Genomic DNA, 107,888 nt, shown 5'->3' on the forward strand with positions numbered 1-107,888 from the left:
TTCAGTGCAGGAAGCAGGCCGAGGGCTCTTGATGCTTGTTGCATCCGAATATCGAAGCTGGCCAGCTGGGTGCAACGGCTGTGCAGCGCCACCGCCAGATGCAAGGCATCACCGGCCCGCAGACCCAGTGCAGAATCCTGCAGCAGATCGGCTGCCTGGCGAAAGCGGTCACGATCCACAGGGCGTAGTTCAACACCGCCCTGGAGCAGGCGCTCGAACTGCTGACCAGCGGCCTGCCGGTCCGCATGACTGAGGCCGTGGTGGCGCTGCTTGAGGCTTAGGGCGCTGTGGGTCTCCGTAATTAGCCAGTCGCTGCTGAACAGGGGTTCGGAGCACTGTTCAAACCAGTTGAGCGCTTGCGGACTGCGTTCTTCCGGGGTCAGCAGCGCCACCACAACGCTGGTGTCGAGGTAGATCATCGAGCGATCAGCATTACCAGCGTTCCCCGGCGCGGCATTCCTCCATCACCGAAGGGGTTAGAGGCAGGGTGGCCTGAAGCTGGCGCAGATCAGCGACAAGAGCCGAGCGATCAAGCTTGTGCAGGGGTTCGAGGCTAAGTCGGCCGTCAGAGCCAACAACAATCTCGATCTGATCACCTTCCCGTAGTCCTGCCTGACGCAGGCAATCAGCAGGCAGCCGAACGGCCAGGCTGTTGCCCCAGCGCCGGATCGCTTGCTGAAAGTGCCTGCCCGTATCAGCGGGCTGACTCTCGGATTTGGATTGCGACACGGAACCAGGCCGACCTTTTATCAGCACGGTAGAGACACGACTCTACGTCCGCCCGACTGGCAGCGGTCACCTCTAAAAGTACCGCCGGCTCCAGCCCATTATCGTGGCCTCCACGTTTTCCAGGTGCCACTGCAGCGGCCCCCTGCCATGGGTGCAGCCCCAACGCCTGTAGTGCTTGCCCGGGGTGAGCACCCCCCGCAGCCGCAGCTGGCGCAGGGTTTCGCGGCTCATCCCCAGACCGCCATGGAGGAGCAGATGCACCAGCCGGCTTCTGCTCGAACCTTGATTTGGTCCGCGCCCAATTAAAGGGAGCTCCCTTTCCCTTAAATAAAAGGCCCTGGCCCGTCAGCGCTCCACCAGAGACCAGAAGCTCCAGCGGCCGCCAAAGACTTCCCGAACGCGACCCACGAAGCTCTCGTGGCGCTCCACGCCCTGCCAGTCGTCGATGCGCGCGGCCAGCAGCTCACAGCTGCCCAGGTGCTCGGCGGCGTGCCGGTAGCGCTTGGTGCGGCCCGTCGACAGGGCAAAAACCAACATCGACCGCAGCAGCAGCGTGGCGGCGAGCGGCTGCTCAGCGCTGAGCCGCTCAGCCGCTGGGGCAAGGATTTCGTAGGCCTCACCATCCCAGTCGGGCCCATGGGCGAGCACTAGGCGCCCAGCCCGCGCCACTGCGGGCCAGCGCACGAAGAAATCGAGGGCCAGCAGACGCATGGGATGGTCCTCTGCCACCGCAAAAGCCCGCTCCTCCGCCTCTACGTCCTCGAAGGCAGCAAGCCGTTTGAGGTGTTGGCGCAAATGGCTAGCCGAGAGGGTTTTGGCAAAACAAGCCCAGCGCAACTGCTGGGCCTCGTCGTTGCGGCCCAGGGCCTCGAGCACGGCGATGCGGGTGTCGTCCCACTCGGGGGAATGCCAGGCAGCCGCAGCCCTGGCCGCGCCATCCAGCACAGCCAGGGCTTGCTGGCTGCGGCCCGCCTGCAGCAAATGGGCTGCCACATCGGCAGCGGTGGGGGGCCAGGCCAATTGCTTGGCATCAAACTGGGCCACATAGCCATCCACATCACCCAGGCATGCAGCGATCTGCAGCAGGGCAGGGTGACCATCGCAGGCACCCCGCTCGCGGCAGCCTTGCTCGAGAAATCGCAGGCCCGAATCGCCAAGGGCATCGGCCACCGCCGGGACCAAGTCGTCAAATTGGCCGTAGCCGTTTTCAAACACCAGCTCCAGCAGCTGCTCAGCCAGCGCTTCGGCGGGCACGGCGGCCGCGCTGGCCAGCGGCCCGAGGTCAACCACGGCCCTCTGGAACAGGCCAATCACGGTGCCCGTGCTGTCGGAGCAGCGATCGAGCACACCATCTGCCAGCTCGAGAAAACGCAGCAGCAACTCCAGAGCCAGCGGCGGATCCACTGCCGCCACCGCTCCAGCAATCGCCTGGTGCTGGGCCTCCAGCTCGAGCACCAAGGCTTTGCGCTTGCGCGAATCAACAAAGGTGGTGGCACGGGCCAAGGCTGCCAAGCGCTTGCGCACCTCCTGGGCCGCTCCGGCGGCACCCTCAGCCGCAGCTAGCGCCAGCCGCAAGCGGCGCTGCATCACCGCACTGCCAGCACTCACCTCAATCAGCAATTCGGCGAGGACGGCCGCGCCTAGGCCTTCGAGGTTTTTGGCATTAAGGGTGCGCTTGGCAGCCATTGCTCTTTAAAGGGCTGGTCGCTTGGGGCAGCACTTGGGTGCTCGACCCCGTCTAACACCACCAGCTCTGGAGCGGCGCCGGCAAGGCTCTGCAAACGCGAACGCAGTTCCGCCAGCAACTGCAGCGTTTGGGGCGCACGCTCGTATTGCCGTGGCACGAGGAGGGCATCGCCAACCTCAACAGGCAGCTTTAGGGGCAGCACCCTGCAGCAATCGCCACTAAGAAGTAGGGAGAGGGGAGTTGCGAAACCAACAAGGAGATCTTCCCTATTTATCTGCCCAAGCCAGGAAGGATCCCGAATCCGTTTGGGGGTGCCGGCGTCCCACAAACCACAGGCTTCCAGAACAGCCTGAAATTTAGGAAAGGCGCCATTAGGCAGCGGCATACAGGGATAGGCAGCCACATCAGCAAATGTCACCTGCTCACCAAGCTCCAGCAACGGGTGAGCTTGATCGACCACCAGCCAAATCGGCATTCGGCTCAAGCCAATGCAGGCAATGGTGGGGTCAGTGGCAGCCGGCACATCGGGATAGGAAGCGACCCAGGCGTCGATCACCCCTTCTCTCAGCAGCTGCAGCGGCCTTTCGTATTCATGAAAGTGAAAACATCCAGCAATCCAACCTGCTGGAGCCGGCTCACAGAGCAACGGGCCAGACCAGTGCTGCGCCTCCAGACGCAAAGGCCTGCCATGGCTCCACCGCACCGCTTGGTGAACGCGGCGCTCAAGATTTAGCAGGGTCGTATCACCCTTGAAGTTCCACTCGGAACCGCCCCTAGCCAGGGAGAGTCCAAACACCTCAGCGCACCTGCGACTCAACCGACTCACGCTGGACTGACCGATCCCAAGCTTGGCTTCAACCTGATGGCCCGTGCGCAGCCAAATCAGACCGTCTAAAGCGGTTAGCCAATCAAGCTCGACCACCTCCCACCTCCTCAACCCCAAACAAACTGGAATAATTCTGACGCAAAAAAGCAAAAACGCCAGGCCGAGCGTAACGAACCAAGCAAAATCTTTCAGTTTCTGCATAATTAATCATTTGCGGCCTGCTTGTGCAGCTGGATATCGCCGTAGCGCTCAGCCAAACCAGCGAGACGGGAAAGCAGCAAAGCCTGCAAGGCAAGCAAACGGGGATGATCAATAAAATCTCGGCGGCATACAAGAACCTCCCCAGAAGCAAATGGCAACTCCAAGGGAAGCTTGACTAGATCACCCCCAGAAACTTCCATGCTGAGTGAAGTGGCATAGCCAATAGTGAGCTCCGCCTCCGTTTTGCCCTCCCAATTTTCGCGCTTATAGCGAAACATTCGCACGTGATCATTCCAGAAGCCGAGCTTCTTTAGGCAAGCCTCAACTTGGGGATAGGAGCCTGGTGGCAGCGCAAGGGTTGGATATTGGGCAATATCAGCAAAGGACAGCTGAGCTTGATTAATCAAAGGATGACCCGGCCTAACAACAAAAAATACCGGCATCTTCGATAGCTCAATCGAAGTCAACTCCGGGTCGCCGGCAGGTGGGCCATCAGGCAAGCCAGTGAGGCAGACATCAACAATCCGCTCCCTAACTAGCTGAAAATTACGCGGCACTCCAACAATATTGGCAAGGCCAAGAATCCAACTATCTGGCACAGGAGTGCACAACAAGGGGCCTGACCAATAGGGGGCCTCCAGGCGCAGGGGCCTACGCCCCTGCCACCTCGCAACTTGATGAACGCCGCGCTCCAGCGCCAAGATCGTCGAATCGCCAACGGTGTTCCACTCGCCCTCGCTGCGTTGGAAGTCAAGACCAAAAAGATCGAGACATTTTCGCGATTGCCTGCTGACGGTGGCCTGACTTAGGCCGAAGCGCTTAGAGACCTCTTCACACGTGCGCAGCCACTGCAGGGCGTCGAGCGCCGTAAGCGCATCAAGATCAACCAATTCCGCAAAAACTGACGGTCGACCTTAAGCCAGGCCTGAGCTATGACAGGCTTTATCGACTCTTAAGCCCAACTTCAGTACGTCATGGGGGGTGAAGGTCGCTTTCAAAAACTGAACACGAACGACCGGCGCAGCGGAGGCGAACGGCGCGATAGCGACCAACAACGCGGCGTTCAAGATTGGCTCAAAGATGAACAGCGAGAAGATCGCCGCAGTGGCCTCGATCGGCGCAGCGGCCTCAGCCGTAGGGGCTCGGCCGACAACCGGCAAGACGAACGCAAAGTCATTCCCTTCGCCATTGCCCCCCGCGGCTCCCTGCGCACTGCCGATGGGAGTCAGTGGGTCATCACCCTGTGGGACCTGAGCCGCACAGGGCTTTGCGTGATCGCAAACGGCCAGGTGGATCTGCCGGTGGCCACCAGCTGCGAACTCACCCTTACCGAGGTGGTGGGCGCGGGCATGGTCAGCTTCCAGGCCCAGTTGATGTGGTTTTCAGGCGATGCCTTTCAGACCTATTTAGGCATGAAATTTGAATTGCCACCTGAGCTGCCACCAGGCACCTTTTTGGAGCGCTATCTCAAGGCCAACTTCGACGTCTGATGCCCAATAGCGAAATTCCCAGTGGCGAACAGGCGCTGGCCCTTGAGCAGATCAGCCGTCGCCAGGGCTCCGGAATTACGGCAGAGCAGCTGTTGGGCCGCTGGCGGCTCCAGCTGCTCTGGAGCAAGGGCAGGGCCCAACCCAACCCCGCCACGGCAGCCCTGCTGCGGGGCCTGCAGGCAAGTTTGAGCATCGCCACTCGAGACGTCAATCCAGACGACCCTTCTCTGGAAACGAGTGAGCTAACGGTGCTGAACAGCGTTCAGCTCGGGGCGTTGCAGCTGCGCTTCAGCGGCAGCGGCAATCTGCAGGGCCGCAGGCCTTTGTTGGAGTTTTGGTTTGACCAACTGGAATTGCGGCTCGGTCGCCAAAGCCTCTGGAGTCAAGCGATCAGCCGCCAGCCACAGCCACGCCGGCGCCCATTTTTCGCTCTGATCGCTCGCTCAGGCGCCACCGAGAACAGTTGGCTGCTGGCCAGGGGGCGGGGCGGCGGCTTAGCCCTGTGGGTTCTCGATCCCGAGCTGGAAAAAGCAAGCGACGCCTAGTGGACGGCGCTCAACTCCCGCTGCAGCAAGGCGAATAAATAATCGGGCTCGCGGTATTGAGTTGGCAGGCAGTTGTGCAGAATCTCCAGCCGCTGCCAGCAAACCGTGCGGCGCACCTTGGCGATCGTCTTGCCCTCGCGAATCAACAGGCGCATTGCCTTGCAATAAAGCGGATAGTTCGCTTCCAACTCACCAATGGTGAGACCTGGCGTGGAGATAGAGGTGGTCATGGCACTCCGGCTGGGCGGCCGCACTGAACCCAATGGGGCCTGGCATGAGTGTGCGCTGCTGGGCAGGTTTACCGAGCCCCCCATACGGGGACAATATGTAAGGCGCTCAGAGCTGCACCATGCCGCAGCGCATGCCCTTGAGCACAGCCTGCAACCTGTTATTGACGTCGAGAGTCTTCAGCAGGCGCTTGGTGTAAGTCTTGGCTGTTTCCTCGCTCACCACCAAGCGCTCGGCAATCTCCCGATCGGTGAGGCCGCTGGCCAGCAGATCCAGCACTTCGTATTCCCGCTTAGTGAGCCTTGGGCAGCTCAGGTAGGGCAGGGTGCCGGAACGCAGTGAAGGGCTGCGGTAAAAGTGCTGCCCCATCACCGCCAGCACCGCTGCCTGCAGGGGCCGCTGATCGCCGATGAAATCGGCTTCCGCCACTACGGCCTCCAGCCAGGAAGCCTCAACGTATTGGGCCGGGATCACATCCCCCAGGGCCAGCACCACCACCCGCAAGCCCTGATGGGCACTGCGAGCCTTGCGGGCCAGCTCGAAGCCATTGCCGTCCTCCAGGTAGTCGGTGCAGATCAACAGCTCGTAGGGCTCCCGCCCCAGATAGGCCAGGCAGGTGGGCTCATCGGTGACGGCACAGCCGATGCGGGTGCGGTCTTGAAAGCTCTCGCACACTGATCGCAACAGAAAGCGACCCTTCATGGCGATCGCGACCTTGCCGCTGACCGCCACTGACAGCAGCACCTGGTCGAGGGTGGTGCCCTCCAGGCTGCTCAGAAAAGGGGTGAGATCCATCGACCCACAACTCTTGGCAGGGGCGTTGGATCACCCTAAGACAGCTGACAGGTTCAGCAGATGCGGGGCAGCAGCTCGCCGCTGAGGGGCAGCAGCAGGCGCTCGGTGCCAAAAGCGGTGGTGAGCAGCACCCGCGCTCCCTTGCTGGCCGGCCGCACGCTGCCGATCCAGGCTCCACCGCTGGCCGCCAGCAGGGCCTGGGCCTGATCGCGGGCCGATGGCGGCACCACCACCACAAAGCGACCCTCATTGGCCAGATGCAAGGGCTCAAAGCCCAGCAGCTCACAGGTGCGCGCCACGGGCTCCAGCACCGGCAGGCGCGCCTCCTCAATCGCCAGCTCCACCGCGGCCGCCTCCGCTAGCTCCTGCAGGGCACTGGCCAGGCCGCCGCGGGTGAGGTCGCGGAGGCAGTGAATCCGAACCCCGGCCTCCAGCAGGGCCCGCACCTGGGGCCAGAGCGGCGCGCAGTCGCTGAGCACGGGCGGCACCAGGGCCAGGCCATGGCGGGCGGCCAGGATTGCCACGCCATGGCGGCCCAGGTCGCCGCTCAGCAGCAGCTGGTCGCCCGGGCGAATCGCCGTGGGGTGGATCGGCGCCGGCGCCTCCACCACGCCGATGCCACTGGTGGTGATGAATATGCCGTCGGCCTTGCCCCGCTCCACCACCTTGGTGTCGCCGGTAACGATCGTGAGCTCGCAGGCCCGGGCCGCCGCCGCCATCGAGGCCACCAGGCGCCGCAGTAGCTCCAGCGGCAAGCCCTCCTCCAGCAGCAGCGCCACGCTGAGGTGCAGGGGCCTGGCCCCTGCCATCGCCAGATCATTGGCGGTGCCGATCACCGCCAGGCTGCCGATATCGCCTCCGGGAAATTCCAGCGGCTGCACCACATAGCCGTCGGTGCTGAAAGCGAGCGGGCCCGGGGGCAATTCGAGCCGGGCCGCATCGTGCAGCACCTGGGCCGGATCGGCGTAGAGGGCCCGCAGCTCCTGGTTGATCAGCTGCTGCATCAGGGTGCCGCCACCGCCATGGGCCAGCTGGATGCGTTCACCCATGGCGATCCCTCATGGGGCCTGGCGCCGGTAGCGGTAGTAGGCGGCGCAGGCCCCTTCGCTCGACACCATCGGTGCCCCCAGCGGCCGCTCCGGGGTGCAGACCGAGCCAAAGGCCGGGCAGTCGGGGGGGATGGCCCGACCCTGCAGGATCGGGCCGCTGATGCAGGGGCTGGCTAGGGGCTCAGGCGGCGGGGCAGCCGCCGCTAAGGGCAGACCAAACCGCAGCAGCGCATCGAAGTCGCGGTAGGCCGCAGCCAGCTCATAGCCGCCGCCGGCGATGGGGCCCAAACCCCGCCAGGGTTGGTCCACCACCTCAAACACCTCCTTCAGCAAGGCCTGGGCCGAGCCGTTGCCCTGCTGGCGCACCACCCGGTCGTAGGCATTGGCAAGCGCCGGGGTGCCCGCCTCCAGCAACTGCACCAGTCGCAGCAGCCCGGCCATCACATCGGCAGGCTCAAAGCCCGTGACCACCACCGGCACCCGGTGGCGCTGCACCAGCTGCCCGAGCTCGGCGGTGCCCATCACCGCCCCCACATGGCCCGCCGCCAAAAATCCCTGCACCTGGTTGCCGGGCTCCTGCAGCAACGCCGCCATCGCCGGCGCCACCCGCACATGGGCCAGCAGCACCGTGAGGTTGCTGAGCCCCAGGGCCCGGGCCTGGCGCAGCAGCAGGGCGGTGGCCGGTGCCGTGGTTTCAAAGCCCACCGCCAAAAACACCACCTGGCGCTCAGGGCACGCCTGGGCCAGGGCAATGGCCTGCAGGGGCGAGGTGAGCAGGCGCACGTCGCCACCGGCAGCCCGCGCGCCGAGCAGATCGGCGCCGGCGGCACTGCCTGGCACCCGCAGCATGTCGCCGTAGGAGCAGAGGATCACCTCGGGGCACGCCGCCAGCGCCAGGGCCCCATCGAGGCGCTCAGCCGGAGTCACGCACACCGGGCAGCCGGGCCCGTGAATCAACCGCAGCCCCGGCGGCAGCAGCTGGTCAAGCCCCCAACGCAGGATGGCGTGGGTCTGACCGCCGCACACCTCCATCAGGGTCCAGGGGCGGCTGGCAGTGGCAGCAAGCTGGGCCGCCAGCTCAGCTACCCGGCCATTGATTTGGCTTTGCAGGGCGGCACTCACCAGGGGCCCGGCGCCTGGCGGGCATCGGCGGGACGGTAGCCCTGGATGGCGCGCATGTATTGGGCCCGCTCGTATTCGGCCGGATTGGGGCAGCGCTGCTGGCTCATGCAGCCGATCAGCTCCGCCACCGATGCCACCTCGTGCTCCATCAGCCAGGTGGCCAGCTCCTCCTCCAGGCCCGCCAGGCGCTCGGGGCCGTGGCGCAGCAGCGCCCCCACCACCTGGGTCACCGCAGCCCCCGCCATCAACAGCCGCACCACATCGGTGCCCCGGTGCACGCCACCACTGGCGGCCAGATCCAGGGGCTGGCGGCCGTGCAGCAGGGCAATCCAGCGCAGCGGCAGGCGCAGGTCGTGGGGGGTGGAGAGCAGCAGGTTGGGCCGCACCTCCATGGTCTCGATGTCGATGTCGGGCTGGTAGAAGCGGTTGAACAGCACCAGCCCATCAGCGCCTGCTGCCGCCAAGCGCCGGGCCATGGCGCTGAGGTTGGTGAAAAAGGGGCTCAGCTTCACCGCCAGGGGCAGGCGCACCTCGGCGCGCACCTGACGCACGATCTCCTCCACGCCCGCCTCGATGGCGGCGCTGGAGAGCTCGGGGTCGGTGGGAATGGCGTAGATGTTGAGCTCCAGCGCCGCCGCGCCAGCCGCCTCGATCCGCCGGGCCGACTCCACCCAGCGGCCAGGGCTGGTGCCGTTGAGGCTGGCGATCACCGGCACCGCCAGATGCTTGCGGGCCTGCTCGAGATGGCGCAGGTAGAGGTCTTCCCCGCCATGGAAGATCGATGGCTCCGGCACGTAGGTGAGAGCCTCGCCATAGCTATCGGCTCCGGCCATGGCATGGCGGTGCAGGTCGAGCTGCTCCTGCTCGATCTGCTCCTCAAACAGGGAATGCAGCACAATCGCCGCTGCCCCAGCCCGCTCCAGGGCCTGCAACTGAGCCAGCTCCTCGCTGAGGGGCGCGGCAGCGCCCACCACCAGGGGGCTGCGCAGGGCCAGGCCGAGATAGGTGGTGGAGAGGTCGGGGATCATGGCTTGGGGGCTGGCTGAGCCAGAGCCCGATAGGTGGCCCAACGGCACTCCAGCTCGCGCTGGGCCTGGCGCACCAGGGCCTGGGCCCGCTCCGGCTGGCTGTAGCGCAGCATGCGGAATCGGTTTTCCTGCTCCATCGCCTCCTTGAGCGAGCGCTTTGGCGCCGGGCTGTCGAGTTGCAAGGGCGTCTCGCCGCGCTCGGCCCGACGCGGGTCGTAGCGGTAGAGCAGCCAGCGGCCCGAATCCACCGCCAGCTTCTGGTGCGCCATGCCCTGGGCCATGTCGATGCCGTGGGCGATGCAGTGGGAGTAGGCAATGATCAGCGAGGGCCCCGGGTAACTCTCGGCCTCCAGAAAAACGCGGATGGTGTGCTCGTCGCGGGCCCCCATCGCCACACTCGCGACATAGACGGTTCCGTAGGTCATCGCCATCAGGCCCAGATCTTTTTTGGGGGCCGCCTTGCCGGCGGCGGCAAACTTGGCCACCGCCCCCCGGGGGGTGCTTTTGGAGGCCTGGCCGCCGGTGTTGGAATACACCTCGGTGTCGAGCACCAGGGCGTTGACGTCGCGGCCACTGGCCAGCACGTGGTCGAGGCCGCCAAAGCCGATGTCGTAGGCCCAGCCATCGCCCCCCACCAGCCACACGCTGGTTTTCACCAGGGCATCGGCCAGCTCCAGCAGCTGGCGGGCCTCGGGCTGCTCCATAACGGCCAAACGCGCCTTGAGCTCGGCCACCCGCTGGCGCTGCTCAACGATGCCGGCCTCATCGCCCTGGTCGGCGTTGCGGATCGCCGCGGCCAGGGAGGGCGGGAGTTGTTCTGGCTGCAGCTGGCCCGCCAACCGCTCCAACAGATCAAGGGCCATCTGGCGCTGCTGGTCGCGCGCCACCCGCATCCCATAGCCGAATTCGGCGTTGTCTTCAAACAGGGAATTGCTCCAGGCCGGGCCCCGCCCCTCGGCGTTGGCGCTCCAGGGCGTGGTGGGCAGGTTGCCGCCGTAGATCGAACTGCAACCGGTGGCATTGGCAATCAACATCCGATCGCCAAACAGCTGGGAGGCGAGCTTGAGGTAGGGCGTTTCGCCGCAGCCGCCGCAGGCGCCGGAAAACTCAAACAAGGGCTGCTGCAGCTGCTGCTGGCCGATCTTGTGCAGGTTGAGCTCGGCGCGGGGCACCTCGGGCAGCTGCAGGAAGAAGTCCCAGTTGCCGCGGGCCTGCTCTCGCAAAGGCCGCTGCGGCGCCATGTTGATCGCCTTGCGCTTGGGCTCGCTGCGGTCGCGGGCGGGGCACACCTCCACGCAGAGGGCGCAGCCGGTGCAGTCTTCGGCGGCCACCTGGATGGTGAAGGTTTGACCGGCAAAGGCGGGGTCGCGAGCGGGGGCGGTGCGGAAGCCCTCGGGGGCTGCGGCGAAGAGCTCCGGTGCGCCCACCTTGGCGCGGATCACCGCATGGGGGCACACCAGCACGCACTTGCCGCACTGCACGCACAGGTCCGTTTCCCACACCGGCACCGCATCAGCGATGTTGCGCTTCTCCCAGCGGGCCGTGCCCACCGGCCAGGTGCCATCACAGGGCAGGGCACTCACCGGCAGGGCGTCGCCGCGGCGCTCCAGCATCGGCCCGATCACCTCCCGCACAAAATCGGGCGCCGCGGCCAGGCGGTCGTCCGGCACCGGCGCGGGGGCGGGATCGGGCAGGTCCTGCCAGGGGAGCGGCTGCAGGTGATCGAGGCTGGCATCGAGGGCGGCCAGGTTCATGGCCACCACGGCCTCGCCCTTGCGGCCATAGGTCTTGCGGATCGAGTCACGGATGCGCTCAATCGCCTCCTGGCGGGGCAACACGCCGCTGAGGGCAAAGAAGCAGGCCTGCATCACCGTGTTGATGTGGGGCCCCATGCCCGCCTGGCGCGCCACTTGGTAGGCATTGATCTGCTGCACCTGAATCCCCTTGCTGCGGATCTGAGCGCGCAGGGCTTGCGGCAGCCGCTCCCAGGTGTCTGCTGGCGCAAAGGGGCTATTAAGCAGAAACACACCGCCGGGCTCGATGCCGGCCAGCAGATCGAAGCGCTCGACGAAATCCCACTGGTGGCAGGCCACAAACGTGGGCCGCTGGATCAGGTAGGTGGAGCGGATCGGCTGGGGTCCAAAGCGCAGGTGCGACACCGTGACCGAACCCGACTTCTTGGAGTCGTAAACGAAATAGCCCTGGGCATATAAATCGGTGCCCTCGCCAATGATCTTGATCGCCGCCTTGTTGGCCCCCACCGTGCCATCGGAGCCCAGGCCATAAAACACGGCCCGCACCTCAGCTGCGTCGGTATGGAAGCTGTTGTCGAGGGGCAGGGAGCGGTGGGTGAGGTCGTCGTCGATGCCCACCGTGAAGTGGTTGAGCGGGCGGGGCTGGCCAGCTGCCAGCAGGGGCCGCAAATGGTCAAACACCGCCTTCACCATCGCCGGGGTGAACTCCTTCGACGACAGCCCGTAGCGACCGCCCAGCACCGCCGGCAGTGGTGCAACTCCATGCACCGCAGCCCACTCCTCGGCCAGAACTGCCACCACATCTAGGTAGAGGGGTTCGCCGGGGGCGCCGGGCTCCTTGCAGCGATCGAGCACGGCGATCGCCCGGGTGCTGGCCGGCAGGGCCTCCACCAGCAGCCGGGCCGCAAAGGGCCGAAACAGGCGCACCTTCAGCACCCCCACCCGCTCACCAGCGGCCTGCAGCGCCTCAGCCGCCTCCACGGCGGTCTCGCAGCCCGACCCCATCAGCACCAGCACCCGCTCGGCAGCGGCGGGGCCGACGTAGTCGTAGGGGCGGTAGGGGCGACCAGTGAGCTCGCCAAAGCGCGCCATCGCCTCGATCAGATGGTCCGGGGCCGCGTCGTAGAAGCGATTTACCGATTCGCGCGCCTGGAAGTAGACGTCTGGGTTTTGGCTGGTGCCGCGGATCACCGGCCGATTGGGGCTGAGGGCGCGGGCGCGGTGGGCCCTGATCTCCGCCGCGGGCATCAGCTCGAGCAGCTGGCCGTCGCTGAGCGGCTCGATCTTCTGGATCTCGTGGGAGGTGCGAAAGCCATCGAACACATGCAGGAACGGCAGCCGGCTGCGCAGGCTGAGCCGGGCAGCAATGGCGGCAAAGTCGCCCGCCTCCTGCACCGACGCCGAGCAGAGAATCCCGCAGCCGCTGCCGCGGGTGGCCATCACATCGCTGTGATCGCCAAAGATCGACAGGCCCTGGGCCGCCAGGGAGCGGGCCGCCACGTGCAGCACCGCCGGAGTGAGCTCCCCCGCCAGCTTGTAGAGGTTGGGGATCATCAACAGCAGCCCCTGGCTGGCCGTGAAGGTGGTGGTGAGCGCCCCGGCCTGCAGGGCGCCATGCACCGTGCCGGCAGCACCCGCTTCGCTCTGCAGCTCCACCACCGCCGGCACGCTGCCCCAGAGGTTGGGCCTGGCCTCGGCCGCCCAGGCATCGGCCCACTCGCCCATCGGCGAAGCGGGGGTGATCGGGTAGATGGCGATCACCTCATTGAGGCGGTAGGCCACCCGGGCCACGGCCTCGTTGCCATCAATCGTGAGCTGGGGGCTGCTCATGGCTCCTCAGCGGGATCGTCAGCGAGCACGACGCTCAGGGCCATGCCCACGTGCACCAGCACCCGATCGCCCACCACCGCCTCCGGCAGGCAGGCCAGGCTCACAACCTGGCGCACGCCACCGAAATCCACCTCGGCCTGGCGCCACAGCTCCGCATCAGGGCCGGCATCCGCCGCCGACCCGGAGATCGACAAGATCAGGCCGGGGGTGGCCAGGCACATGGGTAGGCCTCCACGCTCTACTTCGTTATAGGCAGGTCAGCCAGAGCTGCCCAAAGCTGGCCCAGGGCCAGGCCACCGTCGTTGCTGGGCAGCTGCTCAGCCCAGCGGGGCACCAGACCGGCCCCCCGCAGGGCTGTGGCGGTGAGCTCCAGCAGCAGGCGGTTCTGGAAGCAGCCGCCGGCCAGCAGCACCGTGGTGGCACCAAGGCGCCCAGCCGCCTCAGCCGCCGCACTGGCCAAGCCGGCCGCCAGGGAAGCGTGGAAGCAGGCAGCGCTCTCCTGCGGCGCCACGCCCGCGTTCAACAAGCTGTGCAACAGGGGCTGCCAGTCGAGCCAGCCAAGCTCCAGCCCAGCAGCCGGCAGCAGCGGCATGGGCGCCACCTGCGGAGGCGGGGCCTGCAGGGCTAGGCCCTCCAGCAGCAGCCCAGCCTCCCCCTCAAAGCTGCTGCGCTGGCAAAGATCCAGCAGGGAGGCCGCCGCATCAAACAGGCGGCCAGTGCTGGAGCAAAGCGGGCTATGGCAGCCGCTGGCGATGGCCTGCAGCAGCAGCTGCCAGTCGCCGGGGCTGAAAGCAGCCCGGCAGGCAGCGGCCCCCGGATGGCTCAAGGACTCCGGGCCGGCCGCGGCCAGCAGCCCCAGGGCGGCGCGGCGGGGTTCGACCATGGCCCGCTCGCCGCCGGGCAGGGGAAAGGGACGCAGGCAGGCCCAACGCTCAGCCCCGCTGGGCGTGAGCCAAAGCAGCTCGCCGCCCCAGAGCCGATGGCCGCTCGCCTCGGCCGGCTCGCCATAGCCGAGGCCGTCGCAGGCCCACACCAGCAGGGGCAGCTGCAGGCCGTGCTCGGCCGCCACCGCCAGGCCGTGGGCGCGGTGGTGCTGCACCAGCTGCAACGGCAGCCCCAGCCGCCGGGCCGCCGCCGCCGCCAGCTGGTGGCTGGCGTAGCCGGGATGGCCATCGCAGGCCAGGGCAGCGAGCCCGGGGCCAGGGCGCTCCAGCAGGTGCTCGAGCCCCTCGCCCAGCAGCTGCTGGGGCAGGGGCCCGGCCAGATCGCCCAGTAGCGGCGCCAGCCAAACGCGGCCGCCGCGGGCCAGGGCCGGCGCACTTTTGAGATCACCGCCAAGGGCCAGGGCGGTGCCCGGCGGGGCCTGCAGAGCTAGGACCTGGGGGGCGTAGCCGCGGGCCCGGCGCAGCAGCACCGGCCGCCCTTCGATCACCTGCAGCACCGAGTCGTCGAGGCGGCGGGCGATCGGGCGGTTGTGCAGCAGGAAGCCATCGGCGATGCCGGTGAGGCGATCGAGGGCCTCGGCTGGTTCGAGGCAGAGGGGCTCGCCGCTGCGGTTGCCGCTGGTGGCCACCAGGGGGCGGCCAAAACCCACCGCCAGCAGCTGGTGCAACGGCGAAGCCGGCAACATCATCCCCAAAGCGGCACTGCCGGGGGCCACCCCGGCGAAGGGCTGGCGCTGGCCTGGCCGCAACCGCAGCAGCACGATCGGCGCGGCCGGGTGCTGCAGCTGGAGCCTTTCAGGCTCCGATAGCTCCACCAGGGGAGCGATGGCCTCCAGATCGGCCACCAGCAGGGCCAGGGGCTTGGCCGGGCGCTGCTTGCGCTGGCGCAACCGGGCCACCGCCGCCCCGTTGCTGACATCCACGAGCAACTGGAAGCCGCCCACCCCCTGCAGGGCCAGGATTCCGCCCGCCGCCAGCAGGGCCAGGGCTGCCGCCAGCGGATCCACGCCGCCGGGCCCAGGCCCCTGCCACTGCAACTGGGGCCCGCAGGCGGGGCAGCCGATCGTTTCGGCGTGGAAGCGGCGATCGCCGGGGTCGTCAAACTCCTGCTGGCAGAGGGCGCACAGGCGGAAGCCCACCAGGCTGGTGTGGGCGCGGGCGTAGGGCTCTGCCGTGGCGATCGAGTAGCGCGGCCCGCAGCAGCTGCAGCTGATGAAGGGGTAGCGGTAGCGGCGGTTGGCAGGGTCGTGGAGTTCGGCCAGACAGGTGGGGCAGGGGGCCAGATCGGCGGCGAGGGCCGGGGCGATCAGGCCGGCACCCAGGGGTTGGCCCGATGCGGCGGCGATGCGCAGGCCAGGCGGCGCCGGAACGAGGGGCGGGAGCCACTCGGGCGCCAGTGGCTCAAGGGCGCCGGGGGGCTGCAACGCCTCGGGCAACCGCCGCACCAGCAGCTCCAGCGAGCGGCGCTCCCCCTGCAACTCCAGCCTGACGGCGCCAGCGACGTTCTCCACCTCGCCCACCAGCAGCAGCTCGGTGGCCAGGCGATGCACCAGGGGCCGAAAACCCACCCCCTGCACCACGCCGCGGCACCAGAGGTGCAGCCGGGCCTGCTTCATCGCGCCAGGGCGTTGATCAGGGCGTCGAGGCCGGCGCCGCTGCGGGCCGAGGTTTCCAACACGCGGGCGTGGGGGGCCACCCGGGCGATGGCGGCGTGGGCAGCGGCGCGATCGAAGCCCACCGCCTCGGCCAGGTCGATCTTGGTGATCAGCACCAGATCGGCGCCGTGGAAGATCGGCGCGTATTTGAGCGGCTTGTCTTCTCCCTCGGTGGTGGAGAGCAGCACCACCCGCAGGCTCTCGCCCAGGTCGTAGGCGCCGGGACACACCAGGTTGCCGACGTTCTCGATCACCAGCAGCTCGAGCTGATCAAGGCTGATGCCCTGGTGATGGAGGCGATGCAGCCCCTCGGCCACCATCGGCGCCTCCAGGTGGCAGGCCTGGCCGGTGGTGATCTGCACCGCCGCCAGCCCGGCGGCCTGGAGGCGGCGGGCGTCGTTGTCGGTGGCCAGATCGCCCACGATCACCGCCAAGCCGGCGGGATCGAGGCGCTGGGCCAGGGCTTCCAGCAGGGCGGTTTTGCCCGAGCCGGGGGAGGAGAGCAAGTTCACCACCGTGACGCCTGCGGCTTCGAAGCGCTGGCGCAGGCCTGCTGCCTGGGCGTCGTTGCGCTGCAGCAGGGCCGTGTGCAGGGACAGCTGGCGGGTTGGTGCTGGGAGCGGCTCAGGCGCCGGCTGTCCGCAGGAGCAGTCGCGGCACATGGCAGCTAAGGGCAGAGGCCGTTTCCAGGCTAGGAACGCTGGACAGTGCGGACAGCGTCAGCAATTGATGATCAAAATGGTGAGTAGAAAGTGGTGCCCTGAAAGGTTCCCGATGCGCACCACCGCCATGCAGCTCAAACAAGCCCTGCAGGCACTGGTGCAGCGGGAAAGCGCCAGGCGTCTGGCGGAGATGGCGGCGGCTTCAGCTAGGGCGATGCAACCGCTGCAGACGCAGAGAACTCACCAAGGCCACGGCCTCAAAGTCGGCATCAAAGCTCACCAGCACGGCATTGTGATGCAGAGCCACGGCGGCCACCAGCAGGTCGAGGCTCAGCACCGTGCGGCCGATGGCACGGCAGTCCTGGCCCAGGACAATCGCCTGCCGCCAGAGGTCTGGCGGCGTGGCCAGGGATGGCAATGTGGCGAACTGGGCCTCTAGCCGCTGGGCCTCGTCCGGTCGGGCCGAGCGCAGGAGCTCAAAGCGCACCGGCTCGGCGAGATGGGCCGCTGGATCGAGCACAAACGGGGCGATGAACTGCTTCAAGGCCAACGGGCTCCGGGCCCGGGTGAAGTCGATCCAGAGACTGCTATCGAGCAAGAGCGTCATCGGGCCAGCGCCTGGTCCCGGTCGCGGTCGCGCTGTCGATCAGCCTCAAAACTATCCAGCTCCACCCCCCACTCGCCGCTGAGGAAACGCTGAGCGATGCGGGCGCGTCGATGCCGCTGCAGAGCCTCCTCCATCAGTAGACGAATGGCCGGACCTTTTTTGCGCTCACCCGTGAGCTCGAGGACTTCAACCATCTCCTCCTCGGAAAGCTCAACCGTCACTTTCATTGTTTTGTCTTTTAATAATCAGATTTTGACATGGACATAGCAGGGAATCAGGCACCCTCACACCACCTCCAGGCTCAGTAGCCGCAGGTCGCGGCCACGCAGCAACTGACGGCTGATCGCACCACAACGGGGACAGTCGCAGCAGCCATCCAGGGCGAGGAAGGGGGCGTCGCAGGCGGTGCAATGGCATTCGGCCGCTTCGATCTCGATGCGCAGCTCGGCGCCAGCGGCGATCGTGCCGGCCATCACCACCGTGTGAGCGAAGCGCAACGCCTCAGGCTCCACCCCGGCCAGGCTGCCGATGCGCAGGCTGATCGCCGTGATCCGGCTGGCACCCTCAGCGCTGGCCGCCGCCAGCGCCTGATCGCGCACCGCCTCCATCAAGCTGAGTTCATGCATGGCGCGCCAGCCAACCCTTCATGAGCTCCTGGGCCTGGGGCAAAGCGGCCTGGAGCTCAGCCGAGAGCGTGGTGCCGTGCTCGAAGCGCGTCGCCGGCACCTGGAGCAGGTGGGCTGCAGGGGCGCGGCCGTAGAGCGCCTGGCTGATAGCCAGCAGCTGGGGCGGCTCGAGCCGGTGGCTCTCGGCCGCACCAGCGGCAAGCGAGATCACTGTGATCCGGGGAGCCGCGCCGGCCGGCGCCAGCCAGGCATCGATAAACAACACCGCCTCCAGCTCGGCCAGCTCCGCAGCCAGCTCAGGGGTGAGCTGCTGGACGCTGCGGCCTCCCACCTGTTCGGCCAGCAGTGCCCCAACGCCGTCGTCGCCGCGGAGGGAATTGCCGATGCCGATCACCAGGGGGGTGCGCTGGTGGCGGGCGGGCATGGGCAGAAGGAAGGGATTCAGACTCAGGGATCCTGACTCAGGGATTGAGAAGGTTTTCAAGGCTCTCGCCACCCGGTAATCGATAGATCCCCAAGTCGCGTCGATCGAGGGTCGCAATACGGCGGATTCCATACTGCTGGGCCACCCAGAGCAGGGAAGCATCCGCCAGGTCCATTGGCAGGTCGCCGTACTGGCGCATCCAGTTCGCCATCAACTCCAGGGCGGATCCACCGAGCTCCGCAAGGTTCAGACCACCGAGCGACACCCAGGAGAGGAAGCGCGGTGCCACATCCGCAGGGATCAGATGGCAGACCTCTGTCAAAACCGGCCAGGTGGACAAGAAAGCCCCCTGATGCAGCTCAAATAACTCAGCACAGGCCCCATGGTCCTGATCACTGCGATCGAACCAGGCAACCAGCGGACCGGTGTCAAGCAAGGTGGCACCGCGAAACAGGGAACGACTCACGGCTGAGGCCCGATCTGCCGTTCCCGCTTGTGCTGATGATTCAGCTTCTGACGGAGCAGAGCGGCATGGTCCCTTCCCCGGCTGGTGGTGCCGCTGTCCGGAGCGTTGCTTGAGAAGCTGCCGACCAGGCCAAAGCGCTCCGCCAGGGCTGCCGGGCTGGTGGCTTGCTGCTGCAGCAGAGCAAGGCCGGCCTTGACGACCTCGCTTTGGCTGAGGCCGAGGACCTGGCAGAGGCTGTCGAGCCTTGCCTCACCTCCATCATCGAGGCGCACTGAAATGGTCCGCATGGTGCCCTCCCAAACGTATTACGAGCCTTGGGGCTGGTGCGCTGCGATCTCCACTGGCAAAGGCTGGCCGGCATGGGTGATGGTGAAGAAAACGCTGGCGTTGGTGGGCAGCTGGCCCTTTTTGCGCAGGGCATCGGGTTCGATGCGGGTTTCGGCCTCGTTCATGGGATCAGCGAGGCCACATGGGCAAGCAGTTCTGCGCAGAGCTGGTTCCAGGCGTCTCTGTTGAGATTGAGCGGCTCTTGCTCATCCTCATACCGAAGCCTGGCCCCAAAAGGGGTGAAGTTCTCCAATGACAGGTACGGGCTTGGATCGCCACCGAAATCCATGACCAGGCGGCAAAGCAAGGCCAGGTCATGGGTACGGGGATACTCGTGCTCAAGCGCCGCAATCCAGGCTTTCAGTGCCTTTTCGGTGGCCTGCTGGACCTGAAATCCCCAGGTGGCCTCGTCAAACAGATCGGCATCGAGCATGGACCTCGCGGCCTTGAAATCCCGATGGGCAATGCGGAGGATCCGAGCTGCTTCGCGGTGCCGGTCAGAGGGCATAAAGCTCCCTGCCATCTCTATAAGCCTCAGTCACCACATGCTGGCTGGACAAGCGGCGCTCCTGAACCTCCCGATGGGAATAAAGGAGCAGATCAATCGGGATCCTGTGATGGGCCAGCTTGTGTCCCAAAGACCCTGTTTCCTCAAAACGCGAATGACTGGCCAACCAGGCATCGGGCACGGTCACCAGCAGATCAAGGTCGGAATCCGGCCGGGCGGTACCGCGGGCGCGGGAGCCAAACAGGCGCACTTCGGCGCCGGGGATAGCCGCCTGGATCTCGGCCGCGATGGAGCTCAACAGCGGCTCATCCACCTCGTAGTGATAGCTGGAGGGGCGGGCCGTGGCAGTCATGGAGAACATTCTGGCCGATCTCCAGGGGTGGAAGAAAAAATGATTGGGAAGGTGGGCATGATGATTGGGACGGTGCCACAGCGATTGAGGTCGATGCTCAATCCCGCACCCGCTCCGCCAGCAGCCGCCCGGCCGCATCCAGCAGGGCAATACGCAGCGGCATCTGGCCGGCGGCATGGGTGCTGCAACTCAGGCAGGGATCGAAGCAGCGGATGCCCGCTTCCACCCTGTTGAGCAGGGCTTCGGGGATTTCGGCGCCCTCGGCCAGGGGCGAAGGGCCGATGTAGTGGCGGGCGATCTGGGCCACGGTGCGGTTCATCGCCAGGTTGTTTTGGCCGGTGGCGATGATCAGGTTCACCCGGGTAATTAGGCCTTCGTCATCTACCCGGTAGTGGTGAAACAGGGTGCCCCGGGGCGCTTCGCTCACCCCCACCGCCTCGTTGGCGTTGAGGCTGGCATGGCTGCGCACATGGGGGGATTGCAGCTCGGGATCCTGCGCCAGCAGGCCGATCGCCTCCAGACAGGCCACGATCTCCACCAGCCGAGCCTGGTGATAGGCAAAAGAAGAAATGGCAATCCGGCCGCCGCTGGCGCTGGTGCCGTTGCGGGCGCGGAAGGCCGCCAGCTCGGCATCGGCCCAGGGGGTGCCGATCCGCTCGCACACATTTAGGCGCGCCAAGGGGCCCACTCGATACATCCCCTCCGGATAGCCCAGGGGCTTGTAGTAGGGAAATTTCAGGTAGCTCCAGCTCTCCACCGCCTCGCCCAAGAAGCTGGCGTAGTCGTCCTCTGAAAGGCCATCGGCCACCACGGCGCCGCTGCTGTCCACCAGCCGCAACAGGCCATCGATGCACGACCACTGGCCCTGGTCATCCACCAGGCCCATAAACAACGAATCAAACGTGCCAAACACTCGCTGCTCTTCGGCCAGCTGCTGATCCAGCAAGCGCTGAAACACCTCCAGGGCCAGCCGCACCGTGGCTTCGGCTTCGGGCAAGCGCTGCTGGATCCAGGCCGCCGTCTCAGGCGTCATCGGCGTGCGAACGCCCCCGGGCACCGCCCAGGCCGCATGGATCTTGCGGCCCGCCAGCTGCTCGATTAGTTGCTGGCCAAACTGGCGCAGGCGGATGCCGGCGCGGGCGAGCTCCGGATCAGCCGCCATCAGACCAAACACATTGCGCTTGGCCGGATCGCTCTCCCAGCCCAGCAGAAAATCGGGGCTGCTGAGGTGAAAAAACGACAGCGCATGGCTCTGGGTGAGCTGGGCCAGGTTCAGCAGCCGCCGCAGCTTGCGCGCCGCCGGCGGCGGCACCGCCAGCAGCTTGTCGCCGGTTTTCGCCGCGGCCAGCAGGTGGCTCACCGGGCAGATGCCGCAGATGCGCGCCGTGATGCCCGCCATTTCCGTGAAGGGACGGCCCTCGCAGAAGGTTTCGAAGCCGCGATACTCCACCACGTGGAAGCGGGCATCAGCGATCCGACCGGTGTCATCGAGGTGGAGCGTGATCTTGGCGTGGCCCTCGATGCGGGTCACTGGATCGATCGTAATCGTGCGGGGGGTGAATTCAGAGTTCACAGCGATCTGCCTCAGCCGAAGCTCAACATGGCCTGACCTTGCGGCGGCGGCTCGCCGCGCAGCAGGGCTTCCAGAAACGCCCGGATCCGCTCCGCCGAGGGCGGACAACCCGGCAGGAAGTGATCCACCGCAATCACCTCATGCAGCGGCAGCACCCGCTCCAGCAGCTCCGGCACGATGCCGGGGGCGTGGGGGTGCTGGGCGCCGCGATCGGCCAGCTCCACATAACCGCGCTCCAGCACGCTCTGGCGGCTGCCGCCAGCCACCCCGGCCCAGAGGTTGCGCAGGCCCGGCACGTTGGCGCTCACGGCACAATCACCAAAGGACACCACCAACTTGCTGCGGGCCCGCAGCTGCAGGGCCAGCTCGAGGTTGTCGGCGTTAGCCACCGCCCCCTCCACCAGGCACAGATCCACCCCCTCGGGAAACACCTTGATGTCGCTCGCCACCGGTGAGTAGACGATCTCCACCGCCTCGGCGAGCTCAAAGAGCCATTCATCAAGGTCGAGAAAGGACATGTGGCAGCCGCTGCAGCCGGCCAGCCACACCGTGGCGAATCGCAGCTTTGGGGGTTGCACCTGGGGAGTAGTCATTGGTTGCGCCAGCGGCGGTCAGTGCGCGCTTCAGCCAGCTGCTGGGCCCGCTCGGGGTGGGGCTGCTTCTCGGCGGTGGCGTCCTGCTTACGGAACAGGGCGCCGGTGGGGCAGGCATCCACGCACTTGCCGCAGGAGGTGCAGGCTTCCACCTCGCCCCAGGGCTGGTCGAGGCCGGCAATGATCGAACAGGCGCTGCCCCTGTAGCCCACATCCCATACGTGCGCCCCCTCGATCTCATCGCACACCCGCACGCAGCGGGTGCAGAGGATGCAGCGGTGGTGATCGAGGCTGAACTGGGGATGGGAGGCGTCGACATGGCGCTGGGGGTACTGGTAGGGGAAACGGGAGTGGTCCATGCCCACCTCCACCGCCACGTCCTGCAGCTCGCAGGAGCCATTGGCCACGCAGAAGGCACACACGTGATTTCCCTCTGCGAAGAACAGCTCCACCGCCATGCGCCGGTAGCCCTCCAACTCCGGTGTGTGGGTATGAACCACCATCCCTTCAGCCACGGTGGTGACACAGGCCGGTTCGAGTTTGGGGTGGCCCTCAAGGGCCACCAAACAAAGTCGGCAGGCCCCCACTGGAGTGAGGCCATCGAGGTGGCAGAGGGTGGGCACCTGCAGACCGGCGCTGCGGATCGCCTGCAGCAGCGTTGCATCGGCCGCCACCGTGCAGGTTTGGCCGTTGATCTGCAGGGTGATAGTGGGTGATGCCTGGGTCATGGCCCAGCCCCGGCGATGGCCGCCTCATATTCAGCGCGAAAAAAGCGCAAGGTGCTCAGCACCGGATTGGGAGCCGACTGGCCCAGCCCGCAAAGGCTGGTGGCTTTGACCATGCCGCAAAGCTGCTCAAGCTGCACGAGATCCGCGCCGGTGGCGCGCCGCTCCACGAAGCGATCGAGCAGCTGCTCCAGCTGCACCGTGCCAGCCCGGCAGGGCAGGCACTTGCCGCAGCTCTCGGCCACGCAGAAGCCCATGAAATAGCGGGCCAGCTCAGGCATCGCCAGCGACTCGTCGATCACCACCATGCCGCCCGAACCCATGATTGATCCCAGCGCTTGCAGTCCCTCGTAGTCGACCGGGGTATCGAGCAGCGCCGCCGGCACGCAGCCGCCCGAGGGGCCACCGGTTTGCACCGCCTTCACCACGCCAGGGCTGCCGTTGGGGTTAGCAGGCACCCCTCCTCCCATCGTTTCAACGATGGTGCGCAGGCTGGTGCCCATCTCCACCTCGATCAAGCCGGTGTGGGTGATGGCACCAGAGAGGGCAAACACCTTGGTGCCCTTGCTGGTTGCGGTGCCCATGGCGCCATACCAGGCGCCGCCCTGCCGCAAGATCGCCGGCACGGCAGCAAAGGTTTCAACGTTGTTGATCAAGGTGGGCAGGCCCCACAAGCCCGACACCGCCGGATAGGGCGGCCGCGGCCGCGGCGTGCCCCGCCCCCCCTCGATCGAATGCAGCAGGGCCGTTTCCTCGCCGCAAACGTAGGCCCCGGCACCGATGCGCAGCCGCATGGCAAACCCCGCCAGCAACCCCCTGGCCTCAGCAGCGGCGATGGCGCCGCGCAACCGCTCAATGGCTAGGGGGTATTCGGCCCGCACGTAAATAAAACCCTCGCTGGCCCCCACGGCATGGGCTGCAATCGCCATGCCCTCCAGCAGCCGGTGGGGATCGCCCTCCAGCACGGCCCGGTCCATGAAGGCACCCGGGTCGCCCTCATCGGCGTTGCACACCACCACCTTGCTGCTGCCCGGCTGGGCCGCCACCAACTGCCATTTGCGGCCGGTGGGATAGCCGGCCCCGCCGCGGCCCCGCAGCCCGCTGCGCTCCAGCTCCTCCACCACCGCCGCTGGTGCCAGCTGGCGGCAGGCGGCGAGGGCGGCGTAGGCGCCTTGGGCAAGGGCGTCGTCGAGGCAGCCCGGATCCACCAGGCCACAGCGCTCCAGCACCACCGGACGCTGCAGGCTGAAGAAGGGATGCTGCGGATCCAGCTGGCGCTCAGCGGCCACGCCGCCAAACAACTCGACGCGGCCATCGTCGTGGTCGGCGGCGGCTAGGGGACCTTGACCACACAGCCGCAGGCAGCCCACCGACTTCACCCGCTCCGCCCCGTGCTGGGCCACCAAGCTCTGCCGCAGGGCCGCGGCCCCCGCCGCCCGGCAGGAGGTGGCATCACAACAGCGCCAGGAGATGGCCGCCTTCATGGTTCTGGCAGCGCAGCGGGGTCGCCGCGACCAACAGCGCCATCGAGCACCAGCACCGGCGCCTGGCCGCAGGCCCCCACACAACTGGCGGTCTCAAACGCCACCCCCCGCCGCCGCAGACCCGCCTCCAGCCGCTCCGCCCCCCGCACAAAGCAGGCGGTGCCACGACACACCACACAGCGGTGCAATGGCGGGGGAACAAGCCGAAACAGGTGATAAAAACTGGCCACCCCCATCACGTCGCTAAGGGGTCGCTGCATGGCAACCGCCAGCTGCTGCAGCTCAGCCCGCGGCAGGTAGCCATGCCGCTGCTGCACAGCGTGCAGGCGTTCAATCAGCGAGGCGTCCAGGGCATGGCAGCCGGGGCGATCAGGTGTCGTTACCACCGAGGTCGTCCTCAAAGCCCTGATCGGGATCGAACTCGCTCCAGCCGGGGCTGGCGTCGTTAACAAGTCCATAGCGGGCCGCCTCGTCATCCATCTGGGTATTGCCGGTGGGACGGGTGTCGCAGCTGATGCCGCCATCGGCGGCGGGCTGGCAGTTGTCAAACTCCACCCCGGCCCGGCCTGGCTGCCCTACGAGCAAAGCAGTGCTGATGGCCCCCACTGCAAGGGCTGATCGAAATATCGGAGCCATGGGAAATATCCGTGCCATGGGGATCGGCAACCAGAACGGCTTACTGGGATGATGGCTCCGGTTTGGCCTCTGAGCGATGTACACGGACTGGACTGCCGTGATTTTGCTGCTGTTAACTGCGGCGCCCTTGGCCGTGGTGGTGGCTACCGCAGCCTTTTTCATCTGGCGGAAGAAGAGGCAGAAAGGCTGACCTGCAGCCCAGCCCGTCCTTGAAGAATGGCGGCGACGGTGGTAGCACCCATGGCGTGCAGCACCTTGCCCTGACCTAAGCAATCAAGGCAGGTGCGATAGCGCTGATCGTCCAGACGCAGCATGCCGCTGCCTCCGCATTGCTGACAGCGGCAGGAATTTGCTTGGCTTGACAGCTGCAGGGGCCCATCGGAGTAGGTCATCGAAATGTCCCCATTCGGGGACTTAGCGCTATCCGCCAGTGTGATGCGCTTTTCCCCACTTGATCCCGAAACCTTCCTTAAGCCTGGGCGCCGCGGAGGAGCTGGTCCAGCCGCTCTGAGCTGAGTTGCTGCAGTAATTCAGCGGCTGAAAGGCAGCTGCCCGCTGGCAGCAAAGCCGCACTGGCTGCCAGCTGGCCCACCACTGCCGCTGCGTCCATGCCGCGCTGCTGGTAACTCGCGAGCCCCTCGGCGCCCTCTCGCTTGCTGAGCCGCCGCCCGCCGCCATCGCACCAAAGCGGCACATGGCCGTAGCGGGGCGGGGCCGCGCCCAGGGCAGCCATCACGGCCACCTGGGCACCAGTGGCACTCCAGAGGTCGTCACCGCGCACCACATCGCTGATTCCCAAAACCAGCTCATCCACCGCCGTGGCCAGGTGATAAGCGAGGTAACCATCAGCCCGGCGCAACACCACATCACCAACAGCCGCTGGCCCATCGAGCTCCCCAGGAGCGCCATAGCTCTCCAGCCAATGCAGGCTCCCGGGCTCCAGCCGCAAGCGCCAGCTGGGCAGCCGCCCCTGCACCGGCCCCCAGCCGCCACTGGCAGCCCGGCAGGTGCCCGGATACACGGCAGCAGCGCCGTGGGGCGCAGAGATATGGGCCAGCAGGCGGCGACTGCAGTGGCAGGGATAGAGCAAGCCCTGGCGCCGCAGGGCTGACAGGGCCGTGGCATAGAGCCCGCGCCGCTCGCTCTGGCGCAGCACCGGACCGTCCCAATCAAGGCCAAGCCAGGCCAGATCGGCCAGGATCGATGTCTCAGCACCGGCCCGATTGCGGGGCGTGTCGAGGTCGTCGAGGCGTAGCAACCAGGCGCCCCCCCGCAGCCGGGCGTGCAGCCAACTCAGCAGGGCCGTGCGCAGGTTGCCGCGGTGCAGAGCGCCGGTGGGGGATGGGGCGAAACGGCCGCGATACCCCCGCTGGCGCTGGGCCAGGCCTGCCTCAACCAGGGCCTGCAGGGGGGATGGCAACGGCACAGCAGCCAGCAGGGGGGGAAGCATCACTTGGGGGCTCACTCTGCCGTGGGCACAAAAAAAGCGGCCCCGAGGGGCCGCCGTGGCAGGAATTACCTGAAACCAGATCAGCCCTGGACGCGGTCTTTGAACATCTTGCCGGCGGTGAAGGCAGGCACCCGCTTGGCGGGGATCTTGATCTTCTCGCCGGTCTTGGGGTTCAGGCCCTGGCGGGCAGAGCGCTCACGGGGCTCGAAGGAGCCGAAGCCCAGGATTGACACCTTCTTGCCTTCCACGACCGAGTCGATGATGGTTTCAATGGCGGCGTCGACGACTTGGGAGACGTCGGTCTTAGTGAGCTCGGTGCGGGCGGCAACGAGGTTGACGAGATCAGCTTTGTTCATGGGAATAGAAAGCCTCGGGGGTGGCGGTCGTGTTGCGACGAAAGGTGGCGAGTCGGAAAACCCCGACCGGCCCTGAGATGAGCGCGCCAATGGTATGGGGCTCTGGACGCTGCTGCAACACAAAAGTGCTCTGCCGCAACGGTTTTCGTGACAATTTCCCCACATGGCTCAAAAGACGAGCCCAGCCAGCAGCTCCGCACCCCCATGGACGAGCTTGTCGCCCCGCAGGGCACCAAGCCCGCCACCACTGGCGATCCAGTCGGGAGAGCCCGCTGGCAACCAACTGCGCAGCCGCTCCAAACTGGCCAGCTGGCGGGGCCAGTGGAAGGTGCGCGCCGTGCGCAAGGGCGCCAGCACAGCTGGTCCGGTTGGTAACAGCAAGCGCCCACAAAACAGGCCATCGACTGCTCCAGCACGCACCAGCAGCACGCAGGAGCCGGGCGTGGGCCCTGGGGTCCAGAGCAGCTGGAGCCCGGGAGCCAGGGTCAGCTGCTCGCCAAAGGTGCTGCACCCCTGCACACCCGGCAGCAGGTAGGCCTCCTGCTCCTGCACCAGCACAGACCAGCCCAGGGCCTCCTGCCAGCGCCGGCAGCGGCCGTGGCCCTCGCGGCTAGTGAGCACGAGCCGGCCTGGCCCCACCAGCTCAGTGCGCTGGCGCAACATCGCCAGATTCGCCTCAGTGAATCCCGGACAATCCACCAGCAGATCTCCGCTACCCCCGTAGGCAGACGCCTCCAGCAGCCAGCTGCTTCCCCCCTGGCTATCGCGGCTGGGGGCGAACAGCCACAGACCAGGGCGCACCAGCTGGGGCGGCCGGCCGGTTTCGGGGGGTTGGGTCAACTGGGTCAACTTGTTTAAGCAGGTGGCGCGAGCAAGGGGTGGAGCCCAATCCGTCCGGAGACGGGCACCGCAGGCAACTGCCTGCTGCCCCAGACCAGATTCGCGCCTAGCGTCATCGCAGCAGGCTCGGCCCCTTGACGGTCCAATTCAACAGTCCTGAGCTAGCTCCACCGCCGAATCACCACCAAGGGATTCACATCGGCCAGCCCTGGCCGCTGGGGGCAAGCCTCACCAGCCGGGGTGTCAATTTTTCAGTGGTAGCCCCTCTGGCCACCCGCATTGAGCTGCTGCTGTTCGCCGACGGCGAGGCGAGCGAACCAACGCGGGTGGTGGAACTGGACCAGCGGCACCGCTCGGCTGATCACTGGCATGTGGAGGTGGAGGGTCTGGGCTTGGGCAGCTGTTACGGCTACCGGGCATTTGGGCCACTGCAGCCGGGCGGCCATGGCTTCAACCCGTCCAAGGTGCTGCTCGACCCCTGTGCCCGAGCGATAGCCGGCTGGCACGGCTATCGGCGTGGCGGCGCCGTTGGGGCGGCACCCAACACCGGCCACTGCCTCAAGGGAGTAGTAACCGAGCGCGACCGCTTTGATTTCAGCCACGCCCCCCGGCCGCGCCACAGCTGGCAGAAGAGCGTCATCTACGAGATGCACGTCGGTGGCTTCACCCAGGGACCGGGTTGTCCCGTGCCGGCCCAGCTGCAGGGCAGCTTGCTGGGCCTGATCCCCACCATTCCCTACCTGAAGGATCTGGGCATCACCACCATCGAGCTGCTGCCGGTGATGGCCTTCGATCCCAACGACGCCCCGGCCGGACGCCACAACTATTGGGGCTACAGCCCCTTGAGCTGGATGGCGCCCCATCCCGACTATCTGGTGGGCGATGACCCGCTCAGCGGCCGCGACCAGGTGCGGCAACTGGTGACCGCCTGCCACCGGGCCGGCATCGAAGTACTACTGGATGTGGTCTACAACCACACCACCGAGGGCAATCAGGATGGGCCCACCCTCAGCTGGCGCGGCTTCTGCGACCGCCTCTACTACCAGCAGAGCGCCAAAGGCGATTACCAAGATGTGAGCGGCTGCGGCAACACCATTGCGGCCAACCGGCCGCTGGTGCGGCGGCTGATTCTGGAATCACTGCGCTGCTGGGCCACGGAGCTGGGCATTGATGGCTTCCGCTTCGACCTGGGCATCGCCCTCAGCCGCGGCGACAACCTGGCCCCCCTGGACTCGCCGCCCTTATTCGAGGACATGGAGGCCGATCCAGACCTAGGCGACCTGAAACTGATCAGCGAACCCTGGGACTGCGGCGGCCTTTATCGCCTCGCCGACTTCCCCGCCCGCCGGGTGGCCACCTGGAACGGTCGCTTCCGCGACGACCTGCGTCGCTTTTGGAAGGGTGATGAAAAAACCTGCTGGACCATGGCCCAGCGCCTCAGTGGCAGCCCAGACCTTTTCACCAACACGCCGGTGCATCCAGGTCAGTGCATCACCTTCCTGACCGCCCACGACGGCTTCACCCTGGCCGATCTGGTGAGCTTCAACGGCAAGCACAACCTGGCCAACGGCGAGGACAACCGCGACGGCGACAACCACAACAACACCTGGAACCACGGTGTGGAGGGCCCCAGCTCCGATTCCGCCATCACGGCCCTGCGCGAGCGCCAGCTGCGCAACCTGCTCACAAGCCTGCTGCTCGCACCGGGAGTACCGATGCTGTTGATGGGTGATGAGGTGCGCCGCAGCCAGGGCGGCAACAACAACACCTGGTGCCAGAACAACCCCCTCGGCTGGATGCACTGGCAACCAGATACTGGCGACCTGGCCCTGCGCCTGTTTCTGCAACGCCTGCTGCAATTGCGGGCCCATCTAGCCGGGCTGTTCAACCCCGAGCTGCCCCTTGATGACAAACCCCAGCGGCGCAGCGGCGATCGGGGCCACCTCTGGCGCCAGTGGCACGGGGTCGAATTAGCCAACCCGGACTGGGCGAGCTGGTCCCACACCCTGGCCTGGAGCCTCAATGACAGTCACCAGGGCCCCTTGGTTTGGTGCGGCATGAACGCCTACAGCAAGGCCATGCACTTTGAGCTGCCCAGCTGCCGCCAGGGCTGGCTGAGGGTGATTGATACGGCCCTACCCCCCGGCGAAGACCTGCCTTCCCAGCCTGAGGCGTGGCTACCCGCCGGCGCACCCCTGCAAAGCCGCAGCCTGATGCTGCTGGTGGCGGCCCCGCTGCTGGAAGGCCGGAAGCTTTAAAGAGCGGGCGGCGGGAATCGAACCCGCATCATCAGCTTGGAAGGCTGAGGTTTTACCACTAAACTACGCCCGCAGCAGTACATGTGTACGAATCACATGCTCTGATGATGTTACCTAAGTAACTCAGCTCAGCCATTATGGCCTGCCCACCCCAAGCCCCAAGCGGCCCCGATGATTACAGCTGAAGAACCAAGCTTGGGGCAGGCAGCCCGGCGTCGCCTGCTGTGGAGCTATGGCCTCGGCGACATCGGCACCGGCATGGCTGCCACCCAGCTGGGCTTCTACCTATTTGTTTTTTACACTGGCGTGGTCGGGCTGCCGGCCTGGATGGCGGGCCTGGTGCTGATGGTGCTGAAGGTGTGGGATGGCATCAACGACCCCCTAGTGGGCTGGCTCAGCGACCACACCAAGCACCCCTGGGGCCCTCGGCTGCCCTGGATGGCTGGCAGCGCCCTTCCCCTAGGCCTGGCGCTGGTTGCGATGTGGTGGGTGCCGCCGGGGGGGAACTGGCAGAAGTTCGCGATTTTGGTGGCGATTCAGCTGGTGGCCATGGGGCTGTACACCTGCGTCAACCTGCCTTACTCAGCCCTGGCCTCCGAGCTCACCAGTTCCACCCAGCTGCGCACCCAGCTGAATGCCAGCCGCTTCACCGGATCGATCCTGGCTGGATTAGCCGGCTTGGTGCTGGGGGCCCTGCTGGTGGGCCAGGGCGCGGAGGGCTACCTACGTATGGGCTGGGTGTCCGGAATTGTCCTCACGGTGTTCACCCTGCTGTGCTGCTGGGGCTTAGCCCCCTTCGCGCGCAACTGCCAGCGCCCTACGGGCCACCCGGAACCGATCCGGCGCCAGCTGCAGCGCGTCGCCGCCAACCCTCGCTTTCTCAAGGTGCTGGGGCTTTACCTGCTGCTCTGGTGTGCCCTGCAGCTGATGCAGCCGGTGTCGCTGATTTTCCTGGCCGTGGTGATGCAGCTACCGGAGAGCTGGAGCACCTGGATCCTGATTCCCTTCCAGCTCAGTGCCCTGGCGGGGCTGCAACTGTGGAGCCGGGTGGCAGGGAGCCACGGCCGCGTCTGCGCCCTGCGCTGGGGCACGGGTCTGTGGATTGCCGGCTGCCTGGGAGCCAGCCTGCTGGTGCCCCTCGATGGCAGCACTGCCCCCCTGGGCAGCTTCAGCAATGGCATCTCCCTGGGCCTACTGGTGCTCACGATCATGGTTACGGGCCTGGGGGCCTCCACCGCCTACCTGATCCCCTGGGCCCTGTTGCCCGACGCAATCGATGCCGATCCCGACAAACCGGCCGGGCTCTACACCGCCTGGATGGTGGTGACTCAGAAACTGGGCATCGGTGTGGCCGTGTTTGCCCTTGGTAACGGCTTGAGCCTCAGCGGCTACCAGGCCGCCCAGGGACTGGCCCAGCCGACTACTGCCCTCACCACCATCCGCCTATGCATGGGCCTGATTCCGGCCGTGCTGATCGCCGCTGGCCTGCTGGTGATGCGACGCTGGCCGGAGAAAGGCCTGCACCGCCAGCCATGAAGCGCCCCGCCTGGCTGACAACACCGCGCTGGCTGCGGCGCCTGGGAGCCAGCCTGCTGGTTGGCGGCCAGGCGGTGAGCGCCATCGCCAAGGGGCGCATCGGCTTCAACGATCTGATGCAAGAGCTGATGGAAGCCGGCCCTGGCAGCTTCCTGATCGTGCTGATCACGGCCTTGGCTGCGGGCACCGTGTTCAACATCCAGGTGGCTGCGGAACTCTCCAAACAGGGCGCCAGCGCCACGGTGGGCGGTCTATTGGCCCTGGGGCTGTCACGGGAGATCGCGCCCCTGCTCACCGCCACCCTGCTCACCGGCAAGGTGGCCACGGCCTATGCGGCCCAGATCGGCACCATGAAGGTGACCGAGCAGATCGATGCGATCACGATGCTGCGCACCGACCCCGTGGAGTACCTGGTGGTGCCCCGGGTAGTAGCGATGGTGATCATGGCGCCGGTGCAATGCCTGCTGTTCTTCTGGGTGGGGATCTGGTCGGGCCAGGTGAGCAGCACGCTGCTTTACAACATCCCCCCGGCGGTGTTCTGGAGCTCGGTGCGCACCTGGATGGAGCCCGATGACCTGCCCTCGATGCTGCTCAAAGCCCTGGTATTTGGGCTGCAGATCGCTGTAATCGCCTGTGGCTGGGGACTCACCACCCGGGGTGGTCCCAAGGAGGTGGGCACCAGCACCACCGGCGCCGTGGTCATGATTCTGGTCACAGTCGCCCTGATGGACGCCCTGCTCACCTCGCTGCTGTTCACCTGATGACCTCCCCTGCCCCCGGCACTAGCGGCGTAGTCCTCGACCCCGCCTACGGCGTAGCCCTTGGGGTGATCGGCCTGGGAGTAGCAGCCCTGGCCCTAACCCCGCTTTGGGCTGGGGCCATCTGGCTCAGCCTGGTCATAGCGGTGTTCGGTTTGTTTCTGCTGCTGCAAACCCGCCTGCTGCGGCTGGAATTTGGCGGTGATGCCCTGCTGGTGTGGCGTCAGCAGAGCCTGCTGCGCCGCTTCCCCTACCAGGAATGGCTGAGCTGGACAATCTTTTGGCCGGGGCTGCCGGTGCTGTTTTATTTCCGTGAACAGGGCAGCATCCACTTCCTGCCCGTGCTCTTTGATGCAACCAGCCTGCGCCAGCAGCTGGAGCAGCACCTGAGCCAGCTCCCCCCCGCCGCACCTCCCGATTCCCCAAGCGATGTCTGACGACCCCAGCCAGGCTTCCCCCACCCCTGCCAGCCCCGAGCCCCCCTCAGCGGCCCCCTGGCAGGAGCTGGCCCTTACTGAGCTGCAGCAGCAGCGCACAGCCCTGCTCGAGGAGATCCGCCAGCTGGAAGCGCGCCGCGGCCAGATCCAAAAGGAGATCGAAGCGAGCTTTGCTGGCCAGGCCGATGGGGTGGCCAGACGGCTCAAGGGCTTCCAGGACTACCTGGTGGGAGCCCTGCAGGATCTCGCCGTGGCCGCCGAGCAGGTGGAGCTGGTGCCCCAGCAGGTGCTGGTGCAGCCCTCCCCCCTCGACCAGATCAGCAGCACCCCCGTAGCCAGCCAACCCCAAGCGGCTGTAGCGGCCGCGGGGCTGTTCGGCCCAGACGAAGTCCTAATTCGCGAGCGCCTGGCCGGCTTTGGCGGCCAGCCCGACTTCTACGCCGATCCCTGGCAGCTGCGCCGCAGCCTGGATGCCAGCGGGGCCGCCCTGCTCGATGACTGGTTCCTGGGCCAGGGCGGCCGGGGCGCCCAGCCCAGCTGCGGCAGCCGCAGCCGCAATGCCTTGGTGGCCGCCGCCGCCATCGCCATCCTGGGCGAGCTCTATGGCGAGCGCTTCCAAACCCTGGTGCTGGCCAGCCAACCGGAGCGCCTGGGGGAGTGGCGCCGCGGCCTGCAGGACTGCCTGGGCCTTTCCCGCGAGGATTTCGGCCCCAGCAGCGGCATCGTGCTGTTTGAGCGGGCCGATGCCCTGGTGGAGCGGGCCGACCGCCTCGAAGAGCGGGGCGAGCTGCCCTTCATCCTGGTGGATGCGGGCGAGCCGGTGCTTGAGATCCCGATCCTGCAGTTTCCGCTCTGGCTGGTCTTCGCGGCCGGCCCCGGCGAACTTATGGCCGACGAAACCTACTGACCCCTGCAACCGTGACCCTGCCAACAGCTGTGACCCTGCTCACCCTGGCCATGCTGATCGCCGGCTACCTGCTCGGCTCAATCCCCAGCGGTTACCTGGCGGGGCGCTGGCTGGCTGGCCTCGACATCCGCCGCGAGGGTTCCGGCTCCACCGGTGCCACCAACGTGCTGCGGGTGGTCGGCAAGGGGCCGGCCTTGGCGGTGTTCTTGGTGGATGTGCTCAAAGGAGCCGCCGCCGTGCTGCTGGCCAAGGCGCTGCTGCAGCCCCCTGGAGCACCGCTATTGGGCACCGGCACGAGTGTGACTGACACAGGTGTGGTCGCGGCGGGCTTAGCGGCCCTGGCCGGCCACATTTGGCCCATCTGGCTCAACTGGAAGGGGGGCAAGGCCGTGGCCACCGGGCTGGGGGTATTGCTAGGCCTGGTACCGGCGGTGGGCATGGCCTGTTTTGGCATCTTCCTCACCGTGTTGAGTTCCACCCGGCTGGTGTCTCTCGCCAGCGTGGTGGCGGCAATCAGCCTGCCACTTCTGATGGTGGGGGCCCATGGCATGCGGCTTGCTTATCTAGCCCTTGCCGTGCTCACTACCCTTGTGGTGGTATTGCGGCATCGCAGCAACATCCAACGCCTTCGCGCGGGCACCGAACCGCGCCTGGGCCATGCAAAGCCGGAATCCTGACCAATACCCTGTCCCAAACAACCCAATCCGCCCCTGGCTTCCTCCCTGTCGACCCTCTCCTCAGCCAACGTTTCACAAGCCAGGCTGACCCCGCGCTCCCTGGCAATGGTTCTGCTGCTTGCGAGCCTCTTGACCCAGGCCACCAGCCTGTGGACTGGCCACAGGGCCCTCAACAGCCAAGCCCAGCTGGCCCGCGAGCGAGGTAGATCAGACGCCCTCGACCAACTCCAGGATGAGCAGAACCACCTTGCCCTTGCAGAGCGCCTCCTGGGCAACCCTCTGGCCAATGAGAAAGTCCGAAGGGGTCTGATTTCCCAGATGGTCCAGGGGCAGCGTGCCCGCGATCAGGCCCTCCGCGACCTGCTGCGAGCCGACACGATGGAAAAACCCGCCGGCGTCGCCCATCAGCCCTTGTCGTATGCCCAACTGGAGCAGGCCCTCCAGCAATGGGACCGGGGCCATCACGCTCTGCTCAAAACCCAGGCACCCTTGCTGAACACGGGTGGGCCCCTAACCCCCCAGGCGCGAATCAGCCTGCCCGCCTTTCAGGCCATGCAACGCCTGGCCCAAGGCCGCCTACAAGCCCAGTGGACAGTGGCGGAGGCCCTGAAGCGAGCCCAGGAAGAAGAGCACAACAGCCAACAAATGACCCTGGCCAGTGTCAACGCCGACCTGAGCACCAGCCAGTCCTCTGGCCTGATAGCCCTGCTTCTTCTGCTGGCAGGCGGGGGACTACTTCTGCAGAAGACCACCACTACATCCTCTGCCGCCACCAACGGCAGCGACGCCAACGCCCAGCCGACACGAAAGGCGGACCATGAAGCGCCCGGCCGCCTGGCGGGAGCTTCCACGGAACCGACGGCTGCCCCAACCCAGCCAGGAGCGCCAGCCCCACCAAGCACAGATGTAGCAGATCTCGGAGGGCGATCAGCAGCTGTCAACGACGTCACGGCCCCAACCACCGCATCGCCCAATGCGGTCTCATCATCTCTGGGGCCAACCATTCAGCCCCCAGGCCCCGGATCCCCCGGCACGGAGCTGGCGGTGGTGATCCAACAGCTGCTTGCCCTAGCGCCCGGCGTCGAAGCACTTCACGGGGCCCTCGTCCAGCTAAGCCAGGGCTCCACCGCCCAGCCCACCGCTGGCCTGCTCGCCACAGCTCAGCAAGCCAGCGCATCGGCTGACGGACCAGCTAACACCACCATCGATCCGACCGCGGCAGAGCTTCCAACCTGGACGGCCCTGCAGCAGACCCTCGAGGATTTGCTACGCAATCCCTTCAAGCTGGAGGACCGGCAGCGACTCAGGACCCTGCTCCACCACCTACTCAAGACCGCCGGCCCCCAAGGCGACCCAGAGTTGGAACAGGCCTTCGCCAAGCTGATGAAGGAGAGCGGCGATGGTCGCCTGCCGGTGCCCTCCAGGGAGCTCCTGCACGAACTGCTGGGACTGGTGCAACGGCCCAGAACTAGCGTCTGAACTTAGTTCCGCATGGGGCTCAGGCCAGCTGTCGGCTCCGTTCGGCGGCCGCCAGCACCGCCTCCAGCAGAGCCGAACGCACACCACCAGCCTCAAGGCGCCGCAGGCCCGCGATGGTGGTTCCGCCGGGACTGCTCACCATGTCCTTGAGCTGGCCGGGATGCAGATCCTGCTCGTGCAGCAGAGCGGCGGTGCCAGCCAGGGTGCGGTTAGCCAGGTGATGGGCCAAGGCCCGCGGCAAGCCGGCAGCCACGGCTCCATCGGCCAAGGCTTCAGCTACCACCGCCACAAAGGCGGGCCCAGATGAAGTGAGCGCCAGAAAGGCATCGAGCTGGGCTTCAGGCAGCTCGTGCACCTCACCCACCTGACCGAAGAGCTGCTGCACCCAGCGGCGTTGGTCTGGGGGCACGTCGACACCAAAGGCCAGGCCCGTGAGCCCCGCCCGCACCAGGGCCGGAGTATTCGGCACGGCGCGCACACACTGCCAGCCAGGAAACAAACGCTGCAGCCGCGCCAGGGTGACACCGGCGAGCACGGAGATCAGCAGCCCGCCCGAACCAGCAGCCGCCGCCGGTGCTACGGCCTCGAGCTGCTGGGGCTTAACCGCCAGCAAAACGACCGGCGCAGACCAGGCTGCAGCTGCATCAGTAGCCACAGTCAAACCGTGGGTTTGGGCCAGGCCGGTGGCGGAGGCTTCGCTGGCAACAACGGCCCGCACACCCTCGCGCTGCACCAGGCCTGCTTCCAGCAGGGGAAACAGCAAAGCCTGGGCCATACGGCCCAGGCCCACAACGCCGAAGGTTGGCGTCATAGCCGGCCTAAATGGCGGCGTCCTGGCGGCCCCAGGCCGGGCTCGGGGCCGCGTCCTGCTGGGGCTCGCTGATCTCGCGGCTCACGATCGTGGGCGAAGAGGCCTCGTCGCTAGCGGCGGTGGTCACCGTGACGCAGCTAGGCGCAAACAGAAAAATGCTTTCACCCACCCGCTCCTGGTGGCCGTCGATAGCGAAGGTGCCGCCTGCCACAAAATCCACGGCGCGCTGGGCCTGATCCGGCTCCATCATCGTGAGGTTGAGGATCACGGTCTTGCGCTCGCGCAGGGCCTGGATGGCGCGGGGCATTTCATCGAAGCTGCGCGGCTCCATCAGGGTCACCTCGGCAACGGCCGTGGATAGGCCGGGCATGCCGATCACATTGGTGCCGGCAAAAGGATCGTCAGCGCCGAAATCGGAGCTCAGGGCTAGGGCGCTAGAGCGACTGGTGTAACTCGGCTCAGGCTGCTCGCCACCGTCGTAATCGAGCTCATCGTCGTAGTCGCCCTCGAGATAGTCGTCTCCTGAGACAACGGCACGCAGGCGGGAAAACAACGACACGAACTGAACCTCAAAGTTGCTTTCTACCTGAATAGCGTCCCACACCAATCGCGGCAAGGCTTTCAAGCGGAGATTGGCACCTTGTGGGGGAATTATTGAATTTGACGCGGCCCAAACAGGCCGCTACCAATGCGAACCCAGGTGCTGCCGGCCGCAGCCGCCTCGGGCCAGTCGCCACTCATGCCCATTGAGCGCTCCGGCAGGCCCAGCTGGGTCGCCAGGGCGTCGCACTCGCCAAACAGGTCCCGGCGCTCGGCCTCGCCCAGGCCCAGGGGCGCCAAGGTCATCAAGCCCAAGGGCTGCAGGGGAGCCAGGCCGGCCAGCTCGGGCCAGTGCTGGCAGAGCTCAGCGGGCTCAAAGCCGGTCTTGGCGGGATCGGGGCGAAATTTCACCTGAAAAAACACCGCCGGCTGGCGCTGCTCCTCGGCGGCGATGCGGGCCAGGCGCCTAGCCAGCTCAAGGCTGTCGAGAGAGTGGATGGTGCCGAAGTGGCGCACCACACCCCGGGCCTTATTGGCCTGCAGCCGGCCGATGAAATGCCAGTCGAGGGGCGCCAGATCGGCCAGCTCGGCTTGCTTGAGCACCGCCTCCTGCAGGCGACTTTCACCAAAGCTGAGCTGGCCAGCGGCCACCGCTTCGCGAATCCGATCAGAGGGTTGGCCCTTGCTCACCGCCAGCAGGCGGCAGCCTGGCGGCAGCTCGGCCTGGAGGGCGGCCAGTCGCCCAGCCAAGGATTCAGATAAAGGTCTGGTCAAACAACTGACGCCAATGGGCGTGGGCCTCGGGACCGTCGCGGCGGGAGCGCACCAGGTTTTGCTCAGCAAAGTGGCGGGCATCCATCAGCGGCACCACCTCAAAGGTGGCGCCACGGGGCTGCAGGGTGACGACGAAAAAAATGCGCTGGGCGTAGAGGGTGGCGAACAGATCCCGGCCTTCGGAAACCGCCGCCACCCGATAGAGCATCCCGAAGGTGGGATGGTTGAGGTAGCGCTCCGGACTCACAAATGCGCTGCTCGTCAATGCGCTGCTCACCGATGCGGTCGAACTTGGCCATTAAAGGTCACCGACTTTCCAACGCAGCAGGAGCATCAGCAGCAGCAAGCCCGCCGCCGTGGCGTTGAGCAGGCCCAAGCCCCGCCCCACAACTGCAGGTCGCAGCAGCTGGTCGGGCGGCAGCCAGACCCCGCCGCGGGCAAGGAGCGCCTCGGCTCCCTGCTCGGAGCGCAGCAACACATTGGCCAGCAGCCGCTCGCCCAGGGCCAGCACCAAAGCCAAGCCCCCCTTCCAGCCAAGCTGCTTGAAATTCACCGCCCGGGTTGCAATAGATCGCAACAGGTTTTGCAACTCCTCCTGCACCAGGGGCAGGAAGCGCAGGGCCAGCAGCAGGGTGAAACCGAGCCTCTCCACCGGCAGGCCCAGCCGGGCCAGGGGCGCCAGCAGCCAGCTGATCGCCCACACCAACTGTTCGGGGGAGGTGCTGAGCAGCAGCAGGTTGGCGCTGTGCACCAGAGTGAATAGCAGCGTGGCGCCGTTGAGGCCCAGCTCAGCTGAACGGCGGGTCACCAGTAGGGGGCCAGCGCGCAGCAGCACCCAGGGGGTGCCTGAGCGCTCGGGCGGCGGGCTGCCAGGGGGACCGGGCTGGAGCCGCAACTCCGCCGGCGGCCGCTGCAGGGCTGCGGGTGACGCCGTGCCCGCCGGTAGCAGGGCCGCTAGGCCGCCCACCAATAGGGCCAGGGCCAGTAGCAGCGGCACGCTGCGGCGCCATAGCCGCCAGCTGAGCCCGCTAGCGGCGGTAATCAGCAGCAACAAGGCCACCAGGCTGAGACGCCAGAGCGGTCCTGCCAGGATCGGCGTTACTAGAAAAATCAGACTCCAGGCCAGCTTCAGGCGTGGATCAAGCCGGCGCAACCAGCTGCCGCCCGTGGCCGCCTCCGCCGGATCCGGGGCGGCAAATTGGCCGATGGGGATCTGGCGTAAAAAATCCACCTAAGCGCAGGCCCTAGCGCCCACGAGTCTGGCTGCGGGCCAGCTCCTTCTCGGCATCGCGCTGCTGCTTGCCGCGCCAGAAAAGCTTGATCGGCGTGCCCTCAAAGCCCAGGCCCTCGCGGATCTGACGCTCCACATAGCGGCGATAGGTCTCACCGAAAAGCCTCGGCTCGTTGACAAACAACGTGAAGCTGGGGGGCCGCACCGCCACCTGGGTGCCGTAGTAGAGGCGGCCCTGGCGGCCGCCGCGGCTGGTGGGCGGCGTGCGCCAGCTGAGCGCTTCGGTGAGCACCTCGTTCACCACCGAAGTGGTGACGCGGCGGCGGTGCTGCTCCACCGCCAGCAGGGCTAGGGGGAAGATCGCCTGCACCCGCTGGCCGCTGAGGGCCGAGGTGAACAGCATCGGCGCCCAGTCGAGGAAATAAAGCTTGGCGCGGAGCTCCTTCTCCATCGCCGGCATGGTGTGACTGTCTTTTTCAATGGCATCCCACTTATTCACCACCACCACGCAGGCGCGGCCGTCCTCTTCGATGCGGCCGGCCAGGCGCTGGTCTTGCTCGGTGACGCCATCGAGGGCGTCAATCACCAGCACGCACACATCGGAGCGCTCGATCGCCTTGAAGCTGCGGCTGATGCCGAAGTATTCGGGGCCATAGCTCACCGAACGGCGGCGGCGGATGCCGGCCGTATCGAGCAGCTTCCAGGTTTTACCCTCCCGCTCGATCGTGGTGTCAATCGTGTCGCGGGTGGTGCCCCGAATCGGGCTGACGATCGCCCGGTTTTCACCGCACACCGCATTGAGCAGGCTGGATTTGCCCACATTGGGGCGGCCGATGATCGCCAGCTGAATCGGCTCTTCGCCCTCGTCTTCTTCGCTGGGGGGCAGGTAACTCACCACCTTGTCGAGCAGGTCGCCGGTGCCGGCACCGTGGATCGCCGAAATCGGGAAGGGCTCGCCCAGGCCCAGGCCCCAAAACTCGGCCGCCATGGCCAGGCCCGCATCGGGCGACTCGCACTTATTCACCGCGAGCATGGTGGGAACCCCCTGGCCCCGCAGCCACTCGGCAATCGACTGGTCGGCAGCGGTGCAACCCAGCTGACCATCAACAACAACCAGGGCCACGGCCGCCTCGGCCAGGGCCAGGTTTGCCTGCTCACGGATCTCCGGCAGAAACTCGCTGTCGTCGTCAAACACCAGGCCGCCGGTGTCGACCACCCGGAAGGTGCGATCAGCCCAGTAGCCCTCCTGATAGGTGCGATCCCGCGTCACGCCGGGCGTGTCGTGCACGATCGCTTCGCGGCTGCGGCAGAGCCGGTTCACCAGGGTGGATTTGCCCACGTTGGGGCGGCCAATAATGGCAACGACCGGTAAGGCCAAGGGAGGTATTCCTACGTCTGTCCTGTATTGACCCTAACGTCTGCCCGGCTTGAGCCAAAAGAGAGGCCCTAACCCGAGCCATTAGCTGATGGGCAGGTCGCCCGAATGGCCCTGCACCGGATCGGCCGGCTGGTCCAACAGTTGCGGCAGCGGCCCCACACCCGGCAGCGGCTCGCCCCGCTCGGCCAAATGGGCCAGCAGCCAGTTCACGGCGGTGGCCCGGCGGGTGCGGCGCGGGTAGAGCTCGCCGATCCTGTAGCCCGCAAAACCCAGCTGCTCCTTCAGCAGCTGCTTGTGCTCTTTTGCAATTGAGCGGGTTAGGGCCACCGAAGGAGGCCGCTCGGCGATGAACTGGGGTTCAACGGGGAAGGACTCCCGCCAGCCAGCGCTGGTAGCCGGGCCGGCGCTCCATGTGCCGGAGCCATTCAGCTCGTATCCCAGGCGCGGCCAGATCAGCACACACACGAAGCGATCGCTGGTGCGGTCGGCCAGCACCGCCTCCAGCAACTGCCGGCTCAAGGGGTAGGGCACGGCAGCGGGGGCGGCCTGAGCGGAAGCCATCGGCCTGAAGCATCACAATCGGATCACCATGATCACTGGTTCACCGATCACAGCTTCTCCCCTGCAGCTCTCTGGCAACGGCACGGCCCGCGCCCTGCGCTGCCGGGTGCTGCAGTCGCCCCTGGCGGGGGTGAGCGATCGCATCTTCCGGGCGCTGGTGCGGCGCTGGGCGCCCGATGCCCTGCTGTTCACCGAGATGGTGAACGCCACCAGCCTGGAGCTGGGCTTCGGGCTGCAGAAGGTGGAGGAGCTGGGCAGCGAGGCCGGCCCGATCGGTGTGCAGCTATTTGATTACCGGCCCGCCGCCATGGCCGAGGCCGCCAAGCGGGCCGAGGCCGCCGGCGCCTTTCTGATCGACATCAATATGGGCTGCCCGGTGAAGAAGATCGCCAAGAAAGGCGGCGGCAGTGGCCTGATCCGCGATCCCGAGCTGGCGGCCCGCGTTGTGGAAAGCGTGGTCGCGGCCGTAGCTCTCCCGGTGACGGTGAAAACGCGGCTGGGCTGGTGCGATGGCAGCGATGCGGTGAGCTGGTGCCAGCGGCTCGAAAATGCCGGTGCCCAGCTGCTCACCCTGCACGGCCGCAGCCGCGAGCAGGGCTTCAAGGGTCAGGCCGACTGGGCCGCCATCGCTGCGGTGAAGGCGGCGCTGACGATCCCGGTGATCGCCAATGGCGATGTCAATAGTCCGGCCGCTGCCAGGCGCTGCCTGGAGCAGACGGGCGCCGATGGGGTGATGGTGGGCCGGGGCAGCATGGGATCCCCCTGGTTGGTGGGCCAGATCGATGCGGAGCTCAGCGGCCGGCCCATCCCGCCCACCCCCGGCGCCCTAGAGCGCCTCGCCCTGGCGGCGGAGCAGCTGCAGGCCCTGGTGGCGGCCAAGGGCGACCACGGCCTGCTGATCGCTCGCAAGCACATGGGCTGGACCTGCCAGGGCTTCGCCGGCGCCCCCCAACTGCGCCATGCCCTGATGCGGGCGCCCACCCCCGGCGCAGCCCTGGAGCTGCTGCAGCGAGCGGAGGCGGCCCTCGAGACCATCAAGCCGCAGGCTGGCTTGCCGGAGGCCGCAGGGCCATGAGCGCCAGTGCCGCCAGCAGCTGGGCGGCAACCAAGGGCAGCACCCCCTCTCCACCGCGGGCGACCAGCGCCAGAGCGATAGCCGGGTTGTAGAGACCCGAGCCGGTAAGGCCCCCGAGCACCACCAGCACCACCAGCCCAAGCCCGATCACCACGCCTGCCAAAGGTTGGGCAAAGGGGCAGATCCGCCCCTCATGGCTCCACACCAGGATCAGGGCGAACAGGGCGATGCTGAAGGCGAATTCCGGCACCACGCCGCCAAGGGCCAGGGGCTCGGGCGCAGCCGCCAGGGGATCGAGGGCGAAGCCGACCCGGGCGCCGATCAGCTGGGCCACCCCGTAGGCGAAGCACTCCCGCCAGACCCCACCACGCCCCAATCCGGCCCAGCCCCAGCGCTGGTGCTGGAGCAGCAGCGTGACCTCCGGATTGAAGTGGGCGCCACTAAGGCGCCCACACAGGTGAATGAGCAGGCTGAGGCTGAGACCGATCATGCAGGCCTGCTCAAAGGAACTGAGCTGACCGGAAGCGGCCCGGGAGATCGTGAAGGCCAGCAGCGCCGTGCCGGCGCCCTCCATTGCGGCGCGTTGGAACAGGGTCATGGGCCGCAGCCTGAACGAGGTCAGGCTAGGCGGATAGTTCGGTCTGGATCAGGGCAGCACCTCTGGCCAGCTCTGACGAATAAGCAGTAGCGAAAAGTAGGGCTGTTCATCGGCAGGCACCTCGGCCGCCGGCGCCAGTAGTTGGTCGGGCCAGCCCACCCGCTGGGCAAACAGGGCCCCTGGCAGCAGGTTGCGCTGCGCCAGCAGGGGCCGCACCCAGGCCCAGCGGTGGCCGAGCTTGAGCAGGGCCAGCACCGTGGCCGCTGCCGCCGCCTCAGTCAGCAGCGCCTCGAGCTGGGCCGGATCGTCGGGGGTGGGGCGAATCAGCAGGGCGTCCTGCTGCAGGGCCAGCGGCCAGGGCAACCCCTGGGAGGAGGCAGCGGCGGCGGCGGCGGCCACTGCCGTGATGCCGGGGATCACCGCCACCGGACAGCTGGGATGGCGCTCCGCCAGGGCCAACAGGGCGTAGGAGGCGCTGGCATAAAGGGAGGCGTCCCCCTCGCACAGCAACACCACGGCCTGGCCAGCAGCCACTTCTGCGGCCAGGGCCGCGGCGGCGGCATGCCAGGCCTGGCGGCGCGGCTCCGCCTCGCTCACCATCGGAAACAGCAGCGGTAGGCGCCGTTGCTCGGGGCCAATCCAGGGGGCGGCGATCTGGGCCGCCATTCCCTCCGCCTCGAGCCGGGCCACCGGGTAGGCGACCACCGCCGCGGCCCCAATTGCCCGCACCGCCGCCACGGTGAGCAGCTGCGGATCACCGGGGCCAACGCCAACCAGGGTGAGCCCTGCCTCAGGCGCCAGGGCTCCCGGAAATTCTGCCGAAAACACAATGGGCCTGCTGCAGCAGCCTTTCTAAGCTGGGAAAAGACCGTGATCTGGCCCGATGACTCTTCTGCAGGTATTTGGCACCGGCCCTGCCGCATCAGCCGCCCCAAAGCTAAGCAGCAGTGATCCGGCCACAATCGCCGCCACCCTGGCGCCATTGGGCATGGGCTTTGAGCGCTGGCAAGTTCAGGGCGGCTTGGCCCCGGATGCCGATCCGGCCGCGATCCTGGCCGTCTACGCCACCGAAATCGCCCGAGTGCAAGCCGGTGGGTCGTACCCCACGGTGGATGCGATTCGCCTCACGCCAAACCATCCCGACCGCCAGGCCCTGCGCCAGAAGTTTCTGGCCGAGCACACCCACAGCGAAGACGAGGTGCGCTTTTTCGTGGAGGGGCGTGGCCTTTTCTGCCTGCACATCGGTGATGCAGTGCTGCAGCTGCTCTGCGAAGCAGGCGATTGGATTTCCGTGCCCGCTGGCACGAAGCACTGGTTTGACATGGGTCCTGAACCCCATTTCTGCGCCCTGCGCTTCTTCAACAACCCGGCAGGCTGGGTGGCCGAATTTACTGGCGACCAAATCGCCGACCAATATCCCCGCCTCGACGAGTTAGCAACTTAGAGTTTGGATTGGAGCCGGAAAAAAGGAGTTACGGGTTTTCTTTCCAAATGACATTTCCGGCCAGCCATCTCTCCCCTCCTGAGCCCGAGAGGAATACGGAAGCTGCCAGCATGATCCGTCAAGTTGGCGATGACCTCAATTTTAGATTGCGTCAGCTGCACGAGCAATTATTAGAGCAAGTGCCGGACGTGGATCGCATCGCCTGCGCTCTCTACGAACCCAGCGATGACATGCTCAAAACCTTTGTGCATAGCACTCGCCAGGGCGAAGCCATCAAGGGATATGAGTTTCACCTTGCCGAAAGTGCCTCGCTTAGCGCCTTAGCAGCTAGCCGTAGCGTTCGGATTTTGGATGAAATCGCCGATGTCGTAAGCCCTGCCAATCCTCACTCCCAATGGCTCCTTAACGAGGGCTACCGCTCCTCCTTCACCGTGCCCCTATACGAGAGACAGGAGTTTATCGGCTTCCTTTTCTACGACTCATTAAAACCAGCTGCTTTCAGCAAAAAGGTTCAGCGCAGCTTGGAGGTTTACAACGCCCTGATCAGCCTGACAATTTCAAACGAATTAAATTTAGTTCGCTCGATCACCACATCGGCTCAGGTTGCTCGCGAATTTGCCAACCTGCGCGACTTTGAAACCGGCAATCACCTTGAGCGCATGGCTCATTACTCCCGCCTGATCGCCAGGGAGCTAGCCCCTCGCCACGACTTAAGCGATGAATACATTGAGCACCTTTATTTATTTGCACCATTACATGACATTGGCAAGATCGGCATTCCCGACAGCATTCTGCTCAAGTCCGGCGGTCTAAACCCCGAAGAGCGAGCCCTGATGAACACCCACGTTCAAAAGGGTATTGATGTGCTGGAGCGCATGATCGGCGAATTCGGACTAGACGCCCTGCCCGACTCCCAGGTGATGCGCAACGTGGTGGCCGGGCACCACGAGTGTCTCGATGGCAGCGGCTACCCCAATGGGCTTAAAGGCGCTGAGATTGCCCTAGAAGCCCGGATCATCGCCGTCGCCGACATCCTTGACGCCCTCACCAGTCATCGGCCTTACAAAGAGCCCTGGTCTGTGGAGGCTGCCATTGGTGAGCTGGAGCGCTTAGTGGAAAGGGGCAAGATCGATGGCGATTGCGTTCAGGCCTTGAAGTGCCATCTCCCGGAGGTCAACACCATCCGCGACCGGTTCAAAGACAGCTGAGCTAATGCTCCGGACTTAATCAAGCTGGAAAGGCTCTAGTCCCATGGTCGATGCCCTGATGGGCTTTCTGGGGTCGGTTTTGCTGGGCTGTCGCCGAAGTCAGCTCACCAGCTCAATCCCCACCGAGTGCATGCGCAGCCGCTGAGGATCGCTCAAATCCCCGCTCAGCGCCTGCGCTTCGGCCAGTGCCAGCTCCTGCAGCCGCTCCACCGTGGCCTGGCGGCCGAAGCGCTCTTCGCAGAGCAGCCAGTAGAGACCGAAATGGCGCGCTTCGCTGGCCAGCAGCTCGCCATACAGCGCCCGCAGCTCGGCATCGGGGCTATGGGCCGCCAGCAGGGCCATGCGCTCATGGCTGCGGGCCTCAATCAAGCCAGCCACCAAAAAAGAATCGAGCATGCGCTGGGGGTCGCCCTTGCGCACCTGGGCCGTGAGGGCCGAGCCGTAGGCCGGTGCCTGCAGGGGGCGCAGGGCTGCGCCGCGCCGTTGCAGCAGCAGCAGCACCTGCTCGAAGTGCTCCAACTCCTCCCGTGCCAGAGGGCTAAGGGCGGCCGCCAAGCCAACCTCGCTTGGATAACGGAACATCAGCTGCAGGGCTACGCCGGCGGCCTTGCGCTCGCAGTGGGCGTGGTCAATCAACAGCAGCTCTGGCTGGGCAATCGCCTGCTCCAGCCAGGCGGGGCTGGTGGGGGCCGCCAGCCACTTCACCCGGGCCATCAAGGCTGGGCTCGCAGGTGGGCCACCAGGCCCTCCAGGGCCAGGGTGTAGCTGAGCGGCCCAAAGCCACAGATCACGCCCAGGGCCTTATCAGCCAGGGTGGAATGGTGCCGAAACGGCTCGCGGGCATGGGTGTTGCTCAAGTGCAATTCCACGAAGGGAATCGCCACCCCCAGCAGGGCATCGCGCAGAGCAATTGAGCTGTGGGTGTAAGCGCCGGCATTGATCAAAATGCCATCCACGCTGCCACGGCCCTCGTGGATGCGATCCACCAGGGCGCCTTCATGGTTGCTCTGAAAGCAGCTGATCGCCGCCCCCAGGGCCTGGGCGCGACTCTCCAGCTCAGCGTTGACCTGATCAAGGGTCTGACTGCCGTAAACACCCGGCTCACGGGTGCCCAGCAGGTTGAGATTGGGACCGTGGAGAGCGAGCAGCTGCATGGAGTAGGTCGGCTGGTAAGTTCTTCGGGTGTGGTTCGGGTCGGTGCCCGAGTGGTTAATGGGGGCGGACTGTAAATCCGCTGGCTCTGCCTACGTTGGTTCAAATCCAACCCGGCCCACCTTCCACATGCCCTTGTAGCTCAGTGGTAGAGCACTCCCTTGGTAAGGGAGAGGTCACGAGTTCAAATCTCGTCAAGGGCTTACAAAAAGAGGGGCAGGCACCGCTCCTCAAGCACAGTGGTCTACCGGCTGCATCCTGGTTGACCCTCCGCTGCCTGATCGTGGAAGACCAGGTCATGTTCCTGCAGCTGCTTTGCAAAATGCTGCAAGGACTGCCCGGCTTGGAGGTGGTGGGTACGGCCACTAATTGCCACGACGGCTTTGAAGCCTGTCGCAAACTCCGCCCAGATGCCCTGATCCTCGATCTGGCCCTGCCCGACGGCGATGGCCTGGGGGTGGCCCGCTTCCTGCGGCTGCTCCAACCCGAAGCAAAGGCGCTGGTGCTCTCGGCCCAGGCCAGCAGCTTTGTGTGCCCGGAGGAGCTCGAAGCGATGCTGGTGGGAGTGGTGGATAAAACCTCCACCTACGAAACCCTGCGCAATGTGATCGAGGCCGCCCTGCTGCAGGAGACGCCCCAGGACGCCGAACCAAACGGGCCAGTGGCGGCGCTGACCCCACGCCAGCGGCAGATCTTCAGCCTGATTGGCCATGGCCTCAGCAATAAGGCGATCGCCCACGCCACCGGGCTGGCAGTTGCCACGGTGGAAACCCACCGCAAGGCCATTGCTCGCCGCCTTAACTGCAGCGGAGCTGAGTTGGTGCGCCGGGCAGCCCTGGATCTGGGCCCGGTGCCATGAGGGGTAGGGGACTGCGCAACCGAATCGTCTGGGCGACGACTCTGCAGCTGCTGCTGGTGAGTGGGGCGGTGGGCGGCTTGGCCTATTTCAGCGGCCAACGCGGTGGCTTTGGCCTGGCCGAGGCCTACCGCCAGCAAGACGCCATCACCGACCTTTCGGAGCAGCTCTCGGGCCGCCTGGCGGCACCGCAGCTGATCAACAGCCTCAACGTGCTCGCCATCCAGCAGGGCCAGCTCTCCTTAAACGACTTCGACGCCATGGGGCAGCGCTTCTGGAGTCAGATGCAGCTCTTCCCCGTGGGCTACATCAATTACGGCAGCGTTCGAGGGGAATTCCTCGGGGTGGAAAGGCTCGACAGCGGCGCCTTTGTGATCAACGAAGACGCGTTCGCCAGCCCCCTCGGCAAGGGCACGATGGGCGTCTACGCCATGGGAGCAAAGGGACAACGGGGCGCCCTGCTGGAGTCAATTCCTGGCATGACCGACAGCCACGAGGAGGCCTGGTACGTGGAAACGGTGAAGGCCGGCCAGCCCACCTGGAGCTCGATCTACCAGTGGGAAGACAAGCCCGAGGTGCTGGCGATTGCCTTTAATCAACCCCTCTACGGCCCTGGGCGCCAACTGCTCGGCGTCATCGGCGTCGACTTCGTACTCAGCCAGCTCAACACCTGGCTTAAAGAAGTCTGGAAAGACAGAAACGGCTTCGCCTTGATCGTGGAAAGAAACGGCATGGTCGTGGCCAGCTCCCGGCCTGGCCTGACCAGCACAGGCAGGGGCTCCACAACCAAACGCGTGCGGCTGGACCAACTGCCCGATCCCCTGGTGCAGGCCACCAACCGCCGCCTGCAGGAAGTGGGTGGCCTCGCTGCCCCCAGCTCCCTAGCCAGCACCCAGACCGTGCAATACAGGGGCAACACCTACCTGGTAGGCCTCCATTCCTGGGGCCAGGCGGAGAAGCTCGACTGGCTGCTGATCACAGCCCTGCGCTCAGATCAGATCGTGCAGGCCAGTCAGCGCCATGCCCTGATCGCCCTGCTGCTGAGCCTGGGGGCGGTAGCCACCGCGGTGGTGGTGACAATCCGGGTGAGCGACTGGCTGCTGGCGCCGCTAGAGCTGCTGCGCCGGCGCTGCCAGAGCGCCTCCGAGCAGGTGGGCCAGGGGGACGCAAATCTTGTATTTGAAGCAGGGCTGCCCAAGGGCAGCGCCAGAGAGATAGAGGCCGTTTCCCAGGCGTTCGGAGCCCTGGTGGAGCGGCTAACCCAGGCCCGGCGACAACTCGCTGAAGCCATCGAGCGGGAGCGACTCAAGGACGCCCAGACCGTGTTGGTGCTGGAAGACAAGCTCAAAAGCAGCCTGCAGGCCGCAGCCGTGGCCCACGAAATCAACCTGCCCCTCAGCACCCTGCTACTGAACAGCAAATTGCTGCTGGAGCAGCAAGAAGCTCACCTGCCCACCAACCTGAACGAGCATCTCCAGGCGATCGCCAGCAACGCCGATGAGGTCGTAACGACGATTGAAAAGATGCGCAGCCTGCTGCGCAACGTGCAGACCCACCACCGGCGACTCAACCTGGCCAACGTGGCCCGCAGCGCCCTGCTCTACGCAGGCCCGAGCCTCAAGGCCGCAGGCATCACGGTGCAGCGCGAGGGCCTCGAAGCCAGCCTGGCGGTATTGGGGGACGCGGCCCAGATCCAGATAGCCGTGGTCAATCTGCTGCGCAATGCCCTTGAAGCGCTGGAAACAGCCGGCCCTGCCGCAGCCACCCCCGCCACCATTGCGGTGCGGCTGCAAAGCGAGGGCGACGCGATTGTGCTCAGCGTGGCCGACAACGGCCCGGGGTTCCAGGCACCGCAAACGGCCTTAACCCCACTGGAAACCAGCAAGGCCAGTGGCAGTGGCCTGGGCTTGTTTGTGGTGCAAACCACCATGGAAAACCATCGCGGCTCCCTGGCCATCGGGCGCTCCAGCCTGGGCGGCGCCGAAGTGCGACTGATTTTTCCCGCCGCTCCTTCCCTACCTATTACTCAATAGGGGGCAGGAGGTTACTCAATAGGGGGCGTGAGGTTACCCAATAGGGGGTAGGAGGCGATTGGTGGGCAGGCACAAATTCATAAGGTCGCCACTCTGCGCAGTAGAAGAATGCGCGACATCCTGCTCGACGGATTGCCAGTTCTGGATCTGCTGGAGATCACTGCCAGCACTTCGGTCGTGGCGGCCCTGACCAACTGCGACCAAAGCTCCGTTTCGCGCCTGCACCGCCGCGTTAGCGATCAGCTCGGCCTGGATTTCCGCAAAACCAACGGCCACTACCGGGCCCACGCCAACCACGCCGTTTTGGGCTCCCTGCGGCAAGCCTCCCAGCTGCTGCGCCTCGGCCGGGGCCAGCTGCAGCTGCAGTGGCAGGGCACCCCCCGGGATGTTCAGGCTCTCCAATCGATCGGCGACCGCGCCCTGGAGCTGGTGCGCGAGCGGGTGCTGGATCTGGCCGTGATCAATGGCCTCGATACCCTGCCGCCGGGCTGGGAGGACAGCCGCAAACCCTTTGCCTTCTTCGATCTGGTAGCCATTGGTCTGGTGCGTTACCCAATCCAGCCCAGCTGCAGCGGCACCAACCTCGATGCGGTGGTGCTGCGCCGGGAGCATTTGGAGCAGCCGGCCGTGCAGGCCTTGATCAGCCAAATCCGCGCCATATACCTGCGGGAGTTCGCGCAATTGCCAGAGCTGGCCTGGCTCTGAGCAGCCGAAGCCTCACTCAATTTGCCAGCTTGGGTTGACACGCAGCCCGCCCCTTGAGCTCCGCCCCAACCGCCACCCCGCTGCTTGCCACGCCGATCGCAGCGATGCGGGCACCCGTCAGCACGGGCCTCACCCGCAGCCTGGCCTGGCGGCTGGAGCAGCTAGATCGCCTGGAAGGCCTGTTGCGCGATCAGGAGGCGGCAGTGCTCGAAGCCTTGGCGGCCGACTTAGGCAAACCGCCCCTCGAGGCCACCTTTGAGCTGATAGCGGTGCGTCAGGAGCTGACCCTCACCCGGCGCCAGCTGAAGCGCTGGATGGCACCGCGGCCGATTGGGCTGGATCTGGCCCTGCGGCCCGGCCAAGCCTGGGTGCAGACCGAACCCCTTGGCTGCGTCTTGATCATCGGCCCCTGGAACTACCCATTCCACCTCTGCCTGCACCCGCTGGTGAGCGCCCTGGCGGCGGGCAACACGGCCGTGCTCAAGCCCTCAGAACATGCTCCCCACATCTCCGCACTCCTGGCCCGCTGCCTACCCCTGGCCTTTCCAGCCGAGGTGGTGCAGGTGGTCACCGGCGATGGGGCCGTGGCAGCCGAGTTGCTGGAGCAGCAGTTTGACCACATCTTTTTCACCGGCGGCGGCCGGGTGGGCCGGCTGGTGATGGCCGCCGCCGCCCGCCATCTCACCCCCGTGACCCTGGAGCTGGGCGGCAAGAGTCCGGCGATCGTGCTTGCCGATGCCGACATCGCCACCAGCGCCAAGCGCCTGGCCTGGGGCAAGGGGCTCAATGCTGGTCAAACCTGCATCGCTCCCGACCACCTGCTGGTGCAACCAGCCGTGCGGGAAGCGCTAGTGGCAGCTATCGCCGCCGAATGGCAGCGCTTCTATGGCAGCGATCCCCTCGCCAGCGAGGACATGGGCTGCATCGTCAATGAAGTCCAGTTCCAGCGGCTGGAGGCCCTGCTGGCGGGGGCCCGCAGCCGCGGCCAGGTGCTGGCGGGGGGGCGCAGCGATCCCAGCCGCCGGCGCATCGAACCCACCTTGGTAGCGATCGAATCCGGCGACGATCCGCTGATGCAGGAGGAGCTGTTTGGCCCAATCCTGCCCGTGCTGGCAGTAGCGAACCTGGAAGCGGCCCTGGCCGAGGTGAGGGCGAGGCCCAAGCCCCTTGCCCTCTATTTGTTTAGCCACGATCGAGCCGCCCAGCAGCGCACTCTGGACACCACCAGCTCCGGTGGCGTCTGCTTCAACGATGTGGTGATGCAGGCGGGTGCGGCGGCCCTGCCCTTAGGCGGCGTCGGCGAAAGCGGCATGGGCAGCTACCACGGCGAAGCTGGCTTTCTCACCTTTTCGCACCGGCGCACGGTGCTGCGGCGCCCCTTCTGGCTGGATCTGCCCTTCCGCTACCCCCCCTATGCGGGCAAGTTGGCCCTGGTCAAGCGGCTGCTGGGCTAACTGGGGCACGGCGATTGGGGGGCGAAGGCAGGGCGATCAGCAGCTTTGATGCGCCGAAAGCAATCCGGGGACTGGATGGGACGAGACAACGCCCTTAACGTTCCCGTACCTATACGTGGTGCCGATGCGTCGCTCCCTTGCCGCCCTGGCCCTAGCGGTGGTGTTGCCCTTCCCGGGTCTTGCCCCTGCCGCAGCCCTGGCAAACGTGGTGGTGAAGCCAGGCGAAACCCTCTCGGAAATTGCCGACCGCCACGGCGTCAGCCTCACGCGACTGATGCAGGCCAATGGCATCAGCAACCCAAACGTGATAACTGCGGGCCAGAGCCTGCGGCTGCCAGGTAGTAGCACAGCTGCCGCTGGGAGTGCCCGGGGCGGCAGTATCACCGTCCAGCCCGGAGACACCCTCTCCGACATCGCCGATCGCCAGGGGGTCAGCCTCAACCAGTTGATGCAGGCCAACGGCATCACCAACCCCAACATGGTGGTGGCAGGCCAGAAGCTTGTGCTGCCTGGATCTCGCCGGGCAACGGCCGCCGCCGCTCCGCGAGCCCTGCCCACCGCTCCTTACACGGTTAAAAGCGGTGAAACCCTTTCAGAAATCGCCGATCGCTTCGGCACCAGCACCGAGCGACTGATCAAGATCAACGGGATCAGCAATCCAAATCTGGTGGTGGCGGGAACACGCCTGGCCATCCCTGGGCGTCCCTCCTCATCGGCCGCCCCCCGCAACGCCAAGGAACACGTGGTGCGCAGCGGCGAAAGCCTCTCCAGCATCGCCGGCCGCTACGGGCTGCCGGTTGAGCGGCTGGTTGCCATCAACAAAATCGACGACCCCGATCTGGTGGTGTCCGGCACCCGCCTGAAACTGCAGGCCCCGCCTCCCGTGAAGGCCACTCCAAAGCCAGCAGCCCAAGCAAAGCCCAAGCCCAAACCCAAGCCTGCGGCAACGCCAGTGGCAAAGACAACGCCAGTTGCAACGCCAGCCCCTAAACCCACTCCCCAGCCCACACCCAGCGTTCAACAGGCCACACAACAGCCCGTGCAACAGCCCGTTCAACAGCCCGTTCAACAAAGCGTGCAACCCGCCGCAAAACCAGTGGTTCTGGCGGCGGCCCAGCCCAAAATCCAACCCACTCCCAAGCCCTCAGCTGTCGTTGCCACGCCGATCGCCAAAGCCTCAACCACTCCGACTACAGCAACCACCTCTCCCGCCAGCCGGCCGAGCACTGGCAGCAAGCCCAGCAGCAGCAAGCCTCAGGGGCCCGACTGGCGCAGCTACGGCCCGCTGCAGGTGGACTGGGCCAACTGGCAACCTATGGGGGGCAGTTTTGTCGCCCCAACCCTCAATGGCGATGGCAAGCCCGTTTATCTGGCGGTCAACTGCGGAGCCCGCAAGCTCAATGCCACCAGCCAATCAGGCCAATGGAAGAGCTGGGATGCACCCCAGAGCGACTTTGAGGAGCAGCTAATCAGCGATATCTGTAAGGCCCGGGCCAGCTAATCCAACCGGCTAGCCAACGGCCACCCATCAGGCAGCCCAATCAGGCAGCCCAGTGGAGTGGCCAGGGCTGGCGCACGTAGCGCCGGCCCGAGGCGCGCAGATAGAGCCGCTGGGCACCGTCATCACTTTCGCTGAGCAATTCCTCCTGGGCCAGCCGCCGCAGCAGCCACCCCCAGCTCGCTTGTTGCTGCTGTCGCTGCTCAGCCGACACGGCCGATGCCAGCTCCTCAGCCAGGTTGCGTAGATCGCGGCCAGGACGAAGCTCCAGCACCTCCAGCGCCTGGTGCGCCTCAACAGACCAATCCCGACTTTCACGGGGGTTGCGGCAGTTGTCGCAGCGGCCGCAGGCAGCCGCCAGTTCCCCTACGGCCAGCAGCAGCGCCTGCTCCCGGCAGCCCTCGCCCTCCGCCACCGCTTCCATGCGCCGCAATTGCTGCTGGGCCAGCTCCAGCCGTTGCTGGTCCTGCTGGCGCTGGGCCCCCACGCCCCGAATTGCCCAGCCCAAGCTGGTGCGATCAGCCGGGTCGTAGAGCACCAGGCAGCGCGCCAGTTCCCCATCCCGACCGGCCCGGCCCGATTCCTGCAGGTAGCCCTCCGGACTGGCCGGCAGGTCCAGGTGCAGCACTAGTCCCACATCCGATCGATCCACTCCCATGCCGAAGGCCACGGTGGCCACCAGCACCGGCCGCGGCTGCAGCTGGAAATGCTCCAAGGCCAGCTGGCGGCTTTCGGGGTCCATGCCGGCGTGATAGGCGATCGCCTCCACCCCGACCCCGGTCAAGCGAGCTGCCCATTGCTCCACCGAGCGGCGAGTGCGCGCATAGATCAGCACGGCGCCCCGGGATGCCCCCAGCTCCGCCAGCACCAGGGGCAGGGGATCGGGCGGGCGCACCTGCATGCCGTACACCAGGTTGGTGCGGCGGGCAGAACGCACCTGGATCAGCGGTCGCCGCAGCTGCAGCAGACGAATGATGTCGGCCCGCACCTGGGGGGCTGCGGTGGCGCTGAGCGCCACTAGGGGCACCCCGGGGCACTGAGCCCGCAATTGGCCTAGGCGGCGGTAGTCGGGGCGGAAATCATGGCCCCAAGCGCTGATGCAGTGGGCCTCGTCCACCGCCAAGGCCACCAGCTGGCCGCTCTCGAGCACGTCATCGAGCAGCTGGCGGGTGGCTTCCCCCTGCAGCCGCTCCGGGGCCAGATAAAGCAGCCGCAGCCTGTGATCGCGCAGCCGCTGCAGCAGCTGGCGCCGCTCCGGCAAGGCCAGGCCGCCATGCAGGCAGGCGGCAGGGATGCCTCGGCGTTGCAGCTGGCTCACCTGGTCCTGCATCAGGGCAACCAGCGGTGAAATCACCAGCACCAGCCCACCACGCACCAAGGCGGGCAGCTGATAGCAAAGCGACTTGCCCCCGCCGGTGGGCAGCACCGCCAGGCAGTCCTGGCCGGCCAGCAGGGCCTCCACCACCGGCCGCTGACCGGGACGGAACTCGGACCAGCCAAAATGGCGCTCCAGGGCCAGCGCCAGGGGATCAGCGGGGCCAGAAGGCAATTGGGCCCTAGCAGTAGTGCTCACCGACCATAGCGACCACCAGATGCGGTGTTAGGGGCCGGTCATGGCAGGGGTGGTGTTGGTAGGGGTGGTGGCGGCAGCTGCTCCGGCGACTCCTCCACTAGTTGCAAGCGCACCCGCTTACCCCCCGCCAGCTCCCCCAGGGACACCCGCAGGGTGCTGCCGCTGAGCGACTGCAAGGCAGTGAGCAGTTCGCGCAGGTGGGGCGTGCTGCTGCCGCTCTCCACCCAGAGGCGCTCCTGCAGGCCCCCGAGCCGCCGCCAGCTGGTGTGCAGCTTCAGCACGGCACTCTCCAGCGCCTGGGCCTGGCCCACCGCATCGGCCAGCAAGCCCAGGGCATCGAGTCGTTGAGCCTCCTGCAGCGCCTTATCGAAATCCAGGTCCCCCTGCTGAAAAGCCCGCACCGCCAGAGCTGCCTCCGCCGCCTTGCTCAACCAGCGGGCCGTGCAGGTCACCTCCTTGACTCGCTCCAGCTCCGGCTCCTCGCGCAACACCCTGCGCAGGTCCTCCTGCTGATCTTCAGGCAGCTTGGCCAGCTCCTTGACCAGGGGAGCCACAGCCCGCGGTGGCAGGAGATTGTCAGCTGTGCGCTGGCGGATCTCCTCGGGCAAAAGGGGGCTGGTGGCAGCTGTGAACTCATCACTGAGGCGACGCACCTGCTTGCGGGTGATCTGCTGACCCTCATTAGCCGCCTCGCTGATCATCTGCTGCACCTCTGGATCGGCCTGGGCCGTCTCCAGAAAGGCCCGCTTCGAAAAATTGTTGACGCTGGTTTCCTCAAGCAGGCCGCCACCCACCAAGCTCTCAGCCGACTCAGCCAGCTGGATCAAGGTGTAGGCCCGGGTCTTGCTGATCTCCCGCTCCCGCAGCCATTGCAGGAAACCCGTGCCTCGTCCCTCGCCGCCACGCTTTTCCCGGTCCCGCACCGCCGCCAAAATCCGCCCTCGCCAGATTTCGGTCTGCAGGTCGAAGCGATCGCACACGGCCCAGGCTTCTTCAAGCCTGGCCAGAAATTCCATCGTGCTGATGGTGTCGCTTTCGGGGTCGGGCAGCTCGAGGTTGAGCACCGGCGGCGCCGGGACCTCCATCGGGTCCATGGCCATGGGAAGGGACGCTCTGCTGTGCTGTCGATGGTGCCATGGGCAGCCAACCTCTCACCAAGGGCGACGAATCGTGACGCCCTTGGTGAAGCCCACCGCCTGCGCGGGTATCTTCGCTCTGGCAGCCACCCGATCTACAGCGCAGCGATGGCAATCTCCCGCGGCGACAAGGTACGCATCAAGCGCCCCGAGTCTTACTGGTTCAACGAAGTCGGCACCGTCGCTTCGATCGACACTTCCGGCATCCGCTACCCCGTGGTAGTTCGCTTTGAAAAGGTGAATTACAACGGCTACAGCGGCTCTGAAGGCGGCATCAACACCAACAACTTCGCCGAAAGCGAACTCCACAAGGCCTGAAGCTCTTCAGCCTCTTGGAATCCAAGTTCCGGGAAGCTTTCCAGGCCTCTCTAAAGCCCGTGCGACTTTTGGTTGCGCGGGCATTTTGCTGGGCAAGCGCCTAAGCCAATGCCGGAATTACCCGAAGTTGAAACCGTGCGGCGGGGTCTCGAGCAGCAGACCCAGGGCTTTGAGATCAGCAGGGTTGAGGTGCACCGGGCTAGAGCCATAGCCAGCCCGGCCACCCCCGCCGCATTCGCTGCGGCCTTGTGCGGTTGCCGAGTTGGCGCCTGGTCGCGACGCGGCAAGTATCTGATGGGCGAGCTCAGTCGAGGGGGTAAGGAGGCTGGCAGCTGGGGCGTGCATTTGCGCATGACCGGCCAATTCCTTTGGCTGGAAACCCCGAAACCGGCCTGCTCCCACACCCGCGTGCAACTGTTTGCTGCCAGCAACCAGGAGCTGCGCTTCGTAGACACCCGCAGCTTCGGCCAGATGTGGTGGGTACCCCCCGGCCAACCGCTGGACTCGGTAATCACGGGCCTGGGGCGGCTGGGCCCCGAGCCCTTCAGTCCAGCCTTCAACTCGGCCTACCTGGCCGAGCGGCTGCGGGGTTCGAGGCGTCCAATCAAAAATGCCTTGCTAGATCAAGCGCTGGTGGCAGGGGTGGGCAACATCTACGCCGATGAGTCCCTGTTTGCTGCAGGAATTCGGCCCGCCACCGCCAGCGGCAGCCTTGGCGTGTCCCAGCTGGAGCGCCTACGCCAAGCCCTGGTGGAGGTGCTGGAAACCAGCATCGGCGCCGGCGGCACAACCTTCAGCGACTTCCGCGACCTCAAGGGCAACAACGGCAATTACGGCGGCGTGGCCTGGGTCTACAGGCGCGGTGGTGAACCCTGCCGCCGCTGCCACACCCCCATCCAACGGGAGAAACTCGGCGGGCGCAGCAGCCACTGGTGCCCGAGCTGCCAGCATTGAACCAACCGCAAGCTTGCGTGAATACCACCGCATCACAAACAGCCGAATTAGCCCAACAGCTCAGCGCGACGATGGCCGCTATTCATCGCCGCGGTTGGTGCGATGGCACAGGAGGCAATTTCAGCTGCGTTCTGCGGTGGCAGCCCCTGGAGTTGCTGATGGCCCCTAGTGGGGTGGATAAGGGCAGCGTCGCTCCCGAGCAACTGATCGTGGTTGATGCTGCTGGGGCAGTGCTAAAAGGCGCCGGGCGGGCCAGCGCCGAAACGGCCGTACACCTGGCCCTGGTGGAGACCTGTGGAGCCGGTGCGGTGCTGCACACCCATTCCCAAGCGGGCACCCTGCTGTCCCAGCACTACGCCACCAAAGCAGGGGTTGCCTTCCTTGTGCTCCAAGACCTGGAGATGCTTAAAGGACTTGAAGGTGTAGCCACTCACGCCACCAGCGTCTCAATTCCAGTACTGGGTAACGATCAGGATCTGGTACGACTGCGCGGCAAGGCAGAACCCCACCTCGCGGCAGCGCCCTATGGCCTACTGATTGCGGGCCATGGCCTCTATGCCTGGGGCAAGGATCTAACGACAGCTCGAAGACATCTCGAGATTCTGGAGTTTCTGCTGGAGCAGCACTGGCGCCAACTATTGCTTCAGGGGCTAAGCGCTAGGCAGCACGGCAGGGCAGTTGTGCAACGGCATGGCGTGAGCCATGTGCTGCTTGACATTGAGGGCACCACCTGCCCGGTGAGTTTTGTCTCAGACACCCTTTTCCCCTATGCAGCCGAACATCTCGGCAGCTTTTTGAACGAGCACCACAAGGACCCGCAGGTTCAGGAATTGCTTGCCGAAGTAGCAAAAGCCTGGGCCGAAGATCCAGACCCCGAAGCTCAGTCAATTAGGCAGAAGAGGGGATCAACAGGTAGCGATGATGTAGTGAGCTACTTGCTTTGGCTAATCGGCAAAGACCGCAAGCTCGCGCCACTCAAAGAGCTGCAGGGGATGATCTGGGATATTGGCTATCAAGCCGGCAAGCTTCAGGGTCCCCTATTTGAAGATGTACCAGGCGCTCTACGGCAGTGGCATGCAGCCGGACTGCAATTGGCGGTCTATTCGTCTGGATCAGTTGGAGCCCAACAGCTGATCTACGGATACAGCAGTGGTGGGGATTTAAGAGGGATGTTTGGCCACTGGTTTGACACCCGCATTGGCGGCAAGCGTGACCAGAGCAGCTACACAAAGATTGCGGGGGCGCTTGATGTTCCAAGCCACCAAATTTTGTTTATAAGTGACACCCTGGCCGAATGCGAAGCGGCAGCGGCCAGCGGCATGCAGGTGCTGCTCAGCATCCGGCCAGGCAATTCGGAGCAAGAGGTGAGTCGATTTGAGAGGATCAGCTCATTCCAAGAACTGGAGCTAAATCCATGAACCAAGGCATTCAGGATATTGATGCCAAAGCTGAGGCGGAGACAAACGAGCAGCAGTTGATTAGCCTCAACCAAACCCTGCTTGAAAGCGTAGTCAGCGGTGATTGGCTCACCTATGCCAGCCATTGCAGCGTGGACCTCACCTGCTTCGAAGCAGAGACCAACGGAGTGCTTGCAGAAGGTCTTGCCTTCCACCAGTTCTATTTCGACCTACCAGCAGCAGCGCCAAGCGGCCCTCCAGCCCCCATACAGGTGAGCATGGCCAGACCCCATATCCGCTGGATCAGTGCCGACGCGGCCGTATTGAGCTACACCCGTCTCACCCAGAAAATGGTCGACGGAGCAGCGGTAACCGCTAGCTGCTGCGAGACCCGTGTTTGGCAGAGAATCGATGGCAGCTGGAAACACGTCCATGCGCATCGTTCCTGAAAGTCATTACCCAAGCAAAAGCTTAACCAACAAAAAAGCCACCCCTAAGGGTGGCTTTTGAGTCAACTGACACATCCTCTTTCAAGAGAATGCAGCAGTTGATTGGGATGAATGTTTTACCTGGCATCGAGCTATTTTCTCAGGGGGCTGCCCCCCAAATATCGTTGCCGCTGCAGCGTTTCACAGCCGAGTTCGAGATGGATCGGAGTGGGTCCACTGCGCCATGGACACCAGGATAGTGTTCATCCTCAGGTTGAACCCTGAGAACTACATAGGTAAGACAAACACTCAACCTTACGGTCAGATGATTGTGAACTGGAAACAAGCTTTTGTTTAGAGCCTGAGTTTTGGTCAAGCCCTCGGTCTATTAGTACTCCTCTGCTTCACGCATTACTGCGCTTCCACATAGAGCCTATCAACGGGTGTTCTTCCCGTGACCTTACTGGCTAACGCCATGGGAATACTCATCTTGAGGTGGGCTTCCCACTTAGATGCTTTCAGCGGTTATCCACTCCGCACATGGCTACCCAGCGTTTACCGTTGGCACGATAACTGGTACACCAGAGGTGCGTTCCTCCCGGTCCTCTCGTACTAGGGAGAAATCCTCTCAATATTCCTGCGCATGCACCGGATATGGACCGAACTGTCTCACGACGTTCTGAACCCAGCTCGCGTACCGCTTTAATGGGCGAACAGCCCAACCCTTGGGACCGACTTCAGCCCCAGGTTGCGATGAGCCGACATCGAGGTGCCAAACCTCCCCGTCGATGTGAACTCTTGGGGGAGATCAGCCTGTTATCCCTAGAGTAACTTTTATCCGTTGAGCGACGGCCCTTCCACGCAGAACCGTCGGATCACTAAAGCCGAGTTTCCTCCCTGTTCGACTTGTAGGTCTCACAGTCAAGCTTGCTTCTGCTTTTACACTCGTCGGCTGATTTCCAACCAGCCTGAGCAAACCTTTGCGCGCCTCCGTTACCTTTTAGGAGGCGACCGCCCCAGTCAAACTGCCCACCAGATACTGTCCAGTCCCCGGATAACGGGTGACTGTTAGAACCCTAGCTCTGAAAGAGTGGTATCTCACCGTTGGCTCACAACAACCCACAAGCTGTTGATCAAAGCCTCCCACCTATCCTGCGCATTCAGAGCCCGGGCACAATACCAAGCTACAGTAAAGCTTCATAGGGTCTTTCTGTCCGGGTGCACGTAGTCCGCATCTTCACAGACAATTCTATTTCGCCGAGCCTCTCTCCGAGACAGCGCCCAGATCGTTACGCCTTTCGTGCGGGTCGGAACTTACCCGACAAGGAATTTCGCTACCTTAGGACCGTTATAGTTACGGCCGCCGTTCACCGGGGCTTCAGTCGCTAGCTTCGCTTACGCTGACCAGCTTCCTTAACCTTCCGGCACTGGGCAGGCGTCAGCCCCCATACATCGTCTTGCGACTTAGCGGAGACCTGTGTTTTTGGTAAACAGTCGCCTGGGCCTCTTCACTGCGACCACCTTGCGGTGGCACCCCTTCTCCCGAAGTTACGGGGTCATTTTGCCGAGTTCCTTAGAGAGAGTTACCTCGCGCCCCTCGGTATTCTCTACCACCCCACCTGTGTCGGTTTCGGGTACAGGCCATGATGCCTTAACGGGTATAGGGCTTTTCTTGGAAGCATGACGTCACCAACTTCGCTGCCGTAGCAGCTCGCACTCACGCCTCAGCTCAAACCGTTTTCGCCGGTTCTCAACGCCTCGAACGCTTGGACCAGTAACCAACATCTGGCTTGGCTAGCCTTCTCCGTCCCCCTTCCCAAAACATCACAGGTACAGGAATGTTGACCTGTTGTCCATCGACTACGCCTTTCGGCCTCGCCTTAGGTCCTGACTAACCCTCCGCGGACGAGCCTGCCGGAGGAACCCTTAGGGTTTCGGGGCATGGGATTCTCACCCATGTTTTCGCTACTCAAGCCGACATTCTCACTTCCATGTAGTCCACGCCCGCTTACGCTAACGCTTCACCCCGCATGGAACGCTCCCCTACCATCGGAATCAATTAAGACTCAAATCCGCAGCTTCGGTACAATGCTTAGCCCCGTTCATTTTCGGCGCAGGATCGCTCGACCAGTGAGCTATTACGCACTCCTTTGAGGATGGCTGCTTCTAGGCAAACCTCCTGGTTGTCTGGGCAATCCCACCTCCTTTATCACTCAGCATTGATTTGGGGACCTTAGCTGGCGGTCTGGGCTGTTTCCCTTTCGACCATGGAGCTTATCCCCCACAGTCTGACTGCCTAGTTACACACAGGGTATTCAGAGTTCGTATCGATTTGGTACCGCTCTCGCAGCCCGCACCGAAACGGTGGCTTTACCCCCCTGCTGGAGCACTAGACGCTACGCCTCAACGTATTTCGGGGAGAACCAGCTAGCTCCGGGTTCGATTGGCATTTCACCCCTAACCACAGCTCATCCGCTGATTTTTCAACATCAGTCGGTTCGGACCTCCACTTGGTATCACCCAAGCTTCATCCTGGCCATGGTTAGATCACCCGGGTTCGGGTCTATAAACACTGACGATCGCCCTATTCAGACTCGCTTTCGCTATGGCTCCACCATTCCCGGTTTAACCTGCCAGTGCCTATAAGTCGCCGGCTCATTCTTCAACAGGCACACGGTCACCCGATTAGTCGGGCTCCCATTGCTTGTAAGCTCACGGTTTCATGTTCTATTTCACTCCCCTCCCGGGGTTCTTTTCACCTTTCCCTCGCGGTACTGTTTCGCTATCGGTCACACAGGAGTACTTAGCCTTACGAGGTGGTCCTCGCAGATTCACACGGAATTTCACGTGCTCCGTGCTACTCGGGATACAGCTAGGCCAACTTTGTTTTCGAATACGGGGCTTTCACCCTCTGTGGCGCGCCATTCAAACGCTTCTTCTAACTCCGTTGGTCCACGTTGCTGTCCCACAACCCCGATGCTCGGAAGCATCGGTTTAGGCTCTTCCCCGTTCGCTCGCCGCTACTCAGGGAGTCGTTTTTACTTTCCTTTCCTCCAGCTACTAAGATGTTTCAGTTCGCTGGGTTGGCTCGTGCCGCCCTATGGATTCAGGCGGCCGTTCTAAGGGTTGCCCCATTCGGAAATTCCCGGATCAAAGCGTGTTTCCAGCTCCCCGAGACTTATCGCAGGTAACCACGTCCTTCATCGCCTCTGTGTGCCAAGGTATCCACCGTGAGCCCTTTGTAGCTTGACCAATTTCAACTCCCAGTCCTTCAGGCTGTTGAGGCCTATTCTCTCTAGATTCACCTACAATCAACACTCAAATCTCTTTGAGTATCTCCTGCGGTTTGAATGCCAGGATCAAACTCCCAAACCCTCGGCGGGCTCAGAAGAAAACTGGAAGCTCTCGGCTCTAAAAACTCAATAGAATTTTCTTGATACCAACTTTAAGCCTTATCCATTGCTGGATAAAACTCAAGCTAGAATCAAGCATCCATGAGATGCTTTATTTCCAGACTTTACCTATGCAGTTGTCAAGGTTCTGCTGACATTCAAACAGCCCTGTCTCCAGGGCAAGGTTGAATCCAGCGTCTTTTCAACCAAACTAATCAACCAGACATCTGATTAACTCGGAAAGAATGAAAAGAAGCTGAAATCTTCAGCGAACAACAGTCAAGATCACAATCACAGCTAAACTCCTTACTGCAATACTTGCAGTTACAGATTGAGGGATGAGCATCATCATTGGATGGAGGTTAGCGGACTCGAACCGCTGACATCCTGCTTGCAAAGCAGGCGCTCTACCAACTGAGCTAAACCCCCAAACACGAATGGGCCATCCTGGACTTGAACCAGGGACCTCACCCTTATCAGGGGTGCGCTCTAACCACCTGAGCTAATGGCCCAGGAGCTCTCGCCGCAACCTAGCTCGCCTTTCGGCTTGCCAGATCAAACACAAATAAAAAAATTAGTGTTCTCGGCTTTACCCGCTGTGGGGTGACCTAGACAAAGTTTAGGAACTGAAATTAAGATGTTCATCTCTAAACTGATTACTCAGCTCTTCTTGAACGCTCAAATTGAGGTACCGATCGACCTTAGAGATGACAGAATCATGGCCTGAGAATAAAATACTCAGACATCACAATTAGTTATTGTATCCCTGTTAGGAGGTGATCCAGCCGCACCTTCCGGTACGGCTACCTTGTTACGACTTCACCCCAGTCATCAGCCCCACCTTCGGCATCCTCCTCCACAAGGGTTGGAGTAACGACTTCGGGCGTGGCCAACTTCCATGGTGTGACGGGCGGTGTGTACAAGGCCCGGGAACGTATTCACCGCAGTATGCTGACCTGCGATTACTAGCGATTCCTCCTTCACGTAGGCGAGTTGCAGCCTACGATCTGAACTGAGCCACGGTTTATGGGATTTGCTAGCTCTCGCGAGTTTGCTGCCCTTTGTCCGTAGCATTGTAGTACGTGTGTAGCCCAGGATGTAAGGGGCATGATGACTTGACGTCATCCACACCTTCCTCCGGTTTATCACCGGCGGTCTCTCTAGAGTGCCCAACTAAATGCTGGCAACTAAAGACGTGGGTTGCGCTCGTTGCGGGACTTAACCCAACATCTCACGACACGAGCTGACGACAGCCATGCACCACCTGTCACTGCGCTCCCGAAGGCACTCCCAAGTTTCCAAGGGATTCGCAGGATGTCAAACCCTGGTAAGGTTCTTCGCGTTGCATCGAATTAAACCACATACTCCACCGCTTGTGCGGGCCCCCGTCAATTCCTTTGAGTTTCACACTTGCGTGCGTACTCCCCAGGCGGAACACTTAACGCGTTGGCTACGACACCGAGGGGGTCGATTCCCCCGACACCTAGTGTTCATCGTTTACGGCTAGGACTACAGGGGTATCTAATCCCTTTCGCTCCCCTAGCTTTCGTCCATGAGCGTCAGTTATGGCCCAGCAGAGCGCCTTCGCCACTGGTGTTCTTCCCGATATCTACGCATTTCACCGCTACACCGGGAATTCCCTCTGCCCCTACCACACTCTAGTCTTACAGTTTCCATCGCCGAAATGGAGTTGAGCTCCACGTTTTAACGACAGACTTGTAAAACCGCCTGCGGACGCTTTACGCCCAATAATTCCGGATAACGCTTGCCACTCCCGTATTACCGCGGCTGCTGGCACGGAATTAGCCGTGGCTTATTCATCAAGTACCGTCAGATCTTCTTCCTTGATAAAAGAGGTTTACAGCCCAGAGGCCTTCATCCCTCACGCGGCGTTGCTCCGTCAGGCTTGCGCCCATTGCGGAAAATTCCCCACTGCTGCCTCCCGTAGGAGTCTGGGCCGTGTCTCAGTCCCAGTGTGGCTGATCATCCTCTCAGACCAGCTACTGATCGATGCCTTGGTGAGCCTTTACCACACCAACTAGCTAATCAGACGCGAGCTCATCCTCAGGCGAAATTCATTTCACCTCTCGGCATATGGGGTATTAGCGGCCGTTTCCAGCCGTTATCCCCCTCCTGAGGGCAGATTCTCACGCGTTACTCACCCGTCCGCCACTAACCCGAAGGTTCGTTCGACTTGCATGTGTTAAGCACGCCGCCAGCGTTCATCCTGAGCCAGGATCAAACTCTCCGTTGTAGTTCACGTCCTATCGGCTTTCGCCTCAACCTGAATTGCTTCTCACCCGCTTTGACCCACTGGCGCAGGTCTCACAGTTGGAGCCCCTTCCTCTGACAGAAGGTTTCAAAGAGTGCATTCAGAAATTTCTTTCCTCTTGACTTTCCCGAATCCCAGATCCGGTCGCGCTCGCCTCTCCTATCGGCACACCAGCTCCTGTTCCCTCGTGAGAAGGCAACAAAAACCAACCAACAGGCGCGTCACGCTATGTTTTTTTTTGACGGGACCTCACACCTTCACTGCTATTTCCGTCACTAGCTAATCTCTCAGCTAAAAAATCAAAGCTCCAACACCCTCCCTCTCGGGCGGTGCAGGCTCCCTTGATCCGTGACGCAGTGAAAGCGTCAGTTCCTAAACTTTTTAGTTGTCCAGGTGCTTCCGCTTCCTCCCCCTCTCGGGAGTTCTCGGCGGAACGCCGCTTCTCAGCGACTCAGAAAACTTACAACACCGTCGGCTCTCGCCTCCTCCGTCGTAAGCCTGCTCGCTTCCGGGGCTTCCCCCCTTGCGCGCAGTCCAAAAACATATCACCACGCTTGCCCTTATGGCAAGAACCCGTATCGAGCGCGACAGCGCCCCAAGCCAAAACCATTGCGGCCAGGCGCTTAGGTGCACTCCATTTGCCGCCTTTCCCCCTAGGGCCGCTGCAGGCCCTTCAGCGCCATATGGGCCACAAGGGTGGCTATCGGGAGCGCTTCTGGGGCAGGGAGGCTCACAGAGCTCAGCTGAGGAAGGGCCAAAGCAGCTGAAAGAGACTCTCTTACATGCCATAAAAAAAGCCGCGACCGAAGTCGCGGCTTGATAAGGGGGGCCAGGCAGGGTGCCCAAGACGATTTGCTCCTAAATATCAGAACAGACCAAGGGTGAGTGACTTGTCGATCGGCATGGCGGCGCCAATGCCGAGATAAATCGCAAACACCGTGCCGAACAAGAAGGTGGCCATGGCCACGGGCCTGCGGAAGGGATTCTGAAACTTATTGAAACTCTCGATGAAGGGCACAAGCATCAGACCCAGGGGGATCATCGTCTGCAGGGCAATGCCCAAAAGCTTGTTTGGAACAACCCTGAGAATCTGGAAGACCGGATACAGGTACCACTCAGGCAGGATCTCAAGCGGTGTTGCAAAGGGATCAGCCTTGTCGCCCAGCATGGCCGGATCCATGACTGCCAGGCCAACCATGCAGCCAATAGTCCCCAGGATCACCACGGGGAACATGTAAAGGAGGTCGTTGGGCCAGGCTGGCTCACCGTAGTAGTTGTGACCCATACCCTTCGCCAACTTGGCGCGGAGCTTGGGATCGGTGAGATCGGGCTTCTTAAGGATGTGCATGGCAGCTGCCGGCAGCAGGGATCTTTGAGGTGTTGGTGTGAAGCTTAAGGGGGGAGATTCGGGAGGCGAGAGGCCTCGAATCAATAGGTCACAAGGGGCCAGAGATGCCCTGCTTCCGGATCATCAGGAAGTGCATGAGCATGAAAACCGCAAGCAGCCAAGGCATCACGAAGGTGTGGAGGCTGTAAAAGCGGGTAAGGGTGGACTGGCCAACGCTCTCTCCACCACGGAGGAGCTCGACCATGAAATCACCGATGACCGGAACAGCCGCGGGGACTCCAGAAACAATTTTGACGGCCCAGTAACCGAGTTGATCCCAAGGCAAGGAGTAGCCAGTAACGCCGAAGGAGACAGTGATCACTGCCATGGTGACGCCAGTAACCCAGGTGAGCTCCCTTGGGCGCTTGAAACCACCGGTGAGATAAACCCGGAAAACGTGCAGGATCAGCATCAGCACCATCATCGAGGCGCTCCAGCGGTGCACAGACCTGATCAACCAGCCAAAGCTGACGTCGGTCATGAGGTACTGGACAGAGGCATAGGCCTCAGCCACCGTTGGCTTGTAATAGAAGGTCATCGCAAACCCAGTGGCGAACTGGATCAGGAAGCAAACCAGGGTGATGCCGCCCAGGCAATAAAAAATGTTGACGTGAGGGGGCACGTATTTGGACGAGATGTCGTCGGCAATCGACTGGATCTCAAGGCGCTCGTCGAACCAGTTGTAAACAGGGTTCGAAGCCTGTCCGGAGTTTCCAGCAGGAGTGTTCGCCATGCAGCTGGGGTATTGGTTGCGAGATCCTACCGATGACCTCGAGCCGCTTGTGAGTGTCCAGCCCTCTAGGCCAGCGCCTTCTCAACCGTTTGCAACAGCCGTGAAAAACCTTTTGGCAACCATGCTGCAGCGTTTGCTTGGCCCCGTGCTGGCCCTAGCCCTGCTGGCAGCCTCCGGCGCCTCGGCCTTGGCCCTCAGCGATACCCAGCAGCTGGTGGTTGAGGCATGGCGCCTAGTGAACCAGAGCTACGTGGATCCAGGACGCTTTGAAACGGTGCATTGGAAGCGGCTGCGCCAAAAAGCGCTCGAGCAACCAATCAACAGCTCAGGCGATGCCTACGACGCCATCGAATCAATGCTCACCCCCCTTGGGGATCCCTACACCCGCCTTTTGCGGCCTGCCGACTACGCCACCCTGCGCTCCAACACTCAGGGCACCGTGACCGGAGTGGGACTGCAGCTGGGCTTGCGCAGCAACGACCAAGCAGTCGTTGTGATCGCCCCACTGGACGGCTCCCCCGCCGCTGAAGCCCTGATACCTAGTGGCGCCGAGGTGCTGCGGGTAGATGGCCAGGCCACTGAGGTTCTGGGGCTGGAACGCACCGCAGCCGCCCTGCGCGGCCCCGCCGGGAGCCGGGTGCTGGTGCAACTCAACATGCAAGGGCAGTCCCGCGAAGTGGAGCTCGAACGGCGAGAGGTGGAGCTGCGTCCGGTGCGCAGCAAGCGTCTGCGGGTGGGAGAGCACACCCTCGGCTACCTGCGTATCACCCAATTTTCTGAACCGGTGCCCCAGGACGTGCAGGAAGCCCTCGCCGATCTCAACAGCAAGGCGATCGAGGGGCTGATTCTTGATCTACGCAACAACTCCGGCGGGCTGGTGAGCGCCGGCTTAGCCGTGGCCAACGACCTACTCAATGGCGAGCCCATCGTGGAAACCCAGGACCGTGATGGACTCAGTTCGCCCCAACAGGCCAACCCCGGCATGCTCTTCGACGGGCCGATGCTCACCCTGGTGAACGGCGGCACAGCTAGTGCCAGCGAAATCCTGGCGGGGGCCCTTCAAGACAATGGCCGCAGTGAGCTGGTGGGAGCTCAAACCTTCGGCAAAGGGCTGATTCAGACCCTGATCCCCCTGAGCGACTCCAGTGGACTGGCCGTAACCGTGGCCCGCTACCTCACCCCCAGCGGCAGGGACATTCAGCACCAGGGAATCGCGCCGGATCTAGTGCTGCCCGAACCCGAACCCCTAGACCCCGGCGGTGAGGCTGACAGCTGGCTTGATGCCGCGGGCCGCTTGCTGGCCAGCCGGCTTGAAGCGAACCTTTGAATATGGGAGAGCGCACTTATCACGATCCGCTGCACGGGGCGATTCGACTCGATCGCAGCGATCCGGCCGAAGCCCTGGCCATCGACCTGATCGATTCCGCCCCCTTCCAGCGCTTGCGTCGAGTGCGTCAATTGGGGCCAGCCTTTCTGACCTTCCATGGAGCCGAGTCCAGCCGCTTCACCCATTCCCTCGGGGTGCTGCACCTAGCCCGCCTGGCTCTGCAACAGCTGGAGCGCCACCACCTTGAACTGGCGGAACATCGAGCCGTGCTCTACGCCGCGGCCCTCCTGCACGATGTGGGCCACGCTCCCCTGAGCCACTCCGGCGAGGAGATGTATGGGCTACACCACGAGGCGTGGTCGGGGCGACTGATCCGGGAGCATCCGGCCTTGCGCGACCGCCTCGAAGCCCACGCCCCCGGCACGGCCAGCGCCGTGGCCGACCTGCTGGAGCACGGCCGCCACCCCTGCCCGGCGATCAAGGCCCTAGTGAGCAGCCAGCTGGACTGCGACCGGCTCGATTACCTGGTCCGCGATAGCTACAGCACCGGCACTACCTACGGCAGGCTGGATCTCGAGCGCATCCTGGCCGCCTTCACCTTGGCTCCCGATGGCCAGCTGGCGATCACCCCCAAAGGGCTGATGGCCGTGGAGCACTACCTGGTGGTGCGCAACCTGATGTATCGCAGCGTCTACAACCACCGGCTCAACGTGGTGTGCAACTGGCTGCTCAACCAGGCCATCGCAACCGCCCGACGCCTGGGAGCAAAGCGAGTTTGGGCCGACCAGGTGATGGGCCGCTGGCTGTGGAACTGCGACGCTCTCGATCTGGAGACATTCCTTGCCAACGACGACATCCGCACCGGGTACCACCTGATGCGCTGGATGGAAGAGGGCCCGGCCGAACTGCAGGATCCCTGCCGCCGCCTGCTGGAGCGGCGGCTGCTCAAGGCCACCGATGTGAGTCACTGCAGCCCCGCCCAGCGACTAGAGCTCCTGGCTGCAGCGCGGCAGCTAAGCGAAGCCGAGGGCCTGAGCGCCGAAACCAGCTGCGGCCTGCAGCAGCGCCAGAGCCGCGGTTATCACCCCTATAAAGGTGGCCTGCGCCTTTGGGATGGCGAGCACCTACAGGCCCTGGAGCAGCGCTCAAGCCTGGTGCAAAGCCTCACTGTTGCGGTCGAGCTGGCCTGGCTGATCCATCCCGGTGAGGTGGCACCTAAGTTGCGCCAATTGCTGGGTCGCTGAGCGGGAATGGGGATGGGGATAGGGCCGGAAATGGAGTTGGAGCCGGCGCAAGGAGCATTGCTGGTTGCAGACCAATCGGGGCGAGGCAGCCACCGACTAGTGCTGCCCGCCTACTGCCAAACCCCTTTGCCCGCTCTGGTGCAACAAGCAATTGATAGTGGCGCCCTGCTGGGTGATGGGCCAATCGAGGGCCAGGTGCTGCTCGAGGCTGGCGCCTGGCGTCTCGGCCTAAGCCAGCTTGGCGAGCTGCAGCGCACCCTGGCCGGCCGGGGGCTTGAGCTGGTGATGATCTGCGGCAGTCAGCCCCACACCCACGTAGCAGCTGCGGGGCTGGGGATCTTGAGCCAGTGGCCTAATGCGGCCGCTCCAGCGAGCCCCGCCAAACCAGATCCCGACCTGCAAGTGCATCGGGGCACCCTGCGCTCCGGCGACCATCTGGAAACATCGGCCAGCGTGCTGCTGCTTGGGGACGTAAACCCAGGCGCGCGGATTTCAGCCGCAGGCCATGTGCTGGTGTGGGGGCGATTGCGGGGTATGGCCCACGCCGGCTGCCAGGGCGACAACAGCGCCCGCATCGTGGCCCTGCAGCTACGACCGCTGCAGCTGCGGATTGCCGGGGCGGTGGCCCGGGGGCCCGAGGGAGCCCCCCCAGCCGGGTTTGCAGAAGAAGCTCGGATAGTGGCGGGCGCCATCCAAATAGACCCGGCCCAACCGATCTGGCCCCTTAGCGGTTAATTACACCCAGACCACCCAGCACACCGGCCACTGCCATAAACCAGAGCGGCGAAATGCGGGGGCGCAACATCAGCACGCAAACCAGCACTGACACCACTCTCGAGCGCCATATCAACAATCCTGGCCATTTGGCCGCGGCTACGAACGCTGCTCCACACCAGCCCCACAGTGAGGTCGGGATGGAAAAAGCTGCGGTTCCAGTCGGCCTCAAAGCCAGCGATCACCTGCTCTACAACAGGCACCGCGTAGCTGACGACTCCGTAGTCACGGGTCTCAGTGAAGTATTTGTCGCTGAGGTTGAAGGTGGCAACCAGCACGCAGGTGGAATCCACCACCAGCGACTTCTCGTGGGTCAAGGGAAGGGCTTCGCTGGTCCAGGCCACCTCAATGCCGCAGGCGCCGAGCCGCCCATAGGCCTCATCATTCCAACGGTCGCCGCCGGAGGTGTGTGGATTGAGCATCACCCGCACCTGCACGCCACGCTGGTGCGCCCGGATCAAGGCATGCTCGACAGTCTCCGACTGCAACTTGAACTGCTTGAGCCGAAGTGTCTCCTGGGCAGCATCAATCAAGGCCACCACAGCCACTGCGCCGTCATCGGGCATCACCAGCAGCTGCTGCTGATGGTGCAGATGGTTCAGCCCGCCCTGGGTTTGGGTCATCCCTTCTGGGAGCCTGATCCCCCTTTTTAGAGCAGCTGCCGCCTGTAGCAATGCCAGCCCCGATACCTGCAACTCAAAGTTTTGGCCTTAACCTGCACTCAATCCAGCCTGTGCCGTGGCCGCCACGTCTACCCGCTACATCCTGATCTGCTCTGGCAAGGGAGGCGTGGGCAAAACCACCCTCACCGCCAACCTCGGCATTGCTCTTGCCAAGCAAGGGGCTCGCACCGCCGTGCTCGATGCCGACTTCGGCCTACGCAACCTCGACTTGTTGCTCGGCCTAGAAAACCGGATCGTATACACAGCCCAGGAGGTGCTGGCGGAAACCTGTCGGCTCGAGCAAGCATTGGTAAAACATAAGCAGGAGCCAAATCTGGCCTTGCTTCCCGCTGGCAATCCACGGATGCTCGAGTGGCTCCAGCCCGACGACATGCGCAAGATCGCTGCCATGCTGGGAGAGCATTTTGATTACGTATTAATCGATGCACCGGCGGGAATTGAGGGCGGCTTCAAGAACGCCATGGCGGCCGCACGCGAAGCAATCGTGGTCACGACACCAGAGGTTTCGGCCGTGCGCGATGCCGACAGGGTGATTGGCCTGCTCAACAGTGAAGGCATAAAGCCGATCCAGCTTGTGCTGAACCGGGTGCGGCCAAAAATGATGGCAAATCAGGAGATGCTGGGCGTCAGCGATGTCACCGACATCCTGGCCCTGCCCCTACTTGGCCTAGTGCTGGAAGACGAACAGGTGATTGTGAGCACCAACCGCGGTGAGCCCCTCACCCTGACCGGCAATAGTTCACCGGCTGGCCGCGCTTACTTCAATGTGGCTCGCCGCCTGCAGGGTGAAGAGGTGCCACTGATCGATCCGAGCAAAGAGCGCAAAGGGCTGCGGGCCTCGATCGGGCGCCTGATGCAAACCAAGATCTTCTGAAGCCGATGACCTTGCTTGATGTGATTAACAAACTGTTGGGGCGGCATCCCGCCAGTGCCAACACGGCTAAGCAACGACTGCAGTTGGTGCTAGCCCACGACCGCAGCGACCTCAATCCAGAGCTGCTGCAACAAATGCGTCGGGAAATCCTTGAGGTTGTGAGTCGTTATGTGGAAATCGACTTTGAGGAAGGGGATGTGACCCTGGAAACGGAGGACCGAGTAACAGCCCTGGTAGCAAACCTGCCGATTCGGCGAGCCAAGTTGCCAGCTCCCGCTCCTATCTCTGAGCCAACCCTGGAGAGCGAACTCAGTTCCTGAGACAGTGTGGGAACTCTGAGGGGCGCCGCACCAATGCCATGCCCTGTTCAAACGCCTTCGAGCATTCAGAACTCTCCGCCGCAGAGCGGCGTGTGCTCCAGCAACTAGAACGGGGCTACAGCAACAAGGCAATTGCCGCCGCCTTAATTCTCAGCAGGCGTACGGTCGAAAGCCATATATCTAGCCTGCTGGCCAAAACCGGCTGTCAAAGCCGCACCCAGCTGCTGCTCTGGGCACTGGGTGAGCGATAAAGTGAAAGGTGGTTGCCGCCTAGCGACTTCCATTGCCGGCTTAGCTCAGTGGTAGAGCAGCGCTTTTGTAAAGCGAAGGCCATCGGTTCAAATCCGTTAGCCGGCTTATTCGATCCTCAATTTCGAGCAGCGTTGCCAGCCAGAAGCCAGATACCAAGGGCCAGCAGTACCCAGGGCAAAAAGCTGAGCTCCATCAAGTCGGACAAGACATGAAGCAAGGGCTCCATAGTCCAATAGAACACCGCTACCGAGACCGCCACCACAACAATCAGTGCCCCCATCCCTACGCGCTCCTAGATACCTGGGGGCAGTAGAGCACCGGCTCGCAATACAAGCCAGCCTGCCTCAGGGCGCCAAGCAACCACCGTGCTGGCCTGACCTGCGCCGAGGGGCCAGGGGATCGGTGCCAAAAGCGGCACCCCGGGAAATTGCTGGGCAGCCTCCTGAGCTGTGCAGGCGGCCGGACAGCCTGAAATGTTGGCGCTGGTTGTAGCCAAGGGGCCACTGAGCTGCAGCAAGGCCTGGGCTTCCGCACTGGCCGGCAGTCGCAGGCCCAGGCTCGACCCACCGGGATTGAGAGTCTCTGCCACCACTCCAACGGCAGGCAGAACCAAAGTGACCGCCCCTGGCCAGGCCCAAGCAGCCATCTCCAACCACTCGGAGCGCGGCGCTATACCGAGGCATGCAAACAAAGCTTCGGAGCTGGCCGCCATCAAGATCAAAGGCTTGTCTGCCGAGCGCTGTTTCAGGCGCCAAAGCTGGTTGGCCTGGCCCGGTGAAGCCGCCAGGGCTGGCAAGGTATCTGTGGGGAAAAGGGCAGCAGAACCCTCCAGGAGCCGTGCCGCCAGATCTGGCGACTCCAAGGCTGGAGATGGAACCGGCATCAATCCAGGCTTAATGGTCATGGCAATCCCCGCCCGATCCTGGCCAGCGAGCCGACGCAAAGCGCTCTACACCCTCGAGATCCCCATGGGCCCGCACCTCGGCATATCCGGCAGCATTGAGTAGATCGATCACCGCATGGCTCTGGTCGAAGTGATGCTCCATCAGCAGCAGACCACCAGGCGCAAGGGCCGCCGCCCCACCCGCCACTATTAAGCGCAGGGCATCGAGTCCATCGACTCCGCCATCGAGGGCAAGGGCCGGCTCATGCTCCCTCACCCCGGGCTCCAAACCAGCCCATACAGCAGTCGGTATGTAGGGGGGATTGGTCACCACCAGCTCAAACCGTCCCCACCAGGGGCTCAACGGCTGCCACCAACTGCCCTCCAGCAATTGCACCTGATCAGCAACGCCAGCTGCCGCCAGATTGAAGGCCGCCTGGCGAAGAGCCCCTGGACTGCAGTCGACGGCCCAGCCACGACTGGACGGCCAGGCCAGGGCCAAGGCCAGGGCCATACAGCCAGAGCCGGTGCCGAGATCGGCCCAACAGCCCTGGCCGGAAGGGGCCAGCTCCAGGGCCAGCTCCACCAGTAATTCCGTTTCCTGCCTAGGGATCAGCACTCCTGGGGCCACGCTGATTTCCAGGTCACGCCAGGGGCAGCGCCCCACAAGATATTGAAGCGGCTCGGCTGTATCGAGATGGCAGCGCCACATCGCCTCCAATTGGCTGAGATCACAGGCCAGTTGAACCGGCAACTGAGGCTGAAGCCGCAGCTGCTGTTGAACCCGCCAGGGCAGGCCTCCCGCCAGATCCAGCAGCCAGTCGAGATCACCAGGGCTGCCGCCCAGGGCTAGTTGCTGTCGCCGCCAGGCCAACAACTGCTCCCCATCGAGCTGCCCATTCACCATGGCTTCAGGCTAGGCCGGACGCCAGCAAAGCCCAGGCTCAGCCCGCACCAGCCCCTGAAGCTCTAAGGCCAGCAAACGGGAGGCAAGGGAGGCTGCCGGCTGCTCCAGCATCAGGCAGAGCTGCTCAAGCGAAGCTCCATGCCCCAAGGCTTCTAGCAGCGCGGGATCGGCCGATCGCAGTAGCCCGTGGGCGGCCGCAGGAGCAGCGGGATCTGGCGAGGCCAGGGGGCCAGGCCCTAGCTGGCGAATTAAATCTGCGGGCTCAAGCAGCACCGTGGCGTCTTGGGCGAGCAGACGATTGCTACCGGCAGCCGATGCCTTGCCCGCATCAGCCGGCACGGCCCAGACCGGCAACTCCTGCTGCATGGCGAGGGTGGCCGACTGGAGGGCCCCACTGCGTATAGGGCACTCGACTACCACCACCGCCCGAGCCAGGCCGACCTGCAGCCGGTTGCGAGCCGCAAAATGACCTGCCTGCACCGCAGTGCCCGCCGGCAACTCGCTCACCAGCAGCCCCCCAGCACCCACCTCAGCCTGCAACTGCTGATGGTGCCTTGGATAAACCCGCTCAAGGGGAGTGCCCAACACCCCCACAGGCCGGCCGCCCTTGGACAAGCAGCCCCGGTGGGCGGCTCCGTCGATCCCTTCTGCCAGGCCACTCACCACCGGCCAACCCGCCTGGGCAAGGGCCGCACCGATCGCCTCAGCCATGGCCACCCCATGCAGGGAGGGCCGGCGCGTGCCCACAACCGCAATGGCCTGGCGGCGCCGAAGCAGGGGCCACAACCCGCCCTTACCCCGCCAATACAGGCGCAGAGGCGGCCGCGCCAAGGCGAGCAACTCGGGCGGAAAGGCCGGATCAGCCGGCACCAACACCCCCTTGCCGCCGCGCAGCTCTTGGCAGAGACGGGGCAAGGGATCGAGACCCCAGCGATCGCGATAACGCTGCAGCTGGCGGCAGCCCACCGCACCAAAACCGGCAAGGGCAGCAAAGGCCTCGAGCGGTGCGCCCCAGGCTGCGGCCCAGCCACAAAAGTTGTCCCGAATGGCAACCAGCCGCTGGGCGCCAATTCCTGGGCAACCCGACCACAGCAGCCACCAAAGCCGCTGCTCCTGATTCCAACCGGCGCCATCGGCGCTCCGCAGCAGCCCCTGAATCGCCATGACGCCTTCAGTACAGATGTACTGATCCTAATGCGGTCCCCGCGCCAGGGTCGCAACCGCGGCCGCCAGATCCGCGGGCAAGCGGCGCACCAGCCGGCGCTGATCCAGCCCAGGGGCGCTCTCCACCAGCACAAGCTCAACCCTTGCCTCAGCCGCCAGCTTTCCGCTTGCAGCGACAAAACGGCTTCGCCAGGGCAATTTCAGACCAACGCGCGGCAGCACCTCGCTCCACAGCTGCACAGCTTCGCCGTGAAACAGGGGCTGCTTGTAGTCAATGGTCAAACTCACCACCGGCAGCTCCAAGCCCCGAGCGGAAAGATCGCTGTAGGCGATACCAGCTGCAGCTAGGGCCTCTACCCGCGCCTCCTCAAGCCAAGCCAAGTAAGCGCCATGCCACATCACGCCGGCGTGATCCGTGTGTTGGGGCAGCACACGGCGCTCCAGCAACCAGCCCTCAGCCACTCTTTTCACCAAAGCTGGGCCTGCTTGGCCGAAGGGGGATGGTTGCGGTGTGGCGGGCAGATGGTTTGCGCTTGCAGATCGGACATAGGGTGACAGGCAGCCTGCTACTTCGAGTCGCCTCAGTGTTTCGCAACGTTCTAATCGCCGATTCCGGCAAAGGCCACGTGGAAGAGATGGTGCGCATGCTGCGCGACATCCCGGCGGTGCGTGCGGCCCGCATCAACCTGCTGCACGTGGTGCCTGAGCAGGCTGGTGAGAGCTTCGCGGACCAATCCCAAAAAGCGGCGACTATCGCCGCCGAAGCCGTGCAGCGGCTCGGGCTCAACCCCAGCGAGGTGAACACAATCATTCGCCAGGGAGACACCAAGCAAACGGTGCTGAAGGTGGCCGACGAACTCAACAGCGACCTGATCGTGATGGGCTCCAGAGGCATGGGTCGCCTTCAATCGATCCTTAGCAACAGCGCCAGCCAATACGTATTCCAGCTGTCGACCAGGCCGATGCTGCTGGTGCGCGACGACCTTTACATCCGCCACATCAACCGGGTGATGGTTGCCATCGATGGCACCGGGGTCGGAGACGACGCCCTGAAACTGGCCTGCGAGCTTGTGCGGGAGATTCCTGGCGGCAGCCTCACCGGCGTGCACGTAACCCGCCAAGACATCACCCCTTCTCGGGGCGGCAAATCCCCAGCCGATGAAGTACTCGAGAAAGCAAGCCAGCGAGCCCGTAGCTACGGAGTGGAGCTCAAGGCAGTGCACCTCAGCGGCGATGTCGGCCGCAGAGTATGCGCCGCCGCTGAGGATCTCAAAGCCGACCTGCTGGTGATCGCTTCCCAGGATCGGCGCCCGGTGGTTGCTCGCGGCCTCGTCGACATCGACCGGCTACTGGGCAGCTCGGTGAGCGACTACATCCGCGTTCACGCCCCAGCCCCTGTGTTGCTGGTGCGGGAGCCTGAAGGGAGGCGCTAGCCCCCCTGGCGGCTGTTGGTTTGGATGTAAAGAATGATCAAAAAGACCGCGGGAACCAACACGAACAAAAGGCTGGCAACAAAGCCGAGATCGTTGGTTTCCATGGCTGAAGGGGAAGTGAGGGGAGGGTATCACCGCCAAATGGGCGCTTCTCAGGAGGCTTCACCGCTCGTTGCGGTTGGCGCCTGTTCTTCACCCTCGCTGGGGCCTTCAGCCCCATCCTCTAAATCCTCGTCGCCTTCCTGCGCCGGAGGGGCAGGCCAGGCTGTGGGGCCGCTGGGCAGGGGCTTGGTCTGGGCCTCCGCCACCAAATTTTCCTGGTCGGCCATGCCCACTTGGGGCCGAGTCAAAACCAAAACAGACTGCTGAACCATGGTTTGACAGGCAAGCCGCCAGGTTTGGGGGCGCCGGCGCAGTTTTTGGTCTTCCACGGGGGTGCGGGCGCTCAGCACCTGGGCAGCGGTGCCCTCCGGAATGGCCACAAAGCAGGTGATGCACTGGCCGCAGCCGCCGCAATTGCCTAGGGCACCCTTGAGCCCATAGAGCTGAATGCCCTCCCGCAAAGCCACTTCTCGCAGGTTTTCGCCGGGGTAGCACTCAATGTCGCGGCCCTCGCGAACAAATCGGATCACGGGCATGAAACCTTTCTGCAGAGGTCTTCATTCTGGGCCAGGCCGTTGCGGTCCGTTACCTGGAGCGCACGGCGGCCGGAGCGCCCCTTACGATCGCCCAACCCACCCAGAACTACCCCCATGGGATTGCCCTGGTATCGGGTGCACACGGTCGTGATCAACGACCCGGGCCGTCTGCTCGCCGTGCACCTCATGCACACCGCCCTGGTTGCCGGCTGGGCCGGCTCCATGGCGCTCTATGAGCTCGCAATTTTTGATCCGTCCGACGCGGTACTCAACCCGATGTGGCGCCAGGGCATGTTCGTCATGCCCTTCATGGCCCGACTCGGCGTTACCGGCAGCTGGGGCGGCTGGAGCATCACCGGCGAGACCGGTGTTGATCCAGGCTTCTGGAGCTTTGAAGGTGTGGCTGCAGCCCACATCGTCTTTAGCGGCCTGCTCTTCTTGGCCGCCATCTGGCACTGGACCTACTGGGATCTAGAGATCTGGCAGGACCCACGCACCGGCGAACCAGCCCTCGATCTGCCCAAAATTTTTGGCATCCACCTGCTGCTTGCCGGCCTTGGTTGCTTCGGATTCGGGGCCTTTCACCTCACCGGGGTCTTCGGGCCTGGCATGTGGGTCAGTGATCCCTATGGAGTCACGGGTCACTTGGAGGCAGTCCAACCATCTTGGGGACCAGAAGGATTCAATCCCTTCAACCCTGGCGGCATCGTGGCCCACCACATTGCCGCTGGCATCGTTGGAATCATTGCTGGCATTTTCCACATCACAACTCGACCGCCGGAGCGCCTCTACAAGGCCCTCCGCATGGGCAACATCGAAACGGTGCTGGCCTCGGCCATCGCGGCCGTGTTCTTTGCAGCCTTCATTGTTGCCGGCACTATGTGGTACGGCGCTGCCGCAACCCCTGTAGAGCTGTTTGGCCCCACCCGCTATCAGTGGGACCAGAGCTACTTCAAGACGGAAATCAATCGTCGAGTCCAAACAGCTCTCGACAACGGAGCCACCAAGGAACAGGCCTATGCCTCGATTCCTGAGAAGCTGGCCTTCTATGACTACGTCGGCAACAGTCCTGCCAAGGGCGGCCTGTTCCGGGTTGGTCCGATGGTGAATGGCGACGGCTTGCCCACCGGCTGGATTGGCCACATCTCCTTCACCGACAAAGATGGCCGGGATCTGGAAGTGCGCCGCCTGCCCAACTTCTTCGAGAACTTCCCTGTGATTCTCCTAGACCAAGAGGGAATCGTGCGAGCTGACATTCCCTTCCGCCGTGCTGAAGCGAAGTACTCCTTCGAGCAGACCGGCGTAACCGCAACCGTTTACGGAGGCGCCCTCAACGGCCAGGTCTTCACTGATCCTGCCGATGTGAAGCGCCTGGCCCGCAAGGCCCAGCTCGGGGAAGCCTTCGAATTTGACCGGGAGACTTATCACTCCGACGGTGTATTCCGTAGCTCGCCCCGGGGCTGGTTCACCTTTGGCCACGCCACCTTCGCCCTTCTCTTCTTCTTCGGCCACATCTGGCACGGTGCTCGCACCCTGTATCGCGATGTGTTTGCCGGTATTGATCCTGACCTTGGCGAACAAGTGGAATTCGGTCTCTTCCAGAAATTGGGAGACCGCTCGACCCGTCGTCTGCCCGAGGGCTACGTGCCCCCGGCAGGCAGTCCCCTCAGCTGAACGCCAGCACCCCCGAGGACATCCATGGAAAGCTTCGCTTACATCCTGATCCTGGCCCTGGCCATCTCCACGCTCTTCTTTGCAATCGCCTTCCGCGATCCCCCCAAGATCGGCAAATAATCAGCCAGAGCCCTTTAAAGCCCCTGCTTCGGCAGGGGCTTTTTTGTTGTGCAATAGGCGAATGCAGGCCTTTCCAAATGAAAAAGTGCTGCTTACACTTGAAAGACACGCCCGGATGCCAGGGATGCAATGTCCCTCATGCCAACACACCGACAGCCGGGTGCTCGAATCTCGAGCGGCCGACAGTGGTCGCAGCGTGAGGCGGCGGCGTGAATGTCTCAACTGCGAATTCCGCTTCACTACCTATGAGCGGGTAGAGACCGTGCCCATCACTGTGGTGAAGCGCAACTCCTCGCGCGAAACCTTCAATCGCGTCAAGTTGCTGCACGGGCTGCTGCGCGCCTGCGAAAAAACAGGCCTAGAGCCGGCCAGGCTCGAAGGGGTGGTGGATGAAATCGAACTCCAGCTGCAGCAGCGCAGCGGACGGGAGGTGAGCAGTGCTGAAATCGGTGAACTTGTGCTTCAGCAGCTCAGCGAAATGAGTGAGGTTGCCTATGTGCGCTTCGCCTCCGTCTATCGCCAGTTCCAGGGCGTAAGCGATTTTGTGGCCACCTTGGAAGGACTGCACAAGCGCAGTAGTGGCCGCTTACGCAAAGCCAGCTTGGCCACTGTCGGCTGAACCAGATCTGCTGGATCAGATCAAAAAAATGGAAAGACGCTGCTGTCGCATTGGTACAGTGGTAGATCGGGTTTGCTCTGCTGGCGGGCAGATCACCCGTGCCTTTCCTACTGCTTCAGGCAGACCGCCACCTATCCATGACCGTGACCCCTTCCGATACCAGCACTGAAGCGCTCAACCAAGAAGCGACCAGTGCCGAGGCCGAGCTCGATTTCGCCGCCGCCATGGGCGATGACCTCGATCTAGCCATTCCGGAAGAGGTCCCAACCGCCGATGACCCCAGCAGTCGCGCTGCCTCCCGCAACGACGCTGATGGCGTGGGTTTCACCCTGGATGAGTTTGCGTCGCTGCTGAGCAAGTACGACTACAACTTCAAGCCGGGTGACGTTGTCAACGGCACCGTGTTTGCCCTGGAATCGAAGGGCGCCATGATCGACATCGGCGCCAAAACAGCGGCATTTATGCCCGTTCAGGAGGTGTCAATCAACCGGGTTGAAGGCCTCAGCGACGTTCTCGTGCCAGGCGAGATCCGCGAGTTCTTCATCATGAGTGAGGAGAACGAAGACGGCCAGCTCTCGCTTTCCATCCGCCGTATCGAGTATCAGCGTGCCTGGGAACGGGTGCGCCAGCTGCAGAAAGAAGACGCGACCATCTACAGCGAAGTGTTTGCCACCAACCGTGGTGGCGCCCTCGTGCGGGTTGAAGGCTTGCGCGGGTTCATTCCGGGCAGCCACATCAGCACCCGCAAGGCCAAAGAAGAGCTGGTGGCCGACTTCCTGCCCCTTAAGTTCCTTGAGGTGGACGAGGAGCGCAACCGCCTGGTGCTCAGCCATCGCCGCGCCCTGGTGGAACGCAAGATGAATCGCCTAGAAGTGGGCGAAGTGGTGCTCGGCACCGTGCGCGGCATCAAGCCCTACGGCGCCTTCATCGACATCGGTGGAGTCAGCGGCCTGCTGCACATCTCCGAAATCAGCCACGAGCACATCGAGACACCGCACACGGTGCTCAATGTCAACGACCAGATGAAGGTGATGATCATCGACCTGGATGCCGAGCGGGGCCGGATCTCCCTCTCGACCAAGGCCCTCGAGCCCGAGCCCGGCGACATGCTCACCGATCCCCAGAAAGTGTTCGATAAAGCTGAGGAAATGGCCGCCCGCTACAAGCAGATGCTGCTTGAGCAGGCCGAAGACAACGAACCAATGGGCGTCACCCTCGACTAAGCCAGGCCCAACTACGAGCCCTCCATGGCTGAGCTGTTTCTGCGGGGAGAACCCCTGGCCGATGCCACGGGAACACCATTCCCAATCGAAGCGGTGTTGTTCGACAAGGACGGCACCCTTTGCATCAGCGAACCCATGCTCCAAACCCTGGCCGAGGCCAGGGTTTTTCATGCCTGCGAGCTACTGCTGCTGCGCCACCAGGAGCTACCCGCCAGCCGAGGCGACGAGCTGGCTCAGCTACTGCAGCGGGCCTACGGGCTCCGCGATAGCTCTATCCATCCGGCCGGCGCCACGGCCGTCGGCTCCCGCAGCCACAACCTGATCTCCACCGCCACAGCGTTGGCCCAGGTTGGCCTTGGCTGGCCAGAAGCCCTTGAACTAAGCGAAAGCGTATTTACGGCCACCGATGGCCTGCATGGCCAGGGGAGTGAGCACCGGCCCATCGCCACCGCCGGACTCCACGATTTGATGCAAGCACTGCAGGAAGCAGGAGTGGTGTGCGCCGTGATCAGCAACGATGACGAGGCCGGCATCGAAGCTTTTCTGGCCAGCCAAAACCTCAGGTCCAGGTTTCAAGGCCTGTGGAGTGCCGACCACAACCCGCGCAAGCCAGACCCGGCGGCGGTGCACGCACTCTGCGCCCAACTCGGAATACAGCCCAACCGTTGCGCCCTGATCGGAGATGCCAATAGCGACCTGCGCATGGCCCAGCAGGCGGGAGTGCCCGTGGTGCTCGGCTATGGGGCGGGCTGGAGCATCGCCCCGCCGCTAGATCCCCGCTTCCCCTACCTGCAACATTGGCGCGAACTCCAGGTAAACGCAGGCCAGCACATAGGCTGAGTTCAGTTGAATTAAGGCTGCATGAGCCGCTACGTCTTCACCTCTGAGTCGGTAACAGAAGGCCATCCAGACAAGATCTGTGACCAGGTGAGCGATGCGGTGCTCGACGCCCTGCTGGCCCAGGACCCGGCTTCTCGAGTTGCCTGCGAGACCGTGGTCAACACCGGCCTTTGCCTGATCACAGGTGAAGTAACAACCACCGCCCGGGTTGACTTCAACACCCTGGTGCGGGGCGTGATCAACCAGATCGGTTACGCCGGTGCCCGCGCCGGCGGCTTCGATGCTCACAGCTGCGCCGTGCTGGTGGCCCTAGACCAGCAGTCCCCCGATATTGCCCAGGGGGTAAATGAGGCCGACGACCACGACGGCGACCCCCTCGATCTGGTGGGAGCAGGCGACCAGGGGATCATGTTTGGCTACGCCTGCAACGAGACTCCAGAGCTAATGCCTCTGCCGATCAGCCTGGCTCACCGCCTGGCGCGGCGGCTGGCGGAGGTGCGTCACAACGGCAGCCTCACCTATCTGCTGCCCGACGGCAAAACCCAGGTGAGCGTCGTCTACGAAAACGAAGTGCCCGTGTCGATCGACACGATCTTGATCTCCACCCAGCACACAGCGGAGATCGATGGCATCTCGGACGAAAAAGCGATTCGGGAGCGCATTGCCGCCGACCTCTGGAGCCACGTGGTGGAGCCCGCCACTGCCGATCTGGCCCTCAAGCCCTCCCAGGCAGACACTCGTTTCCTGGTGAACCCCACCGGCAAATTTGTGGTGGGCGGCCCCCAGGGTGACGCCGGTCTGACGGGCCGCAAAATCATCGTCGATACCTACGGCGGCTACGCCCGCCATGGCGGTGGCGCCTTCTCGGGCAAGGATCCCACAAAGGTGGATCGCTCCGCCGCCTACGCCGCCCGCTACGTGGCTAAAGCCTTGGTGGCCTCAGGCCTGGCTCGCAAATGCGAAGTGCAGCTCAGCTATGCCATTGGCGTGGCCAAGCCGGTGAGCATCCTGGTGGAAAGCTTCGGCACGGGCGCCATCAGCAATGCCGACCTCACCTCCCTGGTGCAGGAGCAGTTCGACCTGCGCCCCGGGGCCATCATCGCCACCTTCGGTTTGCGGGAGCTGCCCCAGCAACGCGGCGGCCGCTTCTATCAAGATGTGGCTGCATACGGCCATTTCGGCCGAACCGACCTGGATCTGCCCTGGGAAAACGTGGACGCCATCGCTGCCACGCTCAAGCAGGTCACCTCGGCCAAGGTCAACGCGGCGCAGGTCAACGCCTGAACTGCCGGCCCGGCAGGTGAACAAGGCACTTGCCCTTGGAGTGGATCTGGGCAGTAGTGGCCTGCGGATTGCCCTGATAGGGCCAGATGGCGAGCAGCTGATCGCAGAGTCCAGCCCCTACCCATCCAGCCTGGAGGAGCCTTTGGGCTGGGTGGAGGGCCTAACAAGCCTCTGCGGGCTGCTGCCAGGAGCTGCCCTTAAACGGGTTGGGGCACTGGCGGTGGATGGCACCTCCGGCACCCTGCTGCTGTGCCGTGCCGATGGCCAGCCCGGCCCCGGCTGCCTAGGGCAAGCCTTGCCGTATCACTTCGCCTGCCGCGAGCAGGCCCCTATTGCTGCAGCCATTGCCGGTTCAGGCCCAGCCGCCAGTGCCAACGGCAGCCTGGCCCGGGCCCTGCACCTGCTGGCTCAGGCCCAAGCAATCGGAGCGGGCGGCCCCTGGCTGCTGCGTCACCAGGCCGACTGGCTAACCGGCTGGTTGCTTGGTGACTGGAGCTGGGGAGAAGAGGGCAACAACCTGCGCCTCGGCTGGGACCTGCAACGGCAGGGCTGGAGTGGCTCGATCGCGCTCCAGCCGTGGGCCACAGCCTTGCCAGCAATTCGCCCCAGCGGCGCGGTGCTGGGGCGAATCGCTGCTACGGCCGCCCAAAAGCTGGGACTGGCGCCTGGCTGCCAGGTGGTGGCAGGCAGCACCGACGCCAACGCCGGGGTGCTAGCCGCCCAGCCAGGCAAAGGCGATGGCGTCACCGTGCTGGGCACCACCCTGGTGCTCAAACAGTTCAGCCCCAGACCGATCGAAGGGCCAGGCATCAGCTGTCACCGAGTGGCAGGCAGCTGGCTGGTGGGTGGCGCCTCCAATGCCGGAGCCGGCATCCTGAGGCGCTTCTTCAGTGACGCACAGATCGAAGAGTTGAGCCGCCAGATCGATCCTCGCCTGCCCACGGGCCTGCAGCTGCGGCCGCTGCCAGCCCGTGGGGAGCGCTTTCCCGTAGACGATCCTGAGCTCGAGCCGCTACTAGGCCCGCGCCCGATCAGCGACGTCCGCTACCTCCAGGCCCTGCTGGAGGGCCTCACAGCCCTGGAAAAACAGGGCTGGCAGCGGTTGCAAGCGGCCGGTGCCCCCGCCCTGGAGCGGGTGATCACCCTGGGGGGCGGGGCCCGCAACCCCCAATGGCGGCGGCTGCGCCAGCAGAGCCTCGGCATACCGGTGCTGAATCGACCGGGGTGCACAGCTGCCCTTGGCATGGCCAGACTGGCCGCAACAGCCCTGCAAAAACCATGAACGACCGCCTGCGCTCTGTGATCTCCATGGCGGTGTTTGTGGTGCTGGCTGGCTATGTGGGCTTCAGTGCCCTGCGTCTTGGCCTGTTGTTGTGGCAGCGCTTCGGCGCCGCCTAACTCCCTTAGCAGCTTCGTCCGAGCCAGAATCACTCCCACCCCCACCGCCGCGCATCACCATGGCCGCCGACCCCCTCACCCCCGCCGTGAGCGATCGGATTTGCCGACACATGAATGACGACCATGCCGAGGCGGTGCTGGCCTATGCCCGTCACTACGGCGGCCTAGGCGCAGCCGAAAAGGCAAGCCTGGTAGCAGTCCGATCCGAAGCCATGGAGCTTGAGGTGGATGGCGCCAAGGTCACAGTGCCCTTCGACCACTGCCTTAGTGACAGTGAAGATGCCCATCGCACCCTGGTGGCGATGTTGCGGGCCCTGCCCCGCTGAAGCCGGCGGCGTGGGAACCCTGCGGGAAACCTGCAGACCCTTCCATGGCCGCCTGGACCCCTGGCCCAACTCCCCTAACGGCAGGGCTGTTAAAGCTGCTGCCCCTGGACTGGATCGCCAAACCACCAAGCCTGCACGCCGATCTGGCGGCGGAATTACCCGAGGGGGGACGCCAGGGCAGTGATCCCATCCATTGGTGGGCAGCTGGCATGTACTCGGGGCGGCTGCGCCGGCAGCTTCTTTATCTGCGCACCCATCCGAATCCAGCAATGGTGGCAGTTCTGGTACAGCAACTAGCCGCAAGACTGGGCGCCGAACCTTGGGCCAGACCACCCCTGCTAGTTGCGATCCCCAGCTGGAAGCGGCGGGCCAACCCTCTGCCCGGTCTGCTGGGCAGAGCCCTTAGCTGGCAACTGGGCTGGCCCCAAGTACCCCTCCTGCAACGCAGTCGGGCAGTGCTGGGCCAGCACCATCTAGGCCGCGAGCTGCGCTGGGCTAACCAGGCAGGAGCCTTTCGCTGCTCGGCGCATGGGCAGCAACAGCACCCCCGGGATAAACCTGCGGTAGTGCTGTTGGACGACATCCTCACGACAGGTGCTACGGCCTGCGCCGCTGCAGACACCCTGCGCGACCAGGGCTGGCAGGTGGCTGGCATGGCCTGCCTGGCCCGAACCCCATGGCAGGGCCGTGATCTAAGATTGCCTCGTCGCTTAGGCGACGGGCCGGGATAGCTCAGTTGGTAGAGCAGGCGATTGAAAATCGCCGTGTCCCCAGTTCAAATCTGGGTCCTGGCATTCTCATCCCACTACTTTCCTGCCGCGAAAAACCTGCCCGGGTTTGGAATGGCTCAACTAGAAACGGCTGAATATTGCGGCACCATGCAGAGCCAGCTCCAAGGCTTTTTCGTCGGCGAGAAAATTCGCCAACTTCTGCACTGCGATGCAGCCTTTACGGAACATTGCGAGCGTCTCAACTACAAAGCTGATCCCAGCCGTGATCCCAAGCTGGTGAGCGCCACCATGGGGAGGGCCCTGCTTGAAATCGCCCTCTGTTTTGGCGAGCTGGCCGAGCCAGGCACCTCCAACAAGGGCCTTTATTGGGCCGCTAGCACCATCACCGAACTGATCTGTGACCACGACCCCAAGGAGCCAGAGGTGGCGGGGGGCCGCTCCTTGGCCCTGAAGCGGCTACTGGGCAGCCGTGGTGGCATGGCGGTGGCCCAAACCATTACCAGGGTGCTTGCCAAAGTGGACCAGCTAGCACCCTGGGACGAAGAATCCACTATTGATGCCTGGCGGTCCTTCCTTCGCCACTACTGCCAGATTCTCTGGCGCGAAAGCAGCACCCCGATCGAAGTGGAAAAATGCGATACGGCAATCAATACCCTGCTTGAGATGCTGCTTGGTCCAGCCCAGCCAGCTCCAAGCCCCCAGAGCCCTAGCCAACGCCATGCGTGAGCATCCACTGAACTCCAACCGGGTGTTCAATAACGCCGACAGCTTTGCGCAGGCTTTCGATGAAGCCTGGCAAAAACATGAGCAGAGCGACCCCCACCATGGCCTCGATCCAGCCGCCAAGGTCGACCTGATTCTCGAAGGGCTTGGCGAGCACCCCTTTCTGCAAAACCAACCAGAGCTGGCTCAGCAAGTAGCCACTTTTCGCCTCCGCCTCCTGGGGTTGGCCGGGCCCACCCAGTAGCGTCATTCTCACTGCCGTGAACTGGCGTGATGGCGAGCTCCTTGGAGCGATTGGTGCGGATGTTGAGCGGTGGCTTCAACAACCAGGAGCAGGCCTTTGAGAATCCGCCCCTGTACGCCCACATCCTGGTCAAATTACGTCCCCTCCCCCAGCTGGCACTGGGCTCCCTACTGCTGGAGCAGAGCTATGCAATTAACCCGGCAGCTCCCTACCGAATTCGGGTATTAAGGGCGGAAGCACAGAACGGCCAGCTGACGATCGTCAACCAGGCGCTGGCAGACGATCAACGCTTCTGGGGAGCGGTTGAGGACAGCGAACTGCGTAGCCGCATTCAAACCAGTGACCTCATGCCCCTAGCTGGCTGCGCCTACGTGGTGCGCGAAGAGAGCGAAGGATTCGTGGGGGAAGTGGAGCCTGGATGTCGCTGTCTGGTGGAGCGCAAGGGAAGCACCTCCTACCTAGTGAGCCGGTTGGAACTAGACCCAGCTGGCATGCGCACGATCGATAGGGGCCACGATCCGATCACCCACGAACATCTTTGGGGATCACTCGCGGGTCCCTTTGAATTTGCCCGCACCGACGACTACAGCGACGAAATACCAGCCCATTGGTTTGAGAAGTGGCGTGATTGAGTGTCGGGATTGAGTCTCAGGCGCTGAGCTCATCGAGGAAGGGTTGCTCCTCTTCATCAAGGAAGGGCTGCTCGACCAAGCGGTCATCCAGAAAGCTCTCCTGCTGAGCCTCCTGGGCATGGGCCAGCTGGGAGGCAACAACTGGACGCAGGTGACGGCCTACCCCTTGATTCTCGATACCTTTAAGCAGGCCCTCAAGGCGCGCCAACCGGTCTTCGGTGTCATCGAGTCGTAGCTCCGTCTCGTCAGCGAGCAAGCCCTGGCTATCGGCATGGCCCTCAAGCAGAGGCTCGAGCCTCAACTCCTGGGCGGCAAGCCGCTCCTCCAGTTCAAGCAGCCGGAAGGTGATCGCTTCAGCCACTTCCGAGAGGGTCTGCAGCTGGTCAGCCAGCCGCTGGGTGCAGTCTGCAACCTTTAGCTCAACAGCCATAACCATTGCCCATGGAATGGGCGGATGGTATCGGCGCAGCCCGTAAGCGCCAGGGGTTGGCGCCCCAGGGCCTGCAGCACAGCATTTGTAACGATTGCAAAAGCCTTGTAATCCGATCGAAACAGGCCCATGTGGATCCCGCGGCCAAGTTTTTTTGAAAACCACCACACCCAACGCTTTGTTGAGCTAAAAATGAGGAATCTGCTGTGGTCACCTGCACCGAGCAAGCCCACCAGCCCCTAGGGCAGTGACCGTTTGTTAAGGGAGCAGTAGGCAGGCAGGCATCTTGAAGAGAATGGGCGAACCAAGTTGACAACACCCAGGTTGCTGCACCCTGCCCACAAGGGGCACTGCGCAGCCCTGGGCCCTGACCAGCCTGGAACCCCTATCCACCCTTCCGACTCTTCGTCGCGACTAGGAGCCTCCCAATGTTCGACGCCTTCACCAAGGTTGTAGCCCAGGCTGATGCCCGTGGCGAATTCATCAACGCCGGTCAAATCGACGCACTTGCGGCGATGGTTTCCGAGAGCAACAAGCGTATGGATGCTGTGAACCGCATCACCTCCAACGCATCCAAGATCGTCACCAATGCGGCCCGCGATCTTTTTGAAGCTCAGCCGGCGCTAACAGCTCCTGGTGGGAACGCCTACACCAGCCGCCGCATGGCTGCGTGCCTACGCGACATGGACATCATCCTCCGTTACATCACCTACGCGATTTTCAACGGCGATGCATCCGTGCTGGAAGACCGCTGCCTCAACGGCCTGCGGGAGACCTACCTGGCGCTCGGCGTTCCTGGCGCTTCGGTTTCTGAAGGCGTTCGCAAGATGAAGGACGCAGCCATTGCAATTGCCAACGACCGCAACGGCATCACCCAGGGAGACTGCTCAGCTTTGATCAGCGAAATCGGCACCTACTTCGACCGCGCTGCAGCAGCCGTCGGCTGATCAGCTCACTAAAAATTCAAACCAACTTATTTCCTCCTTCCCATGAAGACTCCCCTTACCGAAGCCGTCGCAGCAGCTGATTCCCAGGGACGGTTCCTCTCAAACACTGAGCTCAACTCAGCTTTTGGTCGCTTTGACCGCGCCAAAAATGCTCTTGCAGCTGCTAAGGGACTAACAGCCAACGCAGACAACTTGGTGAACGGCGCTGCCCAGGCCGTTTACAACAAGTTCCCCTACACCACCCAGATGCAGGGTGCGAACTATGCCGCTGATGCCCGTGGCAAGGCGAAGTGCTCCCGTGACATCGGTTACTACCTCCGCATGGTCACCTACTGCCTCGTGGCTGGTGGCACCGGCCCCATGGATGAGTACCTGATTGCCGGGATTGATGAAATCAATCGCGCTTTTGAGCTCTCCCCCTCTTGGTATGTGGAAGCTCTTAACTATATCAAAGCCAACCATGGCCTTGCCGGCGAAGCAGCAACAGAGGCAAACAATTACCTCGATTACGCAATCAACGCACTTGTTTGATCAAGCCTCCTTTTAGAACGTAATCAATAGCCTCCCCGTCGAAGGGAGGCTATTTTTATTGAACAAAAGATAAAGGGATGGGCGAAGCCAAGCATAAAGACAGCAGTCGTAAAGAATTAGTCGCCCACAGCAATTCGGCAAAAGTCATTCAGCCGGGGAAACCGTCCTCTTGCCACAAGAAAACCGTCATGCCGCCCAAAGAAGTTTTAAGCATAAAAGACTTAATAAAACAAGCCGGAGAGGAACAGGAGATTCAGTACGGAACAAACGAGGCACGCTTGCGCATAGACCTCAGAATTGAAGACATTGGGCTTTGGAAATCCCATCACAACAAAAATCCTGACAACAACAATATTCTGCTTGCCTGCGAGAGCAATAGCGGCGAACTATCAGAAACCACTCTGACCTGGGTAGTCGGAGCAGCAATACGTTCTGCATTGGTAGAAGGAACGGCCCAAGCAAAGGATCTGCTCAAAAACCTCGGAGTGTCAGAAGAACTGGTGGATCTGGCATCTGAACACTGTCCAGGTCTAGGCGAGAACGCAATATGGGCTTTCCATTTGGAGCGACATGGCTGGCTTACCGCAACTCCTGTGGAATCGTGAACCTGACAAGAGAAGCAAATCGAAAAATGGAGATCAGCCAACTGGCCAAGGCTGCAAAAGTATGCGGCATAAGCAATCGAGACAGTCTCCCCGAAGCAGTGAGAGCGGTGGTAGCTAAAGCCGATACTTCAAAACGGTTCCTAAACACAGAAGAAATAGGAGAGATTTGCAAATATTGCAAAACCTCAGAACATGCCGTTGAGCTACTGATAGCTGAGTCAAACCAGGTGGTTGATAAAGCAAGACAACAACTACTAGCCCAACAACCACAGCTCATCCTGCCTGGCGGGAAATTACACCCAGAACCAAGGGCAGAAGCCTGCTGGCGAGATTGCCAACAGTTTCTACGGGTGATCATTTACGGGGTCGCGTGCGATTGCACAGAAGTAACAGATGCGGCAGGTATGACAGCAATGCGTCAGTTATACAAGGAGATGGAAGTACCTATCCCTGCGATGATGTATGTCCTAGCCCAGATGCGAACACTAACCACACAAGTCCTAAAAACTTCTGGCCATCTTCGCGAGGCAACCTGCCTCGACAAGGCTTTTGATAATCTGATCAAGGCCTTGCAACCAACCTAGCCCGGAGAACAGGAAGCCAAATAAACCCGGCAACCAATTACCATTGCAAGCGAAACCACAGAACACTAACCCATCTAATTACTAGCGAAGTGAATCCCGTCTAAACATGAATCAAAAGCATCACGCATCTTTGTTGCCGGAAGATCCAAGCCAATGGAGTGCTCCTGAAAAGTGCGAACCTACTGCGGCGCAGCATCAACCCGTAGACGCGCGCGGTGCAAGCTGGAACAACCGTGTTCTACAACCACTGGACCTGCGCCAGGCAAACCTTTGTCGCATGGATATAAGGGGAACAGACCTAAGCAACTGTCTACTAGAAGGATGCAATCTAACACTTGCTCGTTATGACAAAAAGACTCGTGTACCCGCTGATTTTGATCTTGAAAAATCAGGAGCAGTAGGCCCTGGTGCAGCACTTAATGGGGCTTTTCTAAATGGTGCAGATCTCAGGGGTATGGATCTTCGGAACACCAACTTCATGGGTGCCTACCTAAGCGGATGTGACTTAAGTGGTTCAGTATTAGACGGAACACGTTTTGTTGGAGCAGATCTAAGGTTTGCGAAATTGCAAGGCTGTCGCTGCATCGCAACACGCTTTACCGGCAGTCAGTTGCAGCAGGCAGACTTTAGGGCTGCTGATTTAACAGAGGCAATCCTGGATGGGGCTGAAAGTATTCAAGGCGCTGACTTCAGTCAGGTAACAGGCATGGACAAGAAACAGCTCGCAAACCTCCTAACTCGCTCTCACATCGAACTGGATTGTTGGAACCCACTCACCCGGCAAGCCACCAGGGCGACCCTTGAATCGTTGCTTGAATCGGCAACAAGAACGGCATAGCGAGCTGGCACTGCCAGACAAAGCGAAGCGATTGAAACAAAAGATTGAGGTTTATAAAGCTAAGGTCGAGGGTTATGGGATGCCAGGGATAATTGCAAGGTATCGCCAAGAAAGTCATGCCGTTTGGTCCAGCATCCATCCTGGGTGTGGAGAGCTTCTCCCAAGAGTGCGAAGCACCACGTGAGCTAGTGCCAGGAGACGACGACCAAGCGAAGGAGTCAGTAATCCGGGCTGTCTACAGACAGGTGCTTGGGAATGCCTACGTCATGGAGAGCGAACGACAAGTTGTTGCAGAATCGCAGTTCAAGCTAGGCGAGATCAGCGTTAGAGAACTGGTACGACGTATCGCCAAAAGCGATTTGTATAGCACCCGCTTCTTTGACTCATGCGCGCGCTACCGCTATATCGAACTAGCATTTCGCCACCTACTCGGACGTGCTCCAGCAGATTTTGAGGAAATGCGAGGTCATGCCGAAAGACTAGATACAAGTGGGTATGAAGCAGACATCGACAGCTTCTTAGATTCTGACGAGTATCAGAACACCTTTGGTGAGTGGACAGTCCCATATCAACGTGGTTGGAAAACAGAATCCTGTGCAACGCTTCAAGAATTCACCTGGTCATTCCAGTTGCTGCGTGGAAACAGCAGCAGCAGCCTTAAAGGCAACTTGGCTGGAATCAGGAGCCGCCTTGGCGGTGCTGCTTATCAGAACCGACCCCTCCCTGTGGTAGCTCCCTCATCACAAGATACCCAAGGCTGGAGCTTCCGCCCAGCTGCCAACCTGACAGATCCTGTTACACGGATAGGTGTACTTGCAGGTGAAGCAGGCAAAGTCTATCGAGTTGAAGTAACAGCCTATAGGGCCAATAACGTGCGCCCCACATCACGCTACAGGAAGGCAAACAGAGTATTATTCGTCCCTTTCAACAAGCTATCTGAGCAGTATCAACTTATTCACCGCGAGGGAGGCAAGATCGCAAGCATCACACCACTGAGTTGACCCATTACTCCCACCAGCCCTACTTACCCAGTAACCTGCCAAGCCTGCGGGGATAAGACAAATTAGATGCCTCTAAAACGTCTAGCACCGTATAATCCCCACAACAAAGCAAGTCCATCAACTCCATCTTCCCATGACAGCAAATCAAAGCAATTCACTTGACTTCGGAGCCACTCAGCTTCTTGAAGCCCCAGCGAGTTTTTCTCGCAAAAGAACAGATGACGTAGAAACTGCAACAAGCGAAGATCAATTTCGCAACCAGCAGCTACTGAATACACCTACAGCATTCACCGCAAGCGACAATGCTGCTTTTCACATCGCAGTAAGAGCTGCATACCGACAGGTATTCGGCAATGTTCAGCCGATGGAAAGCGAGCGCCTACTGAGTGCCGAATCAAGACTACGCAATGGGGACATAAACGTACGAGAATTCGTACGGAGATTGGCACAATCCAGTTTTTATCGCTCACGCTTCTTTGATGCCGTATCTCCGCATCGAGCAGTTGAGCTTAACTTCAAGCATTTGCTGGGCCGCCCCCCCCAGAATCAAGCAGAGGTTGCTAGCCATGTGGCATTAATCGCCACAAGTGGCTTCACAGGCGAGATCAATAGCTATCTTGATTCCGATGAGTATCTAAAGTCCTTTGGCGAGGAAACAGTTCCATACCCAACAAGCTGGAACTCTCCAGTGGGCCAGCCTCAAGCAGCATTCAACAGGATCGCAGCACTTGAGCAGAATTTTGCTGGCAGCGACACAGCAGTAGGGACAAAAAGTCAGCTGTTAGGAAATCTAGTTAGCGGCTACAGGCTCTCGATAAAGGTGCCTGCACAGGTGTACCGATCCAGTTCCCTTGGACAGATGGGTAGAACAGGATCTGGATCGGCCAGCATGCTAGAGCCTGTCAAGCGGAACAATGCAGACGGAGGCGACTCAACGCCAATGCGTGGTGATCTGTACGTTGGCTTTGGACTTGGTCAGCGCCAGCAGGAAGTGTTCGAGCGCTGCAGCGGCGATTCAGCTGATCAGATTACTGCGCTGATCCGCTCGGTATACCGCCAAGTGCTGGGCAATCCCCATGTGATGGACAGCGAGCGCAACTTAACCGCAGAGAGCCAATTTGCTGAGGGAAGACTTAGCACCCGCGAATTTATAAGAGCGGTTGGACTCTCGGCCGACTATCGCCGGCGCTTCTTCGAAACAAATGCTCCCTACCGTTTTGTGGAGCTAAATTTCAAACATATTTTGGGGCGTGCACCCGCATCTCAGGCCGAGATGAGTGAGCATCTACAAAGGCTAGCCATTCACGGCTATGACGCAGAAATCAACAGCTACGTTGATAGCGAAGAGTATCAGAACACCTTCGGTGAGAATACTGTTCCCTACCTGCGTGTAGCAACTGAAAATGGTCGCGAACAGGTTTCCTTTAATCGGCACATAGCACTAGTTCAAGGCTATGCGGCCAGTGACACCATTCAATGTGCCTCAAGCCTGCTAAATTCGGTAGCAACAAGATCTGCACCTACAAACTGGACAAATACAACCGTACGGATTAACAGGCTTGGTGCAGCCTCTGGATCAGCTGATCCCACATCCAAGCGGTTCCGTATTGTCGTCAATGCCCAGCCTGCAGGCGGCCGCCAACGCAACCCGAACGCCAGTTACGTAGTAAGCGGCAATGACATTACAAGCCAACTGGGATACATCCATAGACGCGGTGGTCGGATCATTTCTGTGACCGAAATCACCTAGAAAACACTAGTTCATTTATTCGGGACAACTGCTAATTTCTGAACTCCCCCCCTACCAACCTAAAAACAATGGAAATCGAAACTCTTAACCGGGCCAATTCGGGTTTACGCCAATCAGAAGCTCAAGCCCAGCTGAAAGCCGCCTACCGCCAGGTATTTGGCAATGCACACCTATTTGATGAAGAGCTCTCAGTCTCTGCAGAGAGTCTATTCATCAACGGCGACCTCACTGTGCAGGGGCTAGTCAATGCCCTAGCACTGTCTGACAGCTATCGGCGTCTCTTTTTTGATGCAAATGGTCCCTATCGATTTGTTGAACTCAACTTCAAGCATCTCTTAGGCCGCGCCCCACGAAATCAGGCTGAACTGAGCAAGCATGTTCAGCTCCTAGCCACAGAAGGATACGAAGCAGAAATCAACAGCTATATATACGGCGCCGAGTATCTAGAGGTCTTTGGCTTTGATACAGTACCTTATGACAGGGGAGTGGCAAGCCAGAAAGGTGAATCCAACCTTATATATAACAGAACACGTGCCTTGACTTCAGGCTTTGCAACTTTTGATGGTGACGGACAATCACAATTGTTAGTCAGCCTAGCGACCAGCTCGCCCCCCGGAGGAAGTCAAAAAACACCCGGGCCAGGTGGTCGCAACAACCAGCGCTACGCTATTCGCTGGACAAGTGCTAATCCTGTTGGCCTAAATCGACGCGTAACGCAAACGACAACAGTTCCCTTCAGCTCGCTATCATCAGCGATCCAATCAATTCATCGCCGCGGAGGCCGCATCGCCACAGTAAAAGAATCCTAAATCAAACGAGACTGGAGGCGGTTCAAGGTCTTAATAGTATATTAAGACAACTCTTAAGCCGCCTGCCAAAAGTATCAACAGCAAGCACCTTGGCTGCAATCCATGGATTTACAAGACAAAGATTATCTCAAAGTAGAGTGCACTCAAATTAATCAGAACAGTGAAGAAGCGCAGCCTGCGATCAACATGATGATTGATACGTGGGTACACATGGTTCAGGCAGGTCGTCTGCCAATTGCCAGGACCACTCACAGAACCAAGGCCTGAGCAGCGTAGATGCAGCTGGAATCTTTTGTAGCTCGGAGCCTAGGCCGCTGGCGATCCATGAGAAGTGGACATTCTCTTGCGTTTCAGCAATTTGAGGATGTTCGCAGTTCAGTATTGATTGAAGCAATTGGGCCCCAAGATCCATTGGTACTTGAATTAATTAGAGACTGCAAGATACACGACGCCAAGCCACTGCTACCATTCCGAATGGAATGGAGTGCAGAAAGTGACTGGGAGCCAGATGGCCCCAGTGAAGTATCAGCAGGATCATGCATTCTCGTTCCAATCCCAACTAATAATCAAAAAGGAATCTTACTGCGAAGCGCTGGATATGCAGAGGCCGAGCAAGCAGTGTCAAACTATACTTTTCTAGAAGACGATACTTTTATACTCACTACCCAATATGGTCAATCAATTGCAGAAGAAAGGATCTGGTTTGTATCTGAGAATGTTCGCTGCCGCTCATCAGTGCTGCGAACTTCAGCCGGCTCAGGAATACTGCAAACCTCCTTCGCATCTGAAATCCGACGATTAGATTCCTTCAGCTAACAGTATTCGCCGTGCCAACCATTGCCCTGAGATTCGCAAAACTACTTGCTGGACACTTCAGTAATTTTGCCCAATCACAACGCGATCCCGTAAATTTTGCCCATATCAACATCTATTTCTGCCCTCTACCATGGGAAGTATTTCAGGGGCCAGGTTTTTACTCCGAACAGAGCTATGGGCACGATCCTTGGCGACCCTATAGGCAAGGAGTACATCGACTGATTTCGACCGAGAAGGTACAAATTGTTGAGAATTTTGGATTCGATCAACCAATTCGCTTGGCTGGAGCAGGCTTCACGCCTAAACTTCTCAAACTTATTCATCTTGAACGCCTTAAACAACGTTGCGGATGTGCGATGCATTTCCACGAAACGACACCGGGTTGCTACAGGGGAATGGTGGAGCCTGGTAATAAATGTTTAGTGCCACGCGATGGGCGGCCTACCTATCTAGTGAGTGAGGTGTTGCTTGATCACGAAAACTGGATTAGTAGAGATCAAGGTTTTGATCCAGATACCAATACCTTGCAATGGGGCTCCGAACATGGGCCACTACGTTTTGAACGCGTGGCTAGCTTTGAGAATGAAATCACAGCTGAGTGGACACATCTAAATAATTATAAAGGAGATGATCCTGAACAAATTGGATAGAATAGAAGCCATGCAAGCTGATGGACCAACTATCCAGCAATTCCGTAGCTGGATTCGCTCGCAGCACCTAATTTGCCAAGGCCAAGACTTTATTTTTGAAACAATTGATCATAGTCAGCTTGAGCGTTTTGAAGCCTGTCTAAATATGCTTGATGGGCAAGTGCGGTCTGTACGAGCAATTGGAAACTGGCCCATGGGGCCCCGTCGAACATTCAAGATTCTGAGAGCTGAAGCAGCTGTGCCGAGGCCCAAAGGCCTGGAAATTCAACGCTACTGGGCTGAGCGTGGGTCCTTTCAAACCCGGTTTTCGGAAATAAGCAATTGACGCCTACAATCCACAAAAATATCGGGATCCTGCACAGCCAAAGCGTTCTGCAAGAGCTGAAATATTTCATGGTTATTCCTAACATCAATTGAATCAAGCCCAATTAATGCGGCATAACGTAGCTCCCAGCTTGGTGTGAAATCGGAGGCCAAAAGCTGCCGCACACTTTTGCGCCATATATCAGGAAAATGTTTATTCAAAGCTAAGCAAGCAGCCGCTCTTGACTTAGCAAATTGCGGGCGCTTGCTGTTCATGGCTTCCAGCAGCAATGCCTCAATGACAGGAGTGGCAGCGGCAGGCCAGATGTCCACACTGCCAAGAAGCTGAATGAAGAAATAGTGAGCACCATAATCATTATAAGCATCCTCCTGCCATCGCTTCCAGAAAATAGGCCAAAGCTCCTCTACTGGCCGATGCTTCAATGTGGACAATGCTAAGTAGCAACGGCTAAAGTCAGTGCCAAAAAACTCATCAAATAAAAATAATATGGTGGGTTCAGTGTCGTAGCAGTGCGCCAAGACCAAATCTTCTGGCTGATCCCACATCAGCGAATCTAAACAAGTAAGCAGGTCAAGGCCTGCGTGTGCTTTGTTTTGGCCAGGCCAGAGTGTCCGCAGAGCTCGCATCCTGAACACAGGGGACACGGGCGCCTTGAGGATCGAGGGCAATAGATATGAAGCCCGACAGTCAATTAAATCCTGAATCGCCGACTGCCGGTCCATTTGGTTCGGCAGGGTCAGGTGGTCTTCCAACTCTTTAAGGCGACTACTATCGCCACTAAGCTGTGCAACCCCAGCTAAGGCAGCACCGCGAACCCCTGGATTCGCTTCATCTTGAAGCGATTGAAGTACGGGCAAGGCCGCATGCACCTCTAACCCGGCAAGAGCCTGGATGAGAACCCTGCGGCTCTGGCTTGGATCATTGAGTAGCAGGCACATCGCCTCATGGAATTCAACATCCTGGCAATTGAGCTGAAGAAGGGCCCAGGCGGCATTTTCAACGAGGTAGTGATCGTTGCTCCTAAGGCAACGCCCAATGCTGGGGATGGCCCGTTGAACCCCAAGCCGGCCCAAAACTTCGACCGCTTTGCGGCGCGCAAGGTTAACCGCCTGTTCGCCAGAAGAATTATCAATAAGCCGCAATAAAGCTTGCTCCGTCTTATCGCCGGGGAAGTTAACGAGATGGGCGGCCGCCATGTAGTAGTCGCTGGCAGAATCAAGCGAGTCAAGAGATTGCTCAAGAATCGCTAGCGCATCATGGTGGCTGAGCCCGGGATGGATATTGTCGTAACTGTTGCTGGAGCTTGCCAAAATACTGTCCTCGGAAGTCAAAGTGGATGCGGCTGTGAAGCTCAAAGGAGAGCTGCTTCCAACTCTGATAGCCGGCAGGGCAAGAGCGCTGAAAGTTTAAGAGTTATGTGTCTTGATGCAACCCAGCCAGAAAGCGTTCAATATGAGCCCATCTAAATTAGAGGCACAATGGGACCCCATCAATGTGGTGCACTTCTTCTTGTTACAAGTATCAAATCTGAAACTCCCCAGAGGGTTGCTCAGAAGCTGCGAGTTCCGCTCCATATGCTGAGCCAGACTATGCAGCAACTACACCAGAACGGAATCCCAGTTTCGTCGGTGGGTCTGATGGAGGTGGCCAACTCGGTTTCTGGAGTGGCGACCAAAGCTGCCATGGAGCCAGGCGAATCACCCAAGTCTGAACAGCAATCACCTCGCCGCCGCCGCAAATAGTCCAGCTCAGCCTTGAAGCTCGAACACACCATCAGGAGCACGCCCCTGCTTAAGCAGTTCCCAGTTGATCGACTGAAGGAAAGCTGCGCTGTTCAGAGTCTCCACCACATCGACCCCCCAGTCACTCTGCTGCAGCAACGCTCCAGGGGCGCCCTGGTCGTCCTTGCGCCCACCCAAGGCCAACAGCTGGCAATCATGATCAGTGGCCCCTGCAGAGCAGCGAAGCTGTCGCCAAGCCAGGAGTAAGGCATTGGCCAAATCGATGGGCAGCAGATCGGCTTCCACCTGAACCAACCAGTGAGGGTGGCTGACTGCCTGAACCTGGACATCGGTGGACAGGTGTACAACGAGGCCAGCTGCCAGATCGGCCGAATTCAGGCCCTTCAGGTTGTCGGAAACCACCTGAAGGTTGTGGGAGAGCAAAAAGCGTGTCATGTCCTGATCTTGTTAAGCCCACCATAGGAACGCCGCGGCTATCCCTGATAATTTTGTTCGATAGGAGCGACCCTTGTCTACCGAGCTGTCCGCTACCCCCGCATCTGGCATCCAGCAACTGAGCGTTGAAGAAGCCAACATTCTGGCTGCAGAGCTTCGTTCCCAACTTCGTCAGGGGCTAGTTCCTTCATCCGACAGCCCAGCGATTGAGCGCATGGTGGCTGGTCTCGGCGATACCAGGGGCTTGATGCGGCTCACCTTTGCCGAAAGCCTTGGAGCAGTAGGTGCTGCGGCGGTGCCAACACTGTGCCGTGCATTGCGGACTCACGAAAACGTCACCGTTCGCCGCGCTGCAGCGAAAACTCTGACCCTGATTGCAGATCCAGCTGCCTTGCCCGTTTTACTGGAAACCCTGCTCTCAGATTCGGATCCCGTCGTGCAGGGATCAGCTGTCGGAGCGATGGCTGCAGTCGGCGACCAGGCTCTCGATCCACTCTTCTCAGTGCTCGTTCATCCAAAAGCTTCGGCCATGCAGCAGGGGCTGGCCAGCTGGGGGATCGCTTTTATCGGCGCCAAGGCGCCCGAAGCACTTCGCCAAGCAGCCAGCTCGCCGGATGCCAGGGTAAGAGCGGCAGCGATAGCAGCTCTCGGCGAACAGATCCAGGCGTTGGGGGATGACCAGGCGAGACAGCTGCTCCTAACCGCGCTGGATGACCTGGACTCCGAGGTGCGGGCAGAAGCTGCAACGCTGATGGGGAAGTTGCAGGAGCCAGAATGGGCCTGCCCGCGCCTGCTCCCGCTGCTCACCGACTCGGAAGAACAGGTCCGCAAAAACGCTGCTCTATCGCTGATGAAGCTAGGGGCCAAGGATGCATTGCCTGCCTTAAAAGCAAGTGTGGAGCAGGAAGAACAACCTGGTGTCAGATTAGTGCTGGATCTAGCAATCAGTCAGCTGAGCAAGTGAGGATGGCAATCGTCTCGCGTCAGCCCGGCTGAGGTTGACGGGCATGCAGGTCCCTAATTCGAGCGAGGGCTGATTCAAGCGTCTCGCGCACATAACTGTCTAGCTGTGGTTGGTTCTGCAGATCTCTAAGAGTCCGTTCAATTGCAGGATCATCAATCTGGGCGAGCGCATTGACAGCTGCTACCGCCTGGGCTGGATTATCTCCACCCACCACTCTCAGCAACAGCGGCACCGCCTGCCCACCCACCTGCCCAAGGGCCATCACCGTAGCTACAGCCACAACCGGTGAGTCGTCGCCAAGCGCCTCCTCGAGGGCCTGCATCGCAGAATCGGGGAAATGTATCCCAGGCTGGTTTGAAGCCACCTGGGCATAGGCCTTCACGCAGCTAGCGCGGATAGTGCTGTCCGTGCTGGCCTTAAGAAGATCCGCTAAAGGCAGCAGGGCTGCTGCGCCAAAGGCGCCAATACCACGTACAGAGGCCCTGCGTAAAGCTATATCCGGTTGGGCCAATAAACCAAGCAGTCGAGGCAGAGCTTGCTGAGGCCAATCCCTGACCATAGCTATAAAAGCCTGGCTTTGAATATAAGGATTAGGGTGAGCAAGGTCATCAAACAAGATATCCAATGCTTCCATTTCCATCCAAGAGAGGGGGTGGGAGAGGGCTCATTTTCTCACAAAAAAGGAGGCCCGAAGGCCTCCGTGGTTTGTCCTCAACAATTAATCAGAAACTGATCAGGAGAGGGCGTTGATTGCGTAATCAAGGTACGACTTCAACTCATTGAGAGCCTGGGGGCTCATGTCACGAGGGGAGCAAGCCCGGTCGCGGGTGAAGGTGAGAGCTTCCACGTAAGCAGCGGTAGGCAGACGCAGGGTGCGGTACACCTCACGGGCTCCGGCAATGCCCCACTCATCGAGAGGGCCGGTGCCGCCCACAACCAGGCAGTAGTTGATCAGACGCAGATAGTGAGCGATGTCGCGGTAGCACTTGTCCACCTTGACCTGATTCTCACCAGCTTCGCCGGCTTGCTTGAGGTAGGGATACTTGCTGAAGCAGGCGTCACCAGCTTCCTTCGTCACTTTGTCCAGGCCGGCAGCCAGCTTTTCAGCAGCTTCAAGACGAGCAGTAGCTCGCTGAATGTTGCCCTGAACAGCTTCTAGGTCGTTCTGGGAGGGGAAGCGACCAGCGGCATCAGCGGCGGTCACAACAGTGGTCACAACAGACTTCATCGTGAAGATCCTCGTTTAATTGAGTTGTAGTGGTTTAAAAAAAGCAATCTCTTCGGATGAATCAGCTGAGGCCGCTGATCACACGGTCAAAGTAGGTAGCAGCTTCAGCCACTAGAGCGGAGCAGTCGCCCTGAACGGTTTCCATCTTGCGGAAACGGGTTTCCACAGGGTTGGTACCGCTGGTGTTTGTCTCGTTAATGTGAGCCGTGGAAGAAGCCTTCATGATGGCCACAGCGCGGGCGGCAGACTGAAGGGGAACGCCCAGAGCGATGTAGGTCTCCTTGAGGCCGTTCAGGCAGCGGTCGTCCAAAACCGAGGCATCGCCAGCCAGCAGCGCGTAGCTGATGTAGCGAAGCACAATTTCGCCGTCGCGCAGGCAAGCGGCCATGCGGCGGTTGGGGTAGCAGTTGCCACCAGCCTGGATCAGGCCAGTGTTTTCGCAGATCATGCCGGTGACTGCATCTGAAACGATGCAGGAGGCATTGCTGGTGATGGCGTTAACAGCGTCTAGACGCTTATTTCCCTCAGCAACATAGTTACGGAGAGCAGCGAGCTCACCGCCTCCAATTGGGGCAGTCTTCGAATCTGCGCTGACGACAGCGCGTGAAAAGGCGTCGAGCATGGGAAAGGGACCAGGGGTGCTTGTGCTCAGCCAGTTGACAGCCAGTGAAGATCGTTAGATCTGTTTAGGTCTGCATGGCTTAGCTGCCTCTCGGGGAAGGCGTAAGGGGAAACTACGGTCATCTCCCTCCTCAGGACCCCGATCAAAGCAATCATGCAAACTTTCGTCATCCATCGCGGTCGGACTTAAAAAGGCAGCGCTGGCAAAGGGTTTTGGCAAGGGGAGGGCACGCACTCCCGCCCAATCGCGGGACAAAGCACCAGGAGATTTATCTTTTCTTCCATATTCACCATGGATGCGGTCCATTTGAAGCTGCTCTAGTGGATCGCAGCGGTCGACTCCGTATGCTGACATTCGCCCAATTCAACCCATGACCGACGGCACCACCGCTCGCGCCGACACGTCTGCAATCAACGCATCCGATCCCAGCCGGCAGGAGTTGGAGGAGTCGATTGATCAGCTAGCGGCCTACCGCGATCGACTCATCAAAGATGTGATCGGAATGGGTCAGAGACTGAAGCTTCCTCAGAAGCAAGTGGAATTCACCCTGGCTCAGCATCCCGAGCTGCAGAAGCTAGAAGCAATTCTGGCTCAGCTTGAAGCCCAGAAGTCCGAACAGGACTAACTCCCATCCCCCTCACCCGCCCGTGGCACCCGTGGACCCAGCCCGAACGATGGATCAGTTCTTGGCGGCCAGTCGAGGGGCCTGGCTGACGCGACGGGCTGTGCACCACCTCGACCACCAAGATGATGAATTCGGCGATTCCAATCTTGTGATCGAGCCCTTCTCCGCTGAGGATCCAGCCGTCGAACAGATATGCCTAGCTCTCAATATCAACCCTCATCTAGCAGCAGGAGGGGCCCGTTTCTGGTGGGAGAGCAATCTAAAACCCCTAGCCAGAACAGAAGATCAAGCGGCTGTATTAATAGATATCCCTCTGGCAGGAGATCCCTCTCAGGGTTTCCTGGTCCGTGACAAGGGCTACGTGGAGAAGCAGCCCGTCCTCAGTCAATACACCTTTTCCAGCGATGGCGTCATGACCGTTACCACGCGCTACGACAGCAATGTCGGCACGGAACGCTGCTGGTTCGTCACGGATCAGGTGCGCATGAGGGTGAGCTCGGTGCAGTGCCTCGATGGGGTGTCGATGACCACCTACTGCACGGAGCTTCGTTGCCCCTCCGACGCAACTCTGCAGTCGCTTCGGGAAAGCGCCGATTCCCTGGCCGCCGGTTTCAGTTAACCCACCCTGCTCCTGAGCGCTCCGAGATGTTCGACCCTTTTTTGCAAGAGCTCAATAGCAGGCTGGAACGGTCTGGAGCGCAGCCCATTGCCCCACCCGATGGGCTCGCTGAATGTCGCTCCCTGAAGAGGCAGAGCGTGATCCAAAGCTGGCTCTGGCAAGTGCCGGGTTTCCGGCGCTGGCGGGTGACCAGGATGGACGCGGGGGACAGCCTGCAAGTGCTGAATTCGGTGGCCTATCCCGAATACAACAACGATCAGCCCCTGATGGGAATCGATCTTCTTTGGTTCGGCACCCGAGGCAAGCTGGTCGCAGTGCTTGATTTTCAACCCCTACTGCAAGATCAGAATTATCTTGATACCTATTATCAAGGCCTAAAAGAACTTATTTCTCGCCACCCGGATCTTCACGGTGCTGAGGCCATGCGCTCATTTGATCCAAACCAATATTTTTCGCCCTGGCTGCTGTTCTGCCGTGGAGGTGCTGAGGAGGCGCAGGAATCGTTGCCTAGGGCTTTCACTGCCTTTCTCGACTGCTACTGGCAGCTCAGCGCCGAAGCCAGCCAACGCACTTCCATAGTTACAGCAGAAAAGGTTAAAACCCTGCAGAAGGCATACGATGTCTACAGCGCCGAAAGAGATCCGGCTCATGGCCTTTTTAGCAGCCACTTCGGTAAGGCCTGGTCGGATCGTTTTCTGCACGAGTTCCTCTTCCCATCTAGCCCGCAGCAATGACAGCACCGCAAAGCTGCAGCCTTGATCAGGTCAGAATCGCCGGTTGGCGTTGGCAGCCCTTTCTTGATCATGCGGTCGACATGCTTCAGGCGTTGCAGCCAGCCGCCTACCCCGTGCCCGAGCAGTTTCTGCAAAAAACCGGATCCACCGGTTCGAAAGCACAGCCGGTAGTTGTGCAAACTGCAACCTGGGCCTGTCGAACCAGCAAGCTTCGCCAGGTGAGGGCCGCCTGTGTGGAAGCGGGACCAGCAGCGTCCGTGCTGAACCTAGTTATCAATCCCGACTGCCGTTTTGATCTGCCTTTCTTCGGAGCCGATTTGGTCACGCTGCCCTCAGGCCATCTGCTAGCCCTTGACCTGCAGCCAGTTGACCGCAGCGATTCCCTCCATACCCAACCTGTCTGGGATCGATTACTCCCAATTTTTAACAGCTGGAAGCCTCACTTGCCCGATGGCGGGCCCATTCCTGCCGAGGCGGAACCTTACTTTTCGCCTGCATTTCTCTGGACCCGTCTACCTCTGGGTGCAGCCTCCGATGAGCTGATCGCCACCGTTATATTTCAAGCCTTTGCTGAGTATTTAAAGCTTTATTTACAGCTCGTGGATGAAGCACCCCCCGTAGCAGATGATCGCTCAGCAATATTGCTCGAGGGCCAACGCCGCTACACCAGCTATCGGGCAGAGAAAGATCCGGCAAGAGGGATGCTCAGCCGCTTTCACGGCGCGGAATGGACCGAGACATATATCCATGAGGTGTTGTTCGATCTAGACAGACACTATCCCGAGTAAAAAGAAGATCAAAGCAGGCCTATGGCGTGAAGAGGCCCACTTCCACTGATCAGCTCCACTAGAAAAGCGGAGAATCCGACCATAGCTAAGCGGCCATTCCACACTTCTGAGCTGTTGTTCCAGCCCCAAGCCCACTTGTCTTGGGGGTAGAGCTTCACAGTGCTGGGCAAAGCCGCCGCCTGGTCAAGATTCACCTCGGGCCCATCCAGGGCCTGCTGGACAAGTCGCGCAAGCCCCTGGATGAACGCAGGGTTGGTGTCAAGCGCCGGCACACGCCGAAAATTTGTGATGCCCGACTCGAAAGCCAGCTTGCGGTACTCGATGTCGATCTCTTCAAGGGTCTCGATGTGCTCGCTCACAAAACTGATCGGCACAACCACAAGATCCTTCACACCCTGCCGCCCTAGCTCCTCCAATGCCTCGTCGGTGTAGGGCTTGAGCCACTCCACAGGACCCACCCGGCTCTGATAAGCAAGGGTGAAAGAGTTGCTGTGGCCCAATGTGGCCTCCAACTTCTCGATGATCAGCCGGGCGCAGGTTTCGATCTCCCCTTGGTAGGGATCGCCCGCTTCTTCCACGTAGCTCTTAGGAACACCGTGGGCGCTGAAGAACACGTGGGCGCTGTCAGGGTCCGGGCAGGCCTGGATCTCACGGGCGATCAGCCCGGCCATGGCATCGATATAGCCCTGGTCGTCGTGGTAGCTGCGGATGCATCGAATCGGCAAAGCTGCAAAGACAGGATCAGCCTGACGAAGACGCTGAAGCTCCCTAAAGCTGGAACCGCTGGTGCTAATCGAGAAGTGAGGGTAAAGAGGCAGCACCACCACCTCGTCCACATCATCGGCTTTGATGTCTGCCACCGCCGATTCGGTAAAGGGGTGCCAGTAGCGCATCGCCACGTAGCTGGTGGCCTCGATCCCAAGCAGGCGCAGGGCACTCTGTAGCTCCCGCGCCTGCTGCTCGGTGATTCGCCGCAGTGGTGAGCCCCCGCCGATGGAACGATAAGCCTCCTGCGACTTGCTCGCCCGCAGGCTGCTGATCAGCCAAGCCAGTGGTTTCTGCAGGGCCGGGCTGGGTAGCCGGATGATCTCCGGATCCGAGAACAGGTTGTAGAGGAAAGGGCCGACGTCCTGGATGCGCTCCGGACCCCCGAGGTTCAGCAGGAGCACTCCTACCTTGGCCATGGCTTGGCGATCATGAGGCCAAACATCACCTTACGTCTACAACTGCTGGCAACTGCACTCGCTCGGTTGAATAAGAAACGTTTAGGGACACGCCCTCACAACCAAGCCGTTCGACCGGCGCACATCAGCTAGACGATTCTGGAAAACCCGACTACCGAACTGAAGACGATGGAAGGTTCAGACAATCACGCCAAAGCAGCAGCTGATCGGCAATGGAACCTCATGCGCGCCAGCTTTGATGGCGACTGGAAGGGAATAACCACCTGGTATGGCCGCAAAGGCCATAGCATGAACCTGAAGCAGGGCAGCTCTAACCCGGAGGCCTCGCTTTACTCCATCCGCTTCTCGGATGCGCACACGGGTGAATGGCATGGAACCGGCCTGCGATTCGCGCCCGGTGGAGAACGCCGCTTCCCCCTATATCGGCACAATTACAACCTCGGCCATAACTGCTGGCATTTTCCGCAGACGGCGGGCCAGTCGAGCCTGGAAATGGCCGGCAGCAGCGCCCGTGCTGGGCATGAAGTGAATTTCTTCAGCGGTCGCAGTCGTTCGATGCTGGTGGCGCTTTACCAGCAACAACCTGATGGTCAGATGCTGCTGGACTCAATCGCCGCCACACCCTTCCGTTGCCAACGCACCAATTCGGACCCCGAACGCGTTCAGTTCCAATCGCTGGAGGCGGTATTCGAGACCGTCTTTGGCTGGCAAGGAGTGGAGTCAGTGATCAGACCAGGATTCAATTCTGTAAATGAAACGTCAGATCAGCGGTTGGCACCATTCTGTAGCGAATTATTTATCAAGAATGAAGTGAATGGGCTATTTACAGATAATTTAATCTGCAGCCTGCCTGAGAGCTTGCCAAAGCATTCATTTAACATCCACTTTGGCTGCATACTGGATCGTCAAAGCTTTGTGCATTTGACAATGGAGTTTGATGCCAATCACAATCTCTTGGCCTGGATAGAGCGCCGATATCAGCCCAACATGCATGGATGAGAGAGGCTGAAGCCAAGCTGCTTAAGCTTCTCATTACTCACCCGCGCATTAAGAATTCGATCGCTGGTGTCTCTGGTCAACCACTTAGCTAGTGGCAGGCCAGCGCGCTCACAGAGCCGATCTGTGAGCTCCTGGCCGTTGTACTGGGTGTCATTGACCAGGTTGTACGTATCATTGAGGCCTTGGTCAAAGGCAAAGTTGATACCGCGAACGATGTCGTCGCGGTGAATCCAGCACGGCACATTCAGGCCATTACGCTGCACTAAGCCGCCAGCTGCACTCAGCAACATGGCCGGAATATCGCGTCCAGGCCCGTATATGCCACCGAGGCGCAACACGCAGACCTTGATCGAGTCGGAGCGGACCGACGCGATCATCTGCTCTGCTCTCACGAGCACGGAATTCACTGGATGATTTGAATCGGTTGGATCGCTCTCACTTGTGAACGCTCCCTGCCGGTTGCCATACACGCCACAGCTGCTGAGGTGAACAAGCTGCAGTGGCGAGCTGACAGGCCGACGGCTAAGAGTTTCGATCAGCCGCTGCAGGCCGCCAAGAAAGGTCTGCTCGTATTGGCTCAGCTCAACACTGGAACTCTTCGACGGAGCGAAGGACACCAAGATGCCGTCGACATCTGTTGCGAAGTCCAGGCTGCTGGAGGGATCCGTCGAATCAAAAACCAATGGATTGTCGACTAGATCGGCCAGCTCTGGCAAGCGTTCACGCCGGGTTGTGGTGCCCCAAAGTGCGTGCCCCTCCTGCTTCCAGGATTTGGCAACCGCTTCGCCCACGTAGCCACAACCCAGGATTGCGCGACGCTCGCCCGAGGGCAGGATCGGGCGCTCTTGGAGAGACAGCAACTGATAGAGGGAGGCCAGATCTGGGGTAGAAGTCATCCCGCAAAGCCCAATCATGAAGTTTTGCAACCCTAGGCCTGTCGGACGTGGGGTTGCGTTGTCACCGCTACGGATGACGCAGCCTGAGCCCTACTCCGTTCTTGTGGCAGCCTGAGCTATCGCCTTAAGCCCATGCCCGTCTATTGCGTCGAAGTGCCTGGGCTACCGCCACTTGCCGTCACTTGCGCCGGCTGCAGCGGAGATGCTTTGCAACTGGCACTAAGGGAGCAGGGACTGGACAACTTCCGTGTGGAGCGGCGCAGCAAGGATGGCCGCCAGTGGTGGTTTCAGGCCAACTTCAAGCCAGGCACCATCGACCCAGACACCACTGGAGGTCTCACCCGGCTGGTGAGCGTTGATCTAATCGAGGACTGATGGGTCCGATCCAAGCGCCGCCAACTCTCGCTCAGGCAGCCACCACTTCCGTGCTGCCCGAGCGCTGACGGCGGGTAAGGAAGCCAAACAGCACCTTGCCAATGGCCGCGATCAGATTGCCTTCCAGTTCCTGGAACATGGTCATGTTCAGGTGGAAGGCGTGGTTGGCCTCCTCCACAATCCGATCGGCCATGGCCTGGTCGATTGGCAGGGCGTCGAGCGTGGTGCGGTAGTTGGCCTTGAAGGCCTTCTCATCGGGGATAGCCGCGAATTCGTAGAAACGCAGGCCATCGTGCTCGCCCAGGCTCATCGCCTTTTGGGCGATGTTCTTGAGGATCTGGCCGCCGGAAAGATCACCGATGTAGCGGGTGTAGTGGTGACCCACCAGCAGCTCCGGGCACTCCAGCGCCACCTGATGCAGCCGCTCTACGTATTGCTGGGCTCCAGGGGTGGGCTTGACCGCATTGCGCCAATCGCCACCGAAGTAAAAGGCAAGGTCCTGCTCGAGACTTTCGCGCCGGTTCAGCTCAGCAAAGGCCACCGGGCCCACCACCGGATGCTCCCTAAGCCGACCAAACTCCTCCTCCATGGCGGAGTACACGAAAT

At 62.2% G+C, this 107,888-nt stretch carries 123 protein-coding genes, 7 tRNA genes and 3 rRNA genes (2 of these 133 cut by a window edge); 61 read left to right on the forward strand and 72 right to left on the reverse strand.

The window, feature by feature from the left end; genetic code table 11:
* The 6 genes from U9970_RS09865 to U9970_RS09890 all read right to left on the reverse strand — a co-directional run.
* Positions 1 to 419: the 5' portion of a type II toxin-antitoxin system VapC family toxin gene (locus U9970_RS09865; protein WP_322764085.1), read on the reverse strand. Its footprint begins 4 nt before the window's first position; only the first 419 of its 423 coding nucleotides appear in the window; it begins with the start codon at positions 417 to 419; its stop codon lies off the left edge, out of view.
* Between the two features lie 13 nt (positions 420 to 432).
* Positions 433 to 729: an AbrB/MazE/SpoVT family DNA-binding domain-containing protein gene (locus U9970_RS09870; RefSeq protein ID WP_322764086.1), complete on the reverse strand. Its 297-nt coding sequence runs from the start codon at positions 727 to 729 to the stop codon at positions 433 to 435.
* Positions 730 to 801: 72 nt separating this feature from the next.
* The gene (locus U9970_RS09875; protein ID WP_322764087.1) at positions 802 to 990 is read right to left on the reverse strand and encodes a hypothetical protein; all 189 of its coding nucleotides are present in this window, start codon (positions 988 to 990) and stop codon (positions 802 to 804) included.
* Between the two features lie 84 nt (positions 991 to 1,074).
* Positions 1,075 to 2,415: a DUF6880 family protein gene (locus U9970_RS09880; RefSeq protein ID WP_322764088.1), complete on the reverse strand. Its 1,341-nt coding sequence runs from the start codon at positions 2,413 to 2,415 to the stop codon at positions 1,075 to 1,077.
* Positions 2,370 to 3,233 carry a type 2 periplasmic-binding domain-containing protein gene (locus U9970_RS09885; protein WP_322764089.1) on the reverse strand — a complete coding sequence of 288 codons (864 nt, stop codon included), beginning with the start codon at positions 3,231 to 3,233 and terminating at the stop codon, positions 2,370 to 2,372. The genes U9970_RS09880 and U9970_RS09885 overlap by 46 nt, the downstream gene beginning before the upstream one ends.
* Positions 3,234 to 3,445: 212 nt before the next feature.
* Positions 3,446 to 4,042: a LysR family transcriptional regulator substrate-binding protein gene (locus tag U9970_RS09890; RefSeq protein ID WP_322766101.1), complete on the reverse strand. Its 597-nt coding sequence runs from the start codon at positions 4,040 to 4,042 to the stop codon at positions 3,446 to 3,448.
* Positions 4,043 to 4,417: 375 nt separating this feature from the next.
* On the opposite strand from U9970_RS09890, the gene U9970_RS09895 reads away from it, so the two are divergent.
* Both U9970_RS09895 and U9970_RS09900 read left to right on the forward strand, forming a co-directional pair.
* A complete protein-coding gene (locus U9970_RS09895) occupies positions 4,418 to 4,933 on the forward strand; it encodes a PilZ domain-containing protein (protein ID WP_322764090.1) in 516 nt (171 codons plus the stop codon).
* Positions 4,933 to 5,478 carry a hypothetical protein gene (locus U9970_RS09900; RefSeq protein WP_322764091.1) on the forward strand — a complete coding sequence of 182 codons (546 nt, stop codon included), beginning with the start codon at positions 4,933 to 4,935 and terminating at the stop codon, positions 5,476 to 5,478. The genes U9970_RS09895 and U9970_RS09900 overlap by 1 nt, the downstream gene beginning before the upstream one ends.
* Here U9970_RS09900 and U9970_RS09905 read toward each other — a convergent pair.
* The 28 genes from U9970_RS09905 to U9970_RS10040 form a co-directional block, all read right to left on the reverse strand.
* Positions 5,475 to 5,708, reverse strand: a complete 234-nt coding sequence (locus tag U9970_RS09905) for a DUF3136 domain-containing protein (RefSeq protein ID WP_322764092.1) — start codon at positions 5,706 to 5,708, stop codon at positions 5,475 to 5,477. The two genes, U9970_RS09900 and U9970_RS09905, sit on opposite strands and share 4 nt — an antisense overlap.
* A gap of 106 nt (positions 5,709 to 5,814) precedes the next feature.
* A complete protein-coding gene (locus tag U9970_RS09910; protein WP_322764093.1) occupies positions 5,815 to 6,501 on the reverse strand; it encodes a response regulator transcription factor in 687 nt (228 codons plus the stop codon).
* A 53-nt stretch (positions 6,502 to 6,554) separates the two neighbouring features.
* A complete protein-coding gene (hypE, locus tag U9970_RS09915) occupies positions 6,555 to 7,550 on the reverse strand; it encodes a hydrogenase expression/formation protein HypE (protein WP_322764094.1) in 996 nt (331 codons plus the stop codon).
* Positions 7,551 to 7,559: 9 nt separating this feature from the next.
* Positions 7,560 to 8,582, reverse strand: coding sequence for a hydrogenase formation protein HypD (gene hypD / locus U9970_RS09920; protein ID WP_407653114.1), 1,023 nt, complete (start codon positions 8,580 to 8,582; stop codon positions 7,560 to 7,562).
* A gap of 86 nt (positions 8,583 to 8,668) precedes the next feature.
* The gene (locus U9970_RS09925; RefSeq protein WP_322764096.1) at positions 8,669 to 9,700 is read right to left on the reverse strand and encodes a dihydroorotate dehydrogenase-like protein; all 1,032 of its coding nucleotides are present in this window, start codon (positions 9,698 to 9,700) and stop codon (positions 8,669 to 8,671) included.
* The gene (gene nifJ, locus U9970_RS09930; RefSeq protein ID WP_322764097.1) at positions 9,697 to 13,284 is read right to left on the reverse strand and encodes a pyruvate:ferredoxin (flavodoxin) oxidoreductase; all 3,588 of its coding nucleotides are present in this window, start codon (positions 13,282 to 13,284) and stop codon (positions 9,697 to 9,699) included. Before nifJ ends, U9970_RS09925 begins: the two co-directional genes overlap by 4 nt.
* Complete coding sequence (locus tag U9970_RS09935) at positions 13,281 to 13,505, reverse strand: HypC/HybG/HupF family hydrogenase formation chaperone (protein WP_322764098.1); 225 nt, start codon at positions 13,503 to 13,505, stop codon at positions 13,281 to 13,283. Before U9970_RS09935 ends, nifJ begins: the two co-directional genes overlap by 4 nt.
* A gap of 17 nt (positions 13,506 to 13,522) precedes the next feature.
* Positions 13,523 to 15,844 carry a carbamoyltransferase HypF gene (gene hypF / locus U9970_RS09940; RefSeq protein WP_322764099.1) on the reverse strand — a complete coding sequence of 774 codons (2,322 nt, stop codon included), beginning with the start codon at positions 15,842 to 15,844 and terminating at the stop codon, positions 13,523 to 13,525.
* Positions 15,841 to 16,545 (reverse strand): hydrogenase nickel incorporation protein HypB, encoded by a 705-nt coding sequence (gene hypB / locus U9970_RS09945; protein ID WP_322764100.1) that lies wholly within the window; start codon positions 16,543 to 16,545, stop codon positions 15,841 to 15,843. The genes hypF and hypB overlap by 4 nt, the downstream gene beginning before the upstream one ends.
* 202 nt (positions 16,546 to 16,747) lie before the next feature.
* Positions 16,748 to 17,152, reverse strand: coding sequence for a PIN domain-containing protein (locus U9970_RS09950; protein ID WP_322764101.1), 405 nt, complete (start codon positions 17,150 to 17,152; stop codon positions 16,748 to 16,750).
* Positions 17,149 to 17,379 (reverse strand): hypothetical protein, encoded by a 231-nt coding sequence (locus U9970_RS09955; protein ID WP_322764102.1) that lies wholly within the window; start codon positions 17,377 to 17,379, stop codon positions 17,149 to 17,151. The genes U9970_RS09950 and U9970_RS09955 overlap by 4 nt, the downstream gene beginning before the upstream one ends.
* Before the next feature lie 57 nt (positions 17,380 to 17,436).
* The gene (gene hypA, locus U9970_RS09960; protein ID WP_322764103.1) at positions 17,437 to 17,778 is read right to left on the reverse strand and encodes a hydrogenase maturation nickel metallochaperone HypA; all 342 of its coding nucleotides are present in this window, start codon (positions 17,776 to 17,778) and stop codon (positions 17,437 to 17,439) included.
* A complete protein-coding gene (locus tag U9970_RS09965; protein WP_322764104.1) occupies positions 17,771 to 18,202 on the reverse strand; it encodes a hydrogenase maturation protease in 432 nt (143 codons plus the stop codon). The genes hypA and U9970_RS09965 overlap by 8 nt, the downstream gene beginning before the upstream one ends.
* 37 nt (positions 18,203 to 18,239) lie before the next feature.
* Entirely contained in the window at positions 18,240 to 18,668 is a 429-nt protein-coding gene (locus U9970_RS09970) for a type II toxin-antitoxin system VapC family toxin (RefSeq protein ID WP_322764105.1), read from the reverse strand.
* Entirely contained in the window at positions 18,665 to 18,955 is a 291-nt protein-coding gene (locus U9970_RS09975; RefSeq protein ID WP_322764106.1) for a hypothetical protein, read from the reverse strand. Before U9970_RS09975 ends, U9970_RS09970 begins: the two co-directional genes overlap by 4 nt.
* Positions 18,956 to 18,973: 18 nt before the next feature.
* The gene (locus tag U9970_RS09980; protein ID WP_322764107.1) at positions 18,974 to 19,120 is read right to left on the reverse strand and encodes a hypothetical protein; all 147 of its coding nucleotides are present in this window, start codon (positions 19,118 to 19,120) and stop codon (positions 18,974 to 18,976) included.
* Positions 19,117 to 19,428 carry a HEPN domain-containing protein gene (locus tag U9970_RS09985; RefSeq protein WP_322764108.1) on the reverse strand — a complete coding sequence of 104 codons (312 nt, stop codon included), beginning with the start codon at positions 19,426 to 19,428 and terminating at the stop codon, positions 19,117 to 19,119. Before U9970_RS09985 ends, U9970_RS09980 begins: the two co-directional genes overlap by 4 nt.
* A 64-nt stretch (positions 19,429 to 19,492) precedes the next feature.
* Entirely contained in the window at positions 19,493 to 19,855 is a 363-nt protein-coding gene (locus U9970_RS09990; RefSeq protein ID WP_322764109.1) for a nucleotidyltransferase domain-containing protein, read from the reverse strand.
* Between the two features lie 97 nt (positions 19,856 to 19,952).
* Positions 19,953 to 21,428, reverse strand: a complete 1,476-nt coding sequence (locus tag U9970_RS09995) for a Ni/Fe hydrogenase subunit alpha (RefSeq protein ID WP_322764110.1) — start codon at positions 21,426 to 21,428, stop codon at positions 19,953 to 19,955.
* An 11-nt stretch (positions 21,429 to 21,439) separates the two neighbouring features.
* Positions 21,440 to 22,021, reverse strand: coding sequence for an NADH-quinone oxidoreductase subunit B family protein (locus tag U9970_RS10000; protein WP_322764111.1), 582 nt, complete (start codon positions 22,019 to 22,021; stop codon positions 21,440 to 21,442).
* Complete coding sequence (gene hoxU / locus U9970_RS10005; RefSeq protein WP_322764112.1) at positions 22,018 to 22,749, reverse strand: bidirectional hydrogenase complex protein HoxU; 732 nt, start codon at positions 22,747 to 22,749, stop codon at positions 22,018 to 22,020. The genes U9970_RS10000 and hoxU overlap by 4 nt, the downstream gene beginning before the upstream one ends.
* On the reverse strand, positions 22,746 to 24,230 hold the full coding sequence (locus U9970_RS10010; protein ID WP_322764113.1) for a NuoF family protein: 1,485 nt from the start codon (positions 24,228 to 24,230) through the stop codon (positions 22,746 to 22,748). The genes hoxU and U9970_RS10010 overlap by 4 nt, the downstream gene beginning before the upstream one ends.
* Positions 24,227 to 24,616, reverse strand: coding sequence for an NADH-quinone oxidoreductase subunit NuoE family protein (locus tag U9970_RS10015; protein WP_322764114.1), 390 nt, complete (start codon positions 24,614 to 24,616; stop codon positions 24,227 to 24,229). Before U9970_RS10015 ends, U9970_RS10010 begins: the two co-directional genes overlap by 4 nt.
* Complete coding sequence (locus U9970_RS10020) at positions 24,600 to 24,866, reverse strand: hypothetical protein (protein ID WP_322764115.1); 267 nt, start codon at positions 24,864 to 24,866, stop codon at positions 24,600 to 24,602. Before U9970_RS10020 ends, U9970_RS10015 begins: the two co-directional genes overlap by 17 nt.
* Positions 24,867 to 25,024: 158 nt before the next feature.
* Positions 25,025 to 25,258 (reverse strand): hypothetical protein, encoded by a 234-nt coding sequence (locus U9970_RS10025; protein ID WP_322764116.1) that lies wholly within the window; start codon positions 25,256 to 25,258, stop codon positions 25,025 to 25,027.
* Between the two features lie 77 nt (positions 25,259 to 25,335).
* Complete coding sequence (gene gluQRS, locus U9970_RS10030; RefSeq protein ID WP_322766102.1) at positions 25,336 to 26,292, reverse strand: tRNA glutamyl-Q(34) synthetase GluQRS; 957 nt, start codon at positions 26,290 to 26,292, stop codon at positions 25,336 to 25,338.
* 104 nt (positions 26,293 to 26,396) lie between these two features.
* A complete protein-coding gene (locus U9970_RS10035; protein ID WP_006911342.1) occupies positions 26,397 to 26,672 on the reverse strand; it encodes an HU family DNA-binding protein in 276 nt (91 codons plus the stop codon).
* A 168-nt stretch (positions 26,673 to 26,840) separates the two neighbouring features.
* Positions 26,841 to 27,512: an MBL fold metallo-hydrolase gene (locus tag U9970_RS10040; RefSeq protein ID WP_322764117.1), complete on the reverse strand. Its 672-nt coding sequence runs from the start codon at positions 27,510 to 27,512 to the stop codon at positions 26,841 to 26,843.
* A gap of 191 nt (positions 27,513 to 27,703) precedes the next feature.
* Between U9970_RS10040 and U9970_RS10045 the strand changes: the two genes are divergently transcribed.
* Positions 27,704 to 29,770, forward strand: coding sequence for a glycogen debranching protein (locus U9970_RS10045; RefSeq protein WP_322766103.1), 2,067 nt, complete (start codon positions 27,704 to 27,706; stop codon positions 29,768 to 29,770).
* 2 nt (positions 29,771 to 29,772) lie between these two features.
* Here the strand turns inward: U9970_RS10045 and U9970_RS10050 are convergent.
* Positions 29,773 to 29,843 (reverse strand) — tRNA-Gly (locus U9970_RS10050).
* Between the two features lie 98 nt (positions 29,844 to 29,941).
* On the opposite strand from U9970_RS10050, the gene U9970_RS10055 reads away from it, so the two are divergent.
* From U9970_RS10055 to U9970_RS10080, 6 genes are all read left to right on the forward strand, one after another.
* Complete coding sequence (locus U9970_RS10055; RefSeq protein WP_322764118.1) at positions 29,942 to 31,306, forward strand: MFS transporter; 1,365 nt, start codon at positions 29,942 to 29,944, stop codon at positions 31,304 to 31,306.
* A gap of 14 nt (positions 31,307 to 31,320) precedes the next feature.
* Positions 31,321 to 32,067 carry an MlaE family ABC transporter permease gene (locus tag U9970_RS10060; RefSeq protein ID WP_254936191.1) on the forward strand — a complete coding sequence of 249 codons (747 nt, stop codon included), beginning with the start codon at positions 31,321 to 31,323 and terminating at the stop codon, positions 32,065 to 32,067.
* Positions 32,067 to 32,501 (forward strand): DUF3119 family protein, encoded by a 435-nt coding sequence (locus U9970_RS10065; RefSeq protein ID WP_322764119.1) that lies wholly within the window; start codon positions 32,067 to 32,069, stop codon positions 32,499 to 32,501. The genes U9970_RS10060 and U9970_RS10065 overlap by 1 nt, the downstream gene beginning before the upstream one ends.
* Entirely contained in the window at positions 32,494 to 33,408 is a 915-nt protein-coding gene (locus tag U9970_RS10070; protein WP_322764120.1) for a DUF3086 domain-containing protein, read from the forward strand. The genes U9970_RS10065 and U9970_RS10070 overlap by 8 nt, the downstream gene beginning before the upstream one ends.
* 50 nt (positions 33,409 to 33,458) lie before the next feature.
* Positions 33,459 to 34,085 (forward strand): glycerol-3-phosphate 1-O-acyltransferase PlsY, encoded by a 627-nt coding sequence (plsY, locus tag U9970_RS10075; protein WP_322766104.1) that lies wholly within the window; start codon positions 33,459 to 33,461, stop codon positions 34,083 to 34,085.
* A gap of 129 nt (positions 34,086 to 34,214) precedes the next feature.
* Positions 34,215 to 35,564 (forward strand): hypothetical protein, encoded by a 1,350-nt coding sequence (locus tag U9970_RS10080; RefSeq protein ID WP_322764121.1) that lies wholly within the window; start codon positions 34,215 to 34,217, stop codon positions 35,562 to 35,564.
* Positions 35,565 to 35,583: 19 nt separating this feature from the next.
* On the opposite strand, the gene proC is transcribed toward U9970_RS10080, so the two are convergent.
* From proC to U9970_RS10115, 7 genes are all read right to left on the reverse strand, one after another.
* On the reverse strand, positions 35,584 to 36,375 hold the full coding sequence (gene proC, locus U9970_RS10085; protein WP_322764122.1) for a pyrroline-5-carboxylate reductase: 792 nt from the start codon (positions 36,373 to 36,375) through the stop codon (positions 35,584 to 35,586).
* A 7-nt stretch (positions 36,376 to 36,382) separates the two neighbouring features.
* Positions 36,383 to 36,934, reverse strand: a complete 552-nt coding sequence (locus U9970_RS10090) for a cell division protein SepF (protein WP_322764123.1) — start codon at positions 36,932 to 36,934, stop codon at positions 36,383 to 36,385.
* Between the two features lie 92 nt (positions 36,935 to 37,026).
* On the reverse strand, positions 37,027 to 37,665 hold the full coding sequence (locus U9970_RS10095) for a YggS family pyridoxal phosphate-dependent enzyme (protein WP_322764124.1): 639 nt from the start codon (positions 37,663 to 37,665) through the stop codon (positions 37,027 to 37,029).
* A gap of 4 nt (positions 37,666 to 37,669) precedes the next feature.
* The gene (locus tag U9970_RS10100; RefSeq protein ID WP_106502177.1) at positions 37,670 to 37,936 is read right to left on the reverse strand and encodes a PipX family protein; all 267 of its coding nucleotides are present in this window, start codon (positions 37,934 to 37,936) and stop codon (positions 37,670 to 37,672) included.
* Between the two features lie 51 nt (positions 37,937 to 37,987).
* The gene (locus U9970_RS10105) at positions 37,988 to 38,920 is read right to left on the reverse strand and encodes a CbiQ family ECF transporter T component (RefSeq protein WP_322764125.1); all 933 of its coding nucleotides are present in this window, start codon (positions 38,918 to 38,920) and stop codon (positions 37,988 to 37,990) included.
* A gap of 13 nt (positions 38,921 to 38,933) precedes the next feature.
* Entirely contained in the window at positions 38,934 to 40,298 is a 1,365-nt protein-coding gene (gene der, locus U9970_RS10110; protein ID WP_322764126.1) for a ribosome biogenesis GTPase Der, read from the reverse strand.
* An 81-nt stretch (positions 40,299 to 40,379) separates the two neighbouring features.
* On the reverse strand, positions 40,380 to 40,859 hold the full coding sequence (locus tag U9970_RS10115) for a DUF1823 family protein (RefSeq protein WP_322764127.1): 480 nt from the start codon (positions 40,857 to 40,859) through the stop codon (positions 40,380 to 40,382).
* A 28-nt stretch (positions 40,860 to 40,887) separates the two neighbouring features.
* On the opposite strand from U9970_RS10115, the gene dusB reads away from it, so the two are divergent.
* The gene (gene dusB / locus U9970_RS10120; protein WP_322764128.1) at positions 40,888 to 41,934 is read left to right on the forward strand and encodes a tRNA dihydrouridine synthase DusB; all 1,047 of its coding nucleotides are present in this window, start codon (positions 40,888 to 40,890) and stop codon (positions 41,932 to 41,934) included.
* On the opposite strand, the gene U9970_RS10125 is transcribed toward dusB, so the two are convergent.
* Both U9970_RS10125 and cobI read right to left on the reverse strand, forming a co-directional pair.
* Positions 41,894 to 42,532 carry an aquaporin gene (locus U9970_RS10125; RefSeq protein WP_322764129.1) on the reverse strand — a complete coding sequence of 213 codons (639 nt, stop codon included), beginning with the start codon at positions 42,530 to 42,532 and terminating at the stop codon, positions 41,894 to 41,896. The genes dusB and U9970_RS10125 overlap by 41 nt on opposite strands.
* A gap of 48 nt (positions 42,533 to 42,580) precedes the next feature.
* Positions 42,581 to 43,360, reverse strand: a complete 780-nt coding sequence (cobI, locus tag U9970_RS10130) for a precorrin-2 C(20)-methyltransferase (RefSeq protein ID WP_322764130.1) — start codon at positions 43,358 to 43,360, stop codon at positions 42,581 to 42,583.
* A 55-nt stretch (positions 43,361 to 43,415) separates the two neighbouring features.
* Between cobI and U9970_RS10135 the strand changes: the two genes are divergently transcribed.
* Complete coding sequence (locus U9970_RS10135; protein WP_322764131.1) at positions 43,416 to 43,976, forward strand: 1,2-dihydroxy-3-keto-5-methylthiopentene dioxygenase; 561 nt, start codon at positions 43,416 to 43,418, stop codon at positions 43,974 to 43,976.
* Between the two features lie 110 nt (positions 43,977 to 44,086).
* Positions 44,087 to 45,184 (forward strand): HD-GYP domain-containing protein, encoded by a 1,098-nt coding sequence (locus tag U9970_RS10140; protein WP_322764132.1) that lies wholly within the window; start codon positions 44,087 to 44,089, stop codon positions 45,182 to 45,184.
* A gap of 99 nt (positions 45,185 to 45,283) precedes the next feature.
* On the opposite strand, the gene miaE is transcribed toward U9970_RS10140, so the two are convergent.
* Both miaE and aroQ read right to left on the reverse strand, forming a co-directional pair.
* Positions 45,284 to 45,898: a tRNA-(ms[2]io[6]A)-hydroxylase gene (miaE, locus tag U9970_RS10145; RefSeq protein WP_322764133.1), complete on the reverse strand. Its 615-nt coding sequence runs from the start codon at positions 45,896 to 45,898 to the stop codon at positions 45,284 to 45,286.
* Positions 45,898 to 46,338, reverse strand: coding sequence for a type II 3-dehydroquinate dehydratase (gene aroQ / locus U9970_RS10150; protein ID WP_106502002.1), 441 nt, complete (start codon positions 46,336 to 46,338; stop codon positions 45,898 to 45,900). Before aroQ ends, miaE begins: the two co-directional genes overlap by 1 nt.
* Before the next feature lie 37 nt (positions 46,339 to 46,375).
* Here aroQ and U9970_RS10155 point away from each other — a divergent pair.
* From U9970_RS10155 to U9970_RS10185, 7 genes are all read left to right on the forward strand, one after another.
* Positions 46,376 to 46,457, forward strand: a tRNA-Tyr gene (locus U9970_RS10155).
* A 10-nt stretch (positions 46,458 to 46,467) separates the two neighbouring features.
* Positions 46,468 to 46,539: transfer RNA gene (locus U9970_RS10160), tRNA-Thr, on the forward strand.
* Positions 46,540 to 46,598: 59 nt separating this feature from the next.
* Positions 46,599 to 47,195 carry a response regulator transcription factor gene (locus U9970_RS10165; RefSeq protein ID WP_322764134.1) on the forward strand — a complete coding sequence of 199 codons (597 nt, stop codon included), beginning with the start codon at positions 46,599 to 46,601 and terminating at the stop codon, positions 47,193 to 47,195.
* Complete coding sequence (locus U9970_RS10170; RefSeq protein ID WP_322764135.1) at positions 47,192 to 49,225, forward strand: sensor histidine kinase; 2,034 nt, start codon at positions 47,192 to 47,194, stop codon at positions 49,223 to 49,225. Before U9970_RS10165 ends, U9970_RS10170 begins: the two co-directional genes overlap by 4 nt.
* A 108-nt stretch (positions 49,226 to 49,333) precedes the next feature.
* Positions 49,334 to 49,930 (forward strand): hypothetical protein, encoded by a 597-nt coding sequence (locus tag U9970_RS10175; RefSeq protein ID WP_322764136.1) that lies wholly within the window; start codon positions 49,334 to 49,336, stop codon positions 49,928 to 49,930.
* Positions 49,931 to 50,034: 104 nt separating this feature from the next.
* On the forward strand, positions 50,035 to 51,384 hold the full coding sequence (locus U9970_RS10180; RefSeq protein ID WP_322766105.1) for an aldehyde dehydrogenase family protein: 1,350 nt from the start codon (positions 50,035 to 50,037) through the stop codon (positions 51,382 to 51,384).
* Between the two features lie 124 nt (positions 51,385 to 51,508).
* On the forward strand, positions 51,509 to 52,885 hold the full coding sequence (locus U9970_RS10185; protein ID WP_322764137.1) for a LysM peptidoglycan-binding domain-containing protein: 1,377 nt from the start codon (positions 51,509 to 51,511) through the stop codon (positions 52,883 to 52,885).
* Between the two features lie 40 nt (positions 52,886 to 52,925).
* Here U9970_RS10185 and U9970_RS10190 read toward each other — a convergent pair whose 3' ends face one another.
* Together U9970_RS10190 and U9970_RS10195 are read right to left on the reverse strand one after the other, a co-directional pair.
* Positions 52,926 to 54,455 carry a RecQ family ATP-dependent DNA helicase gene (locus tag U9970_RS10190; protein ID WP_322764138.1) on the reverse strand — a complete coding sequence of 510 codons (1,530 nt, stop codon included), beginning with the start codon at positions 54,453 to 54,455 and terminating at the stop codon, positions 52,926 to 52,928.
* 38 nt (positions 54,456 to 54,493) lie between these two features.
* Positions 54,494 to 55,549 (reverse strand): hypothetical protein, encoded by a 1,056-nt coding sequence (locus U9970_RS10195; RefSeq protein ID WP_322766106.1) that lies wholly within the window; start codon positions 55,547 to 55,549, stop codon positions 54,494 to 54,496.
* 150 nt (positions 55,550 to 55,699) lie between these two features.
* On the opposite strand from U9970_RS10195, the gene U9970_RS10200 reads away from it, so the two are divergent.
* The 4 genes from U9970_RS10200 (at position 55,700) to U9970_RS10215 (ending at position 58,709) form a co-directional block, all read left to right on the forward strand.
* Positions 55,700 to 55,909 (forward strand): photosystem I reaction center subunit IV, encoded by a 210-nt coding sequence (locus U9970_RS10200; protein WP_322766107.1) that lies wholly within the window; start codon positions 55,700 to 55,702, stop codon positions 55,907 to 55,909.
* 108 nt (positions 55,910 to 56,017) lie between these two features.
* Positions 56,018 to 56,863, forward strand: coding sequence for a DNA-formamidopyrimidine glycosylase (locus U9970_RS10205; RefSeq protein WP_322764139.1), 846 nt, complete (start codon positions 56,018 to 56,020; stop codon positions 56,861 to 56,863).
* A gap of 71 nt (positions 56,864 to 56,934) precedes the next feature.
* Entirely contained in the window at positions 56,935 to 58,281 is a 1,347-nt protein-coding gene (gene mtnC / locus U9970_RS10210) for an acireductone synthase (protein ID WP_322764140.1), read from the forward strand.
* Entirely contained in the window at positions 58,278 to 58,709 is a 432-nt protein-coding gene (locus U9970_RS10215; protein ID WP_322764141.1) for a DUF4440 domain-containing protein, read from the forward strand. The genes mtnC and U9970_RS10215 overlap by 4 nt, the downstream gene beginning before the upstream one ends.
* Before the next feature lie 118 nt (positions 58,710 to 58,827).
* Here U9970_RS10215 and rrf read toward each other — a convergent pair.
* From rrf to petB, 7 genes are all read right to left on the reverse strand, one after another.
* Positions 58,828 to 58,944, reverse strand: a 5S ribosomal RNA gene (rrf, locus tag U9970_RS10220).
* A 112-nt stretch (positions 58,945 to 59,056) separates the two neighbouring features.
* Positions 59,057 to 61,940 (reverse strand): 23S ribosomal RNA (locus U9970_RS10225).
* Positions 61,941 to 62,436: 496 nt separating this feature from the next.
* A tRNA-Ala gene (locus tag U9970_RS10230) sits at positions 62,437 to 62,509 on the reverse strand.
* A gap of 9 nt (positions 62,510 to 62,518) precedes the next feature.
* Positions 62,519 to 62,592, reverse strand: a tRNA-Ile gene (locus U9970_RS10235).
* Between the two features lie 257 nt (positions 62,593 to 62,849).
* Positions 62,850 to 64,334, reverse strand: a 16S ribosomal RNA gene (locus U9970_RS10240).
* The 16S, 23S and 5S rRNA genes sit together here with 2 tRNA genes alongside, the layout of an rRNA operon.
* Before the next feature lie 883 nt (positions 64,335 to 65,217).
* Positions 65,218 to 65,700 (reverse strand): cytochrome b6-f complex subunit IV, encoded by a 483-nt coding sequence (gene petD / locus U9970_RS10245; RefSeq protein ID WP_106632801.1) that lies wholly within the window; start codon positions 65,698 to 65,700, stop codon positions 65,218 to 65,220.
* Positions 65,701 to 65,788: 88 nt separating this feature from the next.
* Positions 65,789 to 66,472 carry a cytochrome b6 gene (gene petB, locus U9970_RS10250; protein ID WP_255024545.1) on the reverse strand — a complete coding sequence of 228 codons (684 nt, stop codon included), beginning with the start codon at positions 66,470 to 66,472 and terminating at the stop codon, positions 65,789 to 65,791.
* Positions 66,473 to 66,593: 121 nt separating this feature from the next.
* Here petB and ctpZ point away from each other — a divergent pair, with 121 nt between their 5' ends.
* From ctpZ to U9970_RS10265, 3 genes are read left to right on the forward strand one after another with little or no spacing between them, the layout of a single operon-like run.
* Entirely contained in the window at positions 66,594 to 67,799 is a 1,206-nt protein-coding gene (gene ctpZ, locus U9970_RS10255; protein ID WP_322764142.1) for a carboxyl-terminal processing protease CtpZ, read from the forward strand.
* 2 nt (positions 67,800 to 67,801) lie between these two features.
* Positions 67,802 to 69,043 (forward strand): HD domain-containing protein, encoded by a 1,242-nt coding sequence (locus U9970_RS10260; protein WP_322764143.1) that lies wholly within the window; start codon positions 67,802 to 67,804, stop codon positions 69,041 to 69,043.
* 12 nt (positions 69,044 to 69,055) lie between these two features.
* On the forward strand, positions 69,056 to 69,778 hold the full coding sequence (locus U9970_RS10265; protein ID WP_322764144.1) for a septum site-determining protein MinC: 723 nt from the start codon (positions 69,056 to 69,058) through the stop codon (positions 69,776 to 69,778).
* Here the strand turns inward: U9970_RS10265 and U9970_RS10270 are convergent.
* Positions 69,775 to 70,440, reverse strand: a complete 666-nt coding sequence (locus U9970_RS10270) for a phospholipase D-like domain-containing protein (protein ID WP_322764145.1) — start codon at positions 70,438 to 70,440, stop codon at positions 69,775 to 69,777. The genes U9970_RS10265 and U9970_RS10270 overlap by 4 nt on opposite strands.
* A 115-nt stretch (positions 70,441 to 70,555) precedes the next feature.
* Here U9970_RS10270 and minD point away from each other — a divergent pair, with 115 nt between their 5' ends.
* From minD to U9970_RS10290, 4 genes are all read left to right on the forward strand, one after another.
* Positions 70,556 to 71,374 (forward strand): septum site-determining protein MinD, encoded by an 819-nt coding sequence (minD, locus tag U9970_RS10275; RefSeq protein ID WP_322764146.1) that lies wholly within the window; start codon positions 70,556 to 70,558, stop codon positions 71,372 to 71,374.
* A gap of 5 nt (positions 71,375 to 71,379) precedes the next feature.
* The gene (gene minE, locus U9970_RS10280; RefSeq protein ID WP_322764147.1) at positions 71,380 to 71,694 is read left to right on the forward strand and encodes a cell division topological specificity factor MinE; all 315 of its coding nucleotides are present in this window, start codon (positions 71,380 to 71,382) and stop codon (positions 71,692 to 71,694) included.
* A 38-nt stretch (positions 71,695 to 71,732) separates the two neighbouring features.
* Positions 71,733 to 71,945, forward strand: a complete 213-nt coding sequence (locus U9970_RS10285) for a response regulator transcription factor (RefSeq protein ID WP_322764148.1) — start codon at positions 71,733 to 71,735, stop codon at positions 71,943 to 71,945.
* Between the two features lie 34 nt (positions 71,946 to 71,979).
* Positions 71,980 to 72,051, forward strand: a tRNA-Thr gene (locus tag U9970_RS10290).
* Positions 72,052 to 72,061: 10 nt separating this feature from the next.
* Here U9970_RS10290 and U9970_RS10295 read toward each other — a convergent pair.
* Genes U9970_RS10295 through U9970_RS10315 form a run of 5 tightly spaced genes read right to left on the reverse strand, consistent with a single transcriptional unit; the run spans position 72,062 to position 75,299 of the window.
* Positions 72,062 to 72,226 carry a hypothetical protein gene (locus U9970_RS10295; protein WP_322764149.1) on the reverse strand — a complete coding sequence of 55 codons (165 nt, stop codon included), beginning with the start codon at positions 72,224 to 72,226 and terminating at the stop codon, positions 72,062 to 72,064.
* Between the two features lie 12 nt (positions 72,227 to 72,238).
* Complete coding sequence (locus tag U9970_RS10300; protein WP_322764150.1) at positions 72,239 to 72,829, reverse strand: L-threonylcarbamoyladenylate synthase; 591 nt, start codon at positions 72,827 to 72,829, stop codon at positions 72,239 to 72,241.
* A gap of 10 nt (positions 72,830 to 72,839) precedes the next feature.
* Positions 72,840 to 73,736, reverse strand: a complete 897-nt coding sequence (gene prmC / locus U9970_RS10305; protein ID WP_322764151.1) for a peptide chain release factor N(5)-glutamine methyltransferase — start codon at positions 73,734 to 73,736, stop codon at positions 72,840 to 72,842.
* Between the two features lie 9 nt (positions 73,737 to 73,745).
* Positions 73,746 to 74,900 carry a DNA-processing protein DprA gene (locus U9970_RS10310; RefSeq protein ID WP_322764152.1) on the reverse strand — a complete coding sequence of 385 codons (1,155 nt, stop codon included), beginning with the start codon at positions 74,898 to 74,900 and terminating at the stop codon, positions 73,746 to 73,748.
* Positions 74,901 to 74,927: 27 nt separating this feature from the next.
* Complete coding sequence (locus tag U9970_RS10315) at positions 74,928 to 75,299, reverse strand: acyl-CoA thioesterase (protein WP_407653115.1); 372 nt, start codon at positions 75,297 to 75,299, stop codon at positions 74,928 to 74,930.
* Positions 75,300 to 75,484: 185 nt separating this feature from the next.
* On the opposite strand from U9970_RS10315, the gene U9970_RS10320 reads away from it, so the two are divergent.
* The gene (locus U9970_RS10320) at positions 75,485 to 76,333 is read left to right on the forward strand and encodes a universal stress protein (protein ID WP_322766108.1); all 849 of its coding nucleotides are present in this window, start codon (positions 75,485 to 75,487) and stop codon (positions 76,331 to 76,333) included.
* On the opposite strand, the gene psbM is transcribed toward U9970_RS10320, so the two are convergent.
* A complete protein-coding gene (gene psbM, locus U9970_RS10325) occupies positions 76,330 to 76,437 on the reverse strand; it encodes a photosystem II reaction center protein PsbM (RefSeq protein ID WP_015109223.1) in 108 nt (35 codons plus the stop codon). The genes U9970_RS10320 and psbM overlap by 4 nt on opposite strands.
* Before the next feature lie 48 nt (positions 76,438 to 76,485).
* A complete protein-coding gene (locus U9970_RS10330; RefSeq protein ID WP_322764154.1) occupies positions 76,486 to 76,971 on the reverse strand; it encodes a 2Fe-2S iron-sulfur cluster-binding protein in 486 nt (161 codons plus the stop codon).
* Between the two features lie 114 nt (positions 76,972 to 77,085).
* Between U9970_RS10330 and psbB the strand changes: the two genes are divergently transcribed.
* The 13 genes from psbB to U9970_RS10395 all read left to right on the forward strand — a co-directional run bounded on the left by psbB (position 77,086) and on the right by U9970_RS10395 (position 86,785).
* Positions 77,086 to 78,645, forward strand: coding sequence for a photosystem II chlorophyll-binding protein CP47 (psbB, locus tag U9970_RS10335; RefSeq protein ID WP_254937552.1), 1,560 nt, complete (start codon positions 77,086 to 77,088; stop codon positions 78,643 to 78,645).
* 24 nt (positions 78,646 to 78,669) lie between these two features.
* Positions 78,670 to 78,765 carry a photosystem II reaction center protein T gene (locus U9970_RS10340; RefSeq protein ID WP_010314684.1) on the forward strand — a complete coding sequence of 32 codons (96 nt, stop codon included), beginning with the start codon at positions 78,670 to 78,672 and terminating at the stop codon, positions 78,763 to 78,765.
* A 124-nt stretch (positions 78,766 to 78,889) separates the two neighbouring features.
* Positions 78,890 to 79,384, forward strand: a complete 495-nt coding sequence (gene nrdR, locus U9970_RS10345) for a transcriptional regulator NrdR (RefSeq protein WP_322764155.1) — start codon at positions 78,890 to 78,892, stop codon at positions 79,382 to 79,384.
* Between the two features lie 137 nt (positions 79,385 to 79,521).
* Complete coding sequence (locus tag U9970_RS10350; RefSeq protein WP_322764156.1) at positions 79,522 to 80,607, forward strand: 30S ribosomal protein S1; 1,086 nt, start codon at positions 79,522 to 79,524, stop codon at positions 80,605 to 80,607.
* A gap of 24 nt (positions 80,608 to 80,631) precedes the next feature.
* Positions 80,632 to 81,447, forward strand: a complete 816-nt coding sequence (locus U9970_RS10355; protein WP_322764157.1) for an HAD family hydrolase — start codon at positions 80,632 to 80,634, stop codon at positions 81,445 to 81,447.
* A 21-nt stretch (positions 81,448 to 81,468) separates the two neighbouring features.
* Positions 81,469 to 82,731 carry a methionine adenosyltransferase gene (metK, locus tag U9970_RS10360; protein WP_322764158.1) on the forward strand — a complete coding sequence of 421 codons (1,263 nt, stop codon included), beginning with the start codon at positions 81,469 to 81,471 and terminating at the stop codon, positions 82,729 to 82,731.
* Positions 82,732 to 82,747: 16 nt separating this feature from the next.
* The gene (locus tag U9970_RS10365; RefSeq protein WP_322764159.1) at positions 82,748 to 84,013 is read left to right on the forward strand and encodes an FGGY-family carbohydrate kinase; all 1,266 of its coding nucleotides are present in this window, start codon (positions 82,748 to 82,750) and stop codon (positions 84,011 to 84,013) included.
* Positions 84,014 to 84,188: 175 nt separating this feature from the next.
* A complete protein-coding gene (locus tag U9970_RS10370; protein ID WP_322764160.1) occupies positions 84,189 to 84,455 on the forward strand; it encodes a DUF2470 domain-containing protein in 267 nt (88 codons plus the stop codon).
* 44 nt (positions 84,456 to 84,499) lie between these two features.
* Positions 84,500 to 85,186 carry a ComF family protein gene (locus tag U9970_RS10375; RefSeq protein ID WP_322764161.1) on the forward strand — a complete coding sequence of 229 codons (687 nt, stop codon included), beginning with the start codon at positions 84,500 to 84,502 and terminating at the stop codon, positions 85,184 to 85,186.
* Positions 85,177 to 85,249 (forward strand) — tRNA-Phe (locus U9970_RS10380). The genes U9970_RS10375 and U9970_RS10380 overlap by 10 nt, the downstream gene beginning before the upstream one ends.
* A gap of 84 nt (positions 85,250 to 85,333) precedes the next feature.
* A complete protein-coding gene (locus U9970_RS10385) occupies positions 85,334 to 85,912 on the forward strand; it encodes a hypothetical protein (RefSeq protein ID WP_322764162.1) in 579 nt (192 codons plus the stop codon).
* Positions 85,905 to 86,153 carry a hypothetical protein gene (locus tag U9970_RS10390; RefSeq protein ID WP_322764163.1) on the forward strand — a complete coding sequence of 83 codons (249 nt, stop codon included), beginning with the start codon at positions 85,905 to 85,907 and terminating at the stop codon, positions 86,151 to 86,153. Before U9970_RS10385 ends, U9970_RS10390 begins: the two co-directional genes overlap by 8 nt.
* Before the next feature lie 29 nt (positions 86,154 to 86,182).
* Entirely contained in the window at positions 86,183 to 86,785 is a 603-nt protein-coding gene (locus U9970_RS10395; RefSeq protein WP_322764164.1) for a chromophore lyase CpcT/CpeT, read from the forward strand.
* Between the two features lie 16 nt (positions 86,786 to 86,801).
* Here the strand turns inward: U9970_RS10395 and U9970_RS10400 are convergent, their stop codons facing one another.
* On the reverse strand, positions 86,802 to 87,215 hold the full coding sequence (locus U9970_RS10400) for a hypothetical protein (protein ID WP_322764165.1): 414 nt from the start codon (positions 87,213 to 87,215) through the stop codon (positions 86,802 to 86,804).
* Positions 87,216 to 87,643: 428 nt separating this feature from the next.
* On the opposite strand from U9970_RS10400, the gene U9970_RS10405 reads away from it, so the two are divergent.
* From U9970_RS10405 to U9970_RS10450, 10 genes are all read left to right on the forward strand, one after another.
* Positions 87,644 to 88,162 (forward strand): phycocyanin subunit beta, encoded by a 519-nt coding sequence (locus tag U9970_RS10405; protein WP_254937565.1) that lies wholly within the window; start codon positions 87,644 to 87,646, stop codon positions 88,160 to 88,162.
* A gap of 42 nt (positions 88,163 to 88,204) precedes the next feature.
* Positions 88,205 to 88,693: a phycocyanin subunit alpha gene (gene cpcA / locus U9970_RS10410; RefSeq protein WP_254937566.1), complete on the forward strand. Its 489-nt coding sequence runs from the start codon at positions 88,205 to 88,207 to the stop codon at positions 88,691 to 88,693.
* Between the two features lie 77 nt (positions 88,694 to 88,770).
* The gene (locus U9970_RS10415) at positions 88,771 to 89,298 is read left to right on the forward strand and encodes a hypothetical protein (RefSeq protein WP_322764166.1); all 528 of its coding nucleotides are present in this window, start codon (positions 88,771 to 88,773) and stop codon (positions 89,296 to 89,298) included.
* Positions 89,295 to 89,882: a globin family protein gene (locus U9970_RS10420; protein WP_322764167.1), complete on the forward strand. Its 588-nt coding sequence runs from the start codon at positions 89,295 to 89,297 to the stop codon at positions 89,880 to 89,882. Before U9970_RS10415 ends, U9970_RS10420 begins: the two co-directional genes overlap by 4 nt.
* A gap of 106 nt (positions 89,883 to 89,988) precedes the next feature.
* The gene (locus tag U9970_RS10425) at positions 89,989 to 90,720 is read left to right on the forward strand and encodes a pentapeptide repeat-containing protein (protein WP_322764168.1); all 732 of its coding nucleotides are present in this window, start codon (positions 89,989 to 89,991) and stop codon (positions 90,718 to 90,720) included.
* A gap of 116 nt (positions 90,721 to 90,836) precedes the next feature.
* Positions 90,837 to 91,721: a phycobilisome linker polypeptide gene (locus U9970_RS10430; RefSeq protein ID WP_254937669.1), complete on the forward strand. Its 885-nt coding sequence runs from the start codon at positions 90,837 to 90,839 to the stop codon at positions 91,719 to 91,721.
* Positions 91,722 to 91,854: 133 nt separating this feature from the next.
* Positions 91,855 to 93,471, forward strand: coding sequence for a phycobilisome rod-core linker polypeptide (locus U9970_RS10435; protein ID WP_322764169.1), 1,617 nt, complete (start codon positions 91,855 to 91,857; stop codon positions 93,469 to 93,471).
* A 68-nt stretch (positions 93,472 to 93,539) separates the two neighbouring features.
* Positions 93,540 to 94,280: a phycobilisome rod-core linker polypeptide gene (locus U9970_RS10440; protein ID WP_322764170.1), complete on the forward strand. Its 741-nt coding sequence runs from the start codon at positions 93,540 to 93,542 to the stop codon at positions 94,278 to 94,280.
* A gap of 276 nt (positions 94,281 to 94,556) precedes the next feature.
* Positions 94,557 to 95,096, forward strand: coding sequence for a phycobiliprotein lyase (locus U9970_RS10445; protein ID WP_322764171.1), 540 nt, complete (start codon positions 94,557 to 94,559; stop codon positions 95,094 to 95,096).
* A gap of 11 nt (positions 95,097 to 95,107) precedes the next feature.
* A complete protein-coding gene (locus tag U9970_RS10450) occupies positions 95,108 to 95,746 on the forward strand; it encodes a chromophore lyase CpcT/CpeT (RefSeq protein ID WP_322764172.1) in 639 nt (212 codons plus the stop codon).
* Between the two features lie 294 nt (positions 95,747 to 96,040).
* Here the strand turns inward: U9970_RS10450 and U9970_RS10455 are convergent, their stop codons facing one another.
* Positions 96,041 to 97,426 (reverse strand): HEAT repeat domain-containing protein, encoded by a 1,386-nt coding sequence (locus U9970_RS10455; protein ID WP_322764173.1) that lies wholly within the window; start codon positions 97,424 to 97,426, stop codon positions 96,041 to 96,043.
* A gap of 393 nt (positions 97,427 to 97,819) precedes the next feature.
* A complete protein-coding gene (locus tag U9970_RS10460; RefSeq protein WP_322764174.1) occupies positions 97,820 to 98,248 on the reverse strand; it encodes a DUF2656 family protein in 429 nt (142 codons plus the stop codon).
* A gap of 247 nt (positions 98,249 to 98,495) precedes the next feature.
* On the opposite strand from U9970_RS10460, the gene U9970_RS10465 reads away from it, so the two are divergent.
* Complete coding sequence (locus U9970_RS10465) at positions 98,496 to 99,212, forward strand: HEAT repeat domain-containing protein (RefSeq protein WP_322764175.1); 717 nt, start codon at positions 98,496 to 98,498, stop codon at positions 99,210 to 99,212.
* Positions 99,213 to 99,231: 19 nt separating this feature from the next.
* On the opposite strand, the gene U9970_RS10470 is transcribed toward U9970_RS10465, so the two are convergent.
* From U9970_RS10470 to cpeB, 3 genes are all read right to left on the reverse strand, one after another.
* On the reverse strand, positions 99,232 to 99,852 hold the full coding sequence (locus U9970_RS10470; protein WP_322764176.1) for a HEAT repeat domain-containing protein: 621 nt from the start codon (positions 99,850 to 99,852) through the stop codon (positions 99,232 to 99,234).
* A 93-nt stretch (positions 99,853 to 99,945) separates the two neighbouring features.
* Positions 99,946 to 100,440 carry a class 1 C-phycoerythrin subunit alpha gene (cpeA, locus tag U9970_RS10475; RefSeq protein WP_106632843.1) on the reverse strand — a complete coding sequence of 165 codons (495 nt, stop codon included), beginning with the start codon at positions 100,438 to 100,440 and terminating at the stop codon, positions 99,946 to 99,948.
* 61 nt (positions 100,441 to 100,501) lie between these two features.
* Positions 100,502 to 101,062: a globin family protein gene (gene cpeB, locus U9970_RS10480; RefSeq protein ID WP_197148055.1), complete on the reverse strand. Its 561-nt coding sequence runs from the start codon at positions 101,060 to 101,062 to the stop codon at positions 100,502 to 100,504.
* Positions 101,063 to 101,432: 370 nt separating this feature from the next.
* Here cpeB and U9970_RS10485 point away from each other — a divergent pair, with 370 nt between their 5' ends.
* Genes U9970_RS10485 through U9970_RS10500 form a run of 4 tightly spaced genes read left to right on the forward strand, consistent with a single transcriptional unit; the run spans position 101,433 to position 103,828 of the window.
* Positions 101,433 to 101,687, forward strand: a complete 255-nt coding sequence (locus U9970_RS10485) for a hypothetical protein (protein ID WP_254937579.1) — start codon at positions 101,433 to 101,435, stop codon at positions 101,685 to 101,687.
* Positions 101,688 to 101,736: 49 nt separating this feature from the next.
* Positions 101,737 to 102,306: a phycobiliprotein lyase gene (locus tag U9970_RS10490; RefSeq protein ID WP_254937580.1), complete on the forward strand. Its 570-nt coding sequence runs from the start codon at positions 101,737 to 101,739 to the stop codon at positions 102,304 to 102,306.
* Positions 102,307 to 102,332: 26 nt separating this feature from the next.
* Positions 102,333 to 103,040, forward strand: coding sequence for a 15,16-dihydrobiliverdin:ferredoxin oxidoreductase (locus tag U9970_RS10495; RefSeq protein ID WP_322764177.1), 708 nt, complete (start codon positions 102,333 to 102,335; stop codon positions 103,038 to 103,040).
* Complete coding sequence (locus U9970_RS10500) at positions 103,037 to 103,828, forward strand: phycoerythrobilin:ferredoxin oxidoreductase (RefSeq protein WP_322764178.1); 792 nt, start codon at positions 103,037 to 103,039, stop codon at positions 103,826 to 103,828. Before U9970_RS10495 ends, U9970_RS10500 begins: the two co-directional genes overlap by 4 nt.
* 8 nt (positions 103,829 to 103,836) lie before the next feature.
* Here the strand turns inward: U9970_RS10500 and hemH are convergent, their stop codons facing one another.
* Entirely contained in the window at positions 103,837 to 105,012 is a 1,176-nt protein-coding gene (gene hemH / locus U9970_RS10505; RefSeq protein ID WP_322764179.1) for a ferrochelatase, read from the reverse strand.
* Positions 105,013 to 105,180: 168 nt separating this feature from the next.
* On the opposite strand from hemH, the gene U9970_RS10510 reads away from it, so the two are divergent.
* The gene (locus U9970_RS10510; protein WP_322764180.1) at positions 105,181 to 106,011 is read left to right on the forward strand and encodes a hypothetical protein; all 831 of its coding nucleotides are present in this window, start codon (positions 105,181 to 105,183) and stop codon (positions 106,009 to 106,011) included.
* Here the strand turns inward: U9970_RS10510 and U9970_RS10515 are convergent.
* Positions 105,990 to 106,907, reverse strand: a complete 918-nt coding sequence (locus U9970_RS10515) for an NAD-dependent epimerase/dehydratase family protein (protein ID WP_322764181.1) — start codon at positions 106,905 to 106,907, stop codon at positions 105,990 to 105,992. The genes U9970_RS10510 and U9970_RS10515 overlap by 22 nt on opposite strands.
* Before the next feature lie 132 nt (positions 106,908 to 107,039).
* On the opposite strand from U9970_RS10515, the gene U9970_RS10520 reads away from it, so the two are divergent.
* Complete coding sequence (locus U9970_RS10520; RefSeq protein ID WP_254937586.1) at positions 107,040 to 107,282, forward strand: hypothetical protein; 243 nt, start codon at positions 107,040 to 107,042, stop codon at positions 107,280 to 107,282.
* Positions 107,283 to 107,313: 31 nt separating this feature from the next.
* Here U9970_RS10520 and U9970_RS10525 read toward each other — a convergent pair whose 3' ends face one another.
* A protein-coding gene (locus tag U9970_RS10525; RefSeq protein WP_322764182.1) for a biliverdin-producing heme oxygenase crosses the window boundary here: on the reverse strand, positions 107,314 to 107,888 show its 3' portion. It continues 139 nt past the right edge of the window; the window shows 575 of its 714 coding nt (coding positions 140–714); its start codon lies off the right edge, out of view; its stop codon occupies positions 107,314 to 107,316.

It is taken from the genome of Cyanobium usitatum str. Tous, from assembly GCF_963920485.1.
In the GTDB taxonomy this organism is placed as follows: Bacteria; Cyanobacteriota; Cyanobacteriia; order PCC-6307; family Cyanobiaceae; genus Cyanobium_A; species Cyanobium_A usitatum_A.

Excerpts from the sequence above, each read along its gene's own strand:
- U9970_RS09880 (WP_322764088.1), bottom strand. The coding sequence starts at position 2,415 with ATGGCTGCCAAGCGCACCCTTAATGCCAAAAACCTCGAAGGCCTAGGC.
- U9970_RS09895 (WP_322764090.1), top strand. The coding sequence starts at position 4,418 with ATGGGGGGTGAAGGTCGCTTTCAAAAACTGAACACGAACGACCGGCGC.
- U9970_RS09900 (WP_322764091.1), top strand. The coding sequence starts at position 4,933 with ATGCCCAATAGCGAAATTCCCAGTGGCGAACAGGCGCTGGCCCTTGAG.
- U9970_RS09905 (WP_322764092.1), bottom strand. The coding sequence starts at position 5,708 with ATGACCACCTCTATCTCCACGCCAGGTCTCACCATTGGTGAGTTGGAA.
- U9970_RS09910 (WP_322764093.1), bottom strand. The coding sequence starts at position 6,501 with ATGGATCTCACCCCTTTTCTGAGCAGCCTGGAGGGCACCACCCTCGAC.
- hypE (WP_322764094.1), bottom strand. The coding sequence starts at position 7,550 with ATGGGTGAACGCATCCAGCTGGCCCATGGCGGTGGCGGCACCCTGATG.
- hypD (WP_407653114.1), bottom strand. The coding sequence starts at position 8,582 with ATGGAGGTGTGCGGCGGTCAGACCCACGCCATCCTGCGTTGGGGGCTT.
- U9970_RS09925 (WP_322764096.1), bottom strand. The coding sequence starts at position 9,700 with ATGATCCCCGACCTCTCCACCACCTATCTCGGCCTGGCCCTGCGCAGC.
- nifJ (WP_322764097.1), bottom strand. The coding sequence starts at position 13,284 with ATGAGCAGCCCCCAGCTCACGATTGATGGCAACGAGGCCGTGGCCCGG.
- U9970_RS09935 (WP_322764098.1), bottom strand. The coding sequence starts at position 13,505 with ATGTGCCTGGCCACCCCCGGCCTGATCTTGTCGATCTCCGGGTCGGCG.
- hypF (WP_322764099.1), bottom strand. The coding sequence starts at position 15,844 with ATGAAGCAGGCCCGGCTGCACCTCTGGTGCCGCGGCGTGGTGCAGGGG.
- hypB (WP_322764100.1), bottom strand. The coding sequence starts at position 16,545 with ATGTGCCGCGACTGCTCCTGCGGACAGCCGGCGCCTGAGCCGCTCCCA.
- U9970_RS09950 (WP_322764101.1), bottom strand. The coding sequence starts at position 17,152 with ATGACGCTCTTGCTCGATAGCAGTCTCTGGATCGACTTCACCCGGGCC.
- U9970_RS09955 (WP_322764102.1), bottom strand. The coding sequence starts at position 17,379 with ATGAAAGTGACGGTTGAGCTTTCCGAGGAGGAGATGGTTGAAGTCCTC.
- hypA (WP_322764103.1), bottom strand. The coding sequence starts at position 17,778 with ATGCATGAACTCAGCTTGATGGAGGCGGTGCGCGATCAGGCGCTGGCG.
- U9970_RS09965 (WP_322764104.1), bottom strand. The coding sequence starts at position 18,202 with ATGCCCGCCCGCCACCAGCGCACCCCCCTGGTGATCGGCATCGGCAAT.
- U9970_RS09975 (WP_322764106.1), bottom strand. The coding sequence starts at position 18,955 with ATGCGGACCATTTCAGTGCGCCTCGATGATGGAGGTGAGGCAAGGCTC.
- U9970_RS09980 (WP_322764107.1), bottom strand. The coding sequence starts at position 19,120 with ATGAACGAGGCCGAAACCCGCATCGAACCCGATGCCCTGCGCAAAAAG.
- U9970_RS09985 (WP_322764108.1), bottom strand. The coding sequence starts at position 19,428 with ATGCTCGATGCCGATCTGTTTGACGAGGCCACCTGGGGATTTCAGGTC.
- U9970_RS09990 (WP_322764109.1), bottom strand. The coding sequence starts at position 19,855 with ATGACTGCCACGGCCCGCCCCTCCAGCTATCACTACGAGGTGGATGAG.
- U9970_RS10000 (WP_322764111.1), bottom strand. The coding sequence starts at position 22,021 with ATGACTACTCCCCAGGTGCAACCCCCAAAGCTGCGATTCGCCACGGTG.
- hoxU (WP_322764112.1), bottom strand. The coding sequence starts at position 22,749 with ATGACCCAGGCATCACCCACTATCACCCTGCAGATCAACGGCCAAACC.
- U9970_RS10010 (WP_322764113.1), bottom strand. The coding sequence starts at position 24,230 with ATGAAGGCGGCCATCTCCTGGCGCTGTTGTGATGCCACCTCCTGCCGG.
- U9970_RS10020 (WP_322764115.1), bottom strand. The coding sequence starts at position 24,866 with ATGGCTCCGATATTTCGATCAGCCCTTGCAGTGGGGGCCATCAGCACT.
- U9970_RS10025 (WP_322764116.1), bottom strand. The coding sequence starts at position 25,258 with ATGACCTACTCCGATGGGCCCCTGCAGCTGTCAAGCCAAGCAAATTCC.
- U9970_RS10035 (WP_006911342.1), bottom strand. The coding sequence starts at position 26,672 with ATGAACAAAGCTGATCTCGTCAACCTCGTTGCCGCCCGCACCGAGCTC.
- U9970_RS10055 (WP_322764118.1), top strand. The coding sequence starts at position 29,942 with ATGATTACAGCTGAAGAACCAAGCTTGGGGCAGGCAGCCCGGCGTCGC.
- U9970_RS10065 (WP_322764119.1), top strand. The coding sequence starts at position 32,067 with ATGACCTCCCCTGCCCCCGGCACTAGCGGCGTAGTCCTCGACCCCGCC.
- U9970_RS10070 (WP_322764120.1), top strand. The coding sequence starts at position 32,494 with ATGTCTGACGACCCCAGCCAGGCTTCCCCCACCCCTGCCAGCCCCGAG.
- plsY (WP_322766104.1), top strand. The coding sequence starts at position 33,459 with ATGCTGATCGCCGGCTACCTGCTCGGCTCAATCCCCAGCGGTTACCTG.
- proC (WP_322764122.1), bottom strand. The coding sequence starts at position 36,375 with ATGACGCCAACCTTCGGCGTTGTGGGCCTGGGCCGTATGGCCCAGGCT.
- U9970_RS10115 (WP_322764127.1), bottom strand. The coding sequence starts at position 40,859 with ATGGCTTCCGCTCAGGCCGCCCCCGCTGCCGTGCCCTACCCCTTGAGC.
- dusB (WP_322764128.1), top strand. The coding sequence starts at position 40,888 with ATGATCACTGGTTCACCGATCACAGCTTCTCCCCTGCAGCTCTCTGGC.
- U9970_RS10125 (WP_322764129.1), bottom strand. The coding sequence starts at position 42,532 with ATGACCCTGTTCCAACGCGCCGCAATGGAGGGCGCCGGCACGGCGCTG.
- U9970_RS10135 (WP_322764131.1), top strand. The coding sequence starts at position 43,416 with ATGACTCTTCTGCAGGTATTTGGCACCGGCCCTGCCGCATCAGCCGCC.
- U9970_RS10140 (WP_322764132.1), top strand. The coding sequence starts at position 44,087 with ATGATCCGTCAAGTTGGCGATGACCTCAATTTTAGATTGCGTCAGCTG.
- miaE (WP_322764133.1), bottom strand. The coding sequence starts at position 45,898 with ATGGCCCGGGTGAAGTGGCTGGCGGCCCCCACCAGCCCCGCCTGGCTG.
- aroQ (WP_106502002.1), bottom strand. The coding sequence starts at position 46,338 with ATGCAGCTGCTCGCTCTCCACGGTCCCAATCTCAACCTGCTGGGCACC.
- U9970_RS10170 (WP_322764135.1), top strand. The coding sequence starts at position 47,192 with ATGAGGGGTAGGGGACTGCGCAACCGAATCGTCTGGGCGACGACTCTG.
- U9970_RS10175 (WP_322764136.1), top strand. The coding sequence starts at position 49,334 with ATGCGCGACATCCTGCTCGACGGATTGCCAGTTCTGGATCTGCTGGAG.
- U9970_RS10180 (WP_322766105.1), top strand. The coding sequence starts at position 50,035 with ATGCGGGCACCCGTCAGCACGGGCCTCACCCGCAGCCTGGCCTGGCGG.
- U9970_RS10185 (WP_322764137.1), top strand. The coding sequence starts at position 51,509 with ATGCGTCGCTCCCTTGCCGCCCTGGCCCTAGCGGTGGTGTTGCCCTTC.
- U9970_RS10195 (WP_322766106.1), bottom strand. The coding sequence starts at position 55,549 with ATGGACCCGATGGAGGTCCCGGCGCCGCCGGTGCTCAACCTCGAGCTG.
- U9970_RS10200 (WP_322766107.1), top strand. The coding sequence starts at position 55,700 with ATGGCAATCTCCCGCGGCGACAAGGTACGCATCAAGCGCCCCGAGTCT.
- U9970_RS10205 (WP_322764139.1), top strand. The coding sequence starts at position 56,018 with ATGCCGGAATTACCCGAAGTTGAAACCGTGCGGCGGGGTCTCGAGCAG.
- mtnC (WP_322764140.1), top strand. The coding sequence starts at position 56,935 with ATGGCCGCTATTCATCGCCGCGGTTGGTGCGATGGCACAGGAGGCAAT.
- U9970_RS10215 (WP_322764141.1), top strand. The coding sequence starts at position 58,278 with ATGAACCAAGGCATTCAGGATATTGATGCCAAAGCTGAGGCGGAGACA.
- petD (WP_106632801.1), bottom strand. The coding sequence starts at position 65,700 with ATGCACATCCTTAAGAAGCCCGATCTCACCGATCCCAAGCTCCGCGCC.
- petB (WP_255024545.1), bottom strand. The coding sequence starts at position 66,472 with ATGGCGAACACTCCTGCTGGAAACTCCGGACAGGCTTCGAACCCTGTT.
- ctpZ (WP_322764142.1), top strand. The coding sequence starts at position 66,594 with ATGCTGCAGCGTTTGCTTGGCCCCGTGCTGGCCCTAGCCCTGCTGGCA.
- U9970_RS10260 (WP_322764143.1), top strand. The coding sequence starts at position 67,802 with ATGGGAGAGCGCACTTATCACGATCCGCTGCACGGGGCGATTCGACTC.
- U9970_RS10265 (WP_322764144.1), top strand. The coding sequence starts at position 69,056 with ATGGGGATAGGGCCGGAAATGGAGTTGGAGCCGGCGCAAGGAGCATTG.
- U9970_RS10270 (WP_322764145.1), bottom strand. The coding sequence starts at position 70,440 with ATGACCCAAACCCAGGGCGGGCTGAACCATCTGCACCATCAGCAGCAG.
- minE (WP_322764147.1), top strand. The coding sequence starts at position 71,380 with ATGACCTTGCTTGATGTGATTAACAAACTGTTGGGGCGGCATCCCGCC.
- U9970_RS10285 (WP_322764148.1), top strand. The coding sequence starts at position 71,733 with ATGCCCTGTTCAAACGCCTTCGAGCATTCAGAACTCTCCGCCGCAGAG.
- U9970_RS10295 (WP_322764149.1), bottom strand. The coding sequence starts at position 72,226 with ATGGGGGCACTGATTGTTGTGGTGGCGGTCTCGGTAGCGGTGTTCTAT.
- U9970_RS10300 (WP_322764150.1), bottom strand. The coding sequence starts at position 72,829 with ATGCCGGTTCCATCTCCAGCCTTGGAGTCGCCAGATCTGGCGGCACGG.
- prmC (WP_322764151.1), bottom strand. The coding sequence starts at position 73,736 with ATGGTGAATGGGCAGCTCGATGGGGAGCAGTTGTTGGCCTGGCGGCGA.
- U9970_RS10310 (WP_322764152.1), bottom strand. The coding sequence starts at position 74,900 with ATGGCGATTCAGGGGCTGCTGCGGAGCGCCGATGGCGCCGGTTGGAAT.
- U9970_RS10315 (WP_407653115.1), bottom strand. The coding sequence starts at position 75,299 with ATGTGGCATGGCGCTTACTTGGCTTGGCTTGAGGAGGCGCGGGTAGAG.
- psbM (WP_015109223.1), bottom strand. The coding sequence starts at position 76,437 with ATGGAAACCAACGATCTCGGCTTTGTTGCCAGCCTTTTGTTCGTGTTG.
- U9970_RS10330 (WP_322764154.1), bottom strand. The coding sequence starts at position 76,971 with ATGCCCGTGATCCGATTTGTTCGCGAGGGCCGCGACATTGAGTGCTAC.
- psbB (WP_254937552.1), top strand. The coding sequence starts at position 77,086 with ATGGGATTGCCCTGGTATCGGGTGCACACGGTCGTGATCAACGACCCG.
- U9970_RS10340 (WP_010314684.1), top strand. The coding sequence starts at position 78,670 with ATGGAAAGCTTCGCTTACATCCTGATCCTGGCCCTGGCCATCTCCACG.
- nrdR (WP_322764155.1), top strand. The coding sequence starts at position 78,890 with ATGCAATGTCCCTCATGCCAACACACCGACAGCCGGGTGCTCGAATCT.
- U9970_RS10350 (WP_322764156.1), top strand. The coding sequence starts at position 79,522 with ATGACCGTGACCCCTTCCGATACCAGCACTGAAGCGCTCAACCAAGAA.
- U9970_RS10355 (WP_322764157.1), top strand. The coding sequence starts at position 80,632 with ATGGCTGAGCTGTTTCTGCGGGGAGAACCCCTGGCCGATGCCACGGGA.
- metK (WP_322764158.1), top strand. The coding sequence starts at position 81,469 with ATGAGCCGCTACGTCTTCACCTCTGAGTCGGTAACAGAAGGCCATCCA.
- U9970_RS10370 (WP_322764160.1), top strand. The coding sequence starts at position 84,189 with ATGGCCGCCGACCCCCTCACCCCCGCCGTGAGCGATCGGATTTGCCGA.
- U9970_RS10375 (WP_322764161.1), top strand. The coding sequence starts at position 84,500 with ATGGCCGCCTGGACCCCTGGCCCAACTCCCCTAACGGCAGGGCTGTTA.
- U9970_RS10385 (WP_322764162.1), top strand. The coding sequence starts at position 85,334 with ATGCAGAGCCAGCTCCAAGGCTTTTTCGTCGGCGAGAAAATTCGCCAA.
- U9970_RS10390 (WP_322764163.1), top strand. The coding sequence starts at position 85,905 with ATGCGTGAGCATCCACTGAACTCCAACCGGGTGTTCAATAACGCCGAC.
- U9970_RS10395 (WP_322764164.1), top strand. The coding sequence starts at position 86,183 with ATGGCGAGCTCCTTGGAGCGATTGGTGCGGATGTTGAGCGGTGGCTTC.
- U9970_RS10400 (WP_322764165.1), bottom strand. The coding sequence starts at position 87,215 with ATGGCTGTTGAGCTAAAGGTTGCAGACTGCACCCAGCGGCTGGCTGAC.
- U9970_RS10405 (WP_254937565.1), top strand. The coding sequence starts at position 87,644 with ATGTTCGACGCCTTCACCAAGGTTGTAGCCCAGGCTGATGCCCGTGGC.
- cpcA (WP_254937566.1), top strand. The coding sequence starts at position 88,205 with ATGAAGACTCCCCTTACCGAAGCCGTCGCAGCAGCTGATTCCCAGGGA.
- U9970_RS10415 (WP_322764166.1), top strand. The coding sequence starts at position 88,771 with ATGGGCGAAGCCAAGCATAAAGACAGCAGTCGTAAAGAATTAGTCGCC.
- U9970_RS10425 (WP_322764168.1), top strand. The coding sequence starts at position 89,989 with ATGAATCAAAAGCATCACGCATCTTTGTTGCCGGAAGATCCAAGCCAA.
- U9970_RS10430 (WP_254937669.1), top strand. The coding sequence starts at position 90,837 with ATGCCGTTTGGTCCAGCATCCATCCTGGGTGTGGAGAGCTTCTCCCAA.
- U9970_RS10435 (WP_322764169.1), top strand. The coding sequence starts at position 91,855 with ATGACAGCAAATCAAAGCAATTCACTTGACTTCGGAGCCACTCAGCTT.
- U9970_RS10440 (WP_322764170.1), top strand. The coding sequence starts at position 93,540 with ATGGAAATCGAAACTCTTAACCGGGCCAATTCGGGTTTACGCCAATCA.
- U9970_RS10445 (WP_322764171.1), top strand. The coding sequence starts at position 94,557 with ATGCAGCTGGAATCTTTTGTAGCTCGGAGCCTAGGCCGCTGGCGATCC.
- U9970_RS10460 (WP_322764174.1), bottom strand. The coding sequence starts at position 98,248 with ATGACACGCTTTTTGCTCTCCCACAACCTTCAGGTGGTTTCCGACAAC.
- U9970_RS10465 (WP_322764175.1), top strand. The coding sequence starts at position 98,496 with ATGCGGCTCACCTTTGCCGAAAGCCTTGGAGCAGTAGGTGCTGCGGCG.
- U9970_RS10470 (WP_322764176.1), bottom strand. The coding sequence starts at position 99,852 with ATGGAAATGGAAGCATTGGATATCTTGTTTGATGACCTTGCTCACCCT.
- cpeA (WP_106632843.1), bottom strand. The coding sequence starts at position 100,440 with ATGAAGTCTGTTGTGACCACTGTTGTGACCGCCGCTGATGCCGCTGGT.
- cpeB (WP_197148055.1), bottom strand. The coding sequence starts at position 101,062 with ATGCTCGACGCCTTTTCACGCGCTGTCGTCAGCGCAGATTCGAAGACT.
- U9970_RS10485 (WP_254937579.1), top strand. The coding sequence starts at position 101,433 with ATGACCGACGGCACCACCGCTCGCGCCGACACGTCTGCAATCAACGCA.
- U9970_RS10490 (WP_254937580.1), top strand. The coding sequence starts at position 101,737 with ATGGATCAGTTCTTGGCGGCCAGTCGAGGGGCCTGGCTGACGCGACGG.
- U9970_RS10495 (WP_322764177.1), top strand. The coding sequence starts at position 102,333 with ATGTTCGACCCTTTTTTGCAAGAGCTCAATAGCAGGCTGGAACGGTCT.
- U9970_RS10500 (WP_322764178.1), top strand. The coding sequence starts at position 103,037 with ATGACAGCACCGCAAAGCTGCAGCCTTGATCAGGTCAGAATCGCCGGT.
- hemH (WP_322764179.1), bottom strand. The coding sequence starts at position 105,012 with ATGGCCAAGGTAGGAGTGCTCCTGCTGAACCTCGGGGGTCCGGAGCGC.
- U9970_RS10510 (WP_322764180.1), top strand. The coding sequence starts at position 105,181 with ATGGAAGGTTCAGACAATCACGCCAAAGCAGCAGCTGATCGGCAATGG.
- U9970_RS10515 (WP_322764181.1), bottom strand. The coding sequence starts at position 106,907 with ATGACTTCTACCCCAGATCTGGCCTCCCTCTATCAGTTGCTGTCTCTC.
- U9970_RS10520 (WP_254937586.1), top strand. The coding sequence starts at position 107,040 with ATGCCCGTCTATTGCGTCGAAGTGCCTGGGCTACCGCCACTTGCCGTC.